Below are 115,343 nucleotides of genomic sequence, written 5' to 3'. Positions count from 1 at the left end.
ATGATTCCTAGCGTGATTGCGATCAAACTGTGAAAAACCGTATATAATATACATAATACCTAATAAAGATACTACTATATAACCCCATCTCATTAGTTTATTTTTCGTCACTTGACGAACGGCCTGGAAACAATAAAACTCTATTATAATAAATACTAACAGTAATACTATAAATCTCCCCATTTCAATAATCTATAAATAACAAATTTAATTTTTTCCAAATGCTTTCAAAGTATCTTTAACAATATTTAATGATATTTATCAAACATCTAAATCACAAAACTTTGGTTCTCTCCTAAGTCCTACTACAAATTCATTATCTTTGAGCTTATAAATAATTACCCTTAATAAAAAACCACATTATAGATGGCTAATAAAAATCGTCTTTTCTTACTAGATGCTTATGCTTTAATATTTAGAGGATACTACGCATTTATAAAAAATCCTAGAATTAACTCTAAAGGTCTTGATACCTCTGCTATTCTAGGATTTATGAACTCACTAATAGACGTTATAAAAAGAGAATCTCCTGATCACCTAGCTGTTGCTTTTGACAGAGGTGGTAGTGATTTGAGACTAGAATTATTTCCAGAATATAAGGCTAATAGAGATGAGACTCCTGAAGCCATCAAAATAGCTGTTCCGTATATTAAGCAAATCTTAGAAGCTATGCATATCCCTATCGTAGAAGTTAGCGGATTCGAAGCTGATGACCTTATCGGAACATTGTCTAAACAAGCAGAGAAAGAAGGCTTCGAAGTATATATGGTAACTCCTGATAAGGATTATGCTCAGTTAGTATCTGAGAATATCTTTATGTATAGACCAGCTCGTATGGGAAATGGTATCGAAATATGGGGAGTAGACCAAGTAAAAGAGAAATTCGAAGTAGACCATCCAGAACAAGTGATAGACTTCTTAGGAATGATGGGAGATGCAGTGGACAACATCCCTGGATTACCAGGTGTAGGAGAAAAAACAGCTAAGAAATTTATCAAGCAATATGGTTCTATGGAAAACCTATTAGCCAATACACATGAGCTAAAAGGTAAAATGAAAGAGAATATAGAAGCAAATAAAGAAAAAGGATTACTTTCTAAAAAACTGGCTACTATCATCCTAGACTGCCCTGTACAATTCAATGAAAAAGACTATGTACTAGAATGTCCTGATATAGAGAAATCAGAAGCGTTGTTTATTGAATTGGAGTTTAGAAGAATGAAAGAGCAGTTCGATAAACTATTCAACAAAGGAAAAGAGGCTATCCCTACCCCAGCAGCTACTGCTACAACTAACAGTGGAGCTGATGAGCAATTCTCTCTTTTTGGAGATGATTCGAGTAATACCTCTTCTTCTACTGAAGCTTATTTTGGTAATCTAAATACAACTAATCACGTATACCAACTGTGTAATAGCGGTATGGCTATCCGTTTATTAATCCAAAATTTACTAAACCAAAAGTCAGTCTGCTTTGACACAGAGACTACAGGCCTAGACCCTTTTACAGCAGAGTTAGTAGGTATTGCTTTCTCTTTTGAGAAAGGGACAGCATTCTACGTACCTTTCCCAGAGAACCAAGACGAAGCAAAGGCTCTTGCACAGCAATTCGCTCCTTTCTTTGAATCTGAAAGTATTGAAAAAATAGGACAAAACCTTAAATACGACATCAAGATTCTAAAACAATATGACATTGTAGTAAAAGGTCCTCTGTTTGACACGATGATTGCACATTATTTAATTAATCCTGATATGCGCCATAATATGGACGTATTAGCAGAGACTTATCTTAAATATACACCGCAACCTATCGAAGAACTAATCGGTAAAAAAGGAAAGAATCAAAAGACTATGCGTGACATAGAAGCCGAATTAGTCAAAGAATACGCAGGAGAAGATGCAGATATTACTTATCAACTAAAAGAGGCTTTCGCTCCTCAATTAGTTGCTACACATACACAAGAGTTATTTGACAATATCGAAATACCTCTAGTTAATGTGTTAGCAGATATGGAAACAGAAGGTATACGCTTAGATACTGAATATCTAAAATCCTTATCTGATACCTTATCTACTGACATTAAGCTACTAGAACAACGTATATTCTTAGAGGCTGGAGAAGAATTTAACTTGGCGTCTCCAAAACAATTAGGCGATATTCTATTTGAAAAACTTCAAATAGGAGGTGCCAAACCTAAGAAAACAAAAACAGGCCAATACGCTACTGGAGAAGAAATATTAAGTGATTTAGCGCCTAAACACGAGATAGTACGAGACATATTAGAATGGAGACAGTTAGTAAAACTACAGAATACTTATGTAGATGCACTACCTGATCAAGTAAATATAAAAACAAATCGCATACATACAGAATATATGCAAGCTGTAGCTGCTACAGGTCGCCTTAGTTCTAACAATCCTAACTTACAGAATATTCCTATTCGTACAGAGAGAGGTCGCCAGGTAAGAAAAGCCTTTGTAGCACGTGATGAGAACTACGTTTTACTAGCAGCCGATTACTCTCAGATAGAACTGCGTATCATAGCAGCACTAAGCCAAGAGCCTAATATGCTAGAATCATTCCAACGTGGAGAGGATATTCACCGTTCTACTGCTGCTAAGGTATTCAATGTACCATTAGAGGAAGTAACTAAAGAACAACGTAGTCATGCCAAGACTGTTAACTTCGGTATTATCTATGGAGTATCTGCTTTCGGACTAAGTAATCAGACTAATCTATCTCGCGCAGAGAGCAAGGAGCTAATCGATGCTTACTATGCTACCTATCCTAAACTGAAGAGCTATATCGCTACTCAGATAGATTTCGCTCGTGAGCATGGATATGTACAGACTATCTTAGGTCGTAGAAGATATCTAAAGGACATTCACTCTCATAATGCTGTCGTGAAAGGTGCAGCTGAGCGTAACGCTGTCAATGCTCCTATCCAAGGTAGTGCGGCAGACATTATAAAGATAGCAATGATCAATATCAACAAGAAGTTGACTGCTGAGAATTGGAAATCTAAGATGCTACTACAAGTACACGATGAGCTTGTCTTTGATGCTCATAAAGAAGAACTTGATGCACTGAAGACCATGGTCAAATCTGAAATGGAAAACGCTTATAAACTAGATGTACCACTAATAGTAGATCTAGGCACCGGTGATAACTGGCTAGAAGCACATTAATCAAATATTTTATTACATAAAAGCTATTCATTCTTTTGAATAGCTTTTTTATTTAGACTTATTCTTTATTACTTTTGCGATAACATTATAAATTCAATCTTATGGGCGCTAAAAGTATTCTATTTATTTCCTTATTAGCTTGTGCAACTACTTACGCACAAGACTTAAACACTACAAGGGAGGTCACAACCCCACTTGATACAATCAGTAGTTCGCTAGAAGACATTGTCATCGTCGCTAATAGAAAACCCACTAAGATATCTGATATACCAGGAACTGTATGGGTTATCCAACCACAACAAATTCAACAGCAATATAAAAATGGAGTCCCGTTAAAAGAGATGCTAGCCATACTCGTTCCAGGATTAGACATTGGCAGTCAAGGTCGTTCTAATTATGGACAGAATATGAGAGGTAGATCTATGCTGGTAATGATAGATGGGGTATCTCTGAATAGCTTAAGAAGCATAAGCAGACAGTTAGACGCCATTGACCCTTTTAATATAGCGAAGATCGAAGTGCTTTCAGGAGCAAGTTCTATTTACGGAGGTAATGCTACTGGAGGGATTGTCAATATCATCACAAAACAGGCTCAACAACATGGTTGGACAGGAGACTCTGAAATCTCTGCTCGTAGTGGATTAGCAGGAGCTAAGGATAGAGACTTAAGAATAGCGCAATCGATTAACTATAAAAATGATAAACTTTCGACTCGCATTTCTGCTGCACTTCAAGATAACGGTGCTACTTATGATGCGAATAGAGATCAAATTATGGCAGACATTGCCCAAACTGATTTACAGTACAATAGATCACTAGATCTAATGGCTACAGGTACCTATAGCATTAATGATCATCATCAGATTACAGCCTTAGTACAGTACTATAACTCTAACTTTCAAGGAGAGACAAGTGCATATTTAGGAGATAATCTAGGCGCTTTTACCAACGCTGACCAAAGTCAAATAGGTATGCGCAAAGGTTTTTACACTGATCACAAACCTGGTACAGAACGCTTCATGACTTCTGTCAGTTACAATGGCAACAATATATTAGGAGGCCAAGATCTATATATCCAAGTCGCTCATAGATCAGAGAACCTTACCTTTTACCCTTTTCCTGGAACTATAAACCTGCCTAACGAAAAAAGAACATATATGTCTGCTTCACAGCAAAATACCAAATACACAGGTATCAAAGCTGTCTTAACTAAAGATCTTAACTTCTTAAAATTCACCTATGGGGTTGATTTTGACTTTGAGAAATTTGAAGGTAAACAAAATGTATTTAATCACGCTAAATCCTTAGAAAGTGGCGGACTAATAAACAAAACAGACTTCACCATCCCTAGATACCCAACGAACAACTCATTCAGCGTTGCAGGTTATGCTCAAGCCATATATAACATTACTAATCAACTACAGTTATCAGGAGGAATCAGATTCCAAAATATAAATGTCAAAGTAGACGATATCATCGGTTCTGTACAGAATACACAAGTACATATGGGCTATGGCAAATCAGCTGATATAATACCTGGTGGCAAAAGTTCATATAATATGACCACAACTAATTTTGGGATATTGTATAAGCCTACAACTAATCAACAGATATGGGCTACTTTCTCACAAGGAGTTAGCTTAGCTGATCCAGCTAAATATTATGGTTACGGAAACTACAAGCTCAATGAAGCAACACAGAACTGGGATTTACAATCTAGCCTTAATGTAAAAGATCAACCCCTAAATGGATTAAAAACAAACCAGTTCGAGTTGGGATATCGCTTTAAAACTGACAATGGTTTTAAAGGACAGATATCAGGTTTTATAAGCCAATCAGATAAAAATCTAGCTGTAGACAGAAAGACCTTTCAAGTTCTGCTATTAGACCAGAAATTAAGAAATATGGGAATTGAAGCCGAATTGTCTTATACCAACAATGGATTTTATATAGGTACCAATACCTTAATCATCACTTCTGAAGTAAAACAAGATGATGACTGGACTAAACAAGACATCACTACAGCTAGCCCATCTAAGCTAGTTGGCTACACAGGCTATACTTATAACAATTGGTCATTCAGATTGCAAAGTACACAAAGCCTAAAATTAACTGATGAGGCAAATAATACAATAAAGGCATACAATACCTCAGATTTAATGGTGGGGTATAGATTGCCTATCGGAAATTTAAACTTAGGGATCCAAAACTTATTTAATACAGATTATCAAAGCATTTGGAGTAAAAGGTCACAAACGTTATACTCTGTTTACAACCTACCTGCTTTATTTGATTATAATGGTAGAGGCAGAACATTCACTCTTACATATTCATACTCATTTTAGAATACCTAATGGTCATATAGATTTATATGGCCATTTTTTATACTATAATTAAATGTATAGCTACCAGTCTATAGTATGAAGCCGATGACAGCACTAATTAGTTATCATCAAAAGATAATCGTAAAACCAAAAAATATACTAAAAATCACACTTATTTCTTAAAAAACACAACCTATATAATACGTAATTGATTTATTCTATCTTTGTCAATATTTCTAAATAAACAACAAGATGAAAAAGTTACTAGGCAAAATAATGTTAGGAATCACGGGATGGAAGTACGCTCCTAATAACTTTGACCCAAAAAAAGAAAGGAAGACTGTGCTAATCTGTGTTCCTCATACTTCTAACTGGGACTTCTACTACGCGTTAGCCTGCTTCTGGATTATGGGAGTACCTATACGCATGTTTATAAAAGATTATTATACTAAGGCTTGGTTTGGCTTTTTCTTTAAAGCACTTGGCTGCATCGGTGTAGATAGAACCAAAAGACAAAATCTAGTAGAATACGCAGTCAATGTCATTAACACTACCGATGACATCGCTATCATTAATACACCAGAAGGCACACGTGGTTATTCTGATCAATGGAAACAAGGATTTTACCACATTGCCAAATCTGCAAATGTGCCTATCGTATTAGGATATGCAGATTATAAAAAGAAAGAATGTGGCATCATTAAACTTGTTCACGTTGAAGATAAAACATTTGAACAAGTACTAGACGAAATCGGCCCTCACTATAATGCAGAGATGGCAAAGTATCCTGAGAACTACAATTCCAAATTATACTAAACAATATTAAAGGTAGAACAGAGTCCTAGAAGAACATTCTAAAACTTTTAGACATCTCTCCTCTTCTATCACTCTGCTATCACTTCGATAGCAAATAGACTCGACATACGACCTTATTATTTCAACATTAAATCCGTATTGACTCCGTTATTCTAATTGATATATCGGAGCCAATACGCATTCATAACGGACTCATTACGGACTCACATCAACCTAAAGCGCACTCCTACTCTAACAACAGTAAGAGGTAACTGAAGTAAAATCACTAATCAAACAAATCTGATATCTACTGCGCTAGGTTATAAATCTACCTTGATAAATTTCTCATATTATTTAGTATAAAGACAACCATCTAATAGGTTTATCGTTAGACTAAAACACATAATTCAAATAAGTCACTCTATCACAGAAACACACTTCTCTTATAAAAAACAAATATATTTTTATACTGATAGAACTTCCTTTTAACTCTACATAATCACAAACTCTACTTCCTTACTAAAGCTGCCATTATCAGTGGCTAGTTGTTTTACAATCTTATAAGTCCCTTTATCATATTTTAGTTCTTTAGTGAACAAGTCTATATCAAAACCGACTCCTTCGTCAGGTCCAATAGGATGAATCATTCTATCAAAACCAATCCCTTCCATATCCATCACTTCCCAAGACTCTCCTTTTAGAACGTAGATAGAATAGTCAGAGCCAGTACTCACTTCTACCAATGATTGATTCGTTATGGTGAGGTGAACTGTTTTAGGCACATTAATATAAGCCACTCGCTCTAATGTTAATGCTATTTCATTACTGATACTATCTAAAGACTCTTTCGCCTTAGGAACTTCGGTAATGACTTCATCGATTATCTCTTCTTGTACTATGAGCTCTTTCTTTTGTGGGCACCCAGCCATGATCAAAGCTAATGCAACCATTAGAGGTATTGTGATCTTTTTGTTCATCCCTTTTATTTTTAAGCACTAAATTACTCAAAACAAACGATTTATAATTAAACAAATCAATGAATTTAGGTTTATAAACAAGTTGCAAAAATTACGGTCTTAAATCAGGTATTGGATATCGTAAAGAGAGGAGCGATACAATTGTTAGTCAAACAATTGAGCGCCAATATTTTCTAAAAAAGGGAGTAGAAATTTGTAAAGTACAGAAATAATTGTACTTTTGCACTCCCTTAATTGGGAATGGAATGTTTAATTAAATACAAATTTATTGTGGAAAGTTTAAGCTACAAGACAGTATCGGCTAACAAAGCAACTGCTCAAAAAGAGTGGTTAATTGTTGACGCTGAAGGTCAAAATTTGGGACGTCTTGCTTCTAAAGTTGCAGTACTTTTAAGAGGTAAGCACAAAACAAATTACACACCGCACGTAGACTGTGGAGACAACGTAATCGTTATCAACGCAGAGAAAATCAACCTAACAGGTAACAAATTAGATGACAAGACTTACATCCGTCACACAGGTTACCCAGGAGGACAAAGATCATTAACTGCTAAAGTAATGCAACAAAAAAACCCTGCATTATTAATCGAGAAAGCAGTAAAAGGAATGTTGCCTAAAAACAAATTAGGAGCACAATTATTCCGTAATTTAAATGTTAATGTAGGTTCTGAGCACAAACATGAAGCTCAACAACCTAAGGCCGTTAATTTAAACGAAATTAAGTAATGGGAGTTATTCACAAAATCGGTAGAAGAAAAACCGCTGTTGCTCGTGTTTACGTTTCAGAAGGAACAGGAAATATCACAGTTAACAAAAAAGATTTTAAAACTTATTTCCCAACTGGTACATTACAGTACAAAGTATTACAGCCTCTTACAATGACTGAGAACGCTGAGAACTTTGACGTAAAAGTAAATGTATACGGTGGAGGAACAACAGGTCAAGCTGAAGCAGTGCGTATGGCTATCGCTAGAGCAATGTGTGAACTTGATGTTGAGAACAGAGCAGTTCTTAAACCAGAAGGATTATTGACTCGTGACCCTCGTATGGTAGAGCGTAAGAAATTCGGTCAGAAGAAAGCTCGTAAGAGATTCCAATTCTCTAAACGTTAATATTTATTTATTATTAAAAATCTGGGTTTTTGTTGCCCCACTTACAACATGCTGTAAGAGGTAGTTTAGCATCTAAATAATTGAGACCAATTTATTGCTACTCGATTATTGCTAAAGTAACAGAACGTAAACTATTAGAAAATGGCAAACAAAGTAGAAGTAAAAGATTTACTAGAAGCAGGTGTTCATTTCGGACACATGACTAGAAAATGGGATCCAAACATGGCTCCTTATATCTATATGGAGCGTAATGGTATTCACATTATCAATCTATATAAAACTGCAGCTAAAATAGAAGAAGCTAATGAAGCTTTGAAAAAAATCGCTGCATCAGGAAGAAAAATCCTTTTCGTTGCAACTAAAAAGCAAGCGAAAGACATCGTAGCTGAAAAAGCAGCTGCTGCTAACATGCCTTACATCACTGAAAGATGGCCAGGTGGTATGTTAACAAACTTCGTTACTATCCGTAAAGCTGTTAAAAAAATGGCTTCAATCGATAGAATGAAAAAAGACGGTACATTTATGACTCTTTCTAAGAAAGAGCGTTTACAAGTTGAACGTCTTCGTGCAAAATTAGAGAAAAACTTAGGTTCTATTGCTGACATGACTCGTCTACCAGCAGCTCTATTTGTTGTAGATATTAAAGCTGAACACATTGCGATAAAAGAAGCTCAAAAATTAAACATTCCGATCTTCGCTATGGTTGATACAAACTCTGACCCACGTCAAGTAGATTTTGTTATTCCAGCAAACGATGATGCTTCTAAATCAATCGATAAAATTTTATCATTAGTGACTTCTGCTATTATCGAAGGTAATGCAGAAAGAAAGTCTGAAAAAGAAGAGGCTACTAAAGTAGAAGCTCCTGCTGCTAAGGCATAATTTTTTAACAATATCATAAAGTCGTTATGCTGATAGATGTCTACCTTTGTATACAACTGTCCATAACGACTTTTTTTTATTAACTCATTAATACTCTTTTAAAATGGCAAATATTACTGCTGCAGAAGTAAACAAACTAAGACAACAAACAGGTGCCGGAATGATGGACTGTAAAAAAGCTTTAGTTGAGGCTGAAGGAGATTTCGATAAAGCTATCGAAGTTCTACGTAAAAAAGGACAAAAAGTTGCTGCTAACCGTTCTGACCGTGAGTCAAGCGAGGGGGCTGCTGTAGCTTTAGTTAATGCAGACAAAACTAGAGGTGTTGTTATCACATTAAACTGTGAGACTGACTTCGTAGGTAAAAACGAAGGATTCCAAGCTTTAGCAAAAGAATTAGCTGAAAAAGCAATCAACTTCAATACAAAAGAAGAATTCTTAGCTTCTCCATTTGATGCTACAATGACTGTTGCTGAAAAATGTGTTGAGCAAACTGGAGTTATCGGTGAGAAAATCGAGATCGGTTCTTTCGAAATATTAGAAGGTGCTTTCATTGGTTCTTACGTTCACGGAAACAAAATCGCTGCTATCACTGCTTTATCTGAAGCTGTTGCTAAAGCTGACGAGATTGCTAAAGACGTATCTATGCAAGTTGCTTCAATGGGTGCTGAAACATTATCTTACAAAGATTTTGACCCAGAATTCGTTGCTAAAGAAACTGAGGCTCGTATCGCAGTTATCGTAAAAGAAAACGAAGAATTAGTACGTTTAGGAAAAACTCTTAAAAATGTACCTCAATATATTTCTTACGCTCAACTTACTGAAGAAGTATTAAAACAAGCGGAAGAAGATGCTAAAGCTGAATTAAAAGCTGAAGGTAAACCAGAAAACATTTGGGATAGAATCTTACCAGGTAAAATCCAACGTTTCATCAGTGACAACACTACTTTAGACCAAGAGAAAGCTTTATTAGACCAAAACTTTATTAAAGATGAGTCTAAAAAAGTTTCTGATTATGTAAAAGGTTTCAACGTAGAAATCACTGGATTCAAAAGAGCTTCTTTAGGTTAATCAATAACCTTTTAGCAATATTTATAAAAGCCTCAGTTAATTCTGAGGCTTTTTTTTATTACTTTTACCCGACACAACTAATTTTTGTTATGAAATTATTAAAAAACAATCTGTTAATACAGATCATTATTGCTATCACTCTTGGTAGCGTGTTAGGTAACTATCTACCAGAGTCAATAGGTAGAATATTCAGTACTTTTAATAGTATATTCGGTGGCTTTCTAGGCTTCTCTATCCCACTTATCATTTTAGGATTAATCGTTCCGGCAATTGGTAATATTGGTAAGAATGCAGGTAAGTTACTTATCATTACCACAGCTATTGCTTATGGTTCTACCCTATTTGCTGGGTTTATTTCTTATGGAGTAAGTATCACTACTTTCCCTAATATATTGGCTACGGAACAATTGGGTAATGTTACAGAATCTACTAAAAGCTTAGAACCATATTTTAATATTGCAATGCCTGCGATGTTTGATGTCATGAGTGCATTAATCATATCATTTATATTAGGGATAGGAATCTCTAAAGGCAATTTTAAATACTTAGAGGGTGTTTTTAACGACTTTCAGAGTATTATCATGTCATTGATCAATAAGGCTATTATTCCTTTCTTACCGCTTTTTATTTTCGGTATATTCTTGAATATGACTTATAACGGACAAGTATTCATAGTACTAGATACCTTTATAAAAATTATCGGAGTTATCTTCATCTTACATATCTTCGTATTAGTATTCCAATACGTAATAGCAGGTACGGTAAGTAAGCAAAACCCCTTTAAACTGATGAAAAATATGCTACCTGCTTATTTCACAGCTTTAGGAACACAATCTTCTGCAGCTACCATACCGGTAACGTTAGAACAAACGTTAAAGAATAATGTAGATCCTAAAATAGCTGGATTTGCAATACCTTTGTGTGCGACAATACACTTAGCAGGAAGTACATTAAAAATTGTGGCGTGTGCTATCGCATTGATGTTAGTACAAGGACAAACTGTAGACTTTACGCTAATGGTTGGTTTTATCTGTATGTTAGGAGTAGCGATGGTAGCAGCACCTGGTGTACCAGGAGGGGCTATTATGGCTTCTTTAGGAGTACTAAGCTCTATCTTAGGGTTCGATACAGAACAACAGAGTTTAATGATAGCCCTTTACATCGCTATGGACAGTTTCGGTACAGCGTGTAATGTGATGGGTGATGGAGCTATTGCTATCATAGTAAATAGAATATCTAAAAACACAGCTATAACAGAAGCATAATGTTCTAGCGAATTAATAATTATGTACGAAAAAACATATCCGAGCAAGAGATTTAAAAAGACAATGGAATTTGTCACTAAACACATTTCAAAAGACTCAAGAATACTAGACTTAGGTGTAGTCAATCCTCTTTCTAAAATTATGCAAGAAGATGGGTATAAAGTAACCAACACCATAGGAGAAGACTTAGATGAGGATCAAAGCGCTTTAACTAATGGAGATTACGATGTCTTAACCGCCTTTGAAATTGTAGAGCATTTACTAAATCCTTATACGGTATTAAAATCGTGTAAAGCTTCTAAAGTAATGATTTCTGTTCCTTTGCGTTTGTGGTTTAGTACTGCATATAGAAGTAAAACAGATATGCTAGACAGACATTATCACGAATTTGAAGCTTGGCAATTAGATTGGCTAGTAGAAAAAGCAGGATACAAAATCGTAGATAGAGATATGTGGACACACCCTATCAAAAAACTAGGGTTACGCCCTATATTGAGATGGTTTACCCCTAGATATTATATCGTTTATGCTGAAAAAATATAAGTATACAAACGCTGAGGAATTCCCTCAGCGTTTTTTTTTATTATATCCCGTTATATCTACACCTAATTTGCACAATTCAAAAAAAGACCTATATTTGCCTCAAGCTTTAGGGGTGTCTACAAGATTTTGTAGGCTGAGACTTCACCCTTGGAACCTGATCTAGTTAATACTAGCGTAGGGAAAAGTAAGATGACTTCATTAGATAGGTACGACCGTACCCTATTGTAGCCATTCCTAAAGTTATATATCAAAACGAAAAGGAATGGAACTAAAAATCAACAATCACAAAGTACAGTTTGACGTTGACACACTCAGTGTTCAACAGATGTTAGATATGCATCAACCTACTAAGCAAAGAGGTATAGCAGTAGCCGTTAATCAGAAGGTTATCTCTAAGACCTGCTGGACAACACATCTATTATCTGCAGATGACGACATACTGATTATCACAGCTACTCAAGGCGGTTGATTCCATTCGTTAAAAAGAACTAAATAACTCATAAAACTAAAAACAATGGAACAACACAGTATTTCACAAACCCCTTTCCCTAACTCAAAAAAAGTGTACATCAAGGGAGAGCTCTTCCCAATAGAAGTAGCAATGAGAGAAATATCTCTTAGCAACACTAAACTATCTAATGGGGGTACAGAAGAGAATCCGCCTGTAACAGTATATGATACCTCAGGGCCTTATACAGATCCAAATATCACAATAGATATACGCAAAGGTATTCCTCGCCTACGCGAAGAATGGATACTAAATAGAAATGATGTGAATACATTATCTTCTATCACATCAGAATATGGCAAAGCTAGATTAGCGGATGAAAAACTAGATCACTTGCGCTTTGAATTTAGACATAACCCAAAGGTTGCTAAAGAAGGAGCTAATGTTACTCAACTACATTATGCAAAAAAAGGCATCATAACTCCAGAAATGGAATATGTAGCCATCAGGGAAAATCAAAGAATAGAACAGCTGAACAAAGCAACCTCAGCCATGAAACAACAGCATCAAGGCAATAGCTTTGGCGCCAATACTCCTAAAAACTTTATTACACCAGAATTCGTTAGAGAAGAGATTGCTAGTGGACGTGCTATCATCCCTAATAATATCAACCACCCTGAAAGCGAACCTATGATTATAGGCCGTAACTTCTTAGTGAAGATCAATGCTAATATCGGGAATAGCGCTGTGACATCGTCTATAGAAGAAGAAGTAGAAAAAGCAGTATGGGCATGTCGCTGGGGAGCAGACACAATTATGGATTTATCAACAGGTAAAAATATCCACGAGACAAGAGAGTGGATTATACGCAACTCTCCAGTACCTATCGGAACGGTGCCTATCTATCAAGCATTAGAAAAAGTAAAAGGAATAGCCGAAGATTTGACATGGGAGATCTTTAGAGATACCCTGATTGAGCAAGCAGAGCAGGGAGTTTCATACTTTACCATACATGCTGGTGTACTACTTCGTTATATTCACTTGACTGCTAATCGTGTAACAGGTATTGTATCGCGTGGAGGGTCTATTATGGCGAAGTGGTGTCTATTCCATCACAAAGAGAACTTCTTATATACTCACTTTGAAGAGATATGTGAGATTATGAAGCAATATGATATAGCGTTCTCTCTAGGTGATGGACTAAGACCAGGCTCTATAGCAGATGCTAATGATGCAGCACAGTTTGCAGAGTTAGAAACACTAGGTGAACTAACTAAGATTGCGTGGAAACACGATGTACAAGTCATGATAGAAGGACCAGGACATGTACCTATGCACATGATAAAGGAGAATATGGAAAAGCAATTACGCGACTGTGGTGAGGCTCCGTTCTATACATTAGGTCCTTTGACTACAGATATAGCGCCTGGTTATGATCATATCACTTCAGCTATCGGAGCAGCTATGATAGGATGGTACGGAACGGCTATGCTATGTTATGTAACCCCAAAAGAACACTTAGGTCTACCTAACAAAAAAGACGTGAAGGATGGAGTGATTACCTATAAACTAGCAGCCCATGCAGCAGACCTAGCGAAAGGACATCCTGGAGCACAGTATAGAGATAATGCACTGAGTAAAGCCCGCTTTGAATTTAGATGGGAAGATCAATTCAACCTATCACTAGATCCAGATACAGCAAGAGAATTTCACGATGAAACTCTTCCTGCCGACGGAGCTAAAGTAGCTCACTTCTGTTCTATGTGTGGGCCTAAATTCTGTTCTATGAAGATATCACAAGAGATTAGAGATACGGCAGAACAAGGAATGCGTGAGAAATCAGAAGAGTTTATAGAACTTGGAAAAGAAATATATCTATAAAAGAGAACAGAGATGGTGGTCATAACCTACCCTACTCCTATAGAAAACGAGACAAGCCTTATCAACAAAATGTTTGAGAAAGGCTTGCCTCTACTTCATGTTCGCAAACCTAATATGTCCTATGAAGAGCTAGTAAAATGGGTGAATAATATCGATAATTACTACCATCAGTACTTAGTTATACACATACCAACAATAGTTATTAACAACAATGAACACGTTTTTAAACAATATAAAGCACTTATCAACAAGATAAACAGTACTTATACACACTTATCAACAAGCAATTGTTTATATGTTAATAACTATAGTGTAGAACTACCTAAGTTATCAACATCTGCTCACTGTATAACTGAGGTTAATAAGTTATCAACAAACATAGACAGAACATTCATCAGTCCTATCTATCCTAGTATATCTAAGAGAGGGTATGTCTCCACTATTGATTGGACAGAAGAATTAAAGCAAAGAACTAATAACAGAGTAACCTTAGTTGCTCTTGGAGGTATCACTCCTTTTCACATCGAATCTATTTATACAATGGGATTTGATGATTATGCCTTATTAGGAACAATATGGGAAGCTGAGCAACCCTTAAAACAATTTGAATTATGTCAATATTACGACCAATTGCATTGGCAATAGCTGGCTTTGACCCTACTAGTGGTGCTGGGGTTATGGCAGACATCAAAACATTTGAACATCATCAAGTGTACCCCATGGCGGTGCTATCTGCTAATACGATACAGACAGAAGATAACTTTATCCATGTAAGATGGGAAGAAGAATATACTATCCGTCAATTATCTGTTATACTTGAGAACTACACTATAGCCGCAGTAAAAATAGGTATTGTCAGAGACCTTGATACATTGAAGCTATATGTGGATACTATCAAAGGTTTATCTCCAACGACCAAAGTTATTTGGGATCCTGTATTGCGTTCATCTAGTGGTTTTGACTTTCAGACTATTGAACTAATCGATTCTTTAACTACTGTATTACAACAGATAGATCTGATCACACCAAACTACCTAGAGATACATCAATTAATCACTACGAATGACGATGCACTTCAAAAAGCACAGACTCTGAGTCAATATTGTGATGTACTGCTAAAAGGAGGGCATAATCCTAATGCATTGGGCTTTGACTACTATGTGAGTAAAGAGGTGATACAAACCATTCCTCCAACTCAACTATCTGACTATCCTAAACACGGTTCTGGCTGTGTATTATCCTCTGCGATAACAGCTAATATTGCAAAAGGAGATCACACATTGACAGCTATTCAGAAGGCTAAAGCCTATATAGAGACATTCTTCAATTCTAATCATACCTTACTTGGATATCATGCTAAATAAAATACAATACATCAGTCATGGAGATACTCCACAAGAACAATTATATCACATAGAAACTGTATTAGGAGCAGGACAACAGTGGATACAGTATCGCTTCAAAAATACGACGAACACTACCCTGTGGCAAACAGCAGAACAGGTCAAGAGGCTATGCGAACAATATCAAGCTACTCTGATCATTAATGATCATGTAGACTTAGCTAAAGCCATAGAGGCTGATGGTGTCCACTTAGGACTTACTGACCTAAGCATCATACAAGCCAAAGCTTATTTGCCTAACAAGATTATAGGAGGTACAGCTAATACGATAGAAGATATCCAACTTAGACATACAGAAGGTTGTGATTACATCGGTCTAGGCCCTTATAGATATACAACCACTAAACAAAAGCTGAGTCCTATACTTGGTCTAACAGGTTATCAACAGATCTTAAAACAGATGCAGGAACTAAATATCAACATCCCTGTAGTCGCTATAGGAGGAATACAACTAGAAGATGTAGAAGACTTAAAACAAGCAGGACTACATGGCATAGCGATATCTGGCTTACTTCAAAACAGCACTGATAAAAAATCATTACTACAACAACTAAACAATATACTCAAATGAATACACAACCACTTACAATAGCCGATAAAACCTTTCAGTCACGCTTATTCTTAGGGACTGGTAAATATGGTTCTAACGCAGATATGGAGATCGCTACACTAGCATCCGAAAGCGAGTTAGTTACAGTCGCTCTGAAGCGAATAGACACGACCACTGACACTAATGCTATACTCTCTCATCTACAGCATCCACATATCCACCTACTACCTAATACATCAGGAGCAAGAAATGCTAAAGAAGCAATCTTCGCAGCACAACTAGCTAGAGAAGCACTAGAGACCAACTGGCTTAAACTAGAAATACACCCAGACCCTAAATACCTACTTCCAGATCCTATCGAAACCCTTAAAGCTACAGAAGAACTAGCCAAATTAGGCTTTGTTGTCTTGCCATACATACACGCAGACCCTGTATTGTGCAAACGATTAGAAGAAGTAGGTACAGCAGCTGTCATGCCTTTAGGTGCACCTATAGGTACTAATAAAGGGCTGAAGACAATGGACTTCTTAGAGATTATCATTGAGAATAGCAAAGTTCCCGTTATCGTAGATGCTGGTATCGGAGCGCCTTCAGATGCAGCTAAGGCTATGGAGATAGGCGCAGATGCTGTACTTGTCAATACTGCCATAGCAGTAGCTGGTAACCCTGAACAAATGGCTACTGCCTTTAAACATGCTGTCAGAGCTGGTCGCCTAGCCTATGAGGCTAAGCTAGCTACTGTAGTAAATCACGCTCAAGCTTCTAGTCCACTAACTGCATTTCTAACAGAGTAAACTATGTCTTTTATACAAATTTATGAACAATACGACTGGGAAGAGATTAAGAATACAATTTATGAGACAACTTCTAAACAGGTAGAACAGAGCTTAGCTAAGAATAAGAAGACACTGACAGACTTTATCCATCTTATCTCTCCTGCTGCTATGCCCTATCTAGAAGAGATGGCTCAGCAGAGTCAACAGCTTACTCAGAAGAGATTTGGCAAGACGATATCACTATATGCTCCGATGTACTTGAGTAATGAGTGTAACAACATCTGTACTTATTGTGGCTTCAGCTTAGATAACAATATCCGCAGAAAGACTCTCTCTCCAAAAGAAATAGAACAGGAAGTCAAAGTAATCAAAGCACAAGGATACGATCATATTCTACTCGTAACGGGAGAAGCTAATCACGTAGTCAATATCAATTATTTCAAGCAGAGTATAGAACAGATACAGCAGTCTTTTTCTACCATCTCTATAGAGGTACAACCCCTAAAGCAAGATGAGTACGAACAGCTAGCTGATCTAGGTGTATATGCCGTACTAGTATATCAAGAGACTTACCACAAGGAGGTCTACAAACAATACCACCCAAAAGGGAAGAAGTCTAACTTTGAATATAGATTAGATACTCCTGATAGAATAGGGAGAGCAGGTATACATAAGATAGGACTAGGCGTTCTCCTAGGGCTAGAAGACTGGCGAGTAGACAGCTTCTTTAATGCGCTACATATCGACTATCTACAAAAGACATATTGGCAAACCAAGTACTCTGTTTCCTTCCCTAGACTAAGACCTGCAGAAGGTGTTATAGAACCTAACTTCATCATGGAAGATAGAGATCTCATACAGCTCTTATGTGCATACAGAATATGGAATGAAGACCTAGAGATATCTATCTCTACCCGTGAGAGTGAGATACTGAGAAACAATGTATTTAAACTAGGAGCTACTACCATGAGTGCTGGCTCAAAAACCAATCCTGGAGGGTATAGTGTAGCAGAAGACTCATTAGAACAATTTGAGATCTGTGATACCAGAAGTACATCAGAGATATACCACCTGATAAAAGAAGCAGGATATGATCCTGTATGGAAAGACTGGGATAAAGCCTATCAATAACAAAACAATTATAGTATGGATACAACAGATTTCTTGCGATATAACAGACAGATGAATCTACCAGAAGTAGGAATAGAAGGTCAGATGAAGATAAAACAAGCTAAGGTATTAGTAATAGGTGCTGGAGGGCTAGGCTCTCCAGTGCTGACTTACCTTGCTAGTTGTGGTGTAGGCACACTAGGAGTAATAGACTATGATACTATAGAACATCACAATCTACACAGACAAATACTCTTTACAGAAGCTGACATCAACAAAAACAAGACTAGTATAGCCAAACAGCGCATCGAACAAATCAACCCACATATCCACTTTACAATATACGATGAGCAGTTAACCTCTGATAATGCAGTAGCTATTCTGAGTTCATTCGATATTATCGTAGATGGCAGTGATAATTTTAGCACGCGTTATCTAGTGAATGACACATGTGTAACCTTAGATAAAGTACTAGTCTATGGAACTATTATGGGATTTGAAGGTCAGGTGAGTGTATTTAATCATCATAACAATGCCAGCCTCCGTGACCTCTACCCAGAACCTCCTGCTCCAGAAGATGTGCCCAACTGTAGTCTTAATGGAGTACTTGGTACATTCCCTGGTATAATAGGGACTATCATGGCTCATGAGACGCTGAAAGTCATCTTAGACCTTCCCTCTCTTTCTGGTCAACTTCTTATCCTGAACACCTTGACCTGGGAAATAAATAAACTGATGTATGGCAGTGCTACCTCTTAGGTAGATACTCTAGAAATACCTCTCTAGGTATCTCATAAGCACCTAAAGAGCTTAGATGATCATTATATACTTGACAGTCTAGTAGCTTATACTTTTTATCTCTTAGATATTCACATAAGTAGATAAAGGCTACTTTACTAGCATTTGGTACGAAGGAGAACATGCTCTCTCCGCAGAACACAGGTTTCATATCTACACCATAGAGACCGCCTACAAGTTCTCCATCTTGCCAAACCTCTACAGATTTAGCTATGCCTAAGTCATGTAGATTACAGTATGCATTGATCATATCATCTGTAATCCAAGTACCCAGCTGTCCCTCTCGCTTAGCGTTCTGACAATTATTAATTACATCTGCAAAACAAGTATTAAAAGTAACCGTAAATATATTTTTCTTTAAGATACTACGCATACTCTTAGAGACATATACCTCATCAGGCTCTAGCACCATACGCATACTAGGAGACCACCATGTAATAGGCTCTCCATCTTCAAACCAAGGGAATATTCCAGACTTATACGCTAATATCAATCTATTAGCAGATAAATCACCTCCTATGGCTAAAATTCCAGATTCATGCGTATTTTCTACTGCTGGAAAATATAAATAATTACTATCTAAGACTGTTATCATAAGAAAAAAAAGTCCCTAAGAATAATCTTAGGGACATCTTAAAAGAATATTTTTTAGAATGGTAAATCATCGTGATCTTCCTCCATATAGCTAGAAGCAGGAGGAAACTGTTGTCCCATATTACTCTGTCCTTGATTAAAACCTTGTTGGTTTTGGTTTTGATTAAACCCTCCCATTTGTTGAGATTGAGTATTCTGTGCAAAACCTTGTTGTTGGTTTTGGTTAAATCCTCCTTGTTGCCCTTGGTTATTTTGAGCAAAACCTCCTTGTTGTCCTTGATTAAACCCACCTTGTTGTGGAGCTTGATTGTTTTGAGCAAAACCTCCTTGTTGGTTAGATTGTTGTTGCATACCAGCATTTCCGTATTGAGACTGCATATTATCTTGTTGTCCCATATATGGTTGTTGGTTTTGTCCCATATTACCACCTTGTTGAGCTGGCATCATGTGCTCTATTCTCCACCCTTGGATTGTATTAAAGTATCTGATTTCTCCTTGTGGACTTTGCCACTCTCTTCCTCTCAAATTAATAGATACACGTACTTGCTCACCTACTTGATAAGAGTCTAATAAACTTACTTTATCTTGTGTAAACTCAATCATAATGTGCTGAGGATATTGCTCTTCAGTAGTTACTACTACTTCTCTCTTTCTGAATGATGAACTGATATCTTGTGTATGTCCAATTAATTTGATTCTTCCTGTAACTTCCATTTTAATCTCTTTTTTTAATTACAATCTATTTGGCTAAAATTGTTTTCCAAGCCAAAGGTACATTATTTTCTTCTAAATATTTTTTTGCTAATTTAAATTTATTGATTTGATTATTAGCAACCAAAATTTCTTTTAACTCTTTATTTGAATTCACAAAAGTAGCAACCTCTTCTTCAGTAGGCAGCTGTTCTACATTACCTAATATTCCAAGATCATTACCTGTGAATACTCCACTCTCCACTACTCCTTCTGGTAGTGCATCTACTCCTAGGCTTAGTGTAGTCAACGGTTTTTCTACTTCGAATATCCCATCATTGGCACGAGTATACCAGTTCGCTCCCATACGTGCCACTAGATCTATCTTATGCTGATCTATCTGTCCGTTCTCATCTAATATATCCTCATTGACATGTATTTTCACCACTTCACAGATCACTAGATTACCAGCACCGCCTTCATTCCCCAGTCCGATTACCTCCTGTACAACACATTCATACTGCACTGGACTTTCTTTGACTCTAAATGGTTTTACGATATCAGATGGTACCATAGTCAATCCTGATTTGATAAACTCGTTTACCCCATCTTTATACTCTGTACTAGATAGAGAAGTCTGCTGTACCATATCATAAGTCACCACATTAATCACTACTTGTAGATTAGCCTGTACATTAAATAAGGTATGCTTATTCGTATTATCCCTTACACGTCTAGACGGAGAGAACACTAATATAGGCGGATTAGTACTCACCATATTAAAGAAGCTAAACGGAGATAGATTAGGTCTACCATCAGCATCTACGGTACTTGCCAGCGCTATAGGACGTGGCCCGATAGACGTTTGCATCAGTCTCTGTAATTCTACTACAGATATATCTTTAGGTTCTATAGATTTCATATATATATTTAGTTGAAGAAAAGTAAAGTTACAAAAGCTTTTAGGAACGATAAAATTTTTAATACTTCATTAAACTAAATTCAATTCATTTATTTTAATTACTTTTAAATGTTCATAAAACCCATATCAGAACTTGAGAAATAAAAAAGAAATATTTCGTTGGTCAGTAATTACTGCAGCCTTAATCACCTTAGTAGTCATCCTGTGGAACACCTATTCCTTTTTTCAAACCTATAAGACAGAGGAGAGAACCAAGATGAAGATCTGGGCAGAAGCGCTGAATACACTTGATATAGCCACTTCTATAGAGGCTGACGTATCTCTACCCTTTCTGATCATTATGGAGAATAAGACTATCCCTATTATCCAGACAGATGAGCATGATAAGATCATCTCTCTAAATAATATAGATGAACAGATAGTCAACACTCCCGAAAAAAAAGAAGCACTGCTGCGCAAACTCAAGTTTCAGAACCCACCTATTATCCTAAAGGTAGGTAAACAAACTCAGTATGTCTATTATGGTAACTCATCCTTACTGACCAAGCTAAAGTACTACCCTGTCACGCTAGTACTGATATTCTTATTCTTCACAGTACTGCTATTCTACTTCTATAGAAGTAATAAAATCGCTACACAGAACAAGCTATGGACAGGAATGGCAAAAGAAACAGCCCATCAGATAGGTACACCTCTATCCTCACTACTAGGCTGGGTAGAGATCATGAGATTAGATAATATAAGTCCTGAGATCACGGAAGAGATAGAAAAAGATGTCAAAAAACTTCAGATAATAGCAGATCGTTTTTCTAAGATCGGGTCTATACCGAAGTTAACGAACGTAGATATCGTATCAGAGACGAGGAAGTCATTTGATTACTTCTCCCTGAGAAACTCTAAGCAGATTATCTTCACACTAGACTGTCCTGACTACGAAATTAATATTCCTCTAAACAAGGAATTACACAGCTGGACTATAGAAAACCTAATCAAGAATGCTATCGATGCCATGAAAGGAAAAGGGAAACTAGCTATCCTGATCCAAGATACTGATAAGACTGTCAATATCTATGTGACAGATACAGGAAGTGGGATACCGAAGAAGATGTTTAATAAGATCTTCGAGCCTGGCTACACTACTAAGAAACGAGGATGGGGGCTAGGACTATCTCTGACTAAGAGAATCGTAGAAGAATTCCAAGATGGAAAGATTAAAGTAACGCAATCAGAAGTAGGTAAAGGAACTACATTCTGTATTACATATCACAAAAAAAAGGCTGACCTATAATCTAGACAGCCTTTGTTACATTATCCATACAGTCTTATAAATGACTGTTAATAGCTTTAGCTACACTCTCGAACTCTTCTGGAGTTAGCTTTTCTTTTTTAGTGAAGCGCATATCATCCATTTCTTGAAGAGGGATTAAATGCACATGTACATGAGGTACTTCTAACCCTACTACTGCCATCCCTACTCTCTTACACGGTACAGCTAGCTCTAATGCCTTAGCTACCTTGCGAGAGAATCTCATCAATTCCATATAATGATCCTCTTCCATATCAAAAATCTTATTGATTTCCTTTTTTGGAATACATAGCGTATGTCCCTTCGCATTCGGATTAATATCTAAAAATGCAAGGAAATTATCATCCTCTGCTACCTTATAGGCAGGAATCTCTCCAGTAATGATTTTAGTGAAAATAGAACTCATACTATATTTTTTAAAATTAGTCTCTAGTGATCTCTAGAATCTCGAACTTCATGATTCCATTAGGAACTTGGATCTCCGCAACATCTCCAACAGATTTGCCAAGAAGTCCTCTTCCGATAGGTGAAGTTACTGAAATTTTTGCAGCTTTTAGGTCTGCTTCACTTTCAGCTACTAATGTATAGGTAATCTCCATTCCATTAGCTTGATTCTTTATTTTCACTTTAGATAATACTAATGCCTTAGACATATCTAACTGAGATTCGTCTATCAACCTAGCATTAGCTACTACTTCCTCTACTTTTGCTATTTTTAGTTCTAATAAACCTTGTGCTTCCTTAGCAGCATCATACTCTGCATTCTCAGATAAGTCTCCCTTATCTCTCGCATCTGCAATAGCTTGAGATGCCTTTGGACGCTCCACACTCTTCAACTGCTCTAACTCGTCTTTTAGTTTTTTAAGACCCTCCGCAGTATAATACGAAATCTTACTCATAATTAACACGTTTATATAAATAGAAAAAATCCCATAAAAACGGGATTCTTCGCTATAAAGATATTTTTATTTTTATCGTTAAATCAATAATTAACTGTTCTACTATATTTGTCAAAGTTAAATAATTAAATTTGTTTTTCAAATAGTTTATTAAAATGAAAAGATTATTTCTAATCCTATTTACTTTATTAATATCTACAGCATGTAGTAAAAGTGGTAGTGGATATCACAACCCTTATCTACCCAATGTAAAAGTCAATCTTATGGTGAATCTGTACCAAGCAGATGCAGACTTTTTAAGATATCAAAACGGTACTTATGTAACCTATAATCATGGCATTATAGGTGTAGCAATATTTAACGCTGGCTCACAATACTTTGCTTATGATCTAACCTGTCCTGATCATGCTTTTGACCCTGTCACGTCTAGATTAATACAAAAAAAACCTAATGATCCTTATGTATACTGTACCAATAAGCTTCAGCATAATGGAGAAGAACCTGCCTTCTATCTAGGCAATGGTCAATCTATAAAACCAGGATTAAAATACAACCAACTGAAGCCTTATCCTGTAAGACAAAGTGGTGATAATATCTTTGTGACTTACTAATAATTAAATCTGATCATTCTATATCAATACTCCTTCATCGGAGTATTTTTTTTGTACATTACTCTCCTGTAGAGATGGTTCGGGTAGAGATTTAGTACAGTTCGGTAACCCCCCTCTCAACCCAAGTAAACACTGATTATTACCGAATAGCTTGCGAACTGTATAAAAACAAAAAAGAATAAATATCTATATTTCAACCATTTAAAACCAAAACAATTCTCCATTATAAGTCAAAAAGAGTAAATAGAGTCGTTATCTCCATATCAGCTCATTAACTCTTATAAAACCTACAGCATATTACTAGAAGCAACATTACGATAAAACAAGGTCAAAAAAAACCACCATATCGCTATGGTGGTCTCTATAAGTAATCTAGCTTACTAGATGGCTTATTAATATGGATTAGAACTTAATAGTCAGTCCTGCTAAGATATTAAACTCTGCCTGTGGATAATAAGCAGATCCCCATTCTGGGTCATAATATCCATTAGACATATACTTCACATTGAATATATTATTTGCTAATACAGATACACCTACTGATCGTACCCATCCTTTAATCGGGAACTCATAAGTAGCACTTAGATCGTTGATAAAGTAGGAATCAAGCTTTGATTCTTTAGCATCTATGTTGGCCATATATTGTTCTCCCACGAATTTCGTTAGAAGAGATACACTCATCCCCTCTACAGGTAAATACGTAATGGCATTAGATGCGATAAAATCAGGAGAGAACGCGATATTCGTAGTACCTAGATTTACAGGTAGTCCATCTACTGTCGTCATAAAGTTCTTATTCTTATTAGCACTAATAGTCATACTAGGTGCCCAATATAACTTATCTAATACTCTCACATTCGCATCGATCTCGATACCTGCTCTATAACTATCACCACTATTCGCTCTTAACATAGCTCCTACGTCGTTTATTTCTCCTGTTAAGATAAGTTGGTTTTTATACTTCATATAGTAGGCATTCACGTTCACAGTAGCACGGTCTCCTTTATATCTCCATCCTAGCTCATAGTCATCCATGCTCTCAGACTTAGGCTTTCCTTCTCCTTCATAGTCCTTCCTATTCGGCTCTCTATTCCCTTTAGCATAAGAGAAATATAGTTGGTTCGAATCATTCAGCTGATAAGTAATACCTCCTTTTGGGTTAAAGAAGTTAAATTTATCATCTACTAACCCTGTCTCGATACCGTTAGCCTCATAAGTAACACGTCTATACTGCATATCTCCAAATAAGCTCCACTGATCGGCGAACTGCCAAGTGGCCTTCGCATAGAAGTTAAGGTCTGTCTTTACAGCATCATCTCTGTAATACTCATAGTTAGGTGCTATCTTCACAGGTTCTCTAGTCCACAACACATTACCGAAGTGGTCTCCTTCATATTTATTAGCTCCTCCACCTAAGATTACATTAAGCTTATCCGTAGTATAGTTCGTATTAAACACCATACCGTAGAAATGATTCGCTAGGCTCTTCTGTCTGATAAGGTCTGTCTTATTTACCTCCTTGCCATCTACGATAATAGGTCGGAATCCATAAGTCTTAAACTTCTGGTTTGTCTTATAGTTCTCATAATATCCATCACCCTTAGTATAGTGAAGTGATACATTAGATGACCATGCTGGTGACCACTTCTCACTCCAATGTAGCTGATAGTGTGTCTGGATATAATTATCCGTCTCATTGTCATAGAACTGCGTATTACCTTGATCATCCTTATACTTCCCTGCAGGGTTATAACGACGACCATACTTATCTATGTCTGCCTGAGATACACCATTCCACGCTTGATAAGTCTTCTGCTTACCACCGAATACGACAGCCTTCACTAATGATGTCTCACCTACATACACTCCCTGTAAGTAGTATGACTTCATTCTAGAAGAAGCTCGGTCTATATACCCATCAGACTTCATATCTGATAGACGACCCGCAATCTCAAACTTATCATTGATCAATCCTGTGCTAAACTTCACAGTAGACTTACGCGTATTATAACTTCCGAAAGAATTAGAGATTTCTCCATTCGCCTCATGTGAGAAGTCATCTGTCTTTAGATTAAGACTCGCACCGAATGCGGCTGATCCGTTAGTAGAAGTACCTACACCACGCTGTAACTGTAGATTCTGGACAGATGATGTAAAGTCTGGCATATTTACCCAAAACGAACCTTGTGACTCTCCATCGTTATAGGGAATCCCGTTTAAGGTCACGTTGACACGTGTAGCGTCTGATCCTCGTACTCTGAAACTAGAGTACCCTATCCCGTTACCAGCATCTGTAGTAGTCACTACTGAGGTCATATAAGACATGATGGTAGGGATGTCTTGTCCGAGATTGCGCTTTCCGATCTCGTTCTTAGACAAGTTAGCATAAGCGATAGGCGTCTTCTCATCTGCACGAACAGCTGATAATACGATCTCGTTAAGTGTTGATTGTTGAAAAGAATCATTAACTTGTTTCTCTTGTGCATAGGTCGAACTTGCACAAACAGCAGTTAACAATAAAGATTGAAGTAATGTTTTTTTCATTCGTAAAAAAAATATCTACAAATAAAAGGGGCAATTATTCTTATTAATTAATAATTACACTAGTCCATAACAGTTCTAGAATGAACTGTATATACTCCCTTGGCAGCATTACCCGCCCAGGTTCTATGGGTATGATCTCAGCCGTATGGCACCCCTTTGAGATTTATAATGCAAATATAGGCTGTTTTTCAAGAGAAAAACAACTATATCTAAGAAGAAGAGATGTTTAACACCTTTTTGGTTAAAACACTCTCTTTCTCAAGGCTTTCTTTAAAGAATTCTGTTGTTTATTGTCTTTTCTTTTTTGCAATACTCTACGCGGAGTTTTTGTCTCTCTACGTTCTTTCTCGATGTGTAGTCCTATCGCTAATAACTGAAAGAAACGATCAATCACAATCTCTTTATTCTTAACCTGACTACGTGTATTATCTGCGTCTAGAATAAGTACACCTTCTTTATTAAATCTATTCTTCAGACGTTCTAATAGCAGTGTTCTCTCTTCTTCTGTTACTCCTTGAGAGTTTAGACAGTCCCAAGACAGAACCACTTTAGACGATACTTTATTTACATTCTGACCACCAGCTCCACTACTGCGTACAGCCTTAAATGTCAGTTCTCTTTCTATTATTTCTCTAAGCATTTTTCTCTATTTATTGTTTTATACCACGATATATAAGCCATAATAGCTAATACTGTAAAGATAGCAAATTGTACTGCTAATATTCCATATCCTCTATAAGCATATAGCGGAACAGAGATAATATCTCCTATGATCCACAGTGTCCAGTTCTCTATCTTCTTTAAGGCCATATAATACATTCCAGTGAAAAAGATACCTGATGTGATAATATCTATATAGTTCTCAGGTAGGATCTCTTTGCCAGAGAAGTGATATACGCCATAGATGATCACTAGTGTAACTGCGAATATGATAACTCCCTTTATCTTCTCACTAGTGTTCGTACGACTAATCTTTAGAAGAGTATCTCCGTCTTTCTGTCTAGACCAATTATACCCCCCATAAACACTCATGATAGAGTAATATCCGTTCAAAATCATGTCTCCATAATATCCTATCACATAGAGTAAGTAAACAGTGATAATCGTAGCGATAATACCTGTAGGATAGACAAGGATGTTCTCCTTACCTGCATACCATACACTCATAATCCCAAAGATAAACACTACTGATTCTAATACTATCTGAAGCATACTAGCCTCTCTATATGCTCCAAAAAAAAAGTCAATCATAACAAATACACTTAAAATAAAAAACCGCACTCTTCATGGAATGCGGTTCAAAAGTATAATATATCTTTCTAATTAGTTGTTTCTACTCATTACAATTCTCAGAATATACCAGAAAAGTAACATTAACGAAGCAAATAAAGATAGAGCAGCTGGTACGTGTTGGTTAGCTGCGTATTCATTTTTAATCTGCCATGTAGAGTATAAGATCGATCCAGAAGCTAAAGCTACCATCGCTAAAGAGAACCATAACCCAAGGTTAAATCCGAAGATCATACCACAAATAATAGTACCTAGCGCTAAGAAGAATCCAATACTAAGGATAGATCTCATAAAAGAGAAGTTAGCATTAGAGCTAAATACTACTCCTGTCAATCCTCCAAATAAAGCCAATGTCATAATACCTGCCTGAGAAATCAGAGTAAGGTCATTAGTCATAGACATAGCGATATATAAAATAGGCACAAAGATAAATGCCTCTGCTAATACGTATAGAAATAGTCCAGCGTACTGAACCTTCTTATCTACTGAGTTATCAGCAAGTTTCTGTGCATACCAAGTGATCCCCATAAAGGCACCTAGTACGATCAACCATGAGAACTTACCCATCCCAATAATAGTAAACATCCCTTCTACAATGAAAGGCGTGTTTAACATGATAGCTTCTAATACAATAAAAGCTAATACCCCTGCTGCTAAAGTAGCATAAGTCTTTTTATAAAACTGTGCTCTTACTACTTCAGATTCCATAGCTACAGGAAGCGTGTAATCAACATTTTTAAAATTATTTTCCATTATCTATATTTTTTTCAAAAGTACTAATTATCTTTTTAAAATTACTATTGCATTAAGACTCTAATGCATAAACCAACATAAAGTTATCTAATTCCACTGCTTTATACTTGAATTCTTGATTAAAAACCTCATTATTAACAAAACATTCATTCTTTTTAAGTTCTACCTGCATATCTTTTTTAAAGCTTAGACTGCGTGATTCACACATCTTAAACATGGCTTCTTTCGCACACCATATCTCTGTCAATGCATCAATCTCATCCAAAGAATTTAAAACTGTGTTTAGCTCTTCTTCATTACAAAACTTATTTGCTATACGCTTTATCTTATCGCGCTTCATCTCTACATCTATCCCCACATTCTCCTTACCGATGATAATACTAGCATACTCAAACGAATGCGAAATAGAAATAAATGAACCATCACTAAGACTAGGTCTACCATTTGTATCATAACATAAGTCATCATCACTATATCCTCCATAGCGCAGTAACTGTCTGACTGCCATAAATCCCTTTTGGTGTACTTCAGATTTCATCCCTTTTAATCGCTCAGAAGAACGCTCTTGTAGAACAACACCATTCATCAGCTCCTCAAGATTCTCTTCTACTTTCCATATCAAAACCTTGTAAGTTTCTCCTTTGATTTCTTTTACTAAAGGCATCTTATCTATATCTATTAATTACTCAGACAAATATACTTGAATAATAAAAAATCTTAAAAAACATTTTACTCAACCGTAACGACCTCTTCCTTAATCTACCAAAAAAAGCCACTCGAATGAGTGGCTTTTTTGGTATTATCACAACCGTAATATTATTGTTTCTTTAACAAATCTCTGATTTCTGCTAAAAGATCTTCTTGTGTTGGAGCTGGTGGTCCTGCTGGTTCAGCTGGTGCTGCCTCCTCTTTCTTTCTCAATGAGTTAACTCCTTTAACCAAAAGGAATACACATAGAGCAAGTAAAGTAAAGTTAATTACTTCTGTGATGAAACTACCGTAAGCGAATACAACATTTCCATCAATTTCTCTCGCTGCTGTCAAGGACGCTCCAGTTGGTGCATCACCTTTTAGCACTAAATACATATTAGTAAAGTCTGGTGTACCAATAATAGATGATACAATAGGCATAATAACGTCGTTAACAACACTTGTAACGATTTTACCGAATGCTCCCCCAATGATAACCCCTACTGCAAGGTCCATTACATTCCCTTTAACAGCGAATTCTTTAAATTCTTTTACAAATCCCATAATCTTGATTGTTTAAGTTTTGAAGTGTTAAAAATATAACTTTTTTACTCTATAAAAAAAATTCTTTTAACGCGAAGTGCAATACTCGTTAAAATCTCATATGGTATTGTTTTTATTTTCTCAGCTATAATATTGACTGGTAAGTCTTTACCAAAAATAATTACTTCGTCATTTTCTTGACAATTTATATTTGTCACATTAATCATTAACATATCCATACATATAGATCCTGTAATCTCCGCTTTTTGCCCATTTACCAACACATAGCCCACAGGTCCCCATGAGCGATGTACTCCATCAGCATATCCTATTGGTACTGTTGCGATACGTGTTTTGCCTTCTGCACGAAATCTTCGACCGTATCCTACACTGTCTTTATCATTGATTTCTTTGATTTGCATAATGCGAGTTTTAAGTGTGCTAACATTAGCCAATTGTTGCATTTCTTCTTTATCATTACCTACTCCATACAGTCCTATTCCCAATCGAACCATATCAAATTGATATTCAGAAAAATTAAAAATACCTGATGTATTCAGAATATGGCGTATCGGGTTAATCCCTAATTCTCGTATTAATTTATCTGAATTATGAGTAAACATCTCTATCTGCCCTAATGTAAAGTCTGTATACTCAGGCATATCACTTGATGACAAATGTGAGAATATAGATTTGACTTCGACTACATTAGTATGTCTAAGTACATCTATTAGCTCATCTATATCTTCTGTCAAGAAGCCATGTCTATGCATCCCTGTATCCAGCTTGATATGGATAGGATATTCATAACAGTTGCGTTCTCTAGCTACCTTTAAGAATGCGTTGAGCTCACGTACAGAGTACACCTCTGGCTCTAGATCATACGCTATCATTGCTGAGAAAGCATTAATCTCAGGATTCATCACTATAATCTTAGTATTCACACCAGCTTTGCGCAATTCTATCCCCTCATCTGCAAAGGCTACTCCTAGGTAATCTACCTTCTCATGAGCTAAGAGTTTTGCTACTTCATAGCTACCATTACCATACCCAAACGCCTTGACCATCACCATCACTTTAGTCTCTGGCTTTAGTTTTGAACGGTAAAAATTAAGATTGTGACACATCGCAGTAAGGTTAACCTCTAGTACAGTCTCATGTGTTTTTTTCTCTAACATCGTGACAACCCTATCAAAGCGGAATCCTCTAGCTCCTTTGACTAAAATATTTTCATCACTAAAGTCCTCTACCGATATTTTTTGTAAAAACTCTTCTGTATCTCTATACAGATAAGTATTCGTCATTCCGACTAAGTACTTACTTATATGTTCTCCTATGCCGATCACACGAGTTATCTGATGTGTAGATAACAGTTCTTTTAGCTGACCATATATCTCTCCTTCCTCATATCCACTCTTAAACATGTCAGATAGTATCACAGTCTTAGATGTACTTACCTTGTGCTTTTCTAGAAAGTCCAGAGCGATAGATAGCGACTGATAATCTGCATTATATGCATCATCTATTATCGTACAGTTATTCACACCATTCTTTACCTGCATACGCAGTTCTACAGGATAGAGTCCTTGGATACGCTGTGCTATCTTCTCTGAGTCATACCCTAAATAAGACATCGTGCTAATACAAGTCATGATATTACGCACAGAACTATCATCTGTAAATGGAAGTTCTACAGAGTACGAATCTCCTTGATTAATAGATACCATAAGAGTAGAAGAATGAAGCTCTCCATAGACTTTTGCTGACTTATCTATCAGGCTCCAAGTATACACAGAGGTAATAGGACTGAAGTATTGTAGTAACAACTCATTTTTCTCACAAATAACTACCTCAGCATCCTGGAATAGTATTGCTTTCTCACTCACTTTTTCTTCTAAGGAGCGAAATCCTTCTCCATGCTCTTCTGTAAGTGCTGTAAAAACACCTATAGTAGGTTTGACCACCTTAGTAAGTCTCTCCATTTCACCCACAGTAGAAATTCCAACTTCGAAGATACCTAAGTTGTGCTTCTCCTCTATCCCAAATACAGATAGCGGAACACCCGTCTGAGAATTATAACTCTTAGGGCTCTTGATGATCTTATACTCTTCACTCAGCAGATAGTTAAGCCACTCTTTTACGACTGTCTTTCCTTTACTACCAGTAATGCCTATAACCGGAAATCCGAAAAGATCCCTATGAAAAATAGCTGCACCCTGAAGTGCAGCTAATGTATTATTAACCTTAAAGAAAAGCACTCCTTCTATAGAACGTACCTTACTCTGATCAGAGATGACGATATATCTAACTCCTTTATTTACCAATTCTTCGATATAATCATGTCCATCATGATTACTCCCTTTTAATGCAAAAAATAAAGTGTGCTGATCATTCTGTAATGACCTGCTGTCTACGGATATATTCGAAATATCTATATATTCATTCTTACTATTACCTATAATGTCTGCTCCAATGAATGAACAGAACGCATCCGTATTAAATTTCATTATTTTGCCTTATTTGATACACAAAGGTAAAGAGAGTCATACCACTCTCTATCTATATAAAATCTTAAAAATTACATTTTATATAAGACCAACCTGCTTCTTGTTTTTCGATGATATAAACTAATCCTGAAGGAACGAATCCTACATTCTCGATAATATCTGATTTATCTATTTTGCGAGCGTTGATTGTATTCTCACACGCAAAGAATTGTATTCCTTTTTGCATCACTACCTTAAGAGGTTCTCCTACCATCGTCTTGCTTTTTCTAAGCATTCCGATACCAGGTCCATGCACTACTACTTGTATTGTTACATCCTCTTTCCAGTGATTTCTAACATTAGTTACATAAGTCATTAGTGCATTCTGTTCATTAATGTTGTCTGTGTTTAATTGAAATACAACGTTGTGCTTTGTATTTTTCATAAGTATATCTATTTTTAAGTTTTGGGTTCTATTTTTTAAGTTCTATAAAACTACTAAAAACCACTCATATCGACTAATAAACTCTCACAAACTTTTGCCACTATTCTCTTTAAGATTCTATTCAGGTCAAAACCTATACATTCAAAAAAAGAAATTACTTTTTTTTGTTTTCAGCCTAAATAAACTCCTGTTTATACCCTAAAAAAACTTTTATTACCTACTTTTTTAAAAAGAATACCACAAAAACCACCTTCAAAGACAATTTAATCAAAAAATCACATCCTTTTTTTCTTCATCAAAAAAACCATAACTACCTAAAATACAAAATAATAACCCCTTAACATTCCCATGATACATTTATAACTACATTGCCCTTAATCCCAGTAAAATAAGGGTTTAGAAGCGTTTCCTTGGACAATAATAGGACAATAACCCGATAATAGTGGACATAGCAGTACCTCTGCCCAATAATTCTTCTTTTATATACCTACTATTCTCCTCTAACGAGAATGCTAAACTTCCTTAATACTTACTCTTAGGCTACTATAGGTTTGCCCTACATCATATCTTGTATAAACACAAAAAAGGAGTTCTCTGTATCCTAGGTTACATTTCTTCTCAATTTTAATCGAGAACTTTGTCTTATTAAATTAAATATTATGGAATGGATATATGGCCCATGGCCTTGGTATGTAGGAGGTTTATTCATCGCTACTACACTTATATTACTTTTATTAATGGGCAAATCTTTTGGTTTTTCCTCTAATCTGCGCACCATGTGCTCTATGATGGGAGCAGGTAAGAGTTGTGATTTTTTCTGTTTTAACTGGAAGGCACAGACCTGGAACTTACTCTTCTTGGTAGGTACCATAATAGGAGGGTTTATCGCATATCACTACTTGAGTGTAGAGCCTGCAGCGATACCGTTAGCCGATCAGACGATAGAGAAGCTACATACACTAGGTATAGAAAGTGCTGGCAAGGCATATATACCTACAGAGCTATTCTCTAATGAAGTATTCGGTTCTATCAAATCTATCGGACTACTACTAGTAGCAGGGTTCTTCGTAGGCTTTGGCTCTAGATATGCAGGAGGATGTACATCAGGACATGCGATCAGCGGACTGAGTAATCTACAGTTGCCTTCCTTAATAGCAGTAATTGGTTTCTTTATAGGAGGGTTAATTATGGTACACCTGCTGTTCCCTTTTATTTTTTAATACAAATGATTAACAATATTTATATCAATAAGATACAATGAAAAAATTAGCCTATTTATTAGTCGGGATGCTTTTCGGGATAGGAATGTTTAAATCTGGAGCGGCTTCGTGGTTCAGAATATATGAAATGTTCCAGTTCGACAGCTTCCACATGTATGGTATTATGGGAACAGCATTAACCATAGCTGTTATCGCAACCTATATTATCAAGAAAAAGAATATTAAAGACCTGTCTGGCAACCCAATAGAGTTTACCCCAAAAGAGAAGAGTGTACCTCGTTATCTAATAGGAGGAATCTTCTTCGGATTAGGATGGGCACTAGGAGGCGCTTGTCCAGGACCTATGTTTGCCTTATTTGGAGCAGGTTTTTTACCTATACTGATTGCCATCATTGGAGCGTTATTAGGGACTTGGTTCTATGGACTGATCAGAAGATGGCTTCCTCATTAATAAACAATATGGATTAAAGGAGGGAATACTTTTGATATATTGTCTCGATAAAGTAACTTAGAACCATTAATTCATTTGTTTATTCTTTTATGGAACATATCATACGAAATAAGTACCGCTCTATCTTTGAAGAAAAACTACTAGACGAGATCATAGAGGTATCCACTATAAAAGACTTTAAAGAGGGAGAGAAATTGATGGAGATAGGAGAGTACATTAAGAAGATTCCTCTACTCCTAGAAGGTGCTATCAAAATCATCAGAGAAGATCAGCGAGAAGGAGAGATCGTGCTATATTATATAGAAGAGGGCGATACCTGTGCGATGACTCTGACCTGCTGCTTAGGGGAGACTAAGAGTCAGGTGCGCTCTATAGCAGAGCGCGATGGTAGCGTAGTACTAGTCCCAGTAGGAAAAATGGATGAATGGCTGGTAAAATATAAGACTTGGCGAAACTTCGTACTCAACAGTTATAACAACCGTATGAACGAAATGCTAACGGCTATAGACAGTCTAGCTTTCATGAATATGGAAGAACGTCTGTGCAACTTACTGAGAAGTAAAGCAAAAATATACAATAGCCGCTTTATCAACAATACACATCAAGAATTAGCTGACGAACTAAATACATCTAGAGTAGTAATCTCTAGAATACTAAAAACCTTAGAAAACGAAGGTATTATACAGCTCAATAGAAAGTATATAGAGCTACTTAAGCCTTAAGTACAGATATGGATTATACAGCATTAATAGGGTATGCTCTAGCCTTACTCATCGGGATATCACTAGGTCTTATTGGTAGTGGTGGGTCTATACTCACTGTGCCTATCCTTGTGTATATCATGAAGGTAGAGCCCTTCATAGCTACTGCATACTCACTATTCATAGTAGGATCTACTTCTCTAGTAGGAGGTATAAAAAACTATATAGATAAGAAAGTAGATCTAAAAACAGTATTGCTCTTCGGGATACCCTCTGTTATCGCAGTATTTATCACGAGAGCCTACTTACTCCCACTTGTACCAGATGTGATATCTATCGGCAGCTGGAGTATAGATAAGAATATTGTGCTGATGATCTTATTTGCCTTAGTGATGTTCACTTCTGCTACTAAGATGATCAGACCAAGAAAAGAGATAGAGATACAAGATGCTAAGCCTGCCTTATCAGGGTTAGTACTACAGGGTATCTTGATCGGGCTACTAGCAGGGACAGTAGGTGCTGGAGGAGGGTTCTTAATCATACCTGCCTTAGTCTTATTTGCCAAGATGCCAATGAGACAGGCTGTCGGCACTTCATTGTGTATCGTGGCTATACAGTCCTTAATAGGATTCTTAGGTGATCTAGGTCATACGGCTATGGACTGGGCGATGCTACTCACTTTTAGCGGAATATCTATTATAGGGATCTTCATCGGGATCTATTTAACGAGGTATGTCCCTGACAAAAATTTAAAAAAGAGCTTTGGTTATTTCGTACTGATCATGGCTATTTATATACTAGTTAAGGAAGTGTTTTTATAGTTTGTAACCTAAGTTACTGTCATTTTAAAAACATCTTCTTACTTTTACTTCAAACAAAGAAATAAATTACAACATGAAAATAGAACAAATTTATACAGGATGTTTAGCTCAAGGAGCTTACTATATAGAGAGCAACGGAGAGGTTGCTATCATCGATCCACTAAGAGAGGTACAACCTTACTTAGACAGAGCGGCTAAAGATAATGCGACGATTAAATATATCTTCGAAACACACTTCCACGCAGACTTCGTGAGTGGACACGTTACATTAGCTGAGAAAACGAATGCTCCTATCGTATATGGGCCAAATGCTAACCCTACATTTAAAGCGCATATCGCTACAGATGGAGAGGTCTTTAAAATAGGAAATATCACGATCACAGCATTACACACTCCTGGACATACGATGGAGAGTACTACGTACTTACTAAAAGATGAGAATGGAAAAGATCATGCTATCTTCAGTGGAGATACATTATTCTTAGGAGATGTGGGGCGTCCTGACTTAGCTCAGAAAGCGGCTGACTTGACTCAAGAGCAATTAGCAGCTACATTATACAATAGTTTACGTACGAAGATCATGCCATTAGCAGATGACGTTATCGTATATCCTGCTCATGGTGCTGGGTCTGCCTGTGGAAAGAATTTAAGCAAAGAAACTGTCGGTACACTAGGAGACCAAAAACAAACGAACTATGCACTACGTGCTGATATGACTGAGGCAGAATTCGTAAAAGAAGTGACAGACGGTCTACTACCTCCTCCTGCATACTTCCCACTAAATGTGAAGTTAAATAAAGAAGGATATGAGAATGTAGAAACTATCATCAATAATAACAAAGCCCTTACTCCAACAGAGTTTCAAGCTTTAGCAGAAGAGTCTGGTGCATTATTATTAGACGTACGCTCTGCTGCAGACTTCGCTAGTGGTCATATACCTGGGGCTATCTTTATCGGATTAGACGGTCAGTTCGCTCCATGGGTAGGTGCATTAATCACAGATATCAAACAGCCAATCTTATTAATCACTCCAGAAGGACGTGAAGAAGAAGCTGTGATCCGTCTATCTCGTGTAGGATATGACAATACGCTAGGATACTTAAAAGGAGGATTCTCTACTTGGAAAACAGAAGGATTTGAATACGATACAGTACAACAAGTAACAGCAGAAGAACTAGCTGATAGAATAGCTAATGAGGATATCAAGGTAGTAGATGTGCGTAAACCAGGAGAGTATAACTCTGCTCATATCAACTATAAAAACTTGACTCATTCTCCATTAGATTATATCAATGAGAACATCGCTGACTTCCCAACAGAAGGTAAATTCTTTATCCACTGTGCAGGAGGATACCGCTCATTAATCGCTGCTTCTATTTTAAAAGCTAGAGGATACCACAATATGATCGATGTAATCGGAGGTTTCGGTGCGATTAAGAATACAACTATCCCATTGCAAGAAGGAGGTAGCTGTACAGCAACATGTCCAACAACTAAACAATAATACAATGAGTAATTTTCAAGAGTTAATCGATAGAGATCAGTTAACTTTAGTTGATTTCTTCGCTACGTGGTGTGGTCCATGTCAGATGCTAGCTCCTGTACTGGAGGAAGTAAAAAAAGAGCTACAGGATGACATCTCTATTATCAAGATAGATGTAGATAAAAATACTGCTCTTACCACCCAATATAGTACACAATACCAGATGAGAGGTGTGCCTACACTAATGCTTTTTAGAAAAGGTAAACTACTGTGGAAACAGTCTGGATATATGGATAAGCAGACGCTACTAGGTCATATCGATCAGTATAAGCATAATTACTAAAATAAGGCTACTCTATCAAGAGTAGCCTTATTTTTTCTAATACTATTCAAATATTTCACCACCCTATTTATCATATTTTCAGTTTATTAGAATTAATATTCTATATTTATAACAATTAACCTTAATTACTGATTTATGAAAAAAATAGTGTACACACTTATGTTTGCATTGACAATAAGTGCTGCAGATTACGCTTATGCACAACAGAAAGAAAAACCAACCTTCGTAACTTCTGTTGAAGACATTAAAGAGTACAAACTGTCTAATGGATTGAAGGTACTACTACTTCCAGATGCGACTCAGAATAATGTGATCGTCAATATCGTATACAATGTAGGATCTAAACATGAAGGATATGGCGAAAAGGGTATGGCTCACTTATTAGAACACATGCTTTTTAAAAGTACTACAAAGCTGGGAGACATCAAAAAAATGCTGTCAGACAAAGGTGGTCAAGCCCAAGGGACTACATGGTATGACCGTACAAACTACTATGAGATATTTGCTGCATCTGATGAGAATCTAGCATGGGCATTAGAAATGGAAGCAGATCGTATGATCAACGCTACTATACTTCAATCAGATTTAGACAAAGAATTCTCTGTTGTCCGCAACGAATTTGAGATAGGAGAGAATAATCCTGGTAGAGTATTAATGGAAAGAACAATTAATACAGCTTACTTATGGCATAATTATGGACTAAGTACTATCGGGTCAAAAGAAGATATCGAGCGTGTCAAGGCACCACAATTAAGACGATTCTATGAGAAATATTATCAACCAGACAATGCGACTCTAGTAATAGCGGGTAAGTTTGATGAAGCTAAAGCATTAAAATATGTAGAGGATTACTTCTCTGTCATTCCTAAACCAAAACGTGTACTAGATGAGATCCTAACTGTAGAGCCTGCTCAGGATGGTGAAAAGTTTGTAGAAGTAAGACGTGCAGGTGATTCTAAGCACATACAGACATTGTATCACACAGCATCGTATGCAGATAAAGACTTTGCAGCACTTGTAGCATTACAATCTATACTGACCAATGATCCTTCTGGATATTTGTACAAAGACTTAGTAGAGACTAAAAAAGTGTCTTCACTATACTCATTCAGTCCTACAGTAAGAGATGCGAGTTTTATCTTGTTTAACTTTGATATTCCACTTGATAAGGATCAAAAGGAAACGCTAAAAGATATCAAGACAGCATTAGCTAAAATAGAAACTATTAAATATACACAAGAAGACTTAGACAGAGCTAAAACTCGAATCTCAAAAGGTCTAGAGGATTTAAAGAACAATACTATCCGAACTGCTATTAACTTAACAGAGATTATCGGGGCAGGAGACTATCGTCTTGCTAATCTATACAGAGATAATGTGGAGAGTTTAAAGCTAGAAGATATCAATAGAGTAGCTAAGAAGTACTTTAAAGATAATAATCGTACTGTAGGTATGTTTATTCCTTCTAAAGATGAAACAAGGGTAAAGCCAACAGAGTTCTTAGATAAGGATATTAAGGCGCTAGTAGAAAACTATAAAGGAAAAGAGACTGCTGAAGAATTAAGACCATTCGAAGCATCTATTGCTAACTTACAGAAGAACTACTCTACTGCTAAACTTAGTAATGGACTTAAATATGGTATTATAGATAAGGATATCAAAGGTGAGAAAGTACAAATAAGCATGACATTACCTGTAGGTAATCAGAAAGACTTACTTAACAAACAATATATAGGTTCTTTTGCGGCAAGTCTATTAAATGCAGGTACAAAGACTATGACTAAACAACAAATAAAAGATAAGTTAGATCAATTAAAGTCAACTATATCAGTTAGGTTTAGTGGTCAGAACATTAATATAGGAGTATCATCATACCGAAACACAATAGATGAAACGATGGTTATTCTTAAGGATTTATTGACTAACCCTATTTATCCAGATGCAGAATTAGAAAAACTAAAACTAGATTATATTACAAGTTTAGAGTCTAAATTAAGCGACCCTCAAGCTATTGCTTTTAATAAAATCAATCAATTAACAGAGCAAGAGGAAAAAGGAAGTATCTTCTACACTCCATCAACTCAGGAAGACATTGATGGTATCAAGAAAATTAAACTAGAGGAGATTAAAGAGTTCCACAAGAATTTCTTTGGTGCTAATAACGGTATTGCTACTGTAATAGGTATGAAGGACAAAAAAGCTGTGGATAAATTACTAGAGAATACTTTCGCTAACTTTAATAGTAAAGCTAAATATGAAAAAGCATATCCAAAGTTTGTAGATACTAAACAAGTAAAAGAAGTGTTCGAAACTCCAGACAAAGAAAATGCTGTAGCTGTAGGTAAGCTAAACTTTGAGATGAATCAATCAAATCCTGACTATGCTGCATTAGTATTTGCAAATGAAGTAATGGGAGGTGGGTTTATGACTGCCCGTATACCTCAACGTTTACGCGAAAAAGAAGGTATTAGCTATGGTGCTGGTACTTCATTAAGTGTACCTAGTGATTCTAAAAGTGTAAATGCTTCTTGGACGATCTATGCATTTATGAACCCTACTAAACGTGCAGATGTAGAAAAAGCTATGAATGAAGAATTTAATAAATTAATTGCTTCTGGTATTACTGAAGAAGAATTAACTGCTAACAAATCTTCATGGAAGAACGCAAGACAAACGAATTTAGGTAACGATGGATACTTAATGTATTTATCTTCTCTATTCCTGTTATACGAAACTCCATTTACAGATCATGACAAATTAAATGCTGAGATAGAAAAGCTAACTGTAAAACAAGTGAATGACGCTGCTAAAAAATACTTACAGCCTGCTAAATTCACAACAATCTATGCCGGTGATTTTACTAAAAAATAAAGTAAATAAGCTCTAAATAAAAAGCCGATTGATTACTCAATCGGCTTTTACTTTTATATACAATAGTACCTTGACTAACAACTAAAGTCTACAGATATAGCTCCTGCTAAATAGATAAAATGCTGAGCCCCTTTAGATAAGTACACTTCTACAGACTGTATCTCGTACTCAGGTGAAGTATCGAACACAAAATCCAAGTTACCATCACCGTCTAAATCCCCTACAAACAATAGCTGTACGAAGGTGTCATTAAAGCTTGGGATATCTAGGATTAACTGTTCTGCCTCCCCATTTACTGTTAGATATAACTTATAATCTTTATATTTCTTATATTTTCTAGTCTTACCACTATCGTCTGTATAGTCATAAGAGTCTACCTGCTTACCTTCTGCTCTCAGAATATACTGTTTCCCATTAAATAGATACTCTTGTGGAGCATCAGGCCATAACGGCTGTTCTTTAATATTTAGAGCAGTCTTAGTCCCTTTCTTAATCATTGAATTTGGCCCTAAAAAGAAAATAGGTTCCACTGGACCGGTAGAAAAGATACCTAGTTGCTCACTTTCTGTACACTCATTCATCTCTTCGCTGATGGCATAATCTGCTTTTACGACTTGAAAAAGACCGTTCTTTTCCTCAAAAGCTAACCATTTATCATTGACCTTATTGAATTCTTCTTGGTGAAAATCCTTGTCGTAATATCTAGGAATAAGAATATCTAGAACAATGTTTTCTTCCTTTCCATGTACTGTTAGAGCAGGTTTTTCTTCTTCTGTCTCAGTTATCACTTCTTCTGTAGAAGGTTTAATCTCAGGAATCACTTCTTCCTCTTTTGTTTCTTTACACCCTACTAATACAAGTAATGTGAATATGAACAACGTTTTTTTCATATAGTATATTAGTCTAATCTATTTACATTTTGAATCAAAAAAAAAGACTACCAATGTTGATAGTCTTTTCATTAAATATTTTAAAAACTGTGTTTAGTCATTTAACTTTAATACAGCCATAAATGCCTCTTGTGGGATTTCTACGTTTCCTACTTGACGCATACGCTTTTTACCTGCTTTCTGTTTTTCAAGTAATTTACGTTTACGAGAGATATCCCCTCCATAACATTTAGCTGTTACGTCTTTACGAAGTGCTTTTACAGTTTCACGTGCAATAACTTTTACTCCGATAGCAGCCTGAATAGGAATATCGAACTGCTGACGTGGGATAAGTTCTTTTAATTTCTCGCACATCTTCTTACCGATATGATAAGCGTTATCAGCGTGCATTAATGCTGATAAAGCATCCACTACGTTAGCATTAAGCATTACATCTACTTTCACTAAGTTAGAAGTACGCATACCAATAGGAGAATAATCGAATGAGGCATATCCTTTAGATACAGTCTTCAATCTATCATAGAAGTCAAATACAATCTCTGCTAATGGCATATCAAACATTAACTCTACTCTATCTTCTGTTAAGTAAGTTTGATTAGTAATGATACCACGTTTATCAATACAAAGGCTCATTACTTGTCCAACGAAGTCAGCTTTAGTAATAATAGTCGCTTTAATAAACGGTTCTTCTACTCTTTCTAATTTAGATGGTTCTGGTAAATCAGAAGGGTTATTTACTATAATAGGTGTATCTGGTTCTTTCTTAGTATATGCTAAGTAAGAAACGTTAGGTACAGTAGTAATAACTGTCATGTTAAACTCACGCTCTAAACGCTCTTGGATAATCTCCATGTGTAACATTCCTAAGAAACCACAACGGAAACCAAAACCTAAAGCTGCAGAACTCTCTGCTGCGAAAACTAAGGAAGCATCGTTAAGTTGTAACTTTTCCATAGAGTTACGCAATTCTTCATAATCTTCTGTGTCTACAGGATAGATACCCGCAAATACCATTGGTTTTACGTTCTCAAACCCTTCGATCATATTCTGAGTAGGTTCTTTTGCATCTGTGATAGTATCCCCTACTTTTACTTCTCTTGCTTCTTTAATACCAGAGATTAGGTAACCTACGTCACCTGTTTTAATCTCTTGTTTAGCTACTTGGTTTAATTTAAGCGTTCCGATTTCATCTGCGAAATACTCTTTATTAGTAGCCATGAACTTAATCTTCTGACCTTTCTTAATTGTACCGTTAACCACACGGAATATTACCTCAATACCACGGAATGGGTTGTATACAGAGTCAAATATTAATGCTTGTAATGGCTCCTCAGGATTTCCTTTAGGTGCAGGAACTCTCTCGATAATCGCTTCTAAGATATCTTCTACTCCTAAACCAGTTTTACCTGATGCAGGAATAATTTCTTCATAGTCACATCCTAATAAGTCTACGATATCATCGCTTACCTCTTCTGGATTAGCACTTGGTAAATCAATCTTATTCAATACAGGAATAATCGTTAGATCATTCTCTAATGCTAAATATAAGTTAGAAATAGTCTGAGCCTGAATACTCTGAGCAGCATCAACAATCAATAACGCACCTTCACACGCTGCAATAGACCTAGAAACTTCATAAGAAAAGTCTACGTGTCCTGGGGTATCAATTAAGTTAAGTATATATTTCTCACCTTTATGAGTATATTCCATTTGGATCGCGTGAGATTTGATAGTAATCCCTCTTTCACGCTCTAAGTCCATACTATCTAAAAGCTGAGCTTGTTGCTCACGGGCAGTTACAGTTTGTGTAGCATCTAGTAATCTATCAGCTAACGTACTTTTACCATGATCAATATGAGCAATAATACAAAAGTTTCTAATGTTCTTCATCTTCGTTATATCAAAGTTTATTGGATTATATGCCCATTAGAAGTATTGAAACCACTTTCAATAATCATATAATCTAGATTCTAAGGCTCTTACATTCTTTTAATTAAAGAATCTACCTAGCCTATATTTTGCAAATATACTTTAAAGTTTCAATTTTTAGTTATTTTTCTGTCTTACAATCTTCCTTTATTTTAAAGAAACTGGTTATATTATCTATTGTATTAGATTTAGTAGTCTATTCTATGTTTTATAATAACACATTTAGTAACTTTATATTCATAAAAGAATATACTATGAAATCATTACTTACAATATCCTTATTCTCTCTAACGACCCTAGTAAGTTGCGGACAAAAGAGCGATATAACGAAAGATCATATCATACTTCCTAACAATCTTAAAGAAGTATCAGGACTATACTACGACGCTGCTTCTGATTCGTTCTGGGCACTACAAGACAGTGGTAATAAGAATGAGTTATATCAAATAAAGTCAGATGGTAAAATAAGCCATACTCTAAAAATAAAAGATCAGAAGAATATAGATTGGGAAGAATTAACTGCTGATAAAGAAGGTAATCTTTATATCGGAGACTTTGGCAACAATAAGAATACGAGAAAGGATCTACGTATCTTAAAGATAAACAAAGAGGATTTGCAGAAAGATAAAACAGAGGTAGCTTCAGTAATCTCATTTGAGTATCCTGAACAAAAGGCTTTCCCTCCTAAAGAGACTGAACTATTATATGATGCAGAAGCTTTTATCTTATACAACAATAACTTCTACATCTTCACTAAAAATAGAAGTAAGGGCTTCGATGGTACGTCATTAGTATATAAGGTACCTAATCAAACTGGACATCACAAGGCTGAACATGTACAAACATTTAATGGCTGTAATATCTATAAACACTGTGCTATCACAGGTGCTGCTATCAGTCCTGATGAAAAAACGTTTGTGTTATTATCTCATTCTAAACTTTGGATAATAGACGGGTTTAATCCTAACGCTATTATGGACGGGAAGATTAGTGAGCACAAACTACACCACGTCTCTCAAAAAGAGTCTGTGACTTTTGGAGATAACAACACTATCTATCTAGCTGATGAAGTAAAAGATAAAAAAGGTGGTAAAATTTATAAAGTGGATTTGGGTACATTAAAACCCAAACCCTAATCCAAATACAAAGCGACCTCCATCTACACTGTTAAAGAAAGAACAGTGTAGAGTCGCTTGTTCTACAGCACTTATCCACAGTCCTGCTCCATAAGCGTTATGCCACTTATTAGAAGACTCCCCTGGCTGCCATACTCTACCGTAATCAAAGCCTCCATAAAAACCATAACTCATAGGGAGAAATCCTGCAGTGAATTGACCTGCATTAAATCTTAAATCTGTTGTTTGTACAAAAGATGATTTACCTGTAAAACGCTCTGGTCTAAATCCTCTTAAGTTAGCATTACCTCCTATAGTGGCTGCGTGATAAAAGTCATAATTATCATTAAACCTAGTTTGGTATGTAAAATTAGTCGCAAGTACTACTCTTTCTCCTTTATCAATATAGTGTAAGAAACTCGCTTTAAGGTCTAAATAAGCAAAATTCTGTTTAGTCTCTTCTAAGTTCATTCTCCACCCAAGTTTTGAATTAAAACCAAAACCAACTGTTGGATTAGCAGGATAGTTATACTGCTCATAATTATACTCTACCTTAAGACCTCCATACTGTTGAAAATCGAAAACCTTAGCATCTACGCCATTTACATCATCTGTTATATATCTATCCGTTTGATGTTTTACCTTTAAGGCATCATATTCTAAATTTGCTTCAAAGCTAGCGCCCTGTTTTCCTTCATATCTATATCCAGGAGAAACAGAATAGCTCTCAATGCGTACTCTCTTATAATCTTTGCCTTTTTCTTTATCAAAGTAATATGTCTCATTCCCCAATCCGTAATAATTCACTGCAAAATTAGGGCTAGTAGCTCTACCTCCTATCGTAAACATCCAGCCATTAGTAGCGTTAGGGAAATACCCTTTATACTCTGCCTCTAACCCTTTTGTATTAAAAGAGTAAAAACCTTTCAACACATGCTTCGCTGTATAAGGATCTTGAATGAACTTAGAACGTGTAGAACTGTATAAAAAACCAAGCTTAACACCATCTTCTGGATTAAAACCAATATTTGGCAATAACATATTCAAGTTAAGAGGCACTCGCTCATAATTAAAGTTATTGATATCGTACTTATTAGTCAGTACCGTTCTTCCATTAGCACCTTCCATCTTTACTTCATTCTTCTTATCCGCATAATCATACACGATTACTTTAGAAGAATTATCTACTAAGAAAGTGTCTTGATTCTTACCTCCTATTAATCTAATCTTAATCTTTGCTTTCTCATCTCCACTTACTTTAAAAGTATCTTCATCATTCAGTCCATATACCCAAATCTCTTTAGTCTCTGTAGCATTATATACCTTATCGAACACAAGCTCTTCACCTGTCTTTTTAGCTCTATATTGTTTTACACGAACACTTCCTTCTGCCAATCTCTCAATGTCAAACACTTCTTTCTTATCAGTTCCTGATAAGATGACATACTCGCGTAACTGTTTATAATATTTTGGCAAGAAAGCGTCTATCTTACTACGTCTTGCTTTAAATATTCTTTTAATCTCTTCTACTTCGTCTGTTTGTACTTCTTGAGGTAATCTACTAAACGCCTCATCTAATGCCTCATCGTCTAACTTCTCTACAATATCCTTAGCTTCTCTTAACCAATCTTCTAAAGTAGTCCCTTTTAATAAGTATTGATCTAATGGAAAAGCTGTTTTATTAATCCATCTCGGATTAGCAAAGTCTTCTGTATAATTCTGCATATGTCTAAGTGGAGGAAGCTTCTTTATCAATGATAACAAAGCACCATCTATCTTAGCAAAAGCCTGATCTCTATCTCTAGGTATTGGTCTATAGATCACTTTATTCCCTTCTGCAAACTCTGACCATCTCCACTGATCTCCATGTCTATCCCAATCTCCAATCAACATATCAAAGATTCTAGCGCGCATATAAGCCGTCTGATCCACCTCATATTTCTCATCCTTTCTCAACTTCGCAATAACATCAGTTGTGCTAATGATATTACTAACGTTCCCAAAGCTTACTTCATCCTCGTATCCTGACGAAGGTCTTTCTTCTATCATATACAATTCGTCCCCATAGTTATCATTGAACCTACCTAAGACAGACTGCTTAGGCACATAATATAACTCTGGATTAGTGTGATACATCCCTATCTTATCTGCTAAGCCATCAAGTATAAATGGCGTATAAGGATGAGAAGTAGTATAGAAGTCATATATGAATCGCTCTGTCCATGTATTATCAAAAGCATTCATTACATAGTGATCCTTAAATACAGCAGTCTGTGCAAAACGAGATACACTCTTACGCACACCGCGCATCACATACTCTTTCCCATCATTATCAACTAATCTTAGTGACATAGACTGATTACCTCCTCCAGATATAGTGGGTGTCAGTCCTCCTTTTAAAGTAGTCAAATCTGCTATAGGAGCAGTTATCGGCGTACCGTATACATTGCGATAATGCTCACCCCATAAGAATCGATAAAACTTACTCTTTTCTGTCCATTTCTTAGGATATACACTAGCTTCTGCTGTTTGTTGTTCAAGCTCTTTATTATCTACAATTCGGTTTTCTTTACCTCCTCCAAAGTTATCTAGCATCACTGTACTATATAGAGGTGTATAATCTCCCTCTTTATAACCAAAGAATGATAGCTTAGCACTCTTGTCTTCTCTAATCTCTAACTTAGAATACCCAAACACGCCAGCAGAGAAGTCTCCGTCAACAACAGCTCTAGCAGGAGTAAGATTACTCATCGCTCCACTTATTATCTGCTTCACTCCATTTCTTTCTATATACTGTAGATTGTGCTCATGACCTGATGCTATCACAACATTTGTATACATCTGCGCGATTGTTCTAATGCGCTTATTTAATTCATTGTATTTTTTACTTTGAAGATCTTGAGGATTTACACCAGACATCTGTCTAGTATAGTTATATACACTTCCTATAATGGGTAGTGGGATATTGTTACCTATAGGAAATAAATGATCTTGTACAGAGAACTTTCCTCCGTGATTACCATTACTATATACAGGATGATACATCGCTAATACCACCACCTTATTCTGATTCTTATTAATCTCTCCTCTTACTTCTTCGAAAAAATCTTCTCTTGTCTTAATATCACAGTCTTCATTGATATTCGGATGATGATCCCAATTCTCAATATACCACTGACTATCGATTACGATTAGAACAGTGTCATCATTTATTTTAAGCCTTTCTAAACCACATACTTTACGAGGGAGTAGAGCTTTCTTATTTCCTGTTCTTTCTACTAAATATTTATCTAAATTCTTTATTCCCTCATAACTACCTTGCCAATCTGACTCACCATTAATGAATACTGTCGTTCCCTTATTACTTTCCATTAACCCCAGTTGACTCGCTAACCCCTCTTCTGCTTTCTTTCTCTTTTTTGAAGAAGTACTAGGCATCCCTTTCTTTGTATTATTCCCTAATAATATTAATGTTGAATTTTTATTAGTCTCATTACTCAACATCTGTTTAAAAGCATCTAAATGTTCTTGTTCCTCTGTATTATTTGCTTGACTTAAGTTTCCAACTAAATAATATGTATGTACAATTTTTTGATCACTACTGCGTTCTTTAGGTAATGCTCCGCTTTTGGTGCCATATTGAGGCTCAAATGTTGCACAAGATACTAGACCTACTAAAGAGGTTAAAGAAAGTGCAACAGCGATTTTTGAAAGCTTTAACGGTGTTTCAAAAAATATTTTCATATTTTAGAGGTTATAAAGGTTATGACTATGACGATTCTACAAAAGATTGAAGAACACATCTTTCAGATACACAAAGATACACTATCACATCAATATACGTACCACAATTTTAACCATACAGTACGTGTTGTTAATGGTTTAGAAGAAATTTTAAATCACTTAACAGTAGATAGTCATAATGCCAATTTACTGAGATATGCAGCGTGGTTTCACGATATAGGTTATATTAATTCTTGGGAAGGACATGAAGAAAGAGGTGCCCAGATGGCACAGACTTATCTATTAGAGAACGGTATACCTCATGATGATGTATTGACAGTCATGCAATTAATTAGAGCTACTAAGCTAGACTATGTGCCAGAGAATGACTTAGAGTGTATTATTAAAGATGCTGATTTCGCACACTTCTCTGATGAGAACTATGTAGAGACAAGTAACCTACTTAAAAAAGAAATAGAAACACTATGTTCTAAAACATTTACTAGACTAGAATGGTTAGAACAAAATAGAGATGTAATGCTATACAGACATCGCTACTACACCACCTATGCTCAGCAAAATTGGCAACCTACCAAACAAAAAAATCTACTAGATGTACTTTCTAAAATAGATAAAATCAACTCTAATAAAAAGAAAAAAGAAAAGATAGAATCGAATAGAACTATAGATACATTGTTTAGAACAACACTGCGTAACCATACTCAACTTAGTGCCATCGCAGATAGGAAAGCGAATATACTTTTATCCGTTAATGCGATTATTATTTCTATCTGTCTATCTACGTTAATACCTAAATTAGATAGTCCTAGCAATGCGCATTTAATTATTCCGACTTTTGTTTTGCTTATCTTTAGTGTAGCCACTATTATCTTTGCAATACAATCAACTAGACCAAAATTAACTTCTGGAAAGTTTACTAAAGAAGAAGTCGAAAATCGACAAGTAAACCTATTATTCTTCGGTACTTTCCATCAAATGCCTTTTGAAGAATACGAAGAAACGTTACGCGAAATAATGAAAGACAAACAATATTTGCATCATGCCCTTACTAAAGATTTGTATAGCCTTGGCACAGTTTTAAATAAAAAATACAAATTTCTACGTATCACATACGCTGTTTTCACCTTAGGTATTTTACTATCAGTTATAACCTTTACATTAGCATTTAGAGGTATTGGCTTTTAAGAAATCTATGCATTAATGTATCATAATCTAATAAGTCTATATCATAGTCTGTATTCACACCTATGCGTATACCTATTAATCCTGAGACACTTTGCATATCTTCGATAAGGAACTGTTCTAAATTATCGTCTAGAAGACCTATCTTTTGTCCAAATTGGATATAATTAAGATACTCTTCTAAGTGGTAATTTGAAGCAAATGCGATAGTTATCTTACCGGGCTGTACTATACGCTCAGTAGATCCTTTTATACATGCCTTATCTAATCTCTTTTTGATAATTTCATAACGCGTACTATAAGAACCATCTATATCAAAGCGCTTTTCATCCATCCTAAACTGGATACCTAAAGATGAATCATATACAAAAATCAATACAGTAACATCCATCGTCAATGCATCTTGTATATTATTTCGATAATGTACACACATCAGTTCACTCATCACTTGTAATTGCCACAAACGAAGATTGTGTAAATAGGTAAAATCAAATGACTTATTAGGTGTTATCGAGCTTCCAATATATAGATTATGCTCTACCCCGTCCGTTTTAAAGCGCTCATAATAGTGAGGGTAGATCTTTTGAACTACTTCTTGACGAGTATCTAGTAAATCAGAAAAGCACTTATTCATCTTTCCTACTTGAGTATCATAGATCTTTCGATATCTATAATAGATACCTAACTGTACATCAATATAATTAAAATAATCTTCTAGATCACTTCTATTAAAGATGTCATTCTCTTGATTAAGATAAGGGTGTATTTCTTTTGTGATATAAGTCTGAATACGCTGTTCCAAACCAGATACAAAGTTAGTATCTAACTGACGCAAATAAGCTTGTAATTTTAAACAATGTCTTTCTAATATTAGAGCATTATCGGTCAAACAGCAATTGTTAAATATTAATATTAATCTCTCTAATTGCTCTTTTAAATCACTTAATATTGCTTCATTTCTAAGTGCTCCTGACCCTTTTATATCTATCTCTCCATATAGCGGATATACATTCTTAAATACAATAGGGTTAATGAAGTAATCTTTCTCTGCTACACTATCTATATAGTTACGTCTAGCCTCTTCTAAGAACTTCCAATAAACACTAGGATGTATCGTCGTGAACTCTCTCTGTATAATAGCTTCTACATGATTCTTCATATCTAACTTAACACGTTCAAAAGTTTCAGACACAAAGGGCATTACCGCATTTAGTTTCTGCACATTTACACTATTGAGTACTCTTTTTTCACTAGACACTATTTCTAATACTCCCTCTACACCACTCGAAATTACAACAGGGCTAAACAGACAACTCTTTACACCTTTCGCTAGCAAACGCGCACACATTTCTGCCTCTTCTTCATCTAAAACCTCTCTATCTACATCAGAAATACTGTAATAACTCTCCTTCTTTACGATAGTTTGATAGGCCTTTTTTGACAGTCTTATAGTGCCTGTAGTTTCATCCAATAAGAAACTAGACATTGCCATCATCTCATTCGTTTCTTTTTGCACTAATAGATCTGGTTCTAAGGGTGTATATCCAATCCTTAGATTAGCCACCTTAAAAATAGAGCTAAATAATGGCTCCATGATATCGCCTATAGGCACACATTGTAATTCTGGTTTTAGAAAATTCTCCTTAAGTAACGACAGGGCATTTTCTATCGTAACATCTATCAGATTGATAATACCAAAACCATTTAATTGCCAACTATGCTGAGGGAACTTCTCTATCCATAATTCCAGATTGTCAAAGTTGTCCTCTAACAATTCAATATCCTCTTTGGTAAGCATAACAGCGTTTTCCTTTGGAATGACCTCTACAAAATCAGCATTATACAATACACGATAATGATGAATAATCCCTTTTGAATCAGGCAAGTCAATAAACAATGGTCGCGTTAAATCAAAATTAGCCTTAAAATAATGATTCATGATAATACAACAGCTTGCTATATAATACTGATGTTGATTGAAATCACGAATTTCCATATTATAATTGCCTCCACTCTCTTCTATTATCTTCTTAAACCTTCTGCTATGATTAAACATTAGATTCTGAAAAGGCATACCTACTGCTTTAATCTCATTGTCAGTTAAAGCTATTGGAAATAAAATCTCTAACAATTCATTTATTAAAGTTGCATTATCTCGCAATATTTGTGGATCTACGATCGGCTCTAATAAACAGGGAACTTGACTAATACGCCCTAATAAATCCCTAAAATATGTTTTCTTTAGTTCATTCTTCTCTGGGTCTTCAATAAATAAATATATTGCTTCAACTAGGCGATGAAAAGAAAACTTTATTTCAAAAGGTGTAAAATCAAACGTTGCAAGTCTCATAGTGGCGGCTTATTTTAAGACATAAAGATACTAAATAACTAAATGCAGACCTCTACACCAGATCCTAAGTTATACCATTTATAGATAACATTAACTAAACTAAAAATCTATAACCTAAAAAAATTGTACTTTTGCATCAAATTTCTAGAACTAATATGATTAAAATAGGCAATATAGAACTTCCTGATCATCCATTACTTTTAGCGCCAATGGAAGACGTAAGTGACCCTCCATTTCGCCGTCTTTGTAAAAAACACGGGGCTGACTTAATGTACTCAGAATTTATCTCTTCAGAAGGATTGATTAGAGATGCGATGAAAAGTAAGATGAAACTAGACATTTTCGACTATGAACGCCCTGTAGGAATACAAATATTCGGAGGTGATGAAGAGGCAATGGCAGAATCTGCTCGAATCGTAGAGACTGTACAGCCAGATTTAGTGGATATTAACTTTGGTTGTCCTGTAAAGAAAGTAGTGTCTAAAGGCGCTGGTGCGGGTGTATTAAAAGATATTGATTTAATGATTCGTTTAACAAAAGCGGTAGTTAATAGTACCCACCTACCTGTGACAGTAAAAACTAGACTAGGATGGGATGAAGACTCTATCAATATAGACGAAGTAGCAGAACGATTACAAGATGTAGGTGTTCAGGCATTGACTATACATGCACGTACTAGAGCACAGATGTATAAGGGGCACTCGGACTGGACACATATAGAACGTATTAAAAACAATCCTCGTATCCAGATTCCTATCTTTGGTAATGGAGATATAGACAGTCCTCATAAAGCTTTAGAGTACAAGGAGACTTTCGGATTAGACGGTATGATGATCGGTCGTGCTGCTATCGGATATCCTTGGATATTTGATGAAATTAAGCATTTCTTTAATACAGGAGAACTATTGCCTCCTCCTACTATAAAAGACAGATTAGATGCCGCCAAAAATCATTTAATATGGTCTATGGAATGGAAAGGCGAACGACTAGGTATCGTAGAGATGAGACGTCACTATACTAATTACTTTAAAGGTATCCATGGTTTTAAGCCTCATCGTTTACAGTTGGTTACTACAGATGACCCTATCGAGTTATTATCCTTATTTGATAGAATAGCAGAAGAATATAAAGACTACGTAATAGAGTAAATCTTACACATATAAAAAAACCACCTATTGTTAGGTGGTTTTTTTCTTTTTCAAAACAATTTCTATGCTGCAATCCCTAGTTCATGGACTTACTACATAAAATTATCTACATAATTACTAACGCATAATTATGCTATCACTAACTATACCAAAATACTCTCTGAAACGAACTATTTTTATTGGTTTCTATTTACAAACGCATTTCTTGTTCCGTTAGTATTACGCCGCTGGAAAAATACCATATTTAAACAGCTGAAACCACCTATCTACATATTCACTATTAAATTCTAGCACCTTCATCACTTCTCTACTAAACTCTGTAGCTCCTACACCACTAGCTGTTACTACATTCTGATCTCTAACCACGAGCTGATCGACATAGTTCATCTCTCCGCGATAAGTAGGTACTAACCCCTTCATATAGAACAAGGCATTACTCGTATGCTTCACATAGTCTAACATTCCTTTCTGTGCTAAATATAGCGTAGCTCCGCAAATAGCAGCTATTGGTAACTGGTATTTATAAATCCCATAAACTACCCTATCAATAGCATTAAAGTTATTTGTACTCTTCTCCCACATCTCTCCTCCTGGCAGTATTAAAAGTTTCAGAGTAGAGATGTCTATATCCTCGAGACTACAGTCTACCTTTACCTTTAATCCTCCTACCGAAGTAACATAAGCACCTGTATCAGAGACAGTTAATACCTGGTATCGACTATCTTGTATTAATTCAGGCATCAGATATCCAATCTCCCAATCTGAATATCCATCAAATAAGTAAATGTAAATATGATTTGCTTCCATCTTCTTCTTTTTTTCAAAGATATAGAAATATTATATCAACCAAATTAAACTAGTCGCTACAAATCATAGCAAAAAAACTCCTTTCAAATTGAAAGGAGTTTTAATCTTATTTTGTTTTATCTGATATAATATGCAAATCTCTTTGTGGAAATGGAATCTCGATATTTGCCTCATCTAAAGCATTTTTAACTATCTGCTGTATCACGAATACGGTATCCCAGTAATTAGCTTTATCCATCCATACACGTACATTTAAGTTTACAGAGCTATCCGCTAAACTGTTCACAAAAATGATAGGCTTCGGATCTTGTTTGACTGCTTCATGTTTGGCAAGAGCCTCTTGGATAACATTCTGTGCTGTCTTAATATTAGCATCATACGAGATACCTACTACGAAGTCATAACGACGAGAAATAATATCACTATAATTAGTAATTACCGAGTTAGCCAACGGCCCGTTTGGACAATAGATCTTTAATCCTGTAGCTCCAGTTATCGTAGTATAAAGCAGGTCTATTTTCTCAACTGTTCCTTCTACACCTCCAGTGTTAGAGATATACTCTCCTACTTTAAAAGGCTTAAACAACAAGATCAACACCCCTCCAGCAAAGTTAGATAAACTCCCCTGAAGTGCTAGACCAATAGCTAAACCTGCAGAAGCAAATATCGCTAAGAATGAAGATATCTCGATTCCCATAGTATTAGCAGCAGTCAACAGTAATAGTATATACAATATCGCCTGTATAATACTCAACAAGAAACCTCTAAGGGACTTCTCCATATCGCGCTTTTCAAATCGATGGCGTAAACCTCTTAAAACAGCTTTAACTATAAACCCTCCAATAATTAATATTAGAATTCCTACCCCAATTTTAGGTAGAGCTCCCATAATATTAGTTATCATATTCTCTAATCCTCCAGCAAATTTTTCCATAACAATTTTTTAATTTCTATTTACAATTTCATTTTTTTAGCTATTCCCTTAGGGATACCATCTTTATGGATCATGATATCCGTCGTTTTATACTTCACGAACTCTTTACTCATATACATATATCCTTTATAGTCATTCGTAGTTCCCCAAGAGTTCTTGATGATATAGTACTCTCTACCTTTTTGATCTTTAGCGATACCTACGATGTGCATCCCGTGATCATCTGTAGTCGTATAGTTATCGAATGCCTCTTGACGCATCTCAGGAGTAACTTTTCTCTCTGGTTTTGGCCCGTTAAACATTTCTTCTTTCTCTTCAGCAGACATATCCTCCCAATCCTTTTCAGGAACGAAAGCTACACCATTTTTCCAGCTAAAATATTTCTCACTCACATCACCAGCCCATGCTACAGTAAAACCATTATTCACTGCGTGATCGATGATCTCTGTTAGCTCCTGCATCGGTACATTATACACTTGATTAAAAGCCCAGTTATCAGGCACTAACAATACGAACTTCTCATACATAGGGTAATTTAGGTCTGATCCTATCTCTACATAATCATCAGCGTTGATTCCTATTACATCTTTTGCAAAGCTCTGTGGAGTATACTTTTTACCTTCCCATGTAAACTCCTTAGGAGCCTCTCCTAAATAAGCATCGATAGCTGCTGTATACGCTTTCTCCCAGTTCGGAGTTAATTTTTTATTAGGGTTAGACACTACTGCTTTTAAGATACCCTCTTGTATCGCAGCCATCTCTCCAAATTTATTAATAGTCGTTCCATAATTCAGTCCATCATATACAGACTGAGGCACTGCCCCATACATTCTATACATATTCATCACATCGTGGAACGCACCACCATCCCCTAGCGTTACAGCACCATGCATTCTTACATACATTTTCCCTTTTTCGATATATGCATTACGAGCAGAGAATATCTGAGAAATCTCTACAGGACGTTTTCCCATTCTCATCATTTCTGACTCGATAAATGAGTTCGCTGAATAAGACCAACATGTCCCAGAAGAACCTTGATTCTTCACAGAAGTGTTTTCAATATTCACTACATCCGTAAACGTGTAAAGCTCTTTACTCTTTGCACTTGCATTTAACTTTAATGAGTTTACTAAATTATCCTGAGCTACAGTAGTAACAGAATATCCAGCTGAAAGCATAAGGGCTAAAACCCATGCTTTTAATTGATTTTTATACATATCGTTAGGTTTGTTAGAATCGTAAAGATAAAAAAAGTGATTTAAACAGCCTTGCATTAGCTTCTTAAAATTAGGTTTATTGTAGTGATTAACTTGAGTAAAGATTTCATTTCACCTAAATCTCTAAACTAAAAAAATACCTCTACACAACATATCGACTCCTCTACGCAGCTCTTAATCACCCTCTCACACATCTTAATTCCCTACCATTATCTAAGTCTGTATATTAGTTATTTCTCTTATCTATTTTCTTTCATACTGCATTTCGTTCTGATTAAGACCTGCATTATTCGCTGTGAAGACAGGATGAGTACGTAGTGACTCCGTAGTAAGTCCACAATGACTCCGTTATTTGACGTAAAAACAACGGAGTCAATATAGAGATAACCCCCACATATCATCGACTCACTAGAAAGGAAAGCAATTATAATAAATAAAAAACTTTATTCAACAGTAAAACAGTATCTCTGCTTAAGTGAATAACTAAAAGACGAATACTTCATAGTTCACTAATAATAACAAAAAAAGCCCTTAGATTATCTCTAAGGACTTCTATATTTAAAAACAGAGTCATTTATTTCTTATATTCAAACATTACTCGTCCACTCTCTGAATAAGGAATATACTTAACTTCATTCTGGAAGTTATAATCTCTCTCAATACCAATATTAGTAACTACTGCTGACTTAGGGTATAATTGTTCATCGAAGTCATAAGTAACAGTAGTGGTACGAATAAGTGTACCGTCTTCTAAGTATACTTTCCCTTTAACCATATTATTAACCGAGATTAATTCGCTTAACAGCTTGTTTACTGGATTACCTGTAGCATCATTAAATATAACATTTACCCCTTTTATTGCATCTATTATCCCCATAGCTCTCATAGTATGGAATGTAAAGTTAGGGTTATTATCATACTCTAATTCTAATATCCCTTGTTTAGTACCACCTAATTCTTCAAACAAATATTCATCGTAATGCATAAGAATTTTTGTAGGATTTCCTTTTTTATCATACTCAAGTACTTTCCCATATTTATATAAACTCTTATTGCTGTCTAATAACAATTGAACAGGGAACAAATCACCTCCTGCTTTTACTTCAGTCAGCTTTGTTTTCTCTTCATACTTAAATGTCGCCTCTCCTACAAAGTATTCATCGTTAGACTCATTTCCAACTACAGAAGTAACTTTAGAATCATTATCATAATTCACATTAAACGTAAGTTTATCAGCAGGATGTGCATCATCAACAGTAACTACTTGACTAATAAGCTTAATATTCTTATTAGGAGGAGTAACACCTCCATCACCATTACCAATACTATTATCATCTGAACTACATGATACTCCGACAAATGCAAGTGCTGCTAAAGCACTAAAAATAATCTTTTTCATAGCTATTATATTTTATGCAAATTTAAGTTAACAAACATCTACTTTAGACAGATGAAATAATTATTCCATTTTTATCACAGGAATAACCTCTCATTTACACTAATTACCATATTTAAAAGTTCTTTTTAACACAAATAAAACAATTACACCAAAACGATAAAATAAAAATATTGACATAAAAAAACAGTGTATCTCAGATATCAGAGATACACTGTTTTTAACTATTAGTGTACTATATATTACAACGTTTCTTTCAACCAACGGAAGAATTCACCTTGCCATACTTGTGCATTTTGTGGTCTTACCACCCAGTGATTTTCATCAGGTAAATATAAGAATCTACTTTTCACTCCTCTTAATTGAGCAGCTTGGAACGCTTCTTGTCCTTGTCCAATTGGCACACGGTAGTCTTTACCGCCTTGGATAATTAAGATAGGTGTATTCCACTTATCTACATTATTAATCGGGTTAAAGTTAGTATATGCGTTCTGAGCATCTTTATTATCTTTTTCCCAATATGCTCCACCTGTATCAAAGTTAGGGAAGAATACCTCTTCTGTAGTACCATACATACTTACTAAATCAAATACTCCACAGTGTGAAATAAACGATTTGAAACGGTTCTCATGGATACCTGCTAAGTAGAATACTGAATATCCACCATAACTAGCTCCAACAGCTCCTAATCTATCTCTATCTACATATTTCTCTTTAGCTACGTCATCGATAGCTGCTAAGTAGTCTTGCATTGGTTTTCCAGCCCAGTCTTTAGAGATCGCTTCATTCCACTCTACACCGTGTCCTGGCATCCCTCTACGGTTAGGAGCTACTATAATGTATCCCTCTGCAGCCATTAACTGGAAGTTCCAACGGAAAGAATAGAACTGAGACAATGCTGACTGCGGTCCTCCTTGTGCATATAATAACGTTGGATATTTTTTGTTTGGATCAAAGTTAGGTGGATACACTACCCAAGTAACCATATCTTTACCGTCCACAGTCTTCACGATTCTCTTCTCACTCTTGCTCAATGCAATCTTAGAATAAGCATCATTATTCACTTTAGTCACTTGATTCCAAGTCTTCTTAGCCATATTATAAGCATATACCTCAGAAGCATGGTTAAAGTCTGTACGAGTCACTAGCGCTACATCTCCTGTCACATCTACGATACTCGTCACATCAAAGTTACCATCAGTGATTTGTCTCACATTAATAGCGATACGTGTTCTACCAGGGAAGTTCACTTCGAACAACTGTACAGTACCTCCTACAGCTGCGATAAAGTAAATCTTCTTACCATCTTTACTCCATCTGTAACTATCTACAGTACCGTCCCATCCTGCAGTAAGGTTCATTTTGATTCCATTATAGTCTACAATGATATCATTCTTATCAGCCTCATAACCATCACGCTTCATCTGTAACCAAGTTAGGTGTCCTTCTGGAGAGTATGTAGGATGTGTATCGTATCCTTTATTTTCTTCTGTTAAGTTCTTAGTTTGTTTAGTAGCTAAGTCGTATAAGTATAAGTCAGTATTCGTACTTGTAGCGTACTCAGTACCGAATTTCTTTTTAGACACGTATACGATACCTTTACCATCAGGAGTCCACACATAGTCTTCGTCTCCACCGAATGGCTTCTGTGGCGAATCATAAGGTTCGTTACCTAAGATATCTATCTTAGCGTCTTTATTATCTATAGGAGCATATAATACGTGGTTATGTGTACCATCGTTCCACGTATCCCAATGTCTATAATCTAATCCATCATATACATATGCATCAGACTTCTCCATCGCAGGATATAGGTCTTTACCTAATACTTTATTGATTTTTACAGCCTCATCAAATAAAACTAATTTTCCATCAGGAGAAATGTTTTTATCATTAAGCAAGTGTTTGTATTCCTTAATTTCAACAGGAGTACCTCCAGTTACAGGAATTTGATAAGTCTTAGAATCAAACTTATCTTCTGTCATATTAGCGTGGCTTACTTTGTAGATTAAGTTTTTACCATCCTTAGTAACTCCTACTGGACTTACTCTACCTAATTTCCACAAAAGCTCTTTAGTCATTACTTCTTGAGAAAAAGCAGCTAAACTCGCTAAGCTTAAAGCAAATAAGAATATTTTTTTCATTGTTAGGGTTTTATTAAAGCGTAAAAATAGGCTTTTCTTTTGATTTTGTTCAAAAGTTAACTAATTCTCTTAGTCTAGACATTCTTTCTTATACAAACAACAATAAATAGTGTACTCTTATAAACAATGCACTTCTATAATACTGACTGTACATTTAATTAATAGTATTATTGATAATAAAAAAGTAAAAAAAACAACCTAAACGATAATAATTGAATTTCACATCATTATAGTACGTTATTTTTTTTTTAAATCGTCTTGATTTGAAAAAAAAAGAGGTATTTTCACGCTCAAATTTGATTTACATGAAAAACAATAAACTTTTTATAGCGATCATCATTGCGCTAGTACTTGGTGTAATCGTAGGAAGTATTTATCATTATTCATTCCCAGAATACAAATTAGGATTCGCAGAAAACATTAAATTACTAGGTACTATTTTCATCCGTTTAGTACAGATGATTATTGCTCCACTAGTATTCTGTACTCTTGTAGTAGGTATTGCCAAAATGGGAGATATGAGTATGGTAGGCCGTGTAGGTGCTAAAGCTATGGGGTGGTTTATCTCAGCTTCATTAGTCTCTTTAACGATAGGTTTAGTATTAGTGAACTGGTTCAAACCGGGTGTAGGGGCTAACTTTGATTTAAACAATGTCTCTGGAGCAAATGACTTATTGTCTAAAACAGACTCATTAAGCCTACAATCATTCGTAGAGCACTTAATTCCAAAAAGTATATTCGAAGCCTTTGCTCATAATGAAATTCTGCAGATAGTAGTATTCTCTGTATTCTTTGGAATCGCACTATCTACATTAGGGAAGAAAGGAAAATCAGTAATCAAATTATTTGACAAAATATCAGAGGTAGTCTTAAAGATGGTAACCTATATCATGTGGACTGCTCCTCTAGGTGTATTAGGGGCTATTGCTAGTGCAGTGGCACTCTATGGCCTTTCTATTTTCTTAACGTATGGTAAATACTTACTAGCATTCGCAGCAGGATTAGCTATCTTATGGGCTGTCTTAATCTTAGTAGGATATCTAATCATAGGTAAAGATGTATGGAGACTATTAAAAGCCATCAAAGAACCTCTATTAATAGCATTCTCTACAACAAGTAGTGAAGCTGTATTTCCAAAATTAGTAGAGCAATTAAAAGCTTATGGTTGTTCGCCAAAAATCGTATCATTTACCTTACCTTTGGGCTACTCATTTAATCTAGATGGAAGTATGATGTATCTAACATTCGCTTCTATCTTCATTGCTCAGATATATGATGTACACATGAGTCTAGCAGATCAAATCCTGATGTTGTTAGTACTTATGGTTACGAGTAAGGGTGTAGCTGGTGTACCTCGTGCATCGCTAATCGTTATCGTAGCTACCTGTGCTATGTTTAATATCCCTCCAGAAGGAATTGCGTTTATTTTACCGATTGATCACTTCTGTGATATGGGAAGAAGTATGACTAATGTATTAGGAAATGCTTTATCAACTGCTGCAATAGATAAATTTGAAACAAATAATGAACAAACTAAACAATTAAGTTAGATTACAGAACATAAAACACTATGGACGAATTTTCAATAGCACAACTTATAAACCCTGAATTCTATATAAACTTACAGATAGCAGGACATTCAATAGGTATATATGTCGTATTATTTATTGTATTTGCAGAGACAGGCTTATTCGCAGGTTTCTTTTTACCAGGAGATAGCTTATTATTCTTATCAGGTATATACAGTACAGCCCTAATGGCTGAAGTAGTACCGATAGAAAGTGACTTCTTAAATGTAGCCTTATTATCTACTCTAGTTGCCTTGGCAGGTATCCTCGGTAACAGTTTTGGATATTGGTTTGGTAAAAAGAGTGGTAACTACCTCTACAATGTAAAAGACAACTTTATATACAAGAAGAAATACTTGTACGAATCTAAAGTGTTCTTCGAGAGACATGGAGGAAGAGCAATTATATTTGCACGTTTCTTACCAGTAGTAAGAACATTCGCTCCTATTATTGCTGGTATTGTACACATGGATATTAAAAGATTCATGTTATACAATGTTATAAGTTCTTTCTTATGGGCTACTACACTAATCTTTGCAGGTCATTACCTACAAGTATGGTTGTTAGACAGCTATGATATAGACTTAAAACACTACATTGAATACATTATCTTATTCTTAGTACTAGTTACTACATTACCTATCGTAATGAAAGTGATCAAAAGCAAGAAGAATAATAAAGAAGAAAGTGAAGAGATATAATAAATAAAAAAGGAAGTAAAGTACGTTCTACTTTACTTCCTTTTTTTAATCCTTTACAGCTACTTTTAATAAGAAAAGATCTCTTAACATGAAACCATAAAATAAGGCTTGTATCTATGATACAAGCCTTATTTTATTAAGATATATTAAATCTCTATTCTATCCTATCGGTGCGATTTCGAAGACTAATCCTTCTACTCTCTCATCTACAGGTATCTGACAACTTAGTCTACTAGTAGGTTTAACATTACGAGCATCTGAATCTAACAAAGCATCTTCTTCGTCACCCTTCTCTGGTAATTCTACTTCATCTCCATTAATCATATAGCATTGACAAGAAGCACACATCAACATACCTCCACATATACCAAATGTTCCGTCTTCTGCTAGTTCATAAGCACGGACAACTTCCATCATATTCATCCCCATATCCGTTGGGGCATCTATAACGTGAGTCTCACCTTCGCGATCGATAATGGTTACTTTAATATCCTCAGCCATAACTAGTCTATAGATTTCACTACTGCTTTTTCTGCTTCTTTACGCGTACCATCGAATCCGTTGATACCAGATACAGTAGTATATTTTAATACAAATTTCTTACCTGGATTCAACATATTGAATACACTCTGACACATCAAAGTCGCTTCGTGGAATCCACATAGAATTAATTTTAATTTACCAGGGTAAGTGTTGATATCACCAATCGCGTAAATACCAGGTATATTCGTTTGATAATCCAATGCATTATTTACTTTAATAGCATTCTTCTCAATCTCTAATCCCCAATCTGCAATAGGTCCTAACTTAGGCGTTAAACCAAATAATGGAATAAAATAATCACAAGCTATTTCGCGTTTCTCTCCATAGATATCTACGACAACTGCTTCTAATTTATCTGTTCCTTTTAACTCAACAACTTCTCCTGGAGTTAACATATTAATCTTTCCTTGGTCTTTAAGAACCTGTACTTTTTCTACAGAGTCTAATGCTCCGCGGAATTCATTACGTCTGTGTACCAGACTTACTTCAGCAGCTACATCTGCTAAGAAAATACTCCAATCTAGAGCAGAGTCACCACCACCAGCGATAACTATTTTCTTACCAGCGAACATCTCTGGTTTTTTAACAAAGTATTCTACTCCTTTATCTTCATAGAATGCAAGATTCTCTATTTCCGGTTTACGAGGTTCGAAAGACCCTAGACCACCAGCAATAGCGACTGCTTTACCATGATGTTTTGTCCCTTTGTTAGTTGTAACGATAAACGTACCATCTTCTAACTTCTCAATATTTTCTGCTACTTCATTTAATGTAAAACCAGGTTGAAACTGCTTTATTTGTTCCATTAAATTATCTACTAGCTCACCAGCTCCAACGCTAGGATATCCTGGGATATCAAAGATTGGTTTTTTAGGATACAATTCCGTTAATTGTCCTCCTGGTTGTGGAAGTCCATCGATAAGATGGCATTTTAGTTTTAATAATCCTGCTTCGAATACAGCGAACAGACCAGTAGGGCCCGCTCCAATAATTATTATATCGGTCTCAATCATGATGTAGTTCTTTAGTGCAAAGTTATTCTTTGCGAAATTTATTAAAAATGATAAAAGTCAATCTTAAGTAACTAATGCCAGCAAAGGCATAAATCACTCAAGATTGACTATGTTATTTTTATCCCACATTAACTACAGATTCGATCTCTGGAGCATACTTTTTAATCGTTGTCTCTACTCCAGCACTTAAGGTCATTTGATTAACACTACAAGCTGTGCAAGCGCCTTCTAAGCGAACTTGTACAACTTTGTCATCTTGAATATCAATAAGAGTGATATCTCCACCATCTGCTTGTAAAAATGGACGGATCTCATCTAACGCCTTTTCTACATTCTGTTTTATAGTTTGTGATGCCATATATTTTTCTTGTATTAAGTCTTATTTTTTAGCAACTGATGAACACCCTGCCATCGTTGTAATTTTGATAGCTTCAGTAGCAGGTAATGACTCATTTCTCAGCACTACTTGTTCTACTACATTTCTACTTAAATCTTCAAATACTTTTGCGATGATCGTATCGTTTTGTAACGCTGCTGGACGACCATAATCACCAGCCTCACGGATACTCTGTACGATAGGCACTTCTCCTAAGAAAGGAACATCTAAGTCCGCTGCTAAATTCTTAGCACCATTCTCACCGAAGATATAGTATTTGTTATTAGGTAATTCTTCTGGAGTAAAGTACGCCATATTCTCAACGATACCTAATACAGGAACATTGATACTCTCTGACATAAACATTGATACTCCTTTTTTAGCATCAGCTAGCGCTACTGCTTGTGGTGTAGATACTACTACAGCTCCCGTTATAGGAAGAGACTGCATAATAGATAAGTGAATATCTCCTGTACCTGGAGGTAAATCTAATAATAAGAAGTCTAATTCACCCCAATCAGCATCAAAAATCATTTGATTTAATGCCTTTGCTGCCATAGGTCCTCTCCAAATTATTGCTTGATCTCCTTTTGTAAAGAATCCGATAGAAAGGATCTCTACTCCATACGATGATACAGGTTTCATCTTAGAACGTCCATCTACTTCTACCGAAATAGGTTTAGCTCCTTCTACGTCAAACATAATTGGCATAGATGGCCCATAAATATCTGCATCTAATACTCCTACTTTAAAGCCCATATTAGCTAAACTAGCAGCTAAGTTAGCAGTAACTGTAGATTTACCTACTCCTCCTTTACCAGAAGAAATAGCAACAATGTTTTTTATACCAGGAATAGCTTTCCCTTTAATCTCAGGCTTTTCAGGAGCCTCTACTTTTATATTTACTTTTACTTTCGCCTTGTCATATACTTGATCGTGAATTACTTTCATCACGTCAACTTCTGCTCTTTTCTTAATGTGTAAAGCTGGTGTACTCAGTACTAAATCTACTACTACTTCGTCTCCGAAAGTCATTACATTACTTACAGCTCCACTCTCCACCATATTCTTTCCTTCTCCAGCTAGAGAGATACTCTCTAGTGCCTTAAGGATTTCTTTTCTATCTAATTTCATTATATGCGATTCGTTTTCAACAATTTAATATAAATTCTGACTAACGCAAATATAATAGGAATATTTGAACTTTTAATGTTAATATATTCTAAATACAAATAATGTTATAACTAATATTTATAGTGTATTTGTATTGAAAAGTTTAAGCTTTCGTTCCATAAAAGAACGATTATAGGCATTCTTAATCAAAGCAAATTGAGAGGTCAATAATTGATTTTTCGCAGCATTAAATGAGAAAATATCAACCTTTCCATTCTCATATTTAGCTTGTGTAGTACTAAATGATTTTTCTGATAACTCAATGCTTTTTTGAAGCTGTTTTGCTATACTCTCTAGCTGCGTAATTTCAGTTTTCAACTCCTCAATCTGATTGTTCAGATTAACTTCACTTTCCTTTATACGCAAGGTGTTTAAGCGAATTTCCTCATTCTTTACTCTTACTTGTCTACGTACATTTCCTCCTTGAAAAACAGGTATACTCAACCCAAAACTAACATACTGACTTTTGTTATCCCCCATCTGTTTAGAGAAAGAATTAGTACGCAATTCTATATCGCTATTAAAGGGTTTTGAATAGAAAGAACCATATTGATAATTTCCGACTAATCGAGGTAAATTCTTCGACTTAATCAGTTTCCTCTCTTGTTCTAAAACCTGTTGTCTTAATCGATTCTTTTCTAGTGTTGGGTTAAACTCATATCCTTCTAATTGTGCTATATATTCCTCCTTTTGTACCAGACTAAAATCACTTGCTTCAATACTATCTATATTTAACAAGTGAAGCAATTTTAACTTCTGATTATATAGACTATTCTCTGTTTGTTCTATACTAATGGTCTCACTGTGATATATATATTCTATATCATAGAAGTCACTTTTGGGTTTTGCACCAGCCTCTACTTCTTTCTGTACACGCTCTAAATTTGCCTTACTATTAATTAGCTGTTGCTGTTGTATCTCTAAAAAAGACTGTGAACCAATAATTTCATAAAACAACTCAAGAATAGCTGTCTGATATTGAAATAAGACATCTTCACTCTCTAATTTAGCATAATCAATAGCTAGGTTATGGTTCTTGTATTGTATAAAATTACTAAAATCAAATAAAGTAATACCCGCATCTAATGAAGCTCTTGTAGACTGTATATTAGAACTCACGCGACTATTCGTATTGGGATCAATAGCTGAACCAAAATTATAAGACTGTGCTCCATTCAACCCTATATCGGGTAAATAATAAGAAGCCACACTTTGTTTTCTACTTTCAGCCACTTTAGTCTCTAAAGCAGATACCATCAATCTTAAACTATTCTCTTTTCCTTTTTCTACGCAGTCCTCCAAAGTCCACTGCTCTTGAGCTACTACAACAACACTAAACAAAATAGTCAATACTAAACACCAACTCTTACTCATACTTTATATATTTTAAAACGTCAATACGCGAAGCTTTCCAAGCTTTCCAAAACACCAACAACATTGAGAAAAGCATTAAGCTTACAAAAGCGATAACAAATGGCAACACGGTAATCGAAATACGATAAACAAAGTCCTCCAACCATATATTCATCACATAAATTACAGGATAAATAGATATGATAAATCCTATTAAACAATACAAAACAAAACGCGCAGATAATTTCAGAATCAAACTAATTGAGTTTGCTCCTAGCACTTTTCGGATAGCAATTTCTTTTAATTTACTTTCAATACTAAAAGAAACGATTGCCATCAAACCGAACAAGGCTATAAATACTGATACCCCCATCAAACACACAAATAATGTACGTTGATATAATGTCTTTTGGTAACTTTTAGCAAAGTCTTCATTGACAAATTTGTATTGTATTGGATAAGTAGAATCAATTCTCTTATTCCAAAACTCTTCTAAAGCTTTTAAGGTTGTTTGCGTATTGTTAGTGTCTATTTTTATCGCTATATGATTTGTTAAATGATAAAACCAATCCGCTGAATTAGGCATAAAATACGTTACAGGATTAGTATTCTGACTAACTCCTTCTACCTTCATATTCTTTACAACACCTATAACTTCAAACTCTTTTCCATTCCATTTAATCTTTTTTCCTAATATTCCATCTGAAAAATTAAAAGTTGATTTAAATGTTTCGTTAACAACAACTTTACTAATACTATCTGTAGCCAAACTACGATCAAAAAAACGTCCTTCTTTCAATTCTCCATCAAATACTTTCAGAAAATCATATCCTACAGGAACGTTGTTACTTTGTACAGAAGCTTCACCTATTCTATTCGTTGAAGCACTACTATACCCACCTCCAATAACCATAGAATGAAGTGTTACTTCTTTTACTCCTTTAATCTTTTTTAAATCAGACTCAATATCATAGTAAAGATTATTTCGCCTCTCGATATCTTTAATCTTAAAATTAATATTAACAACCTGATCTCCATCAAAACCTAAATCCTCTTGAAGAATATGTTCTACCTGTTTATCTATAAAAACAGCCGTTGACAAAAAGAAAAAAGCGATTACAAATTGTAGAATCAGAAACATATTTCGAAGACTAACACCCGCTTTTCCTCTTAAATAATTTCCTTTCAACACTTTTAATGTATCAAATGACAATAAAAACAAGCTTGGTAATGTACCCGATAATAAAACAACTCCTAAAACTATTCCTAAAATAGGCAAAGCAAATACCCAAACATGGAAGGATATAGTTCTATTAACCAACAAATTAAAATAGGGTAAAAATATCTCAACAAACACTAAGGCAATTACTAAAGCTACTAATACACAAATAATAGATTCGAAAATAAACTGCAGAAATAGTTGCCATCTTGTAACACCAATTGCCTTTCTTATACCAATTTCTTTTGCACGTTTAAAACTGTTTACTAAAGCTAAATTAACTGCATTTATAATACTCAACATTAGCAGTAACACAGAAGATGTCATCATTATATTCAACACCTTAGAAGCTGTTGCTCCTCCTCCTAAGCCTTTTGAAAGTGGGTTCAAGTGAATTGAATCTAATGAATTAAAATTCAGTATAATATTATCACTAAAATTCTTCTTCACCTCTTCTAAAGTCATGGTCTTATTCTTCATATACATCTGAAAGACATCATCATAAATTACATCTCTTATACGTTCTTGAACATCTTTAATCTGAACGCCTTCTTTTAACTTTAGTAATAGAGTGTAATTATGATCTCCCCAGTTATCCTCTCTATTATTAGCAATCTGATCTTCCGTAACAAATGAAGTCAATCCTTTAAAATTAACTGAACTATTTCCTGGAATACGATAAACAAAACGAATAGATAATATCTTTCCATTTTCCAATATAACTGTCTTTCCTATTGGATCAATACCTTTACCAAACAAACGCTCTGATTGATCTATATCTATTGCTAAAGCATCTTTATAATTCGTCTTATACTCTTCTGCACTACCATAAATGGTCTCGAAAGGAAAGAACTCAAAAAAATTAGCTTGCTTCTCATCAATATCATAGAGAAATTCCTTACGTCCATCCACCTCAACACTTGAAATATCATCAAATGTAAAGCTAAAATTATATGCCTCTACAATATCTGATAATTTGTCTAAATTGTTAGCTACAGGCGCAGGAAACCAATTTTTAAAGAAAGACTCTGATGTTCCTTCAACTTCATAAACTCTCTCTTTAAAAGAATTCCAGTGATTATAACTATGCTCGTTATGCCAAAACAACAGTACAAGTATAACAGCTGTCATACCAACAGCTAACCCTAAAATATTTAGAATAGAAACCACCTTATTCTTCCAGAAATGTTTCAGGTATAATTTAAACCAATTATTAATCATAAGTATTCGGATGAAGAATTACACTACTCAATGCATATATCCTAAGATAAGTGATAGATAGTCATTATAAGCATACCTATCACTATTTTAGAAGCTATAAGAATTAATCTATATTTTTCACTTGTCCTGAAGACGAAGTATTTGAACTAACTATCTTAGCTCCTCCTGTATATTGAACACGTCCTGAAGAACTCGCTCTACCAGATACCTCATCAGTTACATTAAACACCATAGAACCAGACGAACTAGCTTTACCTTCTAGCGTTTTAGTTGTGAAGCTAGATCCTTTAATAGAACCACTACTAGAAGCAGAAGCGCTCACAGAATCAGCATTTCCAGATAAACTCAACTTTGCTGAACTACTAGCTCCGAAGTCTCCAGTCTTAGTCTTTAATGAAATATTTACACTTGCTGAAGAACTAACACTTGCAGATGATTTCTTTGTCACCTCAAAACTACCTTCTATTTTAGAAGAAGAACTTGCCTCTATAGATAAGTTATCTGCTTGTACTAACTCTCCTTTAAATCTAGCTGAACTACTAGTTTTTACATCAAATGATTTAGCAACAGCTTTATTTAATAAGTTAAACTTAGCAGAAGAAGACAGCCTAACTTCCTCTAAGCTAGGATTATTTATAGTCACCACTACTTTCCCAAAATCTCTTATATTGATACCATTCTTCCATTTTTTATTGGTCTTTTGATCAATGAAGATATCTAACCCTCCAGTAATTGTCGTTTCCGTTTTGACATCTTTCATATTCTCAGACTTCTCTACTTCCACCACTACACTCTTAGTTCCTCCATAAGTAAAGTTCACTTCTATTCCTTGAGAAGCTTTTACAGATTTAAAATCACTTACTTGACGTGTTTCTTTTGATTGTGCGAACACACTTCCTCCTACTAATAAGAAGAACATGACTATTTTTTTCATATTTAAATTTGTTTTAGGTTATTCATATTTTATATATTTCAGTACATTGATCTTCGTCGCTGACCACGCCTTTAAGAATACAACTACGCCTGTTAATATTAGTATCAAAATCAAGCAAATGATAAATGGTTCTACACTAATATCAATTCTAAAAGCATAATCACTCAACCATTTGTTTAAGAAATAATAACCAGGGAATATAGCAATACCAAAACCTACCAGACACATCACTACATACTGTACTGAAAGTTGTTTTAATAAGCTAGATGAACTAGCCCCCAATACCTTGCGAATAGCTACTTCCTTTAAGCGGTTATTAATATTAAAAGAAGCCAAGCTATACAGTCCAAATAAGGCGATAAACACAACAATTGCGTTAAGCGTTAGAAAAACGTCTCTCTCTTTCTTTACATTATTAAATGTCTTTGCATACTTTTTATCCAAAAACTCATAACTAAAAGGCTCTTCTGAAACATCTCTTCTCTCCCATATCTTTGCTATTTCATTCATAGTTTTTTCAACATTATCTCCTTTAACTTTGACTGTGATCTGTCTGCTATTTAATCCCACCCATGAAATGGTTTTTAAATTAAAGAAAACAAGAGAAGCATAACTAGCTTTCAAATTATATAGATTAAAATCTTTAACGACTCCCACTATAGTTAATTTTCTATCGTTCCACTCTATAGTTTTTCCTATAGGATTCTCTTCTTTCATTTCATAAGCAGTACGTTCACTAATCAATATATTAGAGATAGAATCAGTGGAAAATTCAGATGATAAGCTTCTTCCTTCTTTCAGCTTTATATCTAAAGTATTTAGATAATTATAGTCCATTCCTACATTGATCCCTTGTACCCTATTGCCCTTATACAAAAAACTAGATGAACTACCGAAATCACTACCGATACCAATAGAAGCAATCGAAATATCTTCAACACCATTTAGTGTCATTATCTCTTCTTTAAGAGAGTGATAAACATTCAGCTTCTCTCCATGAGGTCCTTTATATAAATAAGGAATAATGACAACTTGATCTCCCTTAAATCCAAGATCCTTATTCATCATATATGTCACCTGCTCATATACGATATAACTACCCACCATAAAAAAACAAGCCACCGTAAACTGCACGACTAACATAACGTTCTTTAATGTCTTACCTTTCTTACTCTTATTTACCTCTCCTTTTAAAACTTCTAACGTTTTAAAACTCGCAGTAAATAAAGCAGGAGTAATACCCACTAATAAAACAATGATCAAAATGAAAAATACTAACCACGGCAATATATAAGCTCCTTCTATTTCCATCTGTGAATTGAGAAAAACCCTTAACCACGGCATCACAAACTCAATCAAAACAAAGGCTATGATACAGGCTAATGCTGATGTGATGAAAGCTTCAAATAACCCTTGAAAAATAAGGTTCTTCTTAGTCGCACCTAATGTCTTTCTAATTCCTACTTCTCGTGTACGACTGATTGCCTGAGCAGTACTTAAGTTGATATAGTTAAACACTGATAATATCAATATCAGCAGAGAAAGTCCGATAATTATATTCAATCTCCCAACATTAGTTGCCCCTTCAGGTGTACCACTTAATTCAGATCTCTTCTGCATTCTTTGTTCTGATAAAACATGTAATTTATACCCTTTGTCCTTTAGTGCTCTAAATTCGTCCAAGGTCACTCCTTCTTCTTCTACCATGTACTCCTCTAAACTCATACCTTTATCCTGAGCCAATGACGCATATACATACCTAATCAAAATATCTTTTATAAGTCCTTCCACTTCAGCTGTATACTTAGCATCATCTAACTTTAACCAAATAGTTGAATTATAGTTACCCCATTGTTCTATCCCCTCTTTTTCATACTGATCTACTGCATTAACTAGAATGTTAGCCATCACAGAACTTCTTCTCTCTTTTAACTTATAAATAGCACTAATGACATAGTTTTCTTTATAACAAACTACAGTTTTACCTATTGGATCTTCATCTCCAAACAATTGCTTTGCATACTCCTCTGCAATCACTGCAGTATTAGGCCCATTAAATGGATTACTTCTATCTCCTTTTATAATCTCTGATGGAAAAAAGCTAAAAAAGTTAGACTTTACAAAACCTACCTTCTCTACCTCTCTTTTCACTCCTCCTATAGCTATTTTTCCTTCCCCATAATAATTGTCCATATACGTATAATCAACGATATGAGAAGACTCTTCTTTTAGCTTAGAGCCAAAGGGATAAGGCAACTTCATCCAGCTTGTATCTGCATTCAGAATAGACTCTACTGTGAAGATATTGTCCTTATTCGGGTTATCTTGATCATAAGAAACCTCTTCTCTATAATGTATAAAAGACAGTATAACAGAAGCAAACCCCACCCCTAAACTTACTAATGTCAGAATAAAATAAATTTTATTCTTCAACACATTAGACCAATATATTTTCAACCAGTTCTTTAACATCTCTATTCGTATTTAATATATTTTAATACATCTACTCTTGTCGCTTTATAAGCACGACTGATAACAATTAGTAATGTCAATATCATAATGATAACAAAACAAAATATAAATGGCCATACACTCATCTCTATCCTAAAAGCATAATCACTCAACCATTTATTCAAGAAGTAATAACTCGGAAATACAGCTATTCCAAAGCCTACTAAACAAAATATAATGTACTGTCCTGTTAACCTCTGTATCAGATCTTCGGGTCTCGCACCTAGTACTTTGCGTATAGCAACTTCTTTTAACCTAGAGTTAATCGTAAATGATGCCAAACTATACAATCCAAAAAGAGCAATAAAAGCAACCAATAAATTCAATACTAAAAAGACATTGCGCTCGTGTAAAGATTGCTCAAAACTCTGTGCAAAACGTTTATCAACAAATTCATACTGAAATGGCAAATCGGTTATATTATGTTTCTTCCATAACTCTTCAATGGCCTTTATTGTTTCCTCTGCCTTATCAGCTTTTATTCTAATAGACATCTCCTTCATACCTTTTCCCCATCCATTATTAGACAGTGCAACAAATAATAATGGTCTATAATCTGATCTAAGTCCTACTAGATTAAAATCCTTAACTACTCCTACTATAGTATATTCCCCTCCATTCCATTTGATATTTTGTCCTATTGGCTGTAATTCTCCCATTAAGGACATTGCTTTCTCATTAATCAAAACATTCCGGATACTATCACTAGCTAAATCCTTTGATAACATCCTTCCTTCTTTCATTTCAATCTGGTATAATTCCAAGAAATCATAATCTATAGCTGCTATACCAGGTTGCACATCTTTTTCTTTATAACTAAAGCCTGAAGACACATACCTATATCCCCCAATATCTAATAAGCAAGCACTTACACCTTCTATATTTTTCAACTTTAATACATCCTTTTTTAGCCGCTCATACACATCTAGCCGATTAGTCACCTCTTTTTTAAAGTTGTATTTCACTGCTACTATTTGATCTGCATTATATCCTAGATCTTTTTTCAACATATAACTCACTTGCTGATAAATAACAAAAGATCCTATAATAAAAAAACAAGCAACAATAAACTGGACTGTTAGCAATATATTCTTAAACCACACACCTTTCTTACTCCTCTTCATATTCTCTTTTAAAACATCTATTGTTTTAAAACTAGAAATATAGAGTGCTGGAAGAGTCCCCACTAAGACTACTACTAATACCAAGAACACGATTAGTTGAAATATAAAATCTAGTATATTAAAACTCAACTGTGCCTCAAAAAAAACTCTTAAACTAGGTAAAGAGAACTCTACTATTACAAAAGACAATACTATAGAGATTAGTACCGTTATAGTTGATTCAAAATAGTTTTGATACATAAGACTTAAACGATTTGCACCAAAAACTTTACGCATCCCTACTTCCTTACCTCTATTCATCACCTGTACTGTAGTAATATTGATATAATTAAACACAGATAATAATATGATTAATACAGATAAACCTATGGCAATATATATTCTATCAACATTAGCTTTTCCTTCTGGAAGTGCATTTATATCATCAATTTTAACAAAACGTTGTCCCTTTAAATCATGTAAATAAAAACCAAAAGAATGCTCCCCTCTAGTTCTTTTATACTCATCGACAGATACACCTTTTTTATTAGCCTCAGGCAACATGACATACTCATCATATATATCAAGTAACCTTTTTTCTATAATCTCTTTTGAATGAGCTTCTTTTAGTTTTATCCATAAAGCAGAGTTGTAGTTTCCCCAATACTCTTTTTCAACAGCTTCTTTCTCTCTTTCATCTAAATCATTCATTATGATATTAGGATTGATAGAACTTAATGTATTTGCTTCTTTAAATATTCCTTTTACTATATAAGAGACATCCCATATTACTATAGTCTGCCCTATAGGATCTTTATCTTTAAATAAGTATTCTACATATGTATCTTTTATATATGCTTGATTTGGAGCATCAAAAGGTTGTAGTTGACTTCCACTTACTATTTCAAAAGGAAATACAGTAAAGAAATTAGACTGTACGCTAATAGCCTTGGTATAAGCAAGCAATTCCCCATTATAAACTAACATTCCATCGTCATAGCTATTATCTACATAAGAATATGCTTCTACTTCAGGAGATATTTCTTTTAATTTAGATCCAAATGGATAAGATAACATTGGCCAGCTTTCCTCTTCACTAAACTTAGTCTCTACCATAAATACACGATCACTATCCTTGTGCCAAGTATCATAAGACATTTCTTCAGTATAATATAAATACGAAATAATCACAGCTGATAATCCTATCGCCAACCCTATGACTGTCAACAAGAAATACATCTTGTGCTTCATCGTATTGTACCAATAAATCTTTAACCAGTTCTTTAACATCTCTATTCGTATTTGATATACTTTAATACATCTACTCTAGTCGCTTTATAAGCACGACTGATAACAATCAATAATGTCAATCCTAAAATCAACAACAAACTATACACGTATACACTCCATCCTATCTCTATGCGATACGCATAATTCTCCAACCACTTATTTAAAAAGTAATAACTAGGAAACACTGCTATACCGAACCCAACTAAGCAATAGATTACATACTGAAATGACAACTGTCTTAACAGTCCGAAAGTCTCAGCGCCAAGTACCTTGCGGATAGCTACTTCTCTTAACTTTGTTCCTATTGTAAAAGACGATACAGCAAACAGTCCAAATAAAGCAATGAATACAACTGTATAATTTAATACTCTAAATACTTTTCTCTCTAATAACACACGGTCAAAAGTTTTTGCATAACGTTGATCCACAAATTCATATACAAAAGGAATTTTACTATCTATATTATATTTCTTCCATATTTTTTCAACAGCCTCTAGAGTAGGTTCTATCTTATCTTTACTTAATTTAATAGAGACATACAGAAAGTTATTTCTTATCCTTTGATTAGTGTGAAAGTGATAGTAAATCTTAGGTTTTACTTCGTTTGCTAATCTTTCATTATTATAGTCATCTACCACACCTATGATTGTATACTTAAAATCTTTACCTTCTATAAACTTCCCAAGAGGTTCTTTCTCTTTCATTTCTCTAACGAAAGCTTCATTGACAATGATGTTATTAATACTATCTGAAGCAAATTGAGAAGATATATTCCTCCCTTGTTTCATCATTATATCATATAAATCAAAGTAGTTATAATCCATTCCTATTTGTTCTACTAAGAACTCTTCTGATTGATATGAATGATAAGTAAACACATTAGATAATGCATTACTTCCAAAGTGTGAAGAAGCTGTTGACACATCCTCCACTCCTTTTAATTGTAGAAGTTCTTCTTTAAAATTATAGTATTTACTTAAACGATCAGATGACTCATTGTACTGATTATTTTCGTCAAATAACACACCTATTACCTGATCTCCCTTAAAGCCAAGATCTTTATGAAGCATATAATTAACCTGTTGGTGTATTAATATCCCACTTGTGATAAAAAAACTAGCAATAACAAACTGTAATACTAAAAAACTGTTTTTTAGTATTCTTCCGCTAGTGCTTTTATAGATAAAACCTTTAAGTGCTGATAACGTATCCATCTTATCGAGATATAGTGCTGGTAAGATACCTACTAAGAGAGTAACACCTATTAATACACTCGATAATAAGCCTATAAACTTAAAAAACGAGAACTCAATCGTTGTATCAACAAATACATTTATGAACGGCACTAATAATTCTAAAATAATAACACTTAATAATAAAGCTATTCCTGTTGTTACAAAAGATTCAAATAGTCCTTGACTAATAATTAAGCCTCTGTTTGCACCTAAAACCTTTCTCACTCCCACTTCTTTAGTTCGATTTAGAGACTGAGACAATGTTAGATTAATAAAATTAAATACAGACAGTAATAATATCATAACAGACAGTCCCACTATGATCTTCAACATTAATAGATTAGTATTCCCTCCAGGAAAAAAATAACCAATTGCATTCATTCTAGCGCCATTTAAGGGTAATAAATAACTCTTAGCATAGAAGCTTTTAAAAGTAGTCTCTACAAATTCTTCTACAGAAACTCCTTTAGACTCTGCTAAAACAGTATAAAAGTGTTCATAGAATAAATTATCAATAGCTACCCTAGCCTGTTCCTTATCTTTGGTTTTAACTACTAAATTATAATTACTTGTAAACCAATCTCCTCTAGACGCTATCTCTTCAGTACTTAACTTATCTATTACAATATTAGGACTCATAGAACTTCTTATATCATGTCCTATCCTATAGACAGCAGATACACTATACTTAACATCCTTTATCTCAATTTCTTCTCCTAATGGATTAACATTCTTTCCGAATAATAATTCAGCTAATTCTAGTTCTATAGCAATATCATTTGGATTATTAAACGCTGTTTTGTCATTGCCATAAATAAACTCAAAAGGAAAAAAAGAAAAGAAATTCTTCTGAGCATATATTACTTTCTCAATAGCATATTCCTTTTCATCTATTTTTACATTTGTCTGAAAATATACTCCATTATAATACATATAGTCTTCTACTATAGGGTAATTCTCTTTTAAGAGATATCCTAATCCAAAAGGCTGACTATCAATAGAAAACTGATCACTTTTAGTCTCTAAAACAAAAACCTCATCCTTATTCGGATTCCATTGATCATAGCTAGACTCTTCTAGATAGTATAACGATGCTAACACAACTGACGCAATACCTATCGCCAACCCTACTACTGTAAACAAGAAATACATCTTGTGCTTCATCGTATTGTACCAATATATTTTCAACCAGTTCTTTAACATCTCTATTCGTATTTAATATACTTTAATACATCCACTCTAGTCGCTTTATAAGCACGACTGATAACAATCAACAATGTCAATCCTAAAATCAACAACAAACTATACACATACACACTCCATCCTATCTCTATGCGATACGCATAATTCTCCAACCACTTATTTAAAAAATAATAACTAGGGAATACTGCTATACCAAATCCAACCAAGCAATAAATTACATACTGAAATGACAACTGTCTTAACAGTCCGAAAGTATCTGCTCCTAATACCTTGCGGATAGCTACTTCTCTTAGCTTTGTTCCTATTGTAAAAGACGATACAGCAAACAGTCCAAATAAAGCAATGAATACAACTACAATACTTAGAATATTAAATATTCTCTTCTCCATCTGTACTTTATGGAAAGTCTCTGCAAACTGCTTATCTACAAATTTGTATTGAAACACATCCCTATCTTCTATATTGTACTTCTTCCACAGCTTCTCGATATCAACAATAGTCTTACTAAAATATTCTGGAACAATCTTTATATATATGACAGAATACATCCCATAGCTATGCTTAGTCTCTGGCATATAAGAATATACAGATGGCAATATTTTTGCTTCAAGTCTATCGATATTAAAGTCTTGAATTACTCCCACTATTGTTTTCTTCTTGCCTAGCTGTTCTATTGAAGTATCAAGAGGATTAGTCAAATTCATCCTACGAACAAAAGTCTCATTCACCACCACATTATCTAAACTATCAGAAGATAATTGAGCAGATAACATCCTACCTTCTTTTAGCTTAATCTCTAATACATCGAAGAAATCATAGTCTATCATAACATTACTAATCATCAAATTCTCTTTCCCGTTGTTATGATAGGTGCCAAATACACCATTTGAAGCATTTCCAAAACCTATGGTACTAGTAGATACCAACTCAATTCCTCTAATCTTCTCTAGTTCGACTTTAAAGCTTGCATATTTAGTCACACGTTTCCCTGTATAACTATTATGATTAAGAAACTCTATATTAATAACTTGATCTCCTTTAAACCCAAGACTTTTATTGAGCATATAACTTACTTGTTCATTGACGATGATAGAACCAATAATAAAGAAGCAAGCTATAGTAAATTGAAGAACTAAAAATCCATTACTAAGCCACTTACCTCCTTTAGTCTCTATTACATTTCCTTTTAATAATTTGACAGTCTCAAATCTTGAAACAAAAAAAGCAGGAATGCCACCGCATATCAGAATCACTAAAGTGGCAATAACGATAAGAACAGCTAAATCATTGATAAATGAAAATGTGATATTCGTCTCTAAATAGACATTGATATAAGGCAGAATGAGCTCAATAATACAAATAGCTAATACTAAAGAAAGAATAACCACAATAGCAGTTTCAAAAATACTCTGCTGATAAAAACTTCTCTTACCTCCACCAGCTACTCTTCTCATTCCTATTTCTTTTCCTCTACTCACTACTTGCGTTAATGATAGATTGACATAATTAAAAATAGAAAGTAAGAGTATCGTCATAGATAAGAGGACACTAATGTTTAGCATTTGCACATTTGCGCTACCTGCTGGGAATAATAACCTTTTATTCGGTAGCATACGAGCATCTGCAAGTTTATTTAATACGATATCTCCTGTATAGTATTTAAAAGGTTCTTCTTCTTTATATTGCTCTAATGTTAGACCATCCTTCTCTGCCTTAGGAATGGCAACATATTTATCTCTAAGCTCCATTATAGCCTTTTTAATTCTATCAGGCTGTTTAGTCTTCACACATAGTTTTAATCCAAATTCCTTCGTCCAGTCATCATTTTCACTAGGCTTTACAGTCAAATTATTCATAACTGCATTAGGAGCAAAAGAACTGCGTAGATCTCCTATTTTGTATACACCTGAGATTATAAACCTGGTATTACCCTGACTATCATAGTTTGGATTAATAGCTTCTATTGTCTTACCTATTGGGTTTACTCCTTCCCCAAATAGTGCTTCAGAGATCTTAATATCTATCGTTACATCATTAGGGTTAACTAACGCTTTTTCAGCATTACCATATACAAACTCGAATGGAAAAAACTCAAAGTAGTTATCTTGTACAGCATATGTATCCTTTACATCTATTGTCTTCTCATTATAAATAAAATTTAAAGAACCATTATATCCAAAGTACATATAATCATCTAGTTCCTTATAATTATCCTTTAGATATCTTCCCATAGGACGGAACTGATCTGTCATAGAGAAATTCGGAGCTACAGTCTCTACGAGATACACCTCATCCTTATTCGGATTCCATTGATCATAACTAGACTCTTCTAGATAGTATAATGATGCTAATACAACTGACGCAATACCTAGTGTCAATCCTATGACTGTCAACAAGAAATACATCTTGTGCTTCATCGTATTGTACCAATATATTTTCAACCAGTTTTTTAACATTTTTATTCGTATTTGATATAATTAATAATATTGATTTTAACAGCCTTATACAGCTTACTTGCTAAAACCACAAAGACTAAAACAGAGAGTAGCACTAAAGAAAGTACAAATGGATAAACCGCAATATCTGTATGATCTATAAACCTATCTAACCATTTACTCATCAACCAATATGTAGGGTATAGCACTAATACATAAGTAATCCCTAGAGCATATATAAAAGGTTTTAGTAACTTCAGATAGAGTTCTTTCTCACTAGCCCCTAATACTTTTCTGATCACGATTTCCTTTAATTGCTGTTCTATTGCAAAGGACATCACCGCATAGAGTCCAAATAGAGCGATCAACACTACTGCTCCATTCCACAGCATAAACATATTGCGCTGTGATAATGTTTTCTGATAAGTCTGAGCAAACTGTTTCTTCACAGCCATCACCTCAAACGGATACTCATAATCGACATTCACTATCCAGAACGCTTGTAGACGTTCTAGAGTTTCTTCCTTTATCTCTGGATCTATCTGCACAGATAGAGACTCTATACCATAAGGCAAAAACTCTATATCTCTCCAGTGAAACAGAAGCATTGGCTTTACACTCTCTTCAAATCCGTCTCGGTTAAAGTCTCCTATTACCCCTTTTATGATAAATGTATTACTGTCATACGCTATGACCTCTCCTACTACATCACTAGGTTGTTTACCCAGTTGAGTAACAAACTTCTCATTGACATATACGGTTGGGAGATCTTCATCTATATCCTCCTGAAGTGCCAGCATATTGAATCCCATCATCTGTATATACCCTTCATCCACGCCATCCATGATGAAGTCCGTTATTTTCTGTTGTTGATAATAAGCAGTATGATTCGTATTCATACTATTTCCTTTAAAAGAGATCGTAGACAGCCCTACACCTTTCACCCCTTTTATATCCGCTATTTGCTCTATGACTTTAGATGATCTATACATCTTACGTCTGATCTGTTGTGTATATAGCTTGACTTGATATACCTGTTCTCCTTTAAATCCTAATTCTTTGCTTTGCATATAATCCACCTGATTATACACTAGCCATCCAGCGATTAAGAAAAAGAAAGCAATCACCAACTGTATTCCCACGAATGCCATTCTCCACTTAGAGATACTTAAGTGAAGCTGTACTTGTCCTCCCTTAGTGTGTTGTCTAGCGATAATACTACCGTATAAAGCAGGTAGCAAACCTCCTAGACAAATAATTCCTCCACCTATCAGTAAAATCACAATCCCCATAGCTTCCCAAGAGAACACTAAGTGTTGATGTAAGAAACTGTTGTAAATAGGTAAGCTCAATTCTACTAAAACCAAAGAAATACTTAACGCAACTAAGACATTCAGTACCGTCTCAAAAAGTAGTTGTAATACCAACTGTCCTTTTGAAGCTCCTATTATCCTTCTTAGAGACAGCTCCTTTGCTCTACTTAAGACATTAGACTGATTCAGACTGATATAGTTCACTACTGTCAATAAAAAGATTAAGAACGAACACCCACTGATTAACCCTATTGTTTCTCTCTTTGTATTCCCTTCTAATAGAGTACTCTGCTTAGATTCAAATCGAGCTTCTGCTAAAGGAACTAACTTAGAAGTAATCTCATCTCCCTTATCATCGAAGTATTTATTCTTCTTTTTCTTATTGTAGTAAACCTCTTCTAGCTCTTTTAATAACTTAACTTGGTCTACTCCTTCTGCTTTTTTAAACACAAGCCCACCTACATTCTCTTGCCATAACTCATACTCTTCCATTTCATCAAAGTCTATAGAAGCAAGTACTACCTCGGGCATTATCGTAGCCCGTTGATTTAATTCATACACCCCTCTTATCACATACTTCTGATGTGCTAACGACAGTGTGTCACCTACTGGATTTGTGTCTCCAAAAAAGCGAGTGGCTAGATTAGAAGATATCGCTATAGAATAGTCATCAACGAACAATTGTTCTTTATCACCGTACTTAAATTCAAAAGGAAAAAAGTGAAAGAACGTCTCCTGTGTATTTAATATCTTACTTACAACTCCTTGTTCTGTTTTACTCTCTCCATAGAAATCTAAATACTCTAATGCGTAGTAACAGTAGTCTTCAGCTAATTGATTCTCTAATAAATAAGGCCCCACCCCTGCAGGGATATAGATAGAATTGGATTGTTTTCCCATCTCTAGGTTTACTTCATACATATTACCTACCTTAGGTATCCATCTATTATAGCTATACTCACTCTTATAGTAAGTCACCGCAAGGATAACAGAAGCCATACCAATAGCTAACCCTATGATATTCCACAAAAAGAACAATCTAGAGTTGCTGATATTTTTAATATATATTTTAAACCAATTCTTTAGCATAACACTAATTACCTGCCTTAACTGATCCCATAGAATCCGTATATTTCTTTAATTCTTTTGGCGTATTATAGTACACCACTTTACCCATAGAGTCTGCATAAGCATTTAGACTTTCTGTAGGATATACTTCTGCCTTTCCCATAGAGTCTACCTCGGCTTTTACCGTTTTTGCTTTTAAGCCTTTGCCTGCGAATGTCGCTGCACTATCCACATTGACTACGAGTGATTCTACATCTCCTGTCACTTCCACACGACCTGCCGAGTCTACATTAGCCTTCATTGTCTTCGCTGTTACATTACCAACATACTTAGAGGCTGAGTCTACATTAATACTGATTGTATTCACAGAGAAATTAGCATTTACAGATCCAGCCCCATCAACAGATATCTTAGCGCTATCACCAGATACTCTCCCAGACACCACTATTCTAGCCATAGCACTAGCGTAATAAGTAAGTACTGACTTCTGAGAAACATTCACTGTAATCTTTCCTATACTTTTATACCTTCTGTTTGGAGATTTGGATTCAATAGACAATTTAGTTCCTACCTGTCTGATTTGCACTAACTCTTCTGGGCTCTCCGTATCAGTGACTATTTCTACTGTATTAGAATCCCTAGTTGCATCAACATTAACTATCACTATAGAAGATACTTCTATACTCTGTACTCCCCCTGCTATAGTAACCGTTTGCTTACCTTGTCCATGCATGATAAAGGACAATAGCGCAGCTACAAGTGTTAATAAAAAACGTATCATAATTATGTGTTTTTATTCTGCAAAAACATCTACGATTTTAGTATTCATTTTCTCTGATAAGATCATTCCATCTTTCATTAAAATCGTGCGTTCTGAGTACGAAGCATCGTGATTCGAGTGCGTCACCATGATGATTGTAGCTCCTTGTTGGTGCAGTTCTGTTAATAATTCCATTACTTCGTTACCATTCTTACTATCTAAGTTACCTGTAGGCTCATCGGCTAGGATAATCTTAGGGTTCGTTACTAAGGCACGCCCTACAGCCACACGTTGTTGTTGTCCACCTGATAACTGTTGTGGATAATGTTTTAATCTATGTACTATATTTAAGCGCTCTGCTATCTCCATTACCCTCTTCTTGCGTTCACTGCTAGGTACTTTATTATAGATTAGAGGAAGTTCTATATTATCATACACAGTCAACTCATCGATTAGATTAAAGTTTTGGAATATAAATCCAATGTTTTCTTTTCTAATCTGTGCTCGCTGACCTTCTGTTAATCCCACCATCTCCTTGTCTAATAATAGGTAGCTTCCACTACTGGCATTATCTAATAGTCCGATGATATTTAACAGTGTTGACTTTCCACATCCTGAAGGCCCCATAACAGAGATAAACTCCCCTTTTTTTACATTTAAAGAAACCTGATTTAAAGCTGTTGTCTCTATTTCTTCTGTCTGAAACACACGAGACATTTGATTAATAGTTATTACCATAATTATTCTTCTATGTTTAAATGTTCTACTCTTAAATAATCTTTATAACTTGATACGATCACTTCCTCCCCTACTTCTAAGCCTGATATGACTTCATAGTAAGCAGGATTCTCGCGTCCTATTTCTACATTTCTTCTTGTAGCCTTATTGTTTTTTACTACATATACCCATTCTCCTTTTGTGTCTTGAAAGAAATTACCTTTAGGTAATAAGAGTGCTTTCTCTTTTCCAGACAAGAATAACTTCACTCCGAAGGTCGTCCCTTCCTGTAATTTTAACTCCTTTTCTGTATCGAAAGCTAAGTGTACTTCAAATCTTCCACTCTTCACCTCTGGCAACACTTTGATCACTTCTACATTCGTGATCTGCCCTTTCATATCGATCTGTCCTCTCTGCTTAAGCATTATTTTATCGAGATAGAACTCATCCACTTGAGCGACTAGCTTATACCCTTCCATCACATCTATCTTACCGATACTCTCTCCACCGTTATACGTCTTTCCTAATATAGCCTCGAACGATGACAGCCTCCCCGATACAGGTGCTTTTAATAAGAAATTCTGTTTATTCTCTCTTAGCTGTTCTAAGCTTCTATTGATAACAGCTATCGATTGATCTATTTGCCTTACTTGTAGCGCATTGCTTTGTTTCTCTTTTTGGATACTCTCTTCCATCAGCGCCTTACGCTTTTTTTGATATGTTAGCGCCTCTCTTGTTTTGTTCCAATCACTCTCTGACAATATCTCTTGATCATATAATTTTTTATTTAGATCATACTGTAGCTCTGCATTCTTATAATCGTACTCTATGCTTATCAAATCTTTCGTTAAATTTAACTCTTGATTACGAATATTCATCTTATTCACATTCAAATTATTCATTTGATCGATCAGAGAAGCTTCTTGAGACATAAAATTAAACTCAGAACTCGGATTATACAGTCTTACTAACGGTTGTCCCTGGACTACCATACTTCCATTCTCTACTAATCTCTCCATTACCGCTCCTCCTTCTGTGATATTAACTAACAAAGAATGCAAGGGCTCTACCTGAGACTGAAAAGAAATATACTCTTCGAAGAAGTTCTCTTCTACAGGACGAATACGTATCTCTTTCTTAGAAACGTTTAAAGCGATATGCTGAAAAAAAGTGATATAACTGATCAATAGCAAAGCGATAATACCAACTGAAACAAGTATTATCTTAACTTTTTTTCTATTTTTACGAGGAATAGTACGATCCATTATTAATTGTTTTATAGATATAATAACAATAATGTGCCAATCATTAATGAACACATTACTCATTACAAATCAACAACTTAATATTTGATCAAAAAATAAACTGTTCAGTTTCGGACACTAAAACGTTCGCTTTTGAAATAAACCTTTTAACCATGAGAAAAACTAACGCTACAATTCTTGTATTAGACGACAATTCTGAAGTTCTTATCGCAGCAAAAATGTTACTAAAAAGACACTTTGAAACCATATTGACGAATAATAACCCAAAAAAAATAGCAGAAATACTTTCTCAACAAGAAGTAGATGTGATTATTCTAGACATGAATTATCGCGTAGGCTTCGAGGATGGTAAAGAAGGGATATTTTGGTTTAAAGAGATTAAGAATATTGCACCGAATACACAGATTATACTGATGACTTCTTATGGTAATGTAGAGACTGCTGTAGAAGGTATCAAACTCGGAGCGGTAGATTATATCCTAAAACCATGGAATAACGAAGCGCTTATAGAAACCGTAAAAGGAGTAGTCAAACAACTGCGTAAAAAAGAAACGTTAGTAGACAAACCACAAAAAGAAGATAACGTATTTATAGGTCAGGCTCCTAGCATTCAGAAAGTATATACGATGGCTAGTCGTGTAGCTAAAACAGATGTTAATGCACTAATATTAGGAGAGAATGGTACAGGTAAATATGTATTGGCAAAACATATACATGACAATTCTCCTCGAAAAGAGCAGCCATTCATCCATGTAGACTTGGGTTCTTTAAACGAAAATCTTTTTGAGAGTGAGCTATTTGGTTATGCTAAAGGAGCTTTTACAGATGCTAAGCAAGATACGGAAGGTCGCTTCGAGGCCGCAAATGGCGGTACTATATTCTTAGACGAAATCGGCAATGTACCTCTTCACTTACAAGCCAAACTTCTTCAAGTCATTCAATCTAAAAGCGTGATTCGACTAGGTGAGTCTAAAGCTCGTCCTGTAGACATACGCATCATCACAGCTACCAATGCTAATATAGAGCAAGAGGTCAATGAGAAGTCATTCAGAGAAGACTTGTATTACCGTATCAATACTGTAACACTACAGTTGCCCCCATTAAGAGATCGCCTAGAAGATATCTTACCTCTACTACAATTCTTTGTAGAAGAGTATGCACATAAATATGGTCGTACTGTACCGAGTATTAGCGCATCTACTCAGCAAGCCTTAACGTATTACGATTGGAAAGGGAATATACGCGAAATGCAAAACCGTGTGGAGCGCGCATTAATCCTAACAGAAGAGGATGAGCTAAACCTTCATGATTTCGGTATTTCACCAACTATGATTAATGATACCTCTACAGAAGAGAATACTTTACAAGATATGGAGCGTATCTCTATCCTTAAAGCACTAGAGAAGTACGATGGCAATATCTCTCAGACGGCTGAAGAGCTAGGGTTATCTAGAGCCGCGTTATATAGAAGACTAGAAAAGTACAATATCAAAAACTAAGTTTAATCCTATGCAGTCATTTCACTTTAAAGCCTTCTTGCGCATTATAGTCATCCTTCTATTAGGATTGTTAGGCATGTATTTGTTCACTAAGAGTCTTGTGTATTCCTTTGTATTGGTATGTATACTGATAGTCGCTTTATTCATTGAACTTTTCTTTTTTCAGAAGAAATATTACACAGCCATAGACCGTATCGTACTAGCGATGATGTATGATGACTATTCGCTTAAGACTACAAAAGAGCAACCTAATGAGACACTAAACAACTTACAAAAGCTCTACCATAAACTACAAACACAACAACAACAAAACGAAATACGCGAGCTAGTCTATCTAAATATTTTAAACAATATAGAAACAGGTATTCTAATCCTAGAGAAGAAGACTGATAAGTGGGAAGTATTCCTTATCAATGATTACTTCTCTTCCCTATTCGACATACCGAAGATTAAGTCTTGGACAAACCTAGAAAGACTACTCCCTACACTGACGCATCATCTACAACAGCTAAACTTTAAAGAATCTAAAGAGTCTATCGATATCAAAATAGAGCATGAAGAGAAACAAACCTTTATGCTCCAAACTTCTAATACAATAAGTCAAAATCAAGAGTACTTCATCGTATTATTAGATTCTATTCAGAAAGTATTAGAGAAAAAAGAGAAAGACACCTGGGAGAACCTAATGAAAATTATCTCTCATGAGATCATGAACTCTCTTACACCTATCCACTCACTTGCTCATAATACACAGGAGATACTAGAAGAGGAAGAGTTGTCAGAAGAAGATCTAGATGATATCAAAGTAAGTATCAACACAATCGTCAATCGTACTAATCACTTACAGCAATTCATAGACAACTATAGAAAGTTAACCATGTTGACTTCGCCTAAAAAGCAGTCAGTCCCTGTTAATCGCATCATACAGATGAGTATAGAGACCCTGATGCCTCTATTCCATAATAACGGTATCAAAGTACAAACAAACTTAAATCTTCAGATCAATCTAGAGTGGGACGTTAAGCAGATGGAGCAAGTATTTATCAACTTACTAACTAATGCCATACACGCCACTGCCAAACAAGAGGTAAAAGAAATCCATATCAACTTATACGAAAAGAACAATCGTATCTACATAGATATAGAAGACAGTGGACTAGGAATCATCCCTGAGATAAAAGAAAAGATATTTATTCCTTTCTACACCACCCGTGAAGAAGGTGCAGGTATTGGACTACCTCTATCTAAGAATATCGTAGAGATGCACAATGGGTACCTAACTTACCACAGACGAGAAGACAGAACAGTCTTCAGTCTTAACTTCCCACTGTATTAAATTAATTAAGAGTTAAGAATTAGGAATTGCCCCTATGGCGTTTATTAATTACGAATTCTGCCAATGATATAATACACAAACATATTATTATATACTTAGATTGTTAGCACAAACTTGTAGTTCGTATTCTATATAAAAACAAAACTCCACTTGATTAGGTGGAGTTTTATATATTAATAAATTATTCAATAACCAAAATGATTTCTAATACTTAAAAGAAATATTATCATTACATATTATCTTTTACTACAGTAAAAGCTGAAATGACTGTCTGTTTCTGATCCAATGCATTAGGATTCATAATCATAATTCCATACTCTCCAGGTTCAACAGGATCTAATTTAATTAAGTATGAACTCTCTCCAAATTTTTTACCTTCAAAAGAAACATTAATATAATTATTAGACTTTGTAGTTCCGAAATTACTTAATGAACTAACTTCAGCCCTTCTGAACTTCTTCTTTTTTTCAAATTTAAAGACTTTTATTATAGAAAAAGGATCTGTCAAATTCTCTGTGCTTTTAATAATAAGTTTAATTTCATCTTTTTCATTAATTGAAAGATTAGAACAACATCCAGGAATTTGCAACTGTGTTCTTACCTTTCCTATACCTGTCATCATTAAGCCTGTTGACGCTACAGTTCTATTTTGCGTTAAATGCTTTTCTAGCAAAACCGTAGAATTATCAGGTTTAATAAAAACACATTCACCAACAAATTCAGGCTCACTAATCTCTTGTGCATTTACATAAAAATTTACTAAACACAAAAACACTAACAATACTTTCTTCATTATAATTTGTTTTAAATTTATCCAAAATTACATTGATTAAACAATACTATATTACGGAAAACCGTAATATAGTATTGTTTAACTATTATTTTTCTCAAAACAATTAAAAATAAAGAACATAACTTATTTATGGGTAAAGAGCTTCATAGCTATAATACATCATATGAAGTAGATAACTTCACCTCGATATTTAGTCCTGTCTTATCTCTTAAAATATCATTCTGTACACCATAGTTCTGAGGAACTTTATACGTACTGTAATTCTTATTACTAATAATAGGATTGCGTATTAAATCACTTTTATCAGAGTGATGTTCTTTAAAACTCAGTATAGTTTCTTCAAACTTTCTACAAGCATCTGTAAACCATCCTTTTCCCAATCCTGTTTTTATCTCAAAAAACACAACAAACTGTTCTGCTCTAAAGAGGAATCCTTCACATCGCTTGATTAGTTCCTCACCTGTCGAAGCACTACTAAAAGTGTTAGCACTAACCACTCTGAAAATATCTATACAGTAATCTATTGCTCTATACTCTACCTCGTACCTATTCGGATTATGAATTGTAAAGTCCCAAATATCTTCTTCTTCAAACTTCACAACTGCTGGCGTATTACTATCCGAATTCGCATCACTAATCCCTACCTTACTAGTAGAAAAAACAGTCAAACAAGAAGTGTCAAAAAAATCTACTTGCATAAATCTTCTATTTGAAATAATTCTGAGAACTGTATATTGATATCTTCTAAACTATCATTTAAATAATTCTCATCAGAAGGCAATCCTTTATACATTTCTAACTGTTCAATACTTCCTTTTTCTTCATCTAATTGGTACACCACTAAATCATCTATTCCCAATACTGCTTCTAGAGGAACTACATTAGCCACCTTGTTTAGAGCCTCAGTATTATCTGCTGCTAACTGTGCTACACGACCAGCCTTCACTGCTAGTGTCAAATAATTAATCAGATAAGGACTATGGGTCGTTAAGACTAATTGGTTATACTCATTCTCATTGTTATAAGCAACTAACTTATTTAATACCTTACGCTGTGACTTAGGGAATAAGTTCTGTTCTAATTCTTCTACAATATTGATTACACTACGACAGATGTATTTGTTATCTACATTTCTCTGTTTTTCATCTAAATTTTCAATAGAATCTAATCTAAAGTCATCAACATGGTCTTCATCCTGTATTGCTCTAGACATAACTATCTCAACATTTCTACGAATCTGTTGATCTGTACTAAGTAAACTAATTAACTTCTCTTTATCCTGTTTAATAAACTGAGAAAGATAATCTGTTACTAAATATAAAGGTACTACAGAGTGAAACCCACTAGAAGCTTCTGTTACCTTTAATCGCTTATTATTAGTTACTACATAACTATTATCAGAAGAAGAATCATACAGAAAACTAGCTTTATTAATAGGTAAGATTACTTCCTTATCCTTATTCGCTAACTGAGCATATCTATACTCTATCAAATAAGTCTGTAGGCTACCTGCAACCAAGCTAGACACATGAGTAAGATTCTCTATTGAACTCAGCACATTACGCTCGGCAGGCACATACATTACTTTAGGTTGTACGATATTCTGATCATTGAATAACGTTGCCTCTACATTATACTTACCCTCGTTTTCAACAACCCTTAAATGGTAATGGTTTCCTTTATACTCCAGTTGTGAAGACGGTTCTAAATAATTCTGTAAACGATGATAGGTCAATAGCTCTATAAAAGCATTCTCTTTTAAAGGGATCTCTTTATCTCCTCTCAATAATGCTTTCTCTAACCAAACAAAAGTAGCTATCAATTTAGCAACAGTACTCTTACCAGAACCTTGATCACCTATAAACACAGTAACCTTGTGGATATCTATCCACCCATCATTACCTGTATACCCCTCTCTTACTGGTCCGAAGTTCTTAACTTTAATTTGTCTCTGCATTGTATTAACTCTATTATATTCTCAAATATAAAACCATTTTATGTATTTATATAAATCATGGTACACATTTATACAACATCCATTAACGTAATTTACTTATCAATTGAGATAAAGGTAAATTAACACAGGCTTTTAGTCTGTGCTCTATCTAATCTTCAACCTTTTCTATTTCACTTTTTTTAGTTTTAACTCTACGCCTTGAAGTGCTATTCCATTATTGACAATAGGATTCGCTAGCCTTCTATAAAAAGAAAACGTATCGTCAGATAATTCTTTAATCACCAACATCTCACCCAAGTCTAACTCTCCTTCACTATCAAGTGTATAAATACAGTCATCTCTCTAATCGTACTTTACTTTTTGACTCACTTCTATACATTTTCCTTCCTTATCTATCCCGTTATACTTAAAATATTCTATACTCTCTTCATCAAAAGTTATGATCAACAACTTACAGTGATTAGGGCTCTCTTCTTCCTCTTCCCTTACAATGTTCCCTTCTATATCATATACCTTAGAAGACACATATTCCCAAATCCCTAAGAGGTCTTTCTTAAGATAAAAGGAGCTAGTACCTTCACTAGAGTAACAACTAGTCACGACCGAGAAAAAAGATAACACTAAAAACAAAAAGCCCTTCATAACTGTTTTTTTACACCTAAAAACACACAATAAAATGCAATAACTCGTTCCTTGTATCTTACATCCTTTTTACCTCTTCAACACTGCCCCAACATATCTTCAAGACTTCTTCAAGAAATAAGCCCTCTACTAGAGCAATCTTGGGGAAATGTTGAAGAACTCTTGAAGAAGTTCACTCTAAAGCGCGCTGTATATAGGATTAAAGCCTAGTATACTTTTTAATCATTAAAAACATAAACAATTATACATCATTATCAATCAACAACTTAACCTGTTACAATCTCAATATGAGTGCAAAAAAAGAAAGCCTTTTTTTAAAAAAAGAACACAAAAAAAGGCTTCAATAGCCTAAATATGTGAAAAAACATTAAAGAAAGAGTCCTCTCAAACTCATAAAAAGTAAATAATAGATACTTAAAAGAAAATATTAAGCATTTATTTGTCAAAATAAGCAACAAATCAACTAATTCAAAATATGAACCAATAACATATATTCGACAAGATTAAAATACACGAATAGAGAAAAAAAGTAATCTATAAGCTTATCTATTCACCTTCATACACGGTAGGTTCCCAAAGTAGCTCTTTGAAGTTGACAACTTTATTATCAATAACCTTTACGCCTTCATTCTCTAATAACTGCTGCATCAGATTAGTTCCTTCAAAATGAAATTTACCTGTCAATAACCCATTTCTGTTGACTACGCGATGTGCAGGTACTGTATCATCATCATGAGATGCATTCATAGCATAACCTACCATACGAGCCGAACGCGCTGCCCCGATAGCTCTCGCTATAGCTCCGTAAGTAGTCACTCTACCTACTGGTATCTGTCTTGCAACAGCGAAAACACGTTCAAAGAAATTATCTTGTTTACCCATTATTTCAATAACTTATATATCGTGATCAAGCAGATAATACCTGTAATAGTCCCAATTACGTAGTTAATATTGCGCAAGATGAAAGCATCTTCTCTAGAGGGTTTCTTAAAAAAGGAAATATAGAGATAGAACATCATCGCTGACCCTATCACCACCCCTAAAGAAAAGAATACAGTACATACAAGATCAAAGATATGATAATCGTAAGTAGCCAGTGTAATACTTAAAAAAACATAATACGGAATTAAGAAAACATTGATCGAAGCCAAGAAAAGTCCGTATACAAAAGGTGACTTACTCTTCTTAGGGTTATTCTTTTTCTCCATCTCTTTTTTCTTTGCGAAAAAGAAGAAGTAAATCGTCAATATCGCAAAAATAGCTAAACCAATTTCGTGTAAAGCCTCAGTAATACTGGGACTAGAATCAATAAGCTTAGAAAAGAAAATGGCGATAAATGTCTGTATAAAAATAACTGTCGAAGCTCCTAAGACATACGAAAAAGCATTGCGCCCTCCTTCTTCCTTAGCGATCTTGACAGCCGTCATATTAAGCAACCCTGGAAGAGAAACTCCCAAGGTCGCTGCTAAAAAACCAAAAAATAAAAGTGTGACAACTTCTACTCCCATCTTACTTAATTCTAAATTGAATGTAAGTTATAGGTTTATTTTGTTCTAAATACTGTGATTCGTAAAAAGTTTGAATTTCTGTTACTACCGCAGGTGCACCTTCATTTTTATAAATGTGGTGATTAGCATAAATAACTTCGTGCCCTTCTCCGTGTAGAAGTCCTAATGTATACCCATGCATGAACTCACTATCCGTCTTTAAGTTCATAATACCATCCGCTGATAAAATATTCTTATATCGCTTAAGGAATTCGCTATTCGTTAGACGGTGTTTAGTACGTTTATACTTAATCTGAGGATCTGGGAAAGTAATCCAGATTTCGCTCACTTCACCTGCTGCAAAAGCATGCTCTATCAATTCGATTTGTGTACGTAAGAAAGCCACATTAGTCATTCCAGACTCCACAGCCGTCTTAGCACCACGCCAAAAACGAGCACCTTTAATATCAATACCAATAAAGTTTTTCTCAGGAAAACGCTTCGCTAGCTCTACTGTATATTCCCCTTTTCCACATCCTAGTTCTAATACGATAGGATTATCATTCTTAAAAACATCTTTATTCCAATTCCCTTTTTGAGGTAACTCTCCTATCATGTCTTCTCTAGTCGGCTGATATACAATATCAAAAGTTTCGTTCTCTCTGAATCGCTTTAGTTTATTTTTACTTCCCACGTGATATACTTCATTATAAATTTGCGCAAAATTAAGTAATTATAGTGAAACTATACTATTTTAATTTTATACGCAACAAATAGATACCTTATTGGTTAATAATCAATTATCTGTAGAGTCTACAAAAGCTTTCTCTAAAGTGAAAGAGAACTCCGATCCGTAACCAAAACTACTCTCCACATAGATATGCTCTTCATGAGCCTCTACGATATGCTTCACTATAGATAATCCTAAACCTGAACCTCCCACTGCTCTAGCTCCACTCTTATCTATGCGATAAAAACGTTCGAATAAACGAGCTACGTTCTCTTTCTTTATTCCAAGACCATTGTCAGTCACTCGAATAATTAATTTATTGTTCACTAAGTCTTCTATAGTTACTTCTGTAGTTCCCTTTTCTTTGCCATATTTAATAGAGTTATCTATTAGATTTGTAATAACTTGCCCTATTCGTTCTTTGTCTCCAACTACATAGATAGGCTTGTTATAATTCAGGTCAAAGATTAGAGATATATTTCTTTTCTTAGCTTTATAATCTAAAAAGTCAAAAGCATGTCTAATCGTCTCTACGATATCAAAAGTCACGATATTAAGATGTAGGTCACCAGACTCAAGCTTAGTAATCATATCTAAGTCATTAACGATATAGATAAGACGATCTACACTCTGAGCGGCACGCTCTATATAACGATCTCTGACCTTAAGATCATTGATCGCACCATCTTGTAGAGTCTCTAGGTAACTCTGTATCGTGAATAGAGGAGTCTTTAGTTCATGCGATATATTACCTAAGAACTCTCTTCTATACTCTTCTCTCACCTGAAGAGACTCAATCTCGATCTTCTTGTTTTTAGCAAATTTCTGGATTTCTTCTGTCAAGGTCTGCATATCAGTCGTCACAGCTCTACTTCTTAGATCGGCGTGTTCTAATAAAGAGACATTGTCATATATTTTTTTTATTCTTCTGTAAATAAAGTGTTCTACGCGATACTGAAGAATAAAAAAGGACATTGTGAATAAGATTACTAGATATCCTAGCACTATCCAAACTGGAATATTTAGATAAAATACACCTATAGGGAAGGTTACAATAAAGCTTATTAAGGTAATAGATGATGCAGACTTTATTGCGAACTTATAAGAGTTTTTAAATTTAGTTGCCATTAACTATTCTGCGTGGTCAAATTTATATCCTACTCCTTTTATTGTTTTAAAGTAACTGTCTCCGATCTTCTCTCTTAGTTTTCGGATGTGTACATCTATGGTTCTTCCTCCTACTACTACTTCATTACCCCATACTGCATCTAAGATTTCGTCTCGAGTAAATACTTTGCCTGGTTTAGCCATAAGTAAATACAGTAGTTCAAATTCTTTTCTAGGGAATACAATTTCTTCTTTGCGAACAAATACTCTATATTCATCTCTATCTATTCTAATATCCCCTACCTCTATAATATTACTAGATGTGTCATCACTGAATCGGGCACGTCTAAGTAATGCTTTTACTTTACTCATCAGTACTTTTGGTTTAATAGGTTTTGTGATATAATCATCTGCCCCAGCTTCAAAACCTGCTACTTGTGAGTAATCTTCCCCACGTGCTGTTAAAAAAGTAATGACACTATTAGATAAACTGCTATTTTTTCTGATTAACTCACATGCTTCTATACCGTCCATCTCAGGCATCATTACATCTAATATGATAAGATGTGGTTTATTTTGATTTGCAGACTCCACTGCTAGCTTACCATTTGTTGCAGTAAATACTTGATACCCCTCTTGCTCTAAATTATATCCAATGATATCGATAATATCTTGCTCATCGTCAGCTAAAAGGATCTTAATTTCAGAATTCTTCATACTTATGTTGTGTGTTTTAGTAGGTCAAATATAGAGCATAATACATTATTAAATGTAGACTTTACAATAATTTAATATGTTAACGATTTGGTAACCTAATGTACGCAAAAAATTAAACTTAGATTAACATTCACGATACATACATCTAGGTTCTTTGCACCAATAATACAACACACTTATTTATATGAAAAATTTCTTAGTGATCTTAACCTTAATGGTATCAGCCACTTTTTATGGACAAAAGGCCGAAATTAAAGGAAAAATAACAGATGACTCTACGCATGAACCACTAGCCTATGCTACCGTGGCAATTAAAAATACTTCTGAAGGAGTAAACACAGAATTAGATGGTAGTTATAGTATCTCAGTAGAAGCAGGTACTTATATATTACAATTTCAATATATGGGTTATGTAACTCAAGAAAAATCAATCACAGTTGCAAAAAAAGAAACAAAAACAATAAATATAGCATTAGCCTCTGAACATGTAGAACTAGAAGGAGTAGTGGTAGAAGCTACGCGTTCTAAATCTAGAGAATCAGCTCTACTTATAGAACAACAGAGATCTAGTGAGATCAAACAACATATAGGTTCACAAGAACTATCTCGTAAAGGGGTAAGTGATGTGGCTTCTGCAGTAGCGAAAACAACAGGAGTAGCTAAACAAGAAGGTACAGGAACAATATTCGTACGTGGACTAGGAGATAGATATAATAGTACTTCTCTAAATGGACTACCTCTAGCGTCAAATGATCCTGAGAAAAAGAATATTGACCTAAATTTATTCTCTACTGATATCGTAGAATACATCTCAATAGATAAAGCATACAGTGCAAGAAACTCTGGAGACTTCGCAGGAGGAAATATAGATATTATCTCTAAAAAACACAGTGGAGAGGGATTCTTCAACATTAGTTTAGGGTCAAACATTAATTCTAATGCTGTAGGAGAGGATAAGTTTAGATCTCTATCAGACAGAAGCTTTTTAGGGTTCTCTAATACAAAACAACCTAGTAACGCACTTGAAAGTTTTAGTTTTAAAAACTCTGCACAGACAAAAAACAAATCTCCTTATGGAATGAGCTTAGGACTAAATGGAGGTAAATCATTCTACTTCGGAGCAGAGTCTTCATTAAACATCTTTGCTACTGTATCTTTTGACAACAATTACAAATTCAAAGAAGGAATTAATCGTACTGCTCAAGCTCAAAACAGCTTTACAAAAGATTTATACATGAAATCTTATGAGTATAATACGAATACTACTGCGATGTTAAATGCAGAATACAATATCAACTCTAGAAATAGTATTAAATACAATACTCTTTTAATCAATGGTACTCAAGAAAAATTAGATGAGTACACTGGATACATCAGAGATATCACAGATAGAAAAGACTACTATGAAAATACGCTTCTATCAAGACAAAACTACAGACAAGATCGTCTATTCGTAAACCAATTATTAGGAGATCATAAACTAAATGATCAAATAGACCTAAACTGGGGGTTAGCTCTTAATAATATCTCTGCACAGACTCCTGACAGACAGATGTACACTTTAAACAAAATTAAAGGACAAGATAACTACGAATTTTCGACTAACTCAAGATCTGATAATAACAGATACTTCGAGGATCTAATCGAAAACGAAGTAGGTGCAAATATCGCTGCATCTTATAAATTCGGTAAAAATAGTGAGAACCTATACGATGGAAAGTTAACAGTAGGGTATAACTTACGCCAAAAGAACAGAGAGTTTAAGGCTACACAGTATGTATTTCAGATCAATGCTGATTACAACAAAAACATAAATCCGTATGCGCTAGATAACTTCTTTAACCAACAAAACTTCAACAACGGATACTTCGAAACGTATACTTTTAGAGGAGGTGCGAATACACCTAATGCATTATTACCTCAAACCTATGATGGAGATATGACAGTACATGCAGGTTTTGCAAATGTTGAGTACAAATTATCAGATAGATTATCAGGTACTATTGGGGCTAGATTTGAAACTATCACTCAAAAAGTTACTTGGCAAACCCAATTAGATGCAGATAAAAACTCTAATACATTGGATAAAAATGCTTTCTTACCAAGTTTGTCTTTAAAGTATGCTGTAGATGATAGAAACAACCTTCGTTTTGCTGCATCTAAAACATATACTCTACCTCAATTCAAAGAGAGAGCTAGATTTATCTATGAGGATGTTACAGAGATTAAAGTAGGTAACCCAGACTTATATGCATCTGATGACTACAACGTAGATCTTAAGTGGGAATTTTTCCCAACTAATGATGAAGTATTCTCTGCTTCTGTATTTGGTAAATATATTAAAAACCCAATCAATGAGATTGTTTCGGCTTCTTCTTCTAATGATATCACATACGCGAATACAGGTGATTATGGATATGCAGCGGGACTAGAAATAGAAGTACGTAAAAACTTAATCAGCTTCGATGATGTAAATACTAATAAACTGACAGGAGGATTAAACGCTTCTATCATGAAGACATACCAAAAATTAGACAATGACAAAGTAAATAGAGAAAACAAATATCTGTCTACCTCGTTTACTCATGATAACTCAGACTTCACAGGTGCATCAGATTTCTTATTAAATGCTGACTTATCTTATATCAAAGAATGGGGTGAGAAAAACTTAATGACTACTGTATCTTATGCGCATTTCTCTGATAAACTATACTCTATCGGAACAGAGCAAAGTGGTAACCTAGTAGACAAAGCATTCGGTATGTTAGATTTTACTTTCAAGATGAAGTTTAATAAGAGGTTTGGTATTGGTTTAAATGCTAAAAACTTATTAGATCCAAAAATCGAAAGAGAACAACAAAACTCGACACAAGATGTCTTAGTAAGATCATATAAACTTGGAAGAAACTTTAGCTTAAGCCTAAACTATTCATTCTAGAATACAAATACCATATAATACCCCACAAGCAAAGCGAGAGCCTTCTAATAAGGCTCTCGCTTTATTTTTTTAAAAAAGGATCACTTAAAATCATAATCTATATGACCTATTTTAAAAAAACATTTATCTCTTAATAACTTACAAAAGCATTCATCCCTCTTTCCTATTTACACACACTTAAAATACAGGTTATACCACTATTATAATTAACCTACTTAACATCTATTTAATACTAAGGAAACAAACTGTTAATTATTCAATGACAATGAGTTAACATGTATTTTCTGTTTTCTAGACATCTTTGTATCAAACAATATAAAAAACTATATTACACATGAAAAAATTATTAAGAGCAGGATTCAGTATTGCATTAGTTACATTAACATTAGCAAGTTGTTCATCAAGTGATGATAATAACGGAGGAGGAACGACAGATCCAGGAACAACTACTCCAGGAATAAACGGAGACAAATTAGGTGGAGAACTTAAAAAAGGAGATAAACTAAACTTAGAAGCAAACAAAACATATAAACTTACATCGAAACTAATCGTTAACGACGGGGCTACATTAAACATCCCAGAAGGAGTTAAGATTATCGGTGAAGGAGGTACTTCTGCTTATATCGCAGTAGGACAAGGAGGAAAAATCTACGTAGAAGGAAAACAAAACAATCCTGTAGTAATGACAGCTCTAGAAAAGAAAAGAGGTAGCTGGGGAGGTCTAGTAGTATGTGGTAAAGCACCTATTAACAAAGCAGAAACAGCAACAGCTGAAGTATCAGACTTAACATACGGAGGAAAAGAAGCTAATGATAACTCAGGTTCTATTAAATATTTAAGAATCGAATACGCAGGAGCTAACTACAACACTGAAAAAGAATTCAATGGACTTTCTTTATTCGGAGTAGGAAGTGGAACTGTAATCCAATATGTACAAGCACACGAAGGATCTGATGACGGATTTGAGTGGTTCGGAGGAACAGTTAGTGCACAGTACTTAGTATCATCTAATAACGATGATGATCAGTTTGACTGGACTGAAGGATGGAATGGTCAAGAAAACAAAGCTTGGTTCTCTAAACAATCTGGTACAGCAGACAAAGGCTTCGAAGCAGATAACAATTCTAAAAACAGAGCAGCTAATCCTTATTCTAACCCTACTATCACAGGAATCACATTACTACCTGCTGTAGATGGAGAAGGAACAGCAATGAAGTTACGCGAGGGAACTAAAGGAAAATTAAATGATGTAGTAATCGGAAATTATGCAACTGCATTTGATGTAGAGCATGATGAAACTATCAACAACGTAAATGATGGTTCATTGTTGTTAACCAATGTGAAATTAATCAGTACAACTACTAAGCCTACTAAAGGTAAAAATACTAAAGGAGATGCAGTAGATGTTTCTAAAGTATTTACTGCTGGAGAAGCTAAAGGTGCAGGAAATGGTGCTGAAGTACCAGATTGGACTAAAGGTTGGACAGTAGGTCTATAGTAATTCAAAAATAAAAATGTTAAAAAAAGTGCTTATTTTAAAAAAATAGGCACTTTTTTGTTTTTTTATGTCATTTTAAATAATTACTTTTATACCATAATTTTAGTTAGATGGCAAAAAAATACTTTTATATCACAATGTTCATTGCAATGTTAGGCGGAAGCACAGCATTTGCGCAAAGTGGTTTGCGCTATAATAATGAACCTCGATACGCTAATCAGAGTATCGAAGGGCTATCTATTTACCCTAACCCAGCGGTTTCGAATGGTAAATTGTACATTGAGTCTACTAAAAATGAACCAAAAGAGGTAGAGCTTTATAATGTAGTAGGAAAAAAAGTATTTACAACTACTGTTAATAACAGAGAGTTGAACTTACCTTATAGTGTAAATGCTGGTATTTACATTATGAAGATAAAAGAAAGTAATGCTACTGCTACTAGAAAAATAGTAGTAAAATAAGAAATACATTTTAATGATTTTATATTCTTAAAAGAGTATCACTAAAGTGATGCTCTTTTTTTATTTGTATTTTTGTACTTAAATATAATAGACCGTGTTTAAACCTGAAGAAATCATCCAAATACAAACAAAAAAAGATTTTCATAGAGTAGCTATGAAAGTCTTTAGATTCCAGTATGAACATAATCCTGTTTATCAACAATTCTGTAATCTTCTAAATAAAACTCCTGAGCAAGTTAAAACATTGACAGAGGTACCTTTTCTACCTATCGAGTTCTTTAAGAGCAAAGATGTTTTATCTTCAATAGATCCTATAAAAATAACATTCACAAGTAGTGGTACTACTGGAATGATCACTAGTAAACATCATGTGACTGATCTAGACTACTACGAATATAGCTTTAGAGCAGCATTCTCCCACTTCTATGGAAACATTGAAGACTATGTTGTTTTAGCTCTTTTACCTGCTTATTTAGAACGAGAAGGTTCATCTCTTATATATATGGTAGAAGATCTTATAGAAGGTTCTAATCAGCCTGAAAGTGGATTCTACCTACACAACTATGAAGAACTAGCTAAAATGCTAATCGACTTAGATAAACAAGGTAAAAACGTCTTATTAATAGGTGTTACCTATGCCTTACTAGATATGATAGAAATGCAAAAGTTTAACCTTAGCAATACTATTATTATGGAAACCGGAGGTATGAAAGGTAGACGCAAAGAAATGATACGAGAAGAGCTACACCAAGTACTGTGTGAAGGTTTTGGGGTATCTAAAATACACTCTGAATATGGAATGACTGAGCTATTATCTCAAGGCTATTCTTTTGGTGATGGTATCTTTGAATGTCCTCCTTGGATGGATATCTTAACTCGTGATCCAGAAGACGCTTTAACCTACGTAGAAGAAGGCAAAACAGGTGGAGTCAATGTAATCGATTTAGCTAATATTAATTCTTGCTCCTTTATCGCTACACAAGACTTAGGAAAAAAATACAGTAATGGTTCATTTGAAATCTTAGGAAGATTTGACCATTCTGACATAAGAGGTTGTAATCTTATGGTTGTATAATAAAAGAGGCTTATACGCTTGAACGTATAAGCCTCTCCCTTATAATTACTTTTCTAAAAGATCTAATTTCTCTGCAAAATAATCACAGAAGTCTTTCATTGTTGCTGCCATCTTCTCATCTTCTGTAGCACGCTCAAATGTGTCTGACATCGCTACTAATGTTTGATGAAAGAATTTCTTCATTTCATCTACAGGCATATCCTTAGTCCACAAATCTATACGCAATGTCTCTTTAGCTTTATGATCCCAAATAGATAATAACATTGCTTTAGAACTAGCTTTCTCTACACCTCCATCTTTAGCTGTCCAAAACAATTTATCTGGCACTTTATTTTCGTCTAACTCTACTCTAATATTTATATCAGAAACGTGATTTTTACTCATTACTTCTTTGGTTTATACTTTGATTTTTCAAATATTTCTTTTGCATCTGTATTAAACAGATCATGCAAAGTTACATTATTATTTTGCATATACGCATTGACAATTTGCCAACCTAACCAAGCACCAGTTCTCCCAGGGCTATCACTATCAATATCTAGATAATACTTAGAAAAAGGAGCTGCTGTAAGAAATCGACTACTCAGCTTACTATCTGTATCAAATAATAAATTATTCTCTATAAAATATCTCCACATCTCTTGTTCATTCTCTTGACACCACTTGATCTGCTCTACAGTATAGCCCATGATATAAGCATCATTAACTTTAGGCAACAATAATTTCTTAGCGTATAATACCTTACCATACTGTATCATACCTCCTAAGAAAGTACGATCTCTATTGCCTCCTATCTTCTGTAGTACGAAGCTCTCTGCTAAATCAGGCAATATCTGTGTCGGCTCAAAAGATGGTCTTAGGTACTCTGGAAAACTAACATAAAAACGATGTTCTTTTCCCAAATAAGTATCTAAAGCAATTAGTGCTAATGAATCTGCATAAATAGCTTTAGCTGTAACATCTACTTCTGATATTAATGTGATTACTTTTTTCTTTGAAGACTCATGTGGATAATAATACTTCACATGTTTAAAGAAATCTTCTAATTGCTTTGGCAATTCACCTAAATCTTGGTACTTCTTCTCCACCTCTTCGTTTAATTCTATGAATATGGAATCTTGTTTTTTCTTCAGCCAAAACTCATCAGATAAATTTTCATTAAAGAAATACGGATACTGTTTTTTAATACCTGCTAGATCAGCGTCTTCTGACTTGAAGAACTCTTGATCAAAGCGAGTAATAGTCATATCTATAGGAATAGCATTAATCTCTTTATCAAGTTCACTCTGCTTATCTCCACAGCTAGACCAAAAAACACAGCTCACTAGTAATACAGCACTAGATAAATTAGTAAATTTGGAAAAAGTCATTCTATCTTTTTTTATTTTCAATGTACAAATATAATAAGATAGATATCAACCTATTCCATAAAATATTTAAAGTCATGGTAAACAACACTAAAATGAATACTACAGCAGTAACAGATTATATAGTTAATTGGTTAAAAGTATATGCGCAGAATGCAAGAGTAAGTGGATATGTAATAGGAATATCAGGAGGTATTGATTCTGCGGTAACTTCAACACTATGCGCTATGACGGGACTACCTCTATTATGTGTTGAGATGCCAATACACCAAGACCCTTCACAAGTATCAAGAGCTAAAGAACACATCTCTTTCTTAAAAGAAAAGTTTACTAATGTATCCTCTACCGTAGCAGACTTGACCTCTACATTTGAAACATTAAAAACAGCTGTTCCCTCTTCAGATGATGAAGCTATCTTAAATCTTACACTTGCCAACACACGTGCTAGATTGCGTATGACCACACTATACTACTATGCAGGACTACACAAAAGCTTAGTAGCAGGAACAGGAAACAAAGTAGAAGACTTCGGAGTAGGTTTCTTTACTAAATATGGTGACGGTGGCGTAGATGTAAGCCCTATCGCAGACTTAATGAAATCAGAAGTACGTGCTATAGGTGAGTACTTAGGAGTTCCAAGTAGTATTATAATAGCTAAACCTACTGATGGACTATTTGGAGATGAGCGATCTGATGAAGATCAGTTAGGTGCTAATTATGACGAACTAGAAATAGCTATGCTAGCACATGAAAAAGGAGCTAAAGCAGAAAACTTCACAGGAAGAGAAAAAGAAGTTTTTGAAATATATAGTAGATTAAATAGAATCAACCAGCATAAGATTAACCCTATACCTGTTTGTATAATTCCTATAGAATTCAAATAATCACTATTCAATAAATACTTTTTCATCATCTATATCTTAAAAACAAATACCTTTGTTAAAAAAATATTAGTTATGAAAAAGTATTTATTGTTTTTACTTACAATATTATCAATATCTCTAGCAGGATGTTCTGTAGATGATGACTATTGTGGTAATGGATTTTATAAATCTGATCAATTACCTCCGAAAGGTAATTTTCACCCTGACAATTTTCGTGTTATGGGGCTAGATCATAATAATTTCACAGTAATAAAAAGTGAAAGAGAATTCCAAGACAGAGTAAGAGGAGCTCAATTTTATAGAAATGAAATCAATTTTAGAGATTATGAACTAATTATCGGAGAAGCTCTTGTTGATAGACATAATAATATCATCGATATTGTAACCATGTACAAAGAAAGTTGTAATTCAAGAGGAGACAATCTTCTCGAAGTAGAGTTTTTTGTAAACAAAGGATTGAATAATTCTATTATGACATATCATACTATCGTTCCAAGAACAAGAAGTGATTATTATGCAGTAAGAACATCTGTAAGATATAAATAAGGTATGAAAAAGTATTTATTATTAGTACTAGCAGTAATATCAACAGCTTTTACGTCATGTTCATCTGATGAAGATAAGAATTGTAAAGAAGAGTTTTATAGAATCGATCAATTACAGCAAAACTTCCTATTCCCTACAACTCAATTTCAAGTAAAAGGGATACAAATAGGGCAATACACTGTGATTAAAAATGAAACAGAGTTTCAGAATCGAGTTAATGGTTCTTCTTACTATAAAGATATTATCAACTTTAAAGATTTTGACTTATTAGTTGGACAAGTAAAAGTACAAGGTGTTCTTTCTATTATAGATATAATACCTATGCTAAAAGAGAATTGCAGTAATAACAGTGTAAACAAACTAGAAGTTGAAATGATTTTTAATAAAGGAATCAATAATCCTATAGTGACATATCATGCATTAGTTCCTAAATCAAGAACTTATAATATAGAAGTTCGTACTTCTGTAAATCTAAAATAAAAAAGAGGCCAATAGCCTCTTTTTTTAGTCTTCTATCGTTTTAAACCTTGATGTTACTTGACCTAATCGCTTAGAGAACATATTCATCAGACTTGTGTAATCCATAATTAGTGTCAACATCTCATAAGATCGCTTCTCATCACTATCTTTCAACTTAACCTTATACTTTTCGATCATCGTATTCAATAAGAACATTCTTAGCGTCAATATCGTTTCTGTCACGTATTGAGATACACCCTGCTCCTTCTGCTTCACTATGATATTCTGAGACTCCCAATTGTGTAAAGCTTCCTTTTCATCCTCCATGATAATATTAGTCACTTCCTGAGCCATTTCTGGATCTAATGTCTTTAAATACTTCTCTAGATCCCAAGCATTGTGATGATAGTAATCCATAATATCTTTATATATCACTTTAAACATTGGATTAGTCAACTGTACCTCATCCTCTTGTAAACTAAGATAAATACGCTCATAGACCTTCTGTTCTACTTTATGCTCTACCTCTATTACCTCATTTTCCTCATTCACATCTAATAGAAGCTCTATAAACAGCTCATCCATATTACCGTACAACAGTAATATCTCAATAATCTTGCGTTCTAAATTATACTGTGGATCGATAGCTTCTTTTGGTTGTTGCTCTGAATGCACCACCTCCATCTGCTTTCTCTCCTGTGTATATTTCTTATTTGCCTCAGCTAATTCTTTTCGACCGATTTGAGCTAAAGAATTAAAGATCACATCTTCAGAAATATCCATTATACGAGCACATTCCTGCACATAGATTTCTCTTTGTATCTGATCAGGAATCTTAGAGATACTCTGTACCATATCTCTAATTAGCTCTGCTTTCTTAATAGGGTCGTTTTTCGCTTCCCCCATTAATAGATTCGCCTTATAACGAATAAAGTCAGTAGCATTATTCTTGAAGTACTCATCTAGCTGTTCTTTAGAATGCTTTCGAGCAAAACTGTCTGGGTCTTCTCCATCAGGCAAAGGACATACGCGTACGTTCATCCCTGCCTCTAATATCAAGTCCACCCCTCTAAGAGAAGCCCGAATACCTGCGGCATCCCCATCAAATAACATTGTAATATTCTTAGTCAATCGACTAATCAAACGAATTTGGTCAGGCGTTAATGCAGTACCAGAAGAAGCCACGACATTCTTTATACCTGTCTGATGCATCTGTATAACATCAGTATACCCTTCTACTAAGAAACAGTTATCTTGTTTGGCAATTTCTTGTTTAGCATGATAGATACCATATAGTACCTTGCTCTTGTGATAGATATCACTCTCAGGAGAGTTTAGATACTTAGCAGCTTTCTTATCGGCAATTAGAATACGTCCTCCGAATCCTAATACTCGACCAGACATACTCTGAATAGGAAACATAACTCTTCCCTTAAATCGGTCAAACTTACGGTCTTCTTTTACGATGGTAAGCCCTGTTTTCTCTAAGTATTCTAAAGAATATCCCTTCTGAAGAGCTGCATCTGTGAAAGCACTCCACTGATCTGGAGAATATCCTAATCCGAACTCTTTAATTGTCTCTTGAGTAAAACCACGCTCTTTAAAGTAAGTCATTCCTATAGCCTTACCTTCTTCCGCATTGAACAATGTCTCTTCAAAGTACTTCTTCGCAAACTCAGACACGATGAACATACTCTCCTTTTCATTCAGTTGCTCTTTCTCCTCATCGCTCTGTTCTGTCTCTTCTATTTCGATACCATACTTCTTTGCTAAATATCGTATTGCCTCAGGATAAGAGAAGTGCTCATGCTCCATAATAAAGCTAATCGCATTACCTCCCTTTCCAGAACTAAAGTCTTTCCATATTTGCTTCACAGGTGACACCATAAATGACGGAGTCTTCTCGTTTACGAAAGGGCTCAAGCCTTTGTAATTACTCCCTGACTTTTTCAGAGTTACAAAGTCGCCTATCACCTCCTCTACACGAGCAGCGTCAAATACAGCATCTATGGTACTTTTGGAAATCATATATTAAGTTTAGTTCTTGATACTTGCAAAGATAAAAAAAGAAGTCGCTTAAGGTAATATCAAGCGACTTCTTTATATATCTTGTCAGTTTATATAACTATTTTTTTCTTTCTATAACATAATTCACCATCGTGAACAGAGCTTCTCTATAAGTAGATTCTGGAAACTCCTGTAGTATATTTAAAGCCTCTTGTTGATACTCTACCATCTTAGTAGTAGCGTATTCTAGGCCTCCTTTTTGTTTGACGAATGCGATGACTTCTTTCACACGTCTTTTATCCTCATTGTGATTTTTCACTGAGTTAATCAACCACTTTTTCTCTTTAGGCTCTGAGGTATTCAAAGCATAAATAAGAGGAAGTGTCATCTTTTGTTCTTTGATATCAATACCTGTTGGCTTACCAATAGGCCCATCCGTATAGTCAAATAAATCATCCTTTATCTGGAATGCCATACCGATTAACTCTCCGAACTTACGCATCTTCTCTATAAGTTCTGCATTATCTGGATCTACAGCAGCAGCTCCTAATGAACAACAAGCCGCAATCAATGTAGCTGTCTTCTGACGAATAATCTCATAATACACCTCTTCTGTAATGTCTAATCGTCTAGCTTTCTCTATTTGTAGTAACTCTCCCTCACTCATCTCACGTACAGCTACTGAGATAATACGAAGTAAATCAAAATCACCGTTGTCAATAGACAATAAAAGTCCTTTTGCTAATAGATAATCACCTACTAATACAGCTATCTTATTCTTCCATAAAGCATTAAGGGAAAAGAAACCTCTACGTTTATTACTATCGTCTACTACATCATCATGTACTAGAGTAGCAGTATGGATAAGTTCTATAACAGAAGCTCCTCGATAAGTACGCTCATTAACCTCACCCGCCACCATCTTCGCTACTAGAAATACAAACATAGGACGCATCTGCTTCCCTTTTCTATTTACAATGTAGTAAGTGATTCTGTTTAGTAAGGCTACCTTAGTAGTCATTGAGTTGCGGAACTTCTTTTCAAAAAGCTCCATCTCATTCTGTATAGGCTGTTTTATTTGCTGTACTATGTTCATTGCACCCAAAAATACGACTTTTTTATATCATTCGATAGTTTCCCTCAAATAGAAATCATTAAGAAATTGCTAAACAATTCTTTACGCAATTTTCTATAAACTAAACTTATGATTTATTAGCCAACTGACCACAAGCTGCATCAATATCTTTACCACGACTACGACGTACCACTACTGTGATATCATTCTTCTCTAAAGCCGCTATATAGCTATTCGTAGCACGTTCATCCGCTTGTTGGAATTCTCCATCATCGATAGGGTTATACTCGATCAAGTTTACTTTACACGGTACATATTTACAGAACTTCACTAATGCATCCACAGAAGCTTTGTCATCGTTAATTCCTTTCCAAATTACATACTCATACGTAACGCGACTCTTCGTCTTACTATACCAGTACTGAAGTGCTTCTCTTAAATCTGTCAAGGGAAAGTTCTTAGTAAAAGGCATAATACGATTACGTGTCTCTTCGATAGCAGAGTGTAAAGACACTGCCAACTTAAACTTCACACCATCATCTGCCAACTTCTTAATCATCTTAGGCAATCCTGAAGTAGACACTGTGATACGCTTAGGAGACATTCCTAGCCCTTCTTCAGAAGTAATCTTCTCAATGGCTTTCTGTACGTTATTATAATTCATTAACGGCTCTCCCATTCCCATAAACACAATATTAGACAACGGGTGTCCATGATTCTGTCTACTTTGTTGGTCGATTGTTAATACTTGATCATAAATCTCATCAGGATTCAAGTTACGCATACGCTTAAGGCGTGCAGTAGCACAGAACTCACAGTCTAAGCTACACCCTACCTGAGAAGACACACAGGCTGTAGTACGTGTTTCTGTAGGAATCAGAACAGACTCCACAATAAGACCATCGTGTAACTTCACACCATTCTTGATAGTACCATCAGTACTTACCTGCATACTATCTACTTTGATATGATTAATTACGAAGTTAGCATCTAGCATCTCACGGGTAGCCAATGATAAGTTACTCATATCCTCAAAGCTATGAGCCCCTTTACTCCATAACCACTCGTACACTTGGTTTCCTCTAAATGCCTTATCTCCCTGAGAAACAAAGAAATCCCTTAATTGTTCCTTAGATAAACTTCTGATGTCTTTTTTGTCTATTTGCATGGCGCAAAGTTAATCTCAAATTATCCGACTGCCAAATACTGTAATAAAATTATAACAATAATGTAAAGAAGCTAAAGTAAACCTTCTGTCTACAAAGATTACATTAACACAGATTGTGTTTGCACGGATTACGTTGGCGCGGATTTGTAATCCGTGCCATGCCGTATAAACTCAAAATCAACTCTTTGACGTCAACTTCCTCACCGCCAGCACATGTTTACACATCCCTCTATCCCCTTGGTACTTACCATACCACTCACAAGTACATCGCTCTTGGTCACCATCTAAGATTACAGTATGTCTCACACCTCCACTTCCATCTACACGAGCTTCTACCCGTCCATTAGCTTGACTAATAATCTCTACCTTATTTTCAGCAATTAGTTTTTCTGCATTCTTTAGACGAGGATTTAGACTTAGAATGCGCTCTAACTTAAAGGGTAATCTTCTGTAAAAGAAAGCATTGTCATCTAAGTCAAAACCTAACAACCCCATAGCGGCTAATCGCCCTGTCAGACTATCTGCATCAGTGAAACTCATCCCTTCTTCCATCGCAAACATCGTCGGGTTAAAGCGTTGATTCGCATAAGCATATTTATCCATCGCATCTATCCACTCGTCATCCACATCATCTATTAACGACTCTAATGCTGCTCCCTCTCCCGAGAACCCTCTAAAAGCTTCACGAGATAAAGACAAACTAAATCGAATATCTCCAAAATACAACTGCCACGTGGTGCTCTGCATATCAGGATGAGGAAAGACCTGCATATAATCCATATAAGGCAATAGAGGTTCTAATAATCGTAAACGGTGAATACCTCCTACACAAATACCATTGTTTGATTTAACAGGAGAAAAAGAAGGCATATTCCCTCTCAATATCAAGTAATAATCATTCTTCACAATCCCTTTCGGAATACCTCTAAACAGTTGTTGAGCCTGTATTTTATTAAACGTATGTACACGTTCTGCCTTAGACAGGTAAATCTGTACTGTACTCAATCCTTTAATCCACTTAATCGGAAGAGGCACTTTGCGTTCCACTATTTTCTTATCCTCCGTCTGAATACTAACTTCCTTCTGACCTATTGACAGCAGTACACTCTCCTTTTGCTTAATGCTATTCAGCGCAGTAAGCATCGGTTGGTTAAAGTCTACATTCGTAGTCCCATTCTCTAAAAACTCTCCTTCTAACCCATCAGGCAATACATCTACTCTTGCATACACTCCTGCACAATGAGAAAATCCCTCAAAGCGCACTCTACCATCCCCAGCCGTAGCGATAGGGTCTTTTAGCTTAGCCAAATCAGCCGGTGATAAATTAAAACTTGACTTTACCACATTAGACAACGCGATTAAACAACGAGCCATAATAAATGGATCTTTCACATTACCCCAAAAAAAGCATGGAGCATCAGTCTTCTTCTGTATCTCACTGTACTTCGCTAAGAATAATTCGTCCCCTCCCTTGCCTTTCGTTAAGCTTGAAGGATTATTGTATATATAAGATAATAGATCGTTCATGGTACTTAAAAATGAGTAAGCAAGGTACTAAAATTCATATAAATATAACCTTCTAGAACTGTACACATCTGTCAAGCATTACTCTCTTCCATAAATGGATAAGACAACGAAGCCCTATTCTTTACTAGAATAGGGCTATTTATATTATTCTTCAAGCACTTATATTGACTATATCCATGTATGGTATACTAATATGATTCCTCCTATCGTCGGAATAACAAAGAGGTAGTGATATTTGGAAGTTGCTACTAACCTATACCTTACCTGTTCTTTTTGTCATCTTGACGTAAGGAAAGATCACACACGAGATGTAGAAATAGTCGTGAGAATAAACTAGTGCGATTCCTCCTATCGTCGGAATGACATACTGTATGCTATACAGTATGTCAATAGAAAGTGACGCAGAACAGAGCCTTAAAAAACATCTGTTTGACACCGTTAGTGAATAGAACACTCCTAATTACTAATTAAAAAAAGCCGATACTGTCGCTAGTATCGGCTTTTCATTGTCGTCTATAAATTGTTAGTTTATTCTGATTATTATAGATCTGCGAAGAAGTCATTTCCTTTATCATCAGTGATGATGAAGGCAGGGAAGTCTTTCACTACGATCTTACGTACAGCTTCCATTCCTAACTCTGGGAAGTCAACCACCTCTACGCTTAAGATATTCTCTTTTGCAAGGATAGCAGCTGGTCCTCCGATAGAACCTAGGTAGAAACCACCGTGTTTTTTACACGCATCAGTTACCGCCTGACTACGGTTACCTTTCGCAAGCATAATCATACTTCCACCTACCGCTTGGAAACTATCTACATAAGGGTCCATACGCCCTGCTGTAGTTGGCCCGAAGCTTCCTGATGGCATACCATCTGGAGTCTTAGCTGGCCCTGCATAGTACACTGGGTGATTCTTGAAGTATTCTGGCATCTCTTGTCCATTGTCTAACATCTCTTGGATCTTAGCGTGAGCGATGTCGCGCGCCACGATAACAGTTCCGTTTAACATTACACGAGTTTTGATAGGATGCTTCGTTAACTCTGCTAATTGTTCTTTCATTGGCTTGTCCAAGTCGATTACCACAGGCTCTTCTAAGTGAGGAGCTACTGCAGGTAAGAAGCGTCCTGGATCAGTCTCTAATTGTTCTACGAATAATCCCTCTGCAGTGATTTTCGCTTTTATATTTCTATCTGCCGAACAAGATACTCCTAATCCTACAGGACATGAAGCAGCGTGACGAGGAAGACGGATCACACGTACATCATGAGTAAAGTATTTACCCCCGAACTGTGCTCCAATCTTAGACTCTTGACAGATTAATTGTAATTTTTTCTCCCACTCTAAGTCACGGAATGCTTGACCTCCCATATTACCAGAAGTAGGTAAGTTATCATAGTATCCAGCAGATGCTTTCTTTACAGCCGCTAAGTTTGCCTCAGCAGATGTACCACCGATCACTAAAGCTAAGTGATATGGAGGACAGGCAGCAGTACCTAGATCCATGATTTTCTCTTTGATAAATTCCGTTAAGTTTTTATCATTAAGAAGAGATTTTGTTTTTTGGTATAAGAACGTCTTGTTAGCAGACCCTCCACCTTTCGCTAAGAATAAGAACTCATATTTAGCTCCTTGTGCAGCATAGATATCGATCTGTGCAGGTAAGTTAGAACCTGAGTTTTTCTCCTCAAACATACTGATAGGTACAATCTGAGAGTAACGCAAGTTTTTCTTTTGGTACGTTTCGAAGATACCTTTAGATAAACTCTCAGCATCATTCGATCCCGTATATACGTTTTCACCTTTTTTTGCCACTACGATAGCAGTACCTGTATCTTGACAAGAAGGCAATTGCCCTTCTACTGCTACTTTTGCATTTTGCAATAAGTTATAAGCTACAAAACGATCGTTATCTGTCGCTTCCGGATCGTCTAGGATAGCTTTTAATTTTTCTAAGTGCGATGTTCTTAACATGAATGACACATCTGTCATCGCTGTCTCAGCAATCATCTCAATCGCTTTAGGATCAACCACTAATATCTCTCTATCTCCTAATTTTTCTACTTTTACATAGTCAGAAGAAATCTTTTTGTACTGCGTATCATCTTTCTGAATCGGATACGGATCTTGATATATGAAGTCCATTGAATTGTTAGTTTATTTTTGTTTAGTAAAATTACTAATTAAAGTCCTTATAAAATCGTAGAATGCTTCTAAATAGCCAGTGTTTATAAGGGATATAGATCATTTACACTTTACAGATTAATATTAGAACTCTTCATTTTATTTCTCTAAGAATGAACACTTTCTTCGCATATTAGACAACGATTTTATATTCTCATTTTATAATATGTAGCAATATCTAATCCCATCACTTCATATCACACTTAAAATAAACACATTACTATACTTTCTATTTCCTTCCTAAATTGACTGATCGCATAGTGGTCGCATAGTGATAGGATAGTGGTCGCATAATTTTAGCCTGTTTTAATGCAATCACTATAGCATCACTAGCCCATCACATCCTGATCATCTGCTAAAAAAAAGTGTTTTATTCCCATTTATCATTCAATATAGTCTGAATTGCATTTTATATTAATGGGTAAAATCTATCTCTTACTGAATATAAAAAAGCCTTGAATCTATTGACTCAAGGCTTTTCGATATCTTACTGTTTATTTATTATCTACAAACTACGCATATAGGCAATAAGCGCTTCCATTTCTAGATCATTAAACTTCTTTGTGATCTCTAAGTTAGCTTGCATAATGATAAACTGAGAAGGATCAACTATAGGTTCCTCATTTCCTCTCAAAAAAGAAACCAGATCAGCGTTGTGTTTATCATACACTTGCAATATTTCTTTGACACTTGGTCCTATTATTTTTTTATCTGTCTGATGGCAAGAAGCACAGTTCCCTTTTCCTTTAAAGATGTCTTCACCTAGCTTGATTTTTTCAGACATAGTCATTTCAGCTACTTCTCCTCTCTCTGATTCGTACACAGCTTCAGGTTGTGCTTTATCATCCTTACCTCCACATGCTACTACACTAATAGCAGCAAGAAGTAGCAAACTAGTTTTTATAATTTTTGTCATTGTTGTTGTTTATTTATTTCCATCAAAAATAGAGAAACAAAATGAACATTATAGTATACAAAACAGTCCTTTTAGTGCAATAAACGGACAAATAACATATGATAGACTTATATCTTTTAGTCAAAATCTATAAAATCATCTATCGTCAGATAGTAATCCAATGCCATGATGAGTTCTTCTACCTTCACTGTAGGTTTCTGGCTCACTGCTAAGTCTACTACATCTTGTATATCTTCATCAGAGCACAGATACCACATATCTAGTTCTGTAACAGCGTCTGGATATATCTCTTCATCATCCTCGGTCACCTCAACAGGATCACCAACATAAATCTCTAACTCTACATCCGCCTCATCTTCTACAGCATAAATAGCATACTGATAGGCAGGATTATACTCCGTAGCTCTTTCTTTTCGATCTTTAACAAGTAAGATAAACTCTGCTAATCGATATGTTTTATTTTTAAAAACAGGCGTCATATATTCTATAATTTTACTAGTGGATAAAGTTAAAACACTTCTTACTACAATTTAGAAAAAAAGTTATCAATAACTTATAATGAAAAAAGCTCGTTGACAAAATCAACGAGCTTCTTCTATTTATAGTACTTATTCTAACTATTTATTCAATAGAATAGACGCTTCTTTAGCGAAGTATGTTGAGATAATACTTGCTCCAGCGCGTTTGATACAAGTTAATTGTTCCATCATGATCTGATCGTGGTCAAGCCATCCTCTCTCTGATGCAGCCTTTACCATAGCGTACTCTCCAGATACTTGGTACACAGCTACAGGCACATTCACAGCGTCTTTCACTTCACGTACGATATCTAAATAAGCCATACCAGGTTTTACCATAAGGATATCTGCTCCTTCTTCTACATCGTATAACGCCTCTTTTACAGCTTCGATACGATTAGCATAGTCCATTTGATATGTTTTTTTGTCCTTTGGTATCTCTACATCTGCTCTAGGTGCACTGTCTAGTGCATCGCGGAATGGTCCGTAGAATGCAGATGCATACTTAGCAGAATAACTCATGATACCTACATTCGTAAATCCTGATTGGTCTAATGCTTCACGCATACGCAAGATACGCCCGTCCATCATATCACTCGGTGCTACGAAGTCTGCTCCTGCCTCTGCATGAGATACGCTCATCTTCGTCAGTGCATCTACTGTAGGGTCATTCACTACTACTCCATTCTCGATAATACCATCGTGCCCGTATATAGAATATGGGTCTAATGCTACGTCTGGCATTACGATCATACCTGGACATGCATCTTTTATCGCTTTGATAGCAGTCTGCATTAATCCATTAGGATTCCATGCTTCTGTACCTGCATTGTCTTTTAAGTGATCACTTACTTTTACATAGATATTCACTGCGCGAATACCTAATGCATAAAGCTCTTTTACTTCCTTTACTGTCAAATCCACAGAACGTCTAAACATACCTGGCATCGAAGGAATAGCTTCTTGTACATTAGTCCCTTCTGCTATAAACATAGGGAACATAAAATCTTGTGGAGTCACGATAGTCTCTCTTACCAAACTACGAATAGACTCATTTGTTCTTAATCTTCTACCTCTTTGTAATGGAAACATAATTTTCTTCAGTTTACGGTTTACGGTTTACAGTTTACAGTTGCTCTCGACATTTATAAACAGACCGTTGACCTGTGTTCTTATTTTGATTTACGGTGAACGGTTTACGGTTTACAGTTGCTCTCGATATCTATAAACAGATCGTTAACCTTTATTTGATTCATTATTTATTGTTATTTTAATCTTATTAATTAGAGAAGCGAGCATCTTTTTAATACTTACAATATCATTTTGAAGCACATAATAGTCCTCATCTCTAATATATCGTAGATCTCTTGATAAAAGAAGTAAATACTCTACCTCATGAGCAGAACCAGATGCTATATATAAATACCTAACTAATTCTCTCTGTGTATCCTTACCACATCCTTCTGCGATATTGGTAGGAATTGATACTACTGCCCTTCTTATCTGATCTATTAAATTTCTTTCCTCATACTTAGGATATAAATTTAATAATGGATAGGTCTTTAATACTAATTCATGGCTCAGTTTCCAAACATTATAATTTCGATAGTCTATCATATAGTTTATGATTATTTATAGTACCATAAATTGCAACAACAAACATTCCATTATACACAAAATCTAATAACTTAATAATTTGTTTATATAACTAATTATCTCTATTTAGTAATTTCATACTGATTACTATGATAAAAGCAAATAATAATTCATAATATTTATTTCGTTTTTCTGATAATAATTCAATAATCTAAGA

General features: G+C 35.0%; 100 protein-coding genes and 1 riboswitch (1 of these 101 running past the window's edge). Of the genes, 40 read left to right on the top strand and 60 right to left on the bottom strand.

Annotated elements, in window-relative coordinates; genetic code table 11:
- On the bottom strand, positions 1-183 hold the 5' end (the start) of the coding sequence (locus HX049_RS03850) for a metallophosphoesterase (RefSeq protein ID WP_286414218.1). Its footprint begins 1,059 nt before the window's first position; only the first 183 of its 1,242 coding nucleotides appear in the window; it begins with the start codon at positions 181-183; the stop codon falls past the left edge of the window.
- Positions 184-366: 183 nt separating this feature from the next.
- Here HX049_RS03850 and polA point away from each other — a divergent pair, with 183 nt between their 5' ends.
- The 3 genes from polA (at position 367) to HX049_RS03835 (ending at position 6,326) form a co-directional block, all read left to right on the top strand.
- The gene (gene polA, locus HX049_RS03845; RefSeq protein WP_286414216.1) at positions 367-3,186 is read left to right on the top strand and encodes a DNA polymerase I; all 2,820 of its coding nucleotides are present in this window, start codon (positions 367-369) and stop codon (positions 3,184-3,186) included.
- A gap of 101 nt (positions 3,187-3,287) precedes the next feature.
- Entirely contained in the window at positions 3,288-5,531 is a 2,244-nt protein-coding gene (locus HX049_RS03840) for a TonB-dependent receptor (RefSeq protein WP_286414214.1), read from the top strand.
- 231 nt (positions 5,532-5,762) lie between these two features.
- On the top strand, positions 5,763-6,326 hold the full coding sequence (locus HX049_RS03835; RefSeq protein WP_039328624.1) for a 1-acyl-sn-glycerol-3-phosphate acyltransferase: 564 nt from the start codon (positions 5,763-5,765) through the stop codon (positions 6,324-6,326).
- Between the two features lie 470 nt (positions 6,327-6,796).
- On the opposite strand, the gene HX049_RS03830 is transcribed toward HX049_RS03835, so the two are convergent.
- Entirely contained in the window at positions 6,797-7,282 is a 486-nt protein-coding gene (locus tag HX049_RS03830; protein ID WP_286414213.1) for an immunoglobulin-like domain-containing protein, read from the bottom strand.
- 270 nt (positions 7,283-7,552) lie between these two features.
- Here HX049_RS03830 and rplM point away from each other — a divergent pair, with 270 nt between their 5' ends.
- From rplM to HX049_RS03760, 14 genes are all read left to right on the top strand, one after another.
- Positions 7,553-8,008, top strand: coding sequence for a 50S ribosomal protein L13 (gene rplM, locus HX049_RS03825; protein WP_025124595.1), 456 nt, complete (start codon positions 7,553-7,555; stop codon positions 8,006-8,008).
- Positions 8,008-8,394, top strand: a complete 387-nt coding sequence (rpsI, locus tag HX049_RS03820) for a 30S ribosomal protein S9 (protein WP_286414211.1) — start codon at positions 8,008-8,010, stop codon at positions 8,392-8,394. The genes rplM and rpsI overlap by 1 nt, the downstream gene beginning before the upstream one ends.
- A gap of 141 nt (positions 8,395-8,535) precedes the next feature.
- On the top strand, positions 8,536-9,276 hold the full coding sequence (rpsB, locus tag HX049_RS03815) for a 30S ribosomal protein S2 (protein WP_006259733.1): 741 nt from the start codon (positions 8,536-8,538) through the stop codon (positions 9,274-9,276).
- Between the two features lie 103 nt (positions 9,277-9,379).
- Positions 9,380-10,345, top strand: coding sequence for a translation elongation factor Ts (gene tsf / locus HX049_RS03810; protein ID WP_286414209.1), 966 nt, complete (start codon positions 9,380-9,382; stop codon positions 10,343-10,345).
- 89 nt (positions 10,346-10,434) lie between these two features.
- The gene (locus tag HX049_RS03805) at positions 10,435-11,610 is read left to right on the top strand and encodes a dicarboxylate/amino acid:cation symporter (protein WP_286414207.1); all 1,176 of its coding nucleotides are present in this window, start codon (positions 10,435-10,437) and stop codon (positions 11,608-11,610) included.
- Positions 11,611-11,673: 63 nt separating this feature from the next.
- Positions 11,674-12,153 carry a methyltransferase domain-containing protein gene (locus tag HX049_RS03800; RefSeq protein WP_286414205.1) on the top strand — a complete coding sequence of 160 codons (480 nt, stop codon included), beginning with the start codon at positions 11,674-11,676 and terminating at the stop codon, positions 12,151-12,153.
- A gap of 98 nt (positions 12,154-12,251) precedes the next feature.
- Positions 12,252-12,351, top strand: a riboswitch (TPP riboswitch).
- Between the two features lie 64 nt (positions 12,352-12,415).
- Positions 12,416-12,622, top strand: coding sequence for a sulfur carrier protein ThiS (thiS, locus tag HX049_RS03795; protein ID WP_286414203.1), 207 nt, complete (start codon positions 12,416-12,418; stop codon positions 12,620-12,622).
- A gap of 45 nt (positions 12,623-12,667) precedes the next feature.
- Positions 12,668-14,482: a phosphomethylpyrimidine synthase ThiC gene (thiC, locus tag HX049_RS03790; protein WP_286414199.1), complete on the top strand. Its 1,815-nt coding sequence runs from the start codon at positions 12,668-12,670 to the stop codon at positions 14,480-14,482.
- Between the two features lie 12 nt (positions 14,483-14,494).
- Entirely contained in the window at positions 14,495-15,127 is a 633-nt protein-coding gene (locus tag HX049_RS03785) for a thiamine phosphate synthase (RefSeq protein WP_286414197.1), read from the top strand.
- Positions 15,094-15,846, top strand: a complete 753-nt coding sequence (locus tag HX049_RS03780; RefSeq protein ID WP_286414195.1) for a hydroxymethylpyrimidine/phosphomethylpyrimidine kinase — start codon at positions 15,094-15,096, stop codon at positions 15,844-15,846. The genes HX049_RS03785 and HX049_RS03780 overlap by 34 nt, the downstream gene beginning before the upstream one ends.
- A complete protein-coding gene (locus HX049_RS03775) occupies positions 15,836-16,456 on the top strand; it encodes a thiamine phosphate synthase (protein WP_286414194.1) in 621 nt (206 codons plus the stop codon). Before HX049_RS03780 ends, HX049_RS03775 begins: the two co-directional genes overlap by 11 nt.
- Positions 16,453-17,229 (top strand): thiazole synthase, encoded by a 777-nt coding sequence (locus HX049_RS03770; protein ID WP_286414193.1) that lies wholly within the window; start codon positions 16,453-16,455, stop codon positions 17,227-17,229. Before HX049_RS03775 ends, HX049_RS03770 begins: the two co-directional genes overlap by 4 nt.
- A gap of 3 nt (positions 17,230-17,232) precedes the next feature.
- Positions 17,233-18,342 (top strand): 2-iminoacetate synthase ThiH, encoded by a 1,110-nt coding sequence (gene thiH, locus HX049_RS03765; RefSeq protein ID WP_286414192.1) that lies wholly within the window; start codon positions 17,233-17,235, stop codon positions 18,340-18,342.
- Positions 18,343-18,357: 15 nt separating this feature from the next.
- On the top strand, positions 18,358-19,080 hold the full coding sequence (locus tag HX049_RS03760; protein WP_286414190.1) for a HesA/MoeB/ThiF family protein: 723 nt from the start codon (positions 18,358-18,360) through the stop codon (positions 19,078-19,080).
- On the opposite strand, the gene aat is transcribed toward HX049_RS03760, so the two are convergent.
- Genes aat through HX049_RS03745 form a run of 3 tightly spaced genes read right to left on the bottom strand, consistent with a single transcriptional unit; the run spans position 19,070 to position 21,325 of the window.
- Entirely contained in the window at positions 19,070-19,714 is a 645-nt protein-coding gene (gene aat, locus HX049_RS03755; RefSeq protein WP_286414188.1) for a leucyl/phenylalanyl-tRNA--protein transferase, read from the bottom strand. The two genes, HX049_RS03760 and aat, sit on opposite strands and share 11 nt — an antisense overlap.
- A gap of 53 nt (positions 19,715-19,767) precedes the next feature.
- Positions 19,768-20,427, bottom strand: coding sequence for a DUF3127 domain-containing protein (locus tag HX049_RS03750; RefSeq protein ID WP_286414186.1), 660 nt, complete (start codon positions 20,425-20,427; stop codon positions 19,768-19,770).
- A 25-nt stretch (positions 20,428-20,452) separates the two neighbouring features.
- Positions 20,453-21,325 carry a flavin reductase family protein gene (locus tag HX049_RS03745; RefSeq protein WP_286414185.1) on the bottom strand — a complete coding sequence of 291 codons (873 nt, stop codon included), beginning with the start codon at positions 21,323-21,325 and terminating at the stop codon, positions 20,453-20,455.
- 133 nt (positions 21,326-21,458) lie between these two features.
- On the opposite strand from HX049_RS03745, the gene HX049_RS03740 reads away from it, so the two are divergent.
- Positions 21,459-22,613: a sensor histidine kinase gene (locus HX049_RS03740; protein WP_286414183.1), complete on the top strand. Its 1,155-nt coding sequence runs from the start codon at positions 21,459-21,461 to the stop codon at positions 22,611-22,613.
- A gap of 34 nt (positions 22,614-22,647) precedes the next feature.
- On the opposite strand, the gene HX049_RS03735 is transcribed toward HX049_RS03740, so the two are convergent.
- The gene (locus tag HX049_RS03735; protein ID WP_286414182.1) at positions 22,648-23,037 is read right to left on the bottom strand and encodes an HIT family protein; all 390 of its coding nucleotides are present in this window, start codon (positions 23,035-23,037) and stop codon (positions 22,648-22,650) included.
- A gap of 16 nt (positions 23,038-23,053) precedes the next feature.
- The gene (gene greA / locus HX049_RS03730; protein WP_006259751.1) at positions 23,054-23,530 is read right to left on the bottom strand and encodes a transcription elongation factor GreA; all 477 of its coding nucleotides are present in this window, start codon (positions 23,528-23,530) and stop codon (positions 23,054-23,056) included.
- A 155-nt stretch (positions 23,531-23,685) separates the two neighbouring features.
- Here greA and HX049_RS03725 point away from each other — a divergent pair, with 155 nt between their 5' ends.
- Positions 23,686-24,141 (top strand): Rieske (2Fe-2S) protein, encoded by a 456-nt coding sequence (locus tag HX049_RS03725; protein WP_286414181.1) that lies wholly within the window; start codon positions 23,686-23,688, stop codon positions 24,139-24,141.
- A 402-nt stretch (positions 24,142-24,543) separates the two neighbouring features.
- Here the strand turns inward: HX049_RS03725 and HX049_RS03720 are convergent, their stop codons facing one another.
- The 8 genes from HX049_RS03720 to HX049_RS03685 all read right to left on the bottom strand — a co-directional run bounded on the left by HX049_RS03720 (position 24,544) and on the right by HX049_RS03685 (position 32,892).
- Entirely contained in the window at positions 24,544-26,685 is a 2,142-nt protein-coding gene (locus HX049_RS03720) for a TonB-dependent receptor (protein ID WP_286414180.1), read from the bottom strand.
- Positions 26,686-26,926: 241 nt separating this feature from the next.
- On the bottom strand, positions 26,927-27,325 hold the full coding sequence (gene arfB, locus HX049_RS03715; RefSeq protein WP_006259754.1) for an alternative ribosome rescue aminoacyl-tRNA hydrolase ArfB: 399 nt from the start codon (positions 27,323-27,325) through the stop codon (positions 26,927-26,929).
- Positions 27,310-27,936 (bottom strand): nicotinamide riboside transporter PnuC, encoded by a 627-nt coding sequence (gene pnuC, locus HX049_RS03710; RefSeq protein ID WP_286414179.1) that lies wholly within the window; start codon positions 27,934-27,936, stop codon positions 27,310-27,312. The genes arfB and pnuC overlap by 16 nt, the downstream gene beginning before the upstream one ends.
- Positions 27,937-28,008: 72 nt before the next feature.
- On the bottom strand, positions 28,009-28,731 hold the full coding sequence (locus tag HX049_RS03705; protein WP_286414352.1) for a Bax inhibitor-1/YccA family protein: 723 nt from the start codon (positions 28,729-28,731) through the stop codon (positions 28,009-28,011).
- A gap of 49 nt (positions 28,732-28,780) precedes the next feature.
- Positions 28,781-29,392, bottom strand: coding sequence for a 4'-phosphopantetheinyl transferase family protein (locus HX049_RS03700; protein ID WP_286414177.1), 612 nt, complete (start codon positions 29,390-29,392; stop codon positions 28,781-28,783).
- 152 nt (positions 29,393-29,544) lie between these two features.
- Positions 29,545-29,982 carry a large conductance mechanosensitive channel protein MscL gene (gene mscL / locus HX049_RS03695; protein WP_286414175.1) on the bottom strand — a complete coding sequence of 146 codons (438 nt, stop codon included), beginning with the start codon at positions 29,980-29,982 and terminating at the stop codon, positions 29,545-29,547.
- Between the two features lie 44 nt (positions 29,983-30,026).
- Complete coding sequence (locus HX049_RS03690) at positions 30,027-32,468, bottom strand: bifunctional UDP-N-acetylmuramoyl-tripeptide:D-alanyl-D-alanine ligase/alanine racemase (protein WP_286414173.1); 2,442 nt, start codon at positions 32,466-32,468, stop codon at positions 30,027-30,029.
- Between the two features lie 64 nt (positions 32,469-32,532).
- Positions 32,533-32,892, bottom strand: a complete 360-nt coding sequence (locus tag HX049_RS03685) for a DsrE family protein (RefSeq protein WP_286414172.1) — start codon at positions 32,890-32,892, stop codon at positions 32,533-32,535.
- 659 nt (positions 32,893-33,551) lie between these two features.
- On the opposite strand from HX049_RS03685, the gene HX049_RS03680 reads away from it, so the two are divergent.
- The 7 genes from HX049_RS03680 to HX049_RS03650 all read left to right on the top strand — a co-directional run bounded on the left by HX049_RS03680 (position 33,552) and on the right by HX049_RS03650 (position 40,782).
- Positions 33,552-34,112 carry a YeeE/YedE family protein gene (locus HX049_RS03680; RefSeq protein WP_286414170.1) on the top strand — a complete coding sequence of 187 codons (561 nt, stop codon included), beginning with the start codon at positions 33,552-33,554 and terminating at the stop codon, positions 34,110-34,112.
- Between the two features lie 37 nt (positions 34,113-34,149).
- Positions 34,150-34,563, top strand: coding sequence for a DUF6691 family protein (locus HX049_RS03675; RefSeq protein ID WP_286414167.1), 414 nt, complete (start codon positions 34,150-34,152; stop codon positions 34,561-34,563).
- A gap of 89 nt (positions 34,564-34,652) precedes the next feature.
- Positions 34,653-35,285, top strand: coding sequence for a Crp/Fnr family transcriptional regulator (locus tag HX049_RS03670; protein ID WP_286414165.1), 633 nt, complete (start codon positions 34,653-34,655; stop codon positions 35,283-35,285).
- Positions 35,286-35,293: 8 nt separating this feature from the next.
- On the top strand, positions 35,294-36,085 hold the full coding sequence (locus HX049_RS03665; protein ID WP_286414163.1) for a sulfite exporter TauE/SafE family protein: 792 nt from the start codon (positions 35,294-35,296) through the stop codon (positions 36,083-36,085).
- A 73-nt stretch (positions 36,086-36,158) separates the two neighbouring features.
- Positions 36,159-37,589: an MBL fold metallo-hydrolase gene (locus HX049_RS03660; RefSeq protein WP_286414161.1), complete on the top strand. Its 1,431-nt coding sequence runs from the start codon at positions 36,159-36,161 to the stop codon at positions 37,587-37,589.
- A gap of 4 nt (positions 37,590-37,593) precedes the next feature.
- Positions 37,594-37,911 carry a thioredoxin gene (gene trxA, locus HX049_RS03655; RefSeq protein WP_006259770.1) on the top strand — a complete coding sequence of 106 codons (318 nt, stop codon included), beginning with the start codon at positions 37,594-37,596 and terminating at the stop codon, positions 37,909-37,911.
- Positions 37,912-38,046: 135 nt separating this feature from the next.
- Positions 38,047-40,782, top strand: coding sequence for a M16 family metallopeptidase (locus HX049_RS03650; protein WP_286414160.1), 2,736 nt, complete (start codon positions 38,047-38,049; stop codon positions 40,780-40,782).
- 74 nt (positions 40,783-40,856) lie between these two features.
- Here HX049_RS03650 and HX049_RS03645 read toward each other — a convergent pair whose 3' ends face one another.
- Together HX049_RS03645 and lepA are read right to left on the bottom strand one after the other, a co-directional pair.
- A complete protein-coding gene (locus HX049_RS03645; protein WP_286414159.1) occupies positions 40,857-41,672 on the bottom strand; it encodes a hypothetical protein in 816 nt (271 codons plus the stop codon).
- 93 nt (positions 41,673-41,765) lie between these two features.
- The gene (lepA, locus tag HX049_RS03640; protein WP_041894583.1) at positions 41,766-43,562 is read right to left on the bottom strand and encodes a translation elongation factor 4; all 1,797 of its coding nucleotides are present in this window, start codon (positions 43,560-43,562) and stop codon (positions 41,766-41,768) included.
- A gap of 293 nt (positions 43,563-43,855) precedes the next feature.
- Between lepA and HX049_RS03635 the strand changes: the two genes are divergently transcribed.
- Positions 43,856-44,737: a hypothetical protein gene (locus tag HX049_RS03635; protein ID WP_286414156.1), complete on the top strand. Its 882-nt coding sequence runs from the start codon at positions 43,856-43,858 to the stop codon at positions 44,735-44,737.
- Here HX049_RS03635 and HX049_RS03630 read toward each other — a convergent pair.
- Entirely contained in the window at positions 44,720-48,460 is a 3,741-nt protein-coding gene (locus HX049_RS03630) for a metallophosphoesterase (protein ID WP_286414154.1), read from the bottom strand. The genes HX049_RS03635 and HX049_RS03630 overlap by 18 nt on opposite strands.
- A gap of 27 nt (positions 48,461-48,487) precedes the next feature.
- Here HX049_RS03630 and HX049_RS03625 point away from each other — a divergent pair, with 27 nt between their 5' ends.
- Complete coding sequence (locus tag HX049_RS03625) at positions 48,488-49,645, top strand: Pycsar system effector family protein (protein WP_286414153.1); 1,158 nt, start codon at positions 48,488-48,490, stop codon at positions 49,643-49,645.
- Here HX049_RS03625 and HX049_RS03620 read toward each other — a convergent pair.
- Complete coding sequence (locus tag HX049_RS03620; RefSeq protein ID WP_286414151.1) at positions 49,626-51,992, bottom strand: hypothetical protein; 2,367 nt, start codon at positions 51,990-51,992, stop codon at positions 49,626-49,628. The genes HX049_RS03625 and HX049_RS03620 overlap by 20 nt on opposite strands.
- 155 nt (positions 51,993-52,147) lie before the next feature.
- Between HX049_RS03620 and dusB the strand changes: the two genes are divergently transcribed.
- On the top strand, positions 52,148-53,140 hold the full coding sequence (gene dusB / locus HX049_RS03615; RefSeq protein WP_286414149.1) for a tRNA dihydrouridine synthase DusB: 993 nt from the start codon (positions 52,148-52,150) through the stop codon (positions 53,138-53,140).
- A gap of 219 nt (positions 53,141-53,359) precedes the next feature.
- On the opposite strand, the gene HX049_RS03610 is transcribed toward dusB, so the two are convergent.
- From HX049_RS03610 to HX049_RS03590, 5 genes are all read right to left on the bottom strand, one after another.
- Positions 53,360-53,947, bottom strand: a complete 588-nt coding sequence (locus HX049_RS03610; protein WP_286414147.1) for a type 1 glutamine amidotransferase family protein — start codon at positions 53,945-53,947, stop codon at positions 53,360-53,362.
- Between the two features lie 106 nt (positions 53,948-54,053).
- Positions 54,054-54,881, bottom strand: a complete 828-nt coding sequence (locus tag HX049_RS03605) for a mechanosensitive ion channel family protein (protein ID WP_286414146.1) — start codon at positions 54,879-54,881, stop codon at positions 54,054-54,056.
- Between the two features lie 20 nt (positions 54,882-54,901).
- Entirely contained in the window at positions 54,902-56,101 is a 1,200-nt protein-coding gene (locus HX049_RS03600; RefSeq protein WP_286414144.1) for an aminopeptidase C, read from the bottom strand.
- Positions 56,102-56,675: 574 nt separating this feature from the next.
- The gene (locus HX049_RS03595; RefSeq protein ID WP_286414142.1) at positions 56,676-57,500 is read right to left on the bottom strand and encodes a hypothetical protein; all 825 of its coding nucleotides are present in this window, start codon (positions 57,498-57,500) and stop codon (positions 56,676-56,678) included.
- A 239-nt stretch (positions 57,501-57,739) separates the two neighbouring features.
- The gene (locus HX049_RS03590) at positions 57,740-59,641 is read right to left on the bottom strand and encodes a S9 family peptidase (protein ID WP_286414140.1); all 1,902 of its coding nucleotides are present in this window, start codon (positions 59,639-59,641) and stop codon (positions 57,740-57,742) included.
- A gap of 305 nt (positions 59,642-59,946) precedes the next feature.
- Between HX049_RS03590 and HX049_RS03585 the strand changes: the two genes are divergently transcribed.
- A complete protein-coding gene (locus tag HX049_RS03585; RefSeq protein ID WP_286414137.1) occupies positions 59,947-61,191 on the top strand; it encodes a dicarboxylate/amino acid:cation symporter in 1,245 nt (414 codons plus the stop codon).
- A 20-nt stretch (positions 61,192-61,211) separates the two neighbouring features.
- Complete coding sequence (locus HX049_RS03580) at positions 61,212-61,910, top strand: DedA family protein (RefSeq protein WP_286414136.1); 699 nt, start codon at positions 61,212-61,214, stop codon at positions 61,908-61,910.
- Positions 61,911-62,069: 159 nt separating this feature from the next.
- On the opposite strand, the gene HX049_RS03575 is transcribed toward HX049_RS03580, so the two are convergent.
- From HX049_RS03575 to HX049_RS03505, 15 genes are all read right to left on the bottom strand, one after another.
- A complete protein-coding gene (locus HX049_RS03575; protein WP_041894611.1) occupies positions 62,070-62,411 on the bottom strand; it encodes a 2Fe-2S iron-sulfur cluster-binding protein in 342 nt (113 codons plus the stop codon).
- Between the two features lie 2 nt (positions 62,412-62,413).
- Positions 62,414-63,466, bottom strand: coding sequence for an NAD(P)/FAD-dependent oxidoreductase (locus HX049_RS03570; protein ID WP_286414133.1), 1,053 nt, complete (start codon positions 63,464-63,466; stop codon positions 62,414-62,416).
- A 118-nt stretch (positions 63,467-63,584) separates the two neighbouring features.
- Positions 63,585-63,824 carry a NifU family protein gene (locus HX049_RS03565; RefSeq protein WP_006259788.1) on the bottom strand — a complete coding sequence of 80 codons (240 nt, stop codon included), beginning with the start codon at positions 63,822-63,824 and terminating at the stop codon, positions 63,585-63,587.
- A 21-nt stretch (positions 63,825-63,845) separates the two neighbouring features.
- A complete protein-coding gene (locus tag HX049_RS03560) occupies positions 63,846-64,976 on the bottom strand; it encodes an Mrp/NBP35 family ATP-binding protein (RefSeq protein WP_286414132.1) in 1,131 nt (376 codons plus the stop codon).
- 117 nt (positions 64,977-65,093) lie between these two features.
- On the bottom strand, positions 65,094-66,389 hold the full coding sequence (locus tag HX049_RS03555) for a TolC family protein (protein ID WP_286414131.1): 1,296 nt from the start codon (positions 66,387-66,389) through the stop codon (positions 65,094-65,096).
- Positions 66,382-68,808: an ABC transporter permease gene (locus HX049_RS03550; RefSeq protein WP_286414129.1), complete on the bottom strand. Its 2,427-nt coding sequence runs from the start codon at positions 68,806-68,808 to the stop codon at positions 66,382-66,384. The genes HX049_RS03555 and HX049_RS03550 overlap by 8 nt, the downstream gene beginning before the upstream one ends.
- A gap of 103 nt (positions 68,809-68,911) precedes the next feature.
- Positions 68,912-69,742 (bottom strand): GIN domain-containing protein, encoded by an 831-nt coding sequence (locus HX049_RS03545; protein ID WP_286414126.1) that lies wholly within the window; start codon positions 69,740-69,742, stop codon positions 68,912-68,914.
- Positions 69,743-69,760: 18 nt separating this feature from the next.
- The gene (locus tag HX049_RS03540; protein WP_286414123.1) at positions 69,761-72,214 is read right to left on the bottom strand and encodes an ABC transporter permease; all 2,454 of its coding nucleotides are present in this window, start codon (positions 72,212-72,214) and stop codon (positions 69,761-69,763) included.
- Between the two features lie 2 nt (positions 72,215-72,216).
- Positions 72,217-74,646, bottom strand: a complete 2,430-nt coding sequence (locus HX049_RS03535; RefSeq protein WP_286414121.1) for an ABC transporter permease — start codon at positions 74,644-74,646, stop codon at positions 72,217-72,219.
- Between the two features lie 2 nt (positions 74,647-74,648).
- A complete protein-coding gene (locus HX049_RS03530) occupies positions 74,649-77,084 on the bottom strand; it encodes an ABC transporter permease (RefSeq protein WP_286414119.1) in 2,436 nt (811 codons plus the stop codon).
- Positions 77,085-77,086: 2 nt separating this feature from the next.
- Positions 77,087-79,540, bottom strand: coding sequence for an ABC transporter permease (locus tag HX049_RS03525; protein ID WP_286414117.1), 2,454 nt, complete (start codon positions 79,538-79,540; stop codon positions 77,087-77,089).
- 2 nt (positions 79,541-79,542) lie between these two features.
- Positions 79,543-81,921 (bottom strand): ABC transporter permease, encoded by a 2,379-nt coding sequence (locus HX049_RS03520; RefSeq protein WP_286414115.1) that lies wholly within the window; start codon positions 81,919-81,921, stop codon positions 79,543-79,545.
- 4 nt (positions 81,922-81,925) lie between these two features.
- Positions 81,926-82,681 (bottom strand): GIN domain-containing protein, encoded by a 756-nt coding sequence (locus HX049_RS03515; RefSeq protein ID WP_286384769.1) that lies wholly within the window; start codon positions 82,679-82,681, stop codon positions 81,926-81,928.
- Positions 82,682-82,693: 12 nt separating this feature from the next.
- Positions 82,694-83,377, bottom strand: a complete 684-nt coding sequence (locus HX049_RS03510) for an ABC transporter ATP-binding protein (RefSeq protein ID WP_006259800.1) — start codon at positions 83,375-83,377, stop codon at positions 82,694-82,696.
- Positions 83,378-83,400: 23 nt separating this feature from the next.
- Complete coding sequence (locus tag HX049_RS03505; protein ID WP_286414114.1) at positions 83,401-84,642, bottom strand: efflux RND transporter periplasmic adaptor subunit; 1,242 nt, start codon at positions 84,640-84,642, stop codon at positions 83,401-83,403.
- 152 nt (positions 84,643-84,794) lie between these two features.
- Between HX049_RS03505 and HX049_RS03500 the strand changes: the two genes are divergently transcribed.
- The gene (locus tag HX049_RS03500; RefSeq protein ID WP_286414112.1) at positions 84,795-86,141 is read left to right on the top strand and encodes a sigma-54-dependent transcriptional regulator; all 1,347 of its coding nucleotides are present in this window, start codon (positions 84,795-84,797) and stop codon (positions 86,139-86,141) included.
- A 10-nt stretch (positions 86,142-86,151) separates the two neighbouring features.
- A complete protein-coding gene (locus tag HX049_RS03495; protein WP_286414110.1) occupies positions 86,152-87,477 on the top strand; it encodes a sensor histidine kinase in 1,326 nt (441 codons plus the stop codon).
- Positions 87,478-87,706: 229 nt separating this feature from the next.
- Here HX049_RS03495 and HX049_RS03490 read toward each other — a convergent pair whose 3' ends face one another.
- The 10 genes from HX049_RS03490 to HX049_RS03445 all read right to left on the bottom strand — a co-directional run bounded on the left by HX049_RS03490 (position 87,707) and on the right by HX049_RS03445 (position 94,910).
- Positions 87,707-88,270 carry a hypothetical protein gene (locus HX049_RS03490; RefSeq protein ID WP_286414109.1) on the bottom strand — a complete coding sequence of 188 codons (564 nt, stop codon included), beginning with the start codon at positions 88,268-88,270 and terminating at the stop codon, positions 87,707-87,709.
- A 149-nt stretch (positions 88,271-88,419) separates the two neighbouring features.
- Positions 88,420-88,968, bottom strand: coding sequence for a hypothetical protein (locus HX049_RS03485; RefSeq protein WP_286414107.1), 549 nt, complete (start codon positions 88,966-88,968; stop codon positions 88,420-88,422).
- The gene (locus HX049_RS03480) at positions 88,959-90,227 is read right to left on the bottom strand and encodes an AAA family ATPase (RefSeq protein ID WP_286414104.1); all 1,269 of its coding nucleotides are present in this window, start codon (positions 90,225-90,227) and stop codon (positions 88,959-88,961) included. The genes HX049_RS03485 and HX049_RS03480 overlap by 10 nt, the downstream gene beginning before the upstream one ends.
- 165 nt (positions 90,228-90,392) lie before the next feature.
- Positions 90,393-90,515: a hypothetical protein gene (locus HX049_RS03475; RefSeq protein ID WP_286414102.1), complete on the bottom strand. Its 123-nt coding sequence runs from the start codon at positions 90,513-90,515 to the stop codon at positions 90,393-90,395.
- 54 nt (positions 90,516-90,569) lie between these two features.
- The gene (locus HX049_RS03470) at positions 90,570-90,869 is read right to left on the bottom strand and encodes a hypothetical protein (protein WP_286414099.1); all 300 of its coding nucleotides are present in this window, start codon (positions 90,867-90,869) and stop codon (positions 90,570-90,572) included.
- Between the two features lie 546 nt (positions 90,870-91,415).
- Complete coding sequence (locus HX049_RS03465) at positions 91,416-91,751, bottom strand: MGMT family protein (RefSeq protein WP_286414097.1); 336 nt, start codon at positions 91,749-91,751, stop codon at positions 91,416-91,418.
- A complete protein-coding gene (locus tag HX049_RS03460) occupies positions 91,751-92,377 on the bottom strand; it encodes an amino acid permease (RefSeq protein WP_286414095.1) in 627 nt (208 codons plus the stop codon). The genes HX049_RS03465 and HX049_RS03460 overlap by 1 nt, the downstream gene beginning before the upstream one ends.
- A 1-nt stretch (position 92,378) precedes the next feature.
- Positions 92,379-93,050: a tRNA (guanosine(46)-N7)-methyltransferase TrmB gene (gene trmB / locus HX049_RS03455; RefSeq protein ID WP_286414092.1), complete on the bottom strand. Its 672-nt coding sequence runs from the start codon at positions 93,048-93,050 to the stop codon at positions 92,379-92,381.
- A gap of 102 nt (positions 93,051-93,152) precedes the next feature.
- Positions 93,153-94,214, bottom strand: a complete 1,062-nt coding sequence (locus HX049_RS03450) for a sensor histidine kinase (RefSeq protein WP_286414089.1) — start codon at positions 94,212-94,214, stop codon at positions 93,153-93,155.
- A gap of 3 nt (positions 94,215-94,217) precedes the next feature.
- Positions 94,218-94,910 (bottom strand): response regulator, encoded by a 693-nt coding sequence (locus HX049_RS03445; RefSeq protein WP_286414087.1) that lies wholly within the window; start codon positions 94,908-94,910, stop codon positions 94,218-94,220.
- A 184-nt stretch (positions 94,911-95,094) separates the two neighbouring features.
- On the opposite strand from HX049_RS03445, the gene HX049_RS03440 reads away from it, so the two are divergent.
- The 4 genes from HX049_RS03440 (at position 95,095) to HX049_RS03425 (ending at position 100,882) form a co-directional block, all read left to right on the top strand.
- Positions 95,095-97,848: a TonB-dependent receptor gene (locus HX049_RS03440; RefSeq protein ID WP_286414085.1), complete on the top strand. Its 2,754-nt coding sequence runs from the start codon at positions 95,095-95,097 to the stop codon at positions 97,846-97,848.
- 334 nt (positions 97,849-98,182) lie between these two features.
- Complete coding sequence (locus tag HX049_RS03435; protein WP_286414082.1) at positions 98,183-99,346, top strand: hypothetical protein; 1,164 nt, start codon at positions 98,183-98,185, stop codon at positions 99,344-99,346.
- 149 nt (positions 99,347-99,495) lie between these two features.
- Entirely contained in the window at positions 99,496-99,807 is a 312-nt protein-coding gene (locus HX049_RS03430; protein WP_425355290.1) for a T9SS type A sorting domain-containing protein, read from the top strand.
- Positions 99,808-99,901: 94 nt separating this feature from the next.
- A complete protein-coding gene (locus HX049_RS03425; protein ID WP_286414075.1) occupies positions 99,902-100,882 on the top strand; it encodes an acyl transferase in 981 nt (326 codons plus the stop codon).
- 45 nt (positions 100,883-100,927) lie between these two features.
- Here HX049_RS03425 and gldC read toward each other — a convergent pair whose 3' ends face one another.
- Together gldC and gldB are read right to left on the bottom strand one after the other, a co-directional pair.
- Positions 100,928-101,266, bottom strand: coding sequence for a gliding motility protein GldC (gldC, locus tag HX049_RS03420; protein WP_006259815.1), 339 nt, complete (start codon positions 101,264-101,266; stop codon positions 100,928-100,930).
- Positions 101,266-102,252 (bottom strand): gliding motility lipoprotein GldB, encoded by a 987-nt coding sequence (gldB, locus tag HX049_RS03415; RefSeq protein WP_286414072.1) that lies wholly within the window; start codon positions 102,250-102,252, stop codon positions 101,266-101,268. The genes gldC and gldB overlap by 1 nt, the downstream gene beginning before the upstream one ends.
- Before the next feature lie 74 nt (positions 102,253-102,326).
- Here gldB and nadE point away from each other — a divergent pair, with 74 nt between their 5' ends.
- The 3 genes from nadE to HX049_RS03400 all read left to right on the top strand — a co-directional run bounded on the left by nadE (position 102,327) and on the right by HX049_RS03400 (position 104,159).
- Positions 102,327-103,133: an NAD(+) synthase gene (gene nadE, locus HX049_RS03410; RefSeq protein ID WP_286414069.1), complete on the top strand. Its 807-nt coding sequence runs from the start codon at positions 102,327-102,329 to the stop codon at positions 103,131-103,133.
- Positions 103,134-103,205: 72 nt separating this feature from the next.
- Positions 103,206-103,679: a hypothetical protein gene (locus HX049_RS03405; RefSeq protein ID WP_286414067.1), complete on the top strand. Its 474-nt coding sequence runs from the start codon at positions 103,206-103,208 to the stop codon at positions 103,677-103,679.
- A 3-nt stretch (positions 103,680-103,682) separates the two neighbouring features.
- On the top strand, positions 103,683-104,159 hold the full coding sequence (locus HX049_RS03400) for a hypothetical protein (RefSeq protein ID WP_286414066.1): 477 nt from the start codon (positions 103,683-103,685) through the stop codon (positions 104,157-104,159).
- Between the two features lie 24 nt (positions 104,160-104,183).
- On the opposite strand, the gene dnaG is transcribed toward HX049_RS03400, so the two are convergent.
- From dnaG to HX049_RS03355, 9 genes are all read right to left on the bottom strand, one after another.
- Entirely contained in the window at positions 104,184-106,166 is a 1,983-nt protein-coding gene (gene dnaG, locus HX049_RS03395) for a DNA primase (protein ID WP_286414064.1), read from the bottom strand.
- Positions 106,167-106,263: 97 nt separating this feature from the next.
- Positions 106,264-107,241, bottom strand: coding sequence for a polyprenyl synthetase family protein (locus HX049_RS03390; RefSeq protein ID WP_025124552.1), 978 nt, complete (start codon positions 107,239-107,241; stop codon positions 106,264-106,266).
- Positions 107,242-107,347: 106 nt separating this feature from the next.
- Complete coding sequence (gene rlmN, locus HX049_RS03385) at positions 107,348-108,388, bottom strand: 23S rRNA (adenine(2503)-C(2))-methyltransferase RlmN (protein WP_286414062.1); 1,041 nt, start codon at positions 108,386-108,388, stop codon at positions 107,348-107,350.
- Between the two features lie 177 nt (positions 108,389-108,565).
- Positions 108,566-109,915 carry an SWIM zinc finger family protein gene (locus HX049_RS03380; protein WP_286414060.1) on the bottom strand — a complete coding sequence of 450 codons (1,350 nt, stop codon included), beginning with the start codon at positions 109,913-109,915 and terminating at the stop codon, positions 108,566-108,568.
- Between the two features lie 540 nt (positions 109,916-110,455).
- Positions 110,456-112,057, bottom strand: coding sequence for a fumarate hydratase (locus tag HX049_RS03375; protein WP_286414058.1), 1,602 nt, complete (start codon positions 112,055-112,057; stop codon positions 110,456-110,458).
- Positions 112,058-112,601: 544 nt separating this feature from the next.
- Positions 112,602-113,012 (bottom strand): c-type cytochrome, encoded by a 411-nt coding sequence (locus HX049_RS03370; protein WP_286414057.1) that lies wholly within the window; start codon positions 113,010-113,012, stop codon positions 112,602-112,604.
- 116 nt (positions 113,013-113,128) lie between these two features.
- Positions 113,129-113,491, bottom strand: a complete 363-nt coding sequence (locus tag HX049_RS03365) for a DUF7716 domain-containing protein (RefSeq protein ID WP_286414055.1) — start codon at positions 113,489-113,491, stop codon at positions 113,129-113,131.
- 138 nt (positions 113,492-113,629) lie between these two features.
- On the bottom strand, positions 113,630-114,622 hold the full coding sequence (hemB, locus tag HX049_RS03360) for a porphobilinogen synthase (RefSeq protein WP_006262347.1): 993 nt from the start codon (positions 114,620-114,622) through the stop codon (positions 113,630-113,632).
- A gap of 144 nt (positions 114,623-114,766) precedes the next feature.
- On the bottom strand, positions 114,767-115,147 hold the full coding sequence (locus tag HX049_RS03355) for a four helix bundle protein (RefSeq protein ID WP_286414053.1): 381 nt from the start codon (positions 115,145-115,147) through the stop codon (positions 114,767-114,769).
- Positions 115,148-115,343: the final 196 nt, after the last annotated feature.

Origin of the sequence: Myroides odoratimimus (assembly GCF_030326305.1) — a bacterium.
Taxonomy (GTDB): Bacteria; Bacteroidota; Bacteroidia; order Flavobacteriales; family Flavobacteriaceae; genus Flavobacterium; species Flavobacterium odoratimimum_A.
This window is presented reverse-complemented; position numbering and strand designations above follow the sequence as displayed.

Bases quoted from the DNA above. Each gene is read 5' to 3' on its own strand.
- HX049_RS03760 (WP_286414190.1), top strand. From the start codon at position 18,358: ATGGATACAACAGATTTCTTGCGATATAACAGACAGATGAATCTACCA.
- HX049_RS03720 (WP_286414180.1), bottom strand. From the start codon at position 26,685: ATGAAAAAAACATTACTTCAATCTTTATTGTTAACTGCTGTTTGTGCA.
- HX049_RS03490 (WP_286414109.1), bottom strand. From the start codon at position 88,270: ATGAAGAAAGTATTGTTAGTGTTTTTGTGTTTAGTAAATTTTTATGTA.
- HX049_RS03440 (WP_286414085.1), top strand. From the start codon at position 95,095: ATGAAAAATTTCTTAGTGATCTTAACCTTAATGGTATCAGCCACTTTT.
- polA (WP_286414216.1), top strand. From the start codon at position 367: ATGGCTAATAAAAATCGTCTTTTCTTACTAGATGCTTATGCTTTAATA.
- HX049_RS03575 (WP_041894611.1), bottom strand. From the start codon at position 62,411: ATGGCTGAGGATATTAAAGTAACCATTATCGATCGCGAAGGTGAGACT.
- HX049_RS03500 (WP_286414112.1), top strand. From the start codon at position 84,795: ATGAGAAAAACTAACGCTACAATTCTTGTATTAGACGACAATTCTGAA.
- HX049_RS03450 (WP_286414089.1), bottom strand. From the start codon at position 94,214: ATGGCAACTAAATTTAAAAACTCTTATAAGTTCGCAATAAAGTCTGCA.
- HX049_RS03435 (WP_286414082.1), top strand. From the start codon at position 98,183: ATGAAAAAATTATTAAGAGCAGGATTCAGTATTGCATTAGTTACATTA.
- HX049_RS03580 (WP_286414136.1), top strand. From the start codon at position 61,212: ATGGACGAATTTTCAATAGCACAACTTATAAACCCTGAATTCTATATA.
- rpsB (WP_006259733.1), top strand. From the start codon at position 8,536: ATGGCAAACAAAGTAGAAGTAAAAGATTTACTAGAAGCAGGTGTTCAT.
- lepA (WP_041894583.1), bottom strand. From the start codon at position 43,562: ATGAAGAACATTAGAAACTTTTGTATTATTGCTCATATTGATCATGGT.
- HX049_RS03665 (WP_286414163.1), top strand. From the start codon at position 35,294: ATGGATTATACAGCATTAATAGGGTATGCTCTAGCCTTACTCATCGGG.
- HX049_RS03750 (WP_286414186.1), bottom strand. From the start codon at position 20,427: ATGGAAGTTACAGGAAGAATCAAATTAATTGGACATACACAAGATATC.
- HX049_RS03735 (WP_286414182.1), bottom strand. From the start codon at position 23,037: ATGAGTTCTATTTTCACTAAAATCATTACTGGAGAGATTCCTGCCTAT.
- trxA (WP_006259770.1), top strand. From the start codon at position 37,594: ATGAGTAATTTTCAAGAGTTAATCGATAGAGATCAGTTAACTTTAGTT.
- HX049_RS03540 (WP_286414123.1), bottom strand. From the start codon at position 72,214: ATGTTAAAGAACTGGTTGAAAATATATTGGTCTAATGTGTTGAAGAAT.
- thiS (WP_286414203.1), top strand. From the start codon at position 12,416: ATGGAACTAAAAATCAACAATCACAAAGTACAGTTTGACGTTGACACA.
- HX049_RS03370 (WP_286414057.1), bottom strand. From the start codon at position 113,012: ATGACAAAAATTATAAAAACTAGTTTGCTACTTCTTGCTGCTATTAGT.
- mscL (WP_286414175.1), bottom strand. From the start codon at position 29,982: ATGGGATTTGTAAAAGAATTTAAAGAATTCGCTGTTAAAGGGAATGTA.
- HX049_RS03475 (WP_286414102.1), bottom strand. From the start codon at position 90,515: ATGTTGGTGATTAAAGAATTATCTGACGATACGTTTTCTTTTTATAGA.
- arfB (WP_006259754.1), bottom strand. From the start codon at position 27,325: ATGCTTAGAGAAATAATAGAAAGAGAACTGACATTTAAGGCTGTACGC.
- rlmN (WP_286414062.1), bottom strand. From the start codon at position 108,388: ATGCAAATAGACAAAAAAGACATCAGAAGTTTATCTAAGGAACAATTA.
- HX049_RS03470 (WP_286414099.1), bottom strand. From the start codon at position 90,869: ATGAAGGGCTTTTTGTTTTTAGTGTTATCTTTTTTCTCGGTCGTGACT.
- dusB (WP_286414149.1), top strand. From the start codon at position 52,148: ATGATTAAAATAGGCAATATAGAACTTCCTGATCATCCATTACTTTTA.
- HX049_RS03770 (WP_286414193.1), top strand. From the start codon at position 16,453: ATGAATACACAACCACTTACAATAGCCGATAAAACCTTTCAGTCACGC.
- HX049_RS03645 (WP_286414159.1), bottom strand. From the start codon at position 41,672: ATGAAAAAAACGTTGTTCATATTCACATTACTTGTATTAGTAGGGTGT.
- HX049_RS03625 (WP_286414153.1), top strand. From the start codon at position 48,488: ATGACGATTCTACAAAAGATTGAAGAACACATCTTTCAGATACACAAA.
- HX049_RS03380 (WP_286414060.1), bottom strand. From the start codon at position 109,915: ATGAACGATCTATTATCTTATATATACAATAATCCTTCAAGCTTAACG.
- HX049_RS03660 (WP_286414161.1), top strand. From the start codon at position 36,159: ATGAAAATAGAACAAATTTATACAGGATGTTTAGCTCAAGGAGCTTAC.
- gldC (WP_006259815.1), bottom strand. From the start codon at position 101,266: ATGAGTAAAAATCACGTTTCTGATATAAATATTAGAGTAGAGTTAGAC.
- HX049_RS03780 (WP_286414195.1), top strand. From the start codon at position 15,094: ATGTCAATATTACGACCAATTGCATTGGCAATAGCTGGCTTTGACCCT.
- HX049_RS03570 (WP_286414133.1), bottom strand. From the start codon at position 63,466: ATGATTGAGACCGATATAATAATTATTGGAGCGGGCCCTACTGGTCTG.
- HX049_RS03835 (WP_039328624.1), top strand. From the start codon at position 5,763: ATGAAAAAGTTACTAGGCAAAATAATGTTAGGAATCACGGGATGGAAG.
- HX049_RS03355 (WP_286414053.1), bottom strand. From the start codon at position 115,147: ATGATAGACTATCGAAATTATAATGTTTGGAAACTGAGCCATGAATTA.
- tsf (WP_286414209.1), top strand. From the start codon at position 9,380: ATGGCAAATATTACTGCTGCAGAAGTAAACAAACTAAGACAACAAACA.
- HX049_RS03530 (WP_286414119.1), bottom strand. From the start codon at position 77,084: ATGTTAAAGAACTGGTTGAAAATATATTGGTACAATACGATGAAGCAC.
- HX049_RS03445 (WP_286414087.1), bottom strand. From the start codon at position 94,910: ATGAAGAATTCTGAAATTAAGATCCTTTTAGCTGACGATGAGCAAGAT.
- HX049_RS03670 (WP_286414165.1), top strand. From the start codon at position 34,653: ATGGAACATATCATACGAAATAAGTACCGCTCTATCTTTGAAGAAAAA.
- HX049_RS03590 (WP_286414140.1), bottom strand. From the start codon at position 59,641: ATGAAAAAAATATTCTTATTTGCTTTAAGCTTAGCGAGTTTAGCTGCT.
- HX049_RS03595 (WP_286414142.1), bottom strand. From the start codon at position 57,500: ATGAAAAAGATTATTTTTAGTGCTTTAGCAGCACTTGCATTTGTCGGA.
- dnaG (WP_286414064.1), bottom strand. From the start codon at position 106,166: ATGATTTCCAAAAGTACCATAGATGCTGTATTTGACGCTGCTCGTGTA.
- HX049_RS03635 (WP_286414156.1), top strand. From the start codon at position 43,856: ATGAAATCATTACTTACAATATCCTTATTCTCTCTAACGACCCTAGTA.
- HX049_RS03805 (WP_286414207.1), top strand. From the start codon at position 10,435: ATGAAATTATTAAAAAACAATCTGTTAATACAGATCATTATTGCTATC.
- HX049_RS03515 (WP_286384769.1), bottom strand. From the start codon at position 82,681: ATGATACGTTTTTTATTAACACTTGTAGCTGCGCTATTGTCCTTTATC.
- HX049_RS03495 (WP_286414110.1), top strand. From the start codon at position 86,152: ATGCAGTCATTTCACTTTAAAGCCTTCTTGCGCATTATAGTCATCCTT.
- HX049_RS03650 (WP_286414160.1), top strand. From the start codon at position 38,047: ATGAAAAAAATAGTGTACACACTTATGTTTGCATTGACAATAAGTGCT.
- HX049_RS03685 (WP_286414172.1), bottom strand. From the start codon at position 32,892: ATGAAAAATACAAAGCACAACGTTGTATTTCAATTAAACACAGACAAC.
- HX049_RS03460 (WP_286414095.1), bottom strand. From the start codon at position 92,377: ATGGGAGTAGAAGTTGTCACACTTTTATTTTTTGGTTTTTTAGCAGCG.
- pnuC (WP_286414179.1), bottom strand. From the start codon at position 27,936: ATGATTGACTTTTTTTTTGGAGCATATAGAGAGGCTAGTATGCTTCAG.
- rpsI (WP_286414211.1), top strand. From the start codon at position 8,008: ATGGGAGTTATTCACAAAATCGGTAGAAGAAAAACCGCTGTTGCTCGT.
- HX049_RS03525 (WP_286414117.1), bottom strand. From the start codon at position 79,540: ATGTTAAAAAACTGGTTGAAAATATATTGGTACAATACGATGAAGCAC.
- HX049_RS03830 (WP_286414213.1), bottom strand. From the start codon at position 7,282: ATGAACAAAAAGATCACAATACCTCTAATGGTTGCATTAGCTTTGATC.
- HX049_RS03585 (WP_286414137.1), top strand. From the start codon at position 59,947: ATGAAAAACAATAAACTTTTTATAGCGATCATCATTGCGCTAGTACTT.
- HX049_RS03465 (WP_286414097.1), bottom strand. From the start codon at position 91,751: ATGGGTAAACAAGATAATTTCTTTGAACGTGTTTTCGCTGTTGCAAGA.
- HX049_RS03390 (WP_025124552.1), bottom strand. From the start codon at position 107,241: ATGAACATAGTACAGCAAATAAAACAGCCTATACAGAATGAGATGGAG.
- HX049_RS03840 (WP_286414214.1), top strand. From the start codon at position 3,288: ATGGGCGCTAAAAGTATTCTATTTATTTCCTTATTAGCTTGTGCAACT.
- aat (WP_286414188.1), bottom strand. From the start codon at position 19,714: ATGATAACAGTCTTAGATAGTAATTATTTATATTTTCCAGCAGTAGAA.
- thiH (WP_286414192.1), top strand. From the start codon at position 17,233: ATGTCTTTTATACAAATTTATGAACAATACGACTGGGAAGAGATTAAG.
- thiC (WP_286414199.1), top strand. From the start codon at position 12,668: ATGGAACAACACAGTATTTCACAAACCCCTTTCCCTAACTCAAAAAAA.
- HX049_RS03620 (WP_286414151.1), bottom strand. From the start codon at position 51,992: ATGAGACTTGCAACGTTTGATTTTACACCTTTTGAAATAAAGTTTTCT.
- HX049_RS03430 (WP_425355290.1), top strand. From the start codon at position 99,496: ATGTTAGGCGGAAGCACAGCATTTGCGCAAAGTGGTTTGCGCTATAAT.
- HX049_RS03565 (WP_006259788.1), bottom strand. From the start codon at position 63,824: ATGGCATCACAAACTATAAAACAGAATGTAGAAAAGGCGTTAGATGAG.
- HX049_RS03550 (WP_286414129.1), bottom strand. From the start codon at position 68,808: ATGATTAATAATTGGTTTAAATTATACCTGAAACATTTCTGGAAGAAT.
- HX049_RS03785 (WP_286414197.1), top strand. From the start codon at position 14,495: ATGGTGGTCATAACCTACCCTACTCCTATAGAAAACGAGACAAGCCTT.
- hemB (WP_006262347.1), bottom strand. From the start codon at position 114,622: ATGTTTCCATTACAAAGAGGTAGAAGATTAAGAACAAATGAGTCTATT.
- gldB (WP_286414072.1), bottom strand. From the start codon at position 102,252: ATGACTTTTTCCAAATTTACTAATTTATCTAGTGCTGTATTACTAGTG.
- HX049_RS03480 (WP_286414104.1), bottom strand. From the start codon at position 90,227: ATGCAGAGACAAATTAAAGTTAAGAACTTCGGACCAGTAAGAGAGGGG.
- HX049_RS03375 (WP_286414058.1), bottom strand. From the start codon at position 112,057: ATGGACTTCATATATCAAGATCCGTATCCGATTCAGAAAGATGATACG.
- HX049_RS03600 (WP_286414144.1), bottom strand. From the start codon at position 56,101: ATGTATAAAAATCAATTAAAAGCATGGGTTTTAGCCCTTATGCTTTCA.
- HX049_RS03690 (WP_286414173.1), bottom strand. From the start codon at position 32,468: ATGAAATTTAATACGGATGCGTTCTGTTCATTCATTGGAGCAGACATT.
- HX049_RS03505 (WP_286414114.1), bottom strand. From the start codon at position 84,642: ATGGATCGTACTATTCCTCGTAAAAATAGAAAAAAAGTTAAGATAATA.
- nadE (WP_286414069.1), top strand. From the start codon at position 102,327: ATGGTAAACAACACTAAAATGAATACTACAGCAGTAACAGATTATATA.
- HX049_RS03725 (WP_286414181.1), top strand. From the start codon at position 23,686: ATGAAAAGATTATTTCTAATCCTATTTACTTTATTAATATCTACAGCA.
- HX049_RS03405 (WP_286414067.1), top strand. From the start codon at position 103,206: ATGAAAAAGTATTTATTGTTTTTACTTACAATATTATCAATATCTCTA.
- HX049_RS03535 (WP_286414121.1), bottom strand. From the start codon at position 74,646: ATGTTAAAGAACTGGTTAAAGATTTATTGGTACAATACGATGAAGCAC.
- HX049_RS03510 (WP_006259800.1), bottom strand. From the start codon at position 83,377: ATGTCTCGTGTGTTTCAGACAGAAGAAATAGAGACAACAGCTTTAAAT.
- HX049_RS03485 (WP_286414107.1), bottom strand. From the start codon at position 88,968: ATGCAAGTAGATTTTTTTGACACTTCTTGTTTGACTGTTTTTTCTACT.
- HX049_RS03520 (WP_286414115.1), bottom strand. From the start codon at position 81,921: ATGCTAAAGAATTGGTTTAAAATATATATTAAAAATATCAGCAACTCT.
- HX049_RS03555 (WP_286414131.1), bottom strand. From the start codon at position 66,389: ATGAGTAAGAGTTGGTGTTTAGTATTGACTATTTTGTTTAGTGTTGTT.
- HX049_RS03560 (WP_286414132.1), bottom strand. From the start codon at position 64,976: ATGAAATTAGATAGAAAAGAAATCCTTAAGGCACTAGAGAGTATCTCT.
- HX049_RS03400 (WP_286414066.1), top strand. From the start codon at position 103,683: ATGAAAAAGTATTTATTATTAGTACTAGCAGTAATATCAACAGCTTTT.
- HX049_RS03800 (WP_286414205.1), top strand. From the start codon at position 11,674: ATGGAATTTGTCACTAAACACATTTCAAAAGACTCAAGAATACTAGAC.
- HX049_RS03365 (WP_286414055.1), bottom strand. From the start codon at position 113,491: ATGACGCCTGTTTTTAAAAATAAAACATATCGATTAGCAGAGTTTATC.
- HX049_RS03630 (WP_286414154.1), bottom strand. From the start codon at position 48,460: ATGAAAATATTTTTTGAAACACCGTTAAAGCTTTCAAAAATCGCTGTT.
- HX049_RS03610 (WP_286414147.1), bottom strand. From the start codon at position 53,947: ATGGAAGCAAATCATATTTACATTTACTTATTTGATGGATATTCAGAT.
- HX049_RS03700 (WP_286414177.1), bottom strand. From the start codon at position 29,392: ATGCCTTTAGTAAAAGAAATCAAAGGAGAAACTTACAAGGTTTTGATA.
- HX049_RS03680 (WP_286414170.1), top strand. From the start codon at position 33,552: ATGGAATGGATATATGGCCCATGGCCTTGGTATGTAGGAGGTTTATTC.
- HX049_RS03545 (WP_286414126.1), bottom strand. From the start codon at position 69,742: ATGAAAAAAATAGTCATGTTCTTCTTATTAGTAGGAGGAAGTGTGTTC.
- greA (WP_006259751.1), bottom strand. From the start codon at position 23,530: ATGAGTAAGATTTCGTATTATACTGCGGAGGGTCTTAAAAAACTAAAA.
- HX049_RS03775 (WP_286414194.1), top strand. From the start codon at position 15,836: ATGCTAAATAAAATACAATACATCAGTCATGGAGATACTCCACAAGAA.
- HX049_RS03675 (WP_286414167.1), top strand. From the start codon at position 34,150: ATGAAAAAATTAGCCTATTTATTAGTCGGGATGCTTTTCGGGATAGGA.
- HX049_RS03605 (WP_286414146.1), bottom strand. From the start codon at position 54,881: ATGGAAAAATTTGCTGGAGGATTAGAGAATATGATAACTAATATTATG.
- HX049_RS03745 (WP_286414185.1), bottom strand. From the start codon at position 21,325: ATGAAATCTATAGAACCTAAAGATATATCTGTAGTAGAATTACAGAGA.